Source organism: Antarctobacter aquimaris, assembly GCF_900184945.1.
Taxonomy (GTDB): Bacteria; Pseudomonadota; Alphaproteobacteria; order Rhodobacterales; family Rhodobacteraceae; genus Maliponia; species Maliponia aquimaris.
Map to the genome: position 1 here is coordinate 1 of NZ_FXYF01000004.1, position 111,264 is coordinate 111,264.

108 protein-coding genes, 1 tRNA gene and 1 pseudogene are annotated in these 111,264 nt (G+C 67.8%); 53 read left to right on the top strand and 57 right to left on the bottom strand.

Going from position 1 to position 111,264, the window contains the following annotated elements; translation table 11 throughout:
• Window positions 1–165: 165 nt before the first annotated feature.
• From MAA8898_RS07880 to MAA8898_RS07895, 5 genes and pseudogenes are all read right to left on the bottom strand, one after another.
• Window positions 166–354: pseudogene (locus MAA8898_RS07880) on the bottom strand (CoA-transferase); the annotation flags it as partial.
• Entirely contained in the window at window positions 351–1,211 is an 861-nt protein-coding gene (locus MAA8898_RS07885; RefSeq protein ID WP_094020461.1) for a 3-oxoadipate:acetyl-CoA acetyltransferase, read from the bottom strand. The gene MAA8898_RS07885 and the pseudogene MAA8898_RS07880, both read right to left, overlap by 4 nt.
• A gap of 60 nt (window positions 1,212–1,271) precedes the next feature.
• Window positions 1,272–1,409, bottom strand: coding sequence for a hypothetical protein (locus tag MAA8898_RS26190; RefSeq protein WP_176445099.1), 138 nt, complete (start codon window positions 1,407–1,409; stop codon window positions 1,272–1,274).
• 33 nt (window positions 1,410–1,442) lie between these two features.
• Window positions 1,443–2,300 (bottom strand): alpha/beta fold hydrolase, encoded by an 858-nt coding sequence (locus MAA8898_RS07890; RefSeq protein ID WP_094020462.1) that lies wholly within the window; start codon window positions 2,298–2,300, stop codon window positions 1,443–1,445.
• Window positions 2,297–2,698, bottom strand: a complete 402-nt coding sequence (locus MAA8898_RS07895) for a hypothetical protein (RefSeq protein ID WP_094020463.1) — start codon at window positions 2,696–2,698, stop codon at window positions 2,297–2,299. Before MAA8898_RS07895 ends, MAA8898_RS07890 begins: the two co-directional genes overlap by 4 nt.
• 265 nt (window positions 2,699–2,963) lie before the next feature.
• On the opposite strand from MAA8898_RS07895, the gene MAA8898_RS07900 reads away from it, so the two are divergent.
• Together MAA8898_RS07900 and MAA8898_RS07905 are read left to right on the top strand one after the other, a co-directional pair.
• Window positions 2,964–3,839 carry a dioxygenase family protein gene (locus tag MAA8898_RS07900; RefSeq protein ID WP_094020464.1) on the top strand — a complete coding sequence of 292 codons (876 nt, stop codon included), beginning with the start codon at window positions 2,964–2,966 and terminating at the stop codon, window positions 3,837–3,839.
• Between the two features lie 98 nt (window positions 3,840–3,937).
• Window positions 3,938–4,837: a LysR family transcriptional regulator gene (locus MAA8898_RS07905; RefSeq protein ID WP_094020465.1), complete on the top strand. Its 900-nt coding sequence runs from the start codon at window positions 3,938–3,940 to the stop codon at window positions 4,835–4,837.
• A 126-nt stretch (window positions 4,838–4,963) separates the two neighbouring features.
• Here the strand turns inward: MAA8898_RS07905 and MAA8898_RS07910 are convergent, their stop codons facing one another.
• The 10 genes from MAA8898_RS07910 to MAA8898_RS07955 form a co-directional block, all read right to left on the bottom strand.
• Window positions 4,964–5,662, bottom strand: a complete 699-nt coding sequence (locus MAA8898_RS07910; protein WP_094020466.1) for an ABC transporter ATP-binding protein — start codon at window positions 5,660–5,662, stop codon at window positions 4,964–4,966.
• Window positions 5,655–6,398, bottom strand: a complete 744-nt coding sequence (locus tag MAA8898_RS07915) for an ABC transporter ATP-binding protein (protein WP_094020467.1) — start codon at window positions 6,396–6,398, stop codon at window positions 5,655–5,657. The genes MAA8898_RS07910 and MAA8898_RS07915 overlap by 8 nt, the downstream gene beginning before the upstream one ends.
• Entirely contained in the window at window positions 6,391–7,395 is a 1,005-nt protein-coding gene (locus MAA8898_RS07920) for a branched-chain amino acid ABC transporter permease (protein WP_094020468.1), read from the bottom strand. Before MAA8898_RS07920 ends, MAA8898_RS07915 begins: the two co-directional genes overlap by 8 nt.
• A 4-nt stretch (window positions 7,396–7,399) precedes the next feature.
• Window positions 7,400–8,269: a branched-chain amino acid ABC transporter permease gene (locus MAA8898_RS07925; RefSeq protein ID WP_094020469.1), complete on the bottom strand. Its 870-nt coding sequence runs from the start codon at window positions 8,267–8,269 to the stop codon at window positions 7,400–7,402.
• Between the two features lie 56 nt (window positions 8,270–8,325).
• Window positions 8,326–9,498, bottom strand: coding sequence for an ABC transporter substrate-binding protein (locus tag MAA8898_RS07930; protein WP_094020470.1), 1,173 nt, complete (start codon window positions 9,496–9,498; stop codon window positions 8,326–8,328).
• 45 nt (window positions 9,499–9,543) lie between these two features.
• A complete protein-coding gene (gene benD / locus MAA8898_RS07935) occupies window positions 9,544–10,323 on the bottom strand; it encodes a benzoate diol dehydrogenase BenD (protein WP_094020471.1) in 780 nt (259 codons plus the stop codon).
• Window positions 10,320–11,342 carry a benzoate 1,2-dioxygenase electron transfer component BenC gene (gene benC / locus MAA8898_RS07940; protein WP_094020472.1) on the bottom strand — a complete coding sequence of 341 codons (1,023 nt, stop codon included), beginning with the start codon at window positions 11,340–11,342 and terminating at the stop codon, window positions 10,320–10,322. Before benC ends, benD begins: the two co-directional genes overlap by 4 nt.
• 74 nt (window positions 11,343–11,416) lie before the next feature.
• A complete protein-coding gene (benB, locus tag MAA8898_RS07945; RefSeq protein ID WP_094020859.1) occupies window positions 11,417–11,944 on the bottom strand; it encodes a benzoate 1,2-dioxygenase small subunit in 528 nt (175 codons plus the stop codon).
• Between the two features lie 12 nt (window positions 11,945–11,956).
• A complete protein-coding gene (gene benA, locus MAA8898_RS07950; RefSeq protein WP_094020473.1) occupies window positions 11,957–13,345 on the bottom strand; it encodes a benzoate 1,2-dioxygenase large subunit in 1,389 nt (462 codons plus the stop codon).
• Between the two features lie 71 nt (window positions 13,346–13,416).
• Window positions 13,417–14,565, bottom strand: coding sequence for a muconate cycloisomerase family protein (locus MAA8898_RS07955; protein ID WP_281252852.1), 1,149 nt, complete (start codon window positions 14,563–14,565; stop codon window positions 13,417–13,419).
• Window positions 14,566–15,315: 750 nt separating this feature from the next.
• On the opposite strand from MAA8898_RS07955, the gene MAA8898_RS07960 reads away from it, so the two are divergent.
• Together MAA8898_RS07960 and MAA8898_RS07965 are read left to right on the top strand one after the other, a co-directional pair.
• Complete coding sequence (locus tag MAA8898_RS07960) at window positions 15,316–16,674, top strand: glycosyltransferase family 2 protein (protein ID WP_094020475.1); 1,359 nt, start codon at window positions 15,316–15,318, stop codon at window positions 16,672–16,674.
• A gap of 61 nt (window positions 16,675–16,735) precedes the next feature.
• On the top strand, window positions 16,736–17,953 hold the full coding sequence (locus MAA8898_RS07965) for an FAD-dependent oxidoreductase (RefSeq protein ID WP_176445100.1): 1,218 nt from the start codon (window positions 16,736–16,738) through the stop codon (window positions 17,951–17,953).
• A gap of 57 nt (window positions 17,954–18,010) precedes the next feature.
• On the opposite strand, the gene MAA8898_RS07970 is transcribed toward MAA8898_RS07965, so the two are convergent.
• The 5 genes from MAA8898_RS07970 to MAA8898_RS07990 all read right to left on the bottom strand — a co-directional run bounded on the left by MAA8898_RS07970 (window position 18,011) and on the right by MAA8898_RS07990 (window position 24,409).
• The gene (locus MAA8898_RS07970; RefSeq protein ID WP_094020477.1) at window positions 18,011–21,145 is read right to left on the bottom strand and encodes an efflux RND transporter permease subunit; all 3,135 of its coding nucleotides are present in this window, start codon (window positions 21,143–21,145) and stop codon (window positions 18,011–18,013) included.
• Window positions 21,146–21,148: 3 nt separating this feature from the next.
• On the bottom strand, window positions 21,149–22,279 hold the full coding sequence (locus tag MAA8898_RS07975; RefSeq protein ID WP_245853296.1) for an efflux RND transporter periplasmic adaptor subunit: 1,131 nt from the start codon (window positions 22,277–22,279) through the stop codon (window positions 21,149–21,151).
• Between the two features lie 93 nt (window positions 22,280–22,372).
• A complete protein-coding gene (locus MAA8898_RS07980; protein WP_094020478.1) occupies window positions 22,373–23,131 on the bottom strand; it encodes a SpoIIAA family protein in 759 nt (252 codons plus the stop codon).
• A 1-nt stretch (window position 23,132) separates the two neighbouring features.
• Complete coding sequence (locus MAA8898_RS07985) at window positions 23,133–23,891, bottom strand: TetR/AcrR family transcriptional regulator (protein ID WP_245853297.1); 759 nt, start codon at window positions 23,889–23,891, stop codon at window positions 23,133–23,135.
• 314 nt (window positions 23,892–24,205) lie between these two features.
• Window positions 24,206–24,409, bottom strand: coding sequence for a hypothetical protein (locus MAA8898_RS07990; protein ID WP_094020479.1), 204 nt, complete (start codon window positions 24,407–24,409; stop codon window positions 24,206–24,208).
• A 130-nt stretch (window positions 24,410–24,539) separates the two neighbouring features.
• Here MAA8898_RS07990 and MAA8898_RS07995 point away from each other — a divergent pair, with 130 nt between their 5' ends.
• From MAA8898_RS07995 to MAA8898_RS08005, 3 genes are all read left to right on the top strand, one after another.
• Window positions 24,540–25,433 (top strand): LysR family transcriptional regulator, encoded by an 894-nt coding sequence (locus MAA8898_RS07995; RefSeq protein WP_094020480.1) that lies wholly within the window; start codon window positions 24,540–24,542, stop codon window positions 25,431–25,433.
• Window positions 25,434–25,604: 171 nt separating this feature from the next.
• Window positions 25,605–26,429 (top strand): DUF481 domain-containing protein, encoded by an 825-nt coding sequence (locus MAA8898_RS08000; RefSeq protein ID WP_094020481.1) that lies wholly within the window; start codon window positions 25,605–25,607, stop codon window positions 26,427–26,429.
• A gap of 80 nt (window positions 26,430–26,509) precedes the next feature.
• Window positions 26,510–26,929 (top strand): hypothetical protein, encoded by a 420-nt coding sequence (locus MAA8898_RS08005; protein ID WP_094020482.1) that lies wholly within the window; start codon window positions 26,510–26,512, stop codon window positions 26,927–26,929.
• Between the two features lie 180 nt (window positions 26,930–27,109).
• Here the strand turns inward: MAA8898_RS08005 and MAA8898_RS08010 are convergent, their stop codons facing one another.
• Both MAA8898_RS08010 and MAA8898_RS26195 read right to left on the bottom strand, forming a co-directional pair.
• Entirely contained in the window at window positions 27,110–27,715 is a 606-nt protein-coding gene (locus MAA8898_RS08010) for a hypothetical protein (protein ID WP_094020483.1), read from the bottom strand.
• 184 nt (window positions 27,716–27,899) lie between these two features.
• Entirely contained in the window at window positions 27,900–28,073 is a 174-nt protein-coding gene (locus MAA8898_RS26195) for a hypothetical protein (RefSeq protein WP_176445101.1), read from the bottom strand.
• Between the two features lie 75 nt (window positions 28,074–28,148).
• Between MAA8898_RS26195 and MAA8898_RS08015 the strand changes: the two genes are divergently transcribed.
• From MAA8898_RS08015 to MAA8898_RS08040, 6 genes are all read left to right on the top strand, one after another.
• Window positions 28,149–28,544: a hypothetical protein gene (locus MAA8898_RS08015; RefSeq protein ID WP_094020484.1), complete on the top strand. Its 396-nt coding sequence runs from the start codon at window positions 28,149–28,151 to the stop codon at window positions 28,542–28,544.
• 295 nt (window positions 28,545–28,839) lie between these two features.
• On the top strand, window positions 28,840–30,333 hold the full coding sequence (locus MAA8898_RS08020; RefSeq protein ID WP_094020485.1) for an amidase: 1,494 nt from the start codon (window positions 28,840–28,842) through the stop codon (window positions 30,331–30,333).
• Window positions 30,330–31,385: an ABC transporter ATP-binding protein gene (locus MAA8898_RS08025; RefSeq protein WP_094020486.1), complete on the top strand. Its 1,056-nt coding sequence runs from the start codon at window positions 30,330–30,332 to the stop codon at window positions 31,383–31,385. The genes MAA8898_RS08020 and MAA8898_RS08025 overlap by 4 nt, the downstream gene beginning before the upstream one ends.
• Complete coding sequence (locus MAA8898_RS08030; protein ID WP_094020487.1) at window positions 31,382–32,284, top strand: ABC transporter permease; 903 nt, start codon at window positions 31,382–31,384, stop codon at window positions 32,282–32,284. The genes MAA8898_RS08025 and MAA8898_RS08030 overlap by 4 nt, the downstream gene beginning before the upstream one ends.
• Window positions 32,277–33,083, top strand: coding sequence for an ABC transporter permease (locus MAA8898_RS08035; RefSeq protein ID WP_094020488.1), 807 nt, complete (start codon window positions 32,277–32,279; stop codon window positions 33,081–33,083). Before MAA8898_RS08030 ends, MAA8898_RS08035 begins: the two co-directional genes overlap by 8 nt.
• A 29-nt stretch (window positions 33,084–33,112) precedes the next feature.
• Window positions 33,113–34,138: an extracellular solute-binding protein gene (locus MAA8898_RS08040; protein ID WP_094020489.1), complete on the top strand. Its 1,026-nt coding sequence runs from the start codon at window positions 33,113–33,115 to the stop codon at window positions 34,136–34,138.
• A 76-nt stretch (window positions 34,139–34,214) separates the two neighbouring features.
• Here the strand turns inward: MAA8898_RS08040 and MAA8898_RS08045 are convergent, their stop codons facing one another.
• Entirely contained in the window at window positions 34,215–35,609 is a 1,395-nt protein-coding gene (locus MAA8898_RS08045) for a sensor histidine kinase (RefSeq protein WP_094020490.1), read from the bottom strand.
• 3 nt (window positions 35,610–35,612) lie between these two features.
• A complete protein-coding gene (locus tag MAA8898_RS08050; RefSeq protein ID WP_094020491.1) occupies window positions 35,613–36,284 on the bottom strand; it encodes a winged helix-turn-helix domain-containing protein in 672 nt (223 codons plus the stop codon).
• A gap of 228 nt (window positions 36,285–36,512) precedes the next feature.
• Between MAA8898_RS08050 and MAA8898_RS08055 the strand changes: the two genes are divergently transcribed.
• Window positions 36,513–37,649, top strand: coding sequence for a Do family serine endopeptidase (locus MAA8898_RS08055; RefSeq protein WP_094020862.1), 1,137 nt, complete (start codon window positions 36,513–36,515; stop codon window positions 37,647–37,649).
• Between the two features lie 51 nt (window positions 37,650–37,700).
• Here the strand turns inward: MAA8898_RS08055 and MAA8898_RS08060 are convergent, their stop codons facing one another.
• From MAA8898_RS08060 to MAA8898_RS08085, 6 genes are all read right to left on the bottom strand, one after another.
• Window positions 37,701–38,498, bottom strand: a complete 798-nt coding sequence (locus tag MAA8898_RS08060) for a metallophosphoesterase (protein WP_094020492.1) — start codon at window positions 38,496–38,498, stop codon at window positions 37,701–37,703.
• A gap of 3 nt (window positions 38,499–38,501) precedes the next feature.
• Window positions 38,502–39,311 carry a carbohydrate ABC transporter permease gene (locus MAA8898_RS08065; RefSeq protein ID WP_094020493.1) on the bottom strand — a complete coding sequence of 270 codons (810 nt, stop codon included), beginning with the start codon at window positions 39,309–39,311 and terminating at the stop codon, window positions 38,502–38,504.
• Window positions 39,308–40,201 carry a carbohydrate ABC transporter permease gene (locus MAA8898_RS08070; RefSeq protein WP_094020494.1) on the bottom strand — a complete coding sequence of 298 codons (894 nt, stop codon included), beginning with the start codon at window positions 40,199–40,201 and terminating at the stop codon, window positions 39,308–39,310. Before MAA8898_RS08070 ends, MAA8898_RS08065 begins: the two co-directional genes overlap by 4 nt.
• A gap of 63 nt (window positions 40,202–40,264) precedes the next feature.
• Window positions 40,265–41,521, bottom strand: coding sequence for an ABC transporter substrate-binding protein (locus tag MAA8898_RS08075; RefSeq protein WP_094020495.1), 1,257 nt, complete (start codon window positions 41,519–41,521; stop codon window positions 40,265–40,267).
• A 33-nt stretch (window positions 41,522–41,554) separates the two neighbouring features.
• The gene (locus MAA8898_RS08080; protein ID WP_094020496.1) at window positions 41,555–42,592 is read right to left on the bottom strand and encodes an ABC transporter ATP-binding protein; all 1,038 of its coding nucleotides are present in this window, start codon (window positions 42,590–42,592) and stop codon (window positions 41,555–41,557) included.
• Between the two features lie 2 nt (window positions 42,593–42,594).
• The gene (locus MAA8898_RS08085; protein WP_094020497.1) at window positions 42,595–43,371 is read right to left on the bottom strand and encodes a DeoR/GlpR family DNA-binding transcription regulator; all 777 of its coding nucleotides are present in this window, start codon (window positions 43,369–43,371) and stop codon (window positions 42,595–42,597) included.
• A 359-nt stretch (window positions 43,372–43,730) separates the two neighbouring features.
• Here MAA8898_RS08085 and MAA8898_RS08090 point away from each other — a divergent pair, with 359 nt between their 5' ends.
• The 5 genes from MAA8898_RS08090 (at window position 43,731) to MAA8898_RS08110 (ending at window position 47,539) form a co-directional block, all read left to right on the top strand.
• Window positions 43,731–44,102, top strand: a complete 372-nt coding sequence (locus MAA8898_RS08090) for a winged helix-turn-helix domain-containing protein (RefSeq protein WP_094020498.1) — start codon at window positions 43,731–43,733, stop codon at window positions 44,100–44,102.
• A 63-nt stretch (window positions 44,103–44,165) separates the two neighbouring features.
• Window positions 44,166–44,951: a molybdate ABC transporter substrate-binding protein gene (gene modA / locus MAA8898_RS08095; RefSeq protein ID WP_094020499.1), complete on the top strand. Its 786-nt coding sequence runs from the start codon at window positions 44,166–44,168 to the stop codon at window positions 44,949–44,951.
• Window positions 44,952–44,955: 4 nt separating this feature from the next.
• Window positions 44,956–45,627 (top strand): molybdate ABC transporter permease subunit, encoded by a 672-nt coding sequence (gene modB, locus MAA8898_RS08100; protein WP_094020500.1) that lies wholly within the window; start codon window positions 44,956–44,958, stop codon window positions 45,625–45,627.
• Entirely contained in the window at window positions 45,624–46,739 is a 1,116-nt protein-coding gene (modC, locus tag MAA8898_RS08105) for a molybdenum ABC transporter ATP-binding protein (protein ID WP_094020501.1), read from the top strand. Before modB ends, modC begins: the two co-directional genes overlap by 4 nt.
• On the top strand, window positions 46,736–47,539 hold the full coding sequence (locus MAA8898_RS08110; protein WP_094020502.1) for a sulfite exporter TauE/SafE family protein: 804 nt from the start codon (window positions 46,736–46,738) through the stop codon (window positions 47,537–47,539). Before modC ends, MAA8898_RS08110 begins: the two co-directional genes overlap by 4 nt.
• A gap of 58 nt (window positions 47,540–47,597) precedes the next feature.
• Here the strand turns inward: MAA8898_RS08110 and MAA8898_RS08115 are convergent, their stop codons facing one another.
• Genes MAA8898_RS08115 through fabB form a run of 3 tightly spaced genes read right to left on the bottom strand, consistent with a single transcriptional unit; the run spans window position 47,598 to window position 49,955 of the window.
• On the bottom strand, window positions 47,598–47,918 hold the full coding sequence (locus MAA8898_RS08115; RefSeq protein ID WP_094020503.1) for a hypothetical protein: 321 nt from the start codon (window positions 47,916–47,918) through the stop codon (window positions 47,598–47,600).
• The gene (locus tag MAA8898_RS08120; RefSeq protein WP_094020504.1) at window positions 47,918–48,706 is read right to left on the bottom strand and encodes an enoyl-ACP reductase FabI; all 789 of its coding nucleotides are present in this window, start codon (window positions 48,704–48,706) and stop codon (window positions 47,918–47,920) included. Before MAA8898_RS08120 ends, MAA8898_RS08115 begins: the two co-directional genes overlap by 1 nt.
• A gap of 19 nt (window positions 48,707–48,725) precedes the next feature.
• Window positions 48,726–49,955, bottom strand: coding sequence for a beta-ketoacyl-ACP synthase I (gene fabB, locus MAA8898_RS08125; RefSeq protein WP_094020505.1), 1,230 nt, complete (start codon window positions 49,953–49,955; stop codon window positions 48,726–48,728).
• A gap of 180 nt (window positions 49,956–50,135) precedes the next feature.
• Here fabB and MAA8898_RS08130 point away from each other — a divergent pair, with 180 nt between their 5' ends.
• The gene (locus tag MAA8898_RS08130) at window positions 50,136–50,795 is read left to right on the top strand and encodes a hypothetical protein (RefSeq protein WP_217900492.1); all 660 of its coding nucleotides are present in this window, start codon (window positions 50,136–50,138) and stop codon (window positions 50,793–50,795) included.
• Here MAA8898_RS08130 and MAA8898_RS08135 read toward each other — a convergent pair.
• Window positions 50,777–51,793, bottom strand: coding sequence for a DNA cytosine methyltransferase (locus MAA8898_RS08135; protein ID WP_217900493.1), 1,017 nt, complete (start codon window positions 51,791–51,793; stop codon window positions 50,777–50,779). The genes MAA8898_RS08130 and MAA8898_RS08135 overlap by 19 nt on opposite strands.
• Window positions 51,794–52,284: 491 nt before the next feature.
• Here MAA8898_RS08135 and MAA8898_RS25755 point away from each other — a divergent pair, with 491 nt between their 5' ends.
• Window positions 52,285–52,839, top strand: coding sequence for a hypothetical protein (locus MAA8898_RS25755; protein WP_141194815.1), 555 nt, complete (start codon window positions 52,285–52,287; stop codon window positions 52,837–52,839).
• Here the strand turns inward: MAA8898_RS25755 and fabA are convergent.
• Complete coding sequence (fabA, locus tag MAA8898_RS08140; protein ID WP_094020507.1) at window positions 52,797–53,306, bottom strand: bifunctional 3-hydroxydecanoyl-ACP dehydratase/trans-2-decenoyl-ACP isomerase; 510 nt, start codon at window positions 53,304–53,306, stop codon at window positions 52,797–52,799. The genes MAA8898_RS25755 and fabA overlap by 43 nt on opposite strands.
• Window positions 53,307–53,467: 161 nt before the next feature.
• Between fabA and irrA the strand changes: the two genes are divergently transcribed.
• Window positions 53,468–53,890: an iron response transcriptional regulator IrrA gene (irrA, locus tag MAA8898_RS08145; protein ID WP_094020508.1), complete on the top strand. Its 423-nt coding sequence runs from the start codon at window positions 53,468–53,470 to the stop codon at window positions 53,888–53,890.
• 112 nt (window positions 53,891–54,002) lie between these two features.
• Here irrA and MAA8898_RS08150 read toward each other — a convergent pair whose 3' ends face one another.
• The 4 genes from MAA8898_RS08150 to MAA8898_RS08165 form a co-directional block, all read right to left on the bottom strand.
• Window positions 54,003–55,886, bottom strand: coding sequence for a bifunctional sugar phosphate isomerase/epimerase/4-hydroxyphenylpyruvate dioxygenase family protein (locus MAA8898_RS08150; protein ID WP_094020509.1), 1,884 nt, complete (start codon window positions 55,884–55,886; stop codon window positions 54,003–54,005).
• Window positions 55,887–56,014: 128 nt separating this feature from the next.
• Window positions 56,015–56,098 (bottom strand) — tRNA-Leu (locus tag MAA8898_RS08155).
• A gap of 62 nt (window positions 56,099–56,160) precedes the next feature.
• Window positions 56,161–56,700, bottom strand: coding sequence for a tetratricopeptide repeat protein (locus MAA8898_RS08160; RefSeq protein ID WP_094020510.1), 540 nt, complete (start codon window positions 56,698–56,700; stop codon window positions 56,161–56,163).
• 31 nt (window positions 56,701–56,731) lie between these two features.
• Entirely contained in the window at window positions 56,732–57,208 is a 477-nt protein-coding gene (locus MAA8898_RS08165) for an Lrp/AsnC family transcriptional regulator (protein WP_094020511.1), read from the bottom strand.
• A 173-nt stretch (window positions 57,209–57,381) separates the two neighbouring features.
• Here MAA8898_RS08165 and putA point away from each other — a divergent pair, with 173 nt between their 5' ends.
• The 3 genes from putA (at window position 57,382) to MAA8898_RS08180 (ending at window position 62,046) form a co-directional block, all read left to right on the top strand.
• Window positions 57,382–60,804 carry a bifunctional proline dehydrogenase/L-glutamate gamma-semialdehyde dehydrogenase PutA gene (putA, locus tag MAA8898_RS08170; RefSeq protein WP_094020864.1) on the top strand — a complete coding sequence of 1,141 codons (3,423 nt, stop codon included), beginning with the start codon at window positions 57,382–57,384 and terminating at the stop codon, window positions 60,802–60,804.
• Window positions 60,805–60,901: 97 nt separating this feature from the next.
• Window positions 60,902–61,681, top strand: a complete 780-nt coding sequence (locus tag MAA8898_RS08175; protein WP_094020512.1) for a rhomboid family intramembrane serine protease — start codon at window positions 60,902–60,904, stop codon at window positions 61,679–61,681.
• Window positions 61,678–62,046, top strand: a complete 369-nt coding sequence (locus tag MAA8898_RS08180) for a GFA family protein (RefSeq protein ID WP_094020513.1) — start codon at window positions 61,678–61,680, stop codon at window positions 62,044–62,046. The genes MAA8898_RS08175 and MAA8898_RS08180 overlap by 4 nt, the downstream gene beginning before the upstream one ends.
• A 167-nt stretch (window positions 62,047–62,213) precedes the next feature.
• Here MAA8898_RS08180 and MAA8898_RS08185 read toward each other — a convergent pair whose 3' ends face one another.
• On the bottom strand, window positions 62,214–63,005 hold the full coding sequence (locus MAA8898_RS08185) for an inositol monophosphatase family protein (protein WP_094020514.1): 792 nt from the start codon (window positions 63,003–63,005) through the stop codon (window positions 62,214–62,216).
• Window positions 63,006–63,088: 83 nt separating this feature from the next.
• Window positions 63,089–63,382 (bottom strand): hypothetical protein, encoded by a 294-nt coding sequence (locus MAA8898_RS08190; protein ID WP_094020865.1) that lies wholly within the window; start codon window positions 63,380–63,382, stop codon window positions 63,089–63,091.
• Between the two features lie 284 nt (window positions 63,383–63,666).
• Between MAA8898_RS08190 and MAA8898_RS08195 the strand changes: the two genes are divergently transcribed.
• Window positions 63,667–64,125, top strand: a complete 459-nt coding sequence (locus MAA8898_RS08195) for a YHS domain-containing (seleno)protein (protein WP_094020515.1) — start codon at window positions 63,667–63,669, stop codon at window positions 64,123–64,125.
• 94 nt (window positions 64,126–64,219) lie between these two features.
• On the opposite strand, the gene MAA8898_RS08200 is transcribed toward MAA8898_RS08195, so the two are convergent.
• A complete protein-coding gene (locus MAA8898_RS08200) occupies window positions 64,220–64,621 on the bottom strand; it encodes a hypothetical protein (protein ID WP_094020516.1) in 402 nt (133 codons plus the stop codon).
• Complete coding sequence (locus MAA8898_RS08205) at window positions 64,618–65,820, bottom strand: pyridoxal phosphate-dependent aminotransferase (RefSeq protein WP_094020517.1); 1,203 nt, start codon at window positions 65,818–65,820, stop codon at window positions 64,618–64,620. Before MAA8898_RS08205 ends, MAA8898_RS08200 begins: the two co-directional genes overlap by 4 nt.
• Window positions 65,821–65,907: 87 nt before the next feature.
• On the opposite strand from MAA8898_RS08205, the gene MAA8898_RS08210 reads away from it, so the two are divergent.
• From MAA8898_RS08210 to MAA8898_RS08220, 3 genes are all read left to right on the top strand, one after another.
• Entirely contained in the window at window positions 65,908–66,300 is a 393-nt protein-coding gene (locus MAA8898_RS08210; RefSeq protein ID WP_094020518.1) for a helix-turn-helix domain-containing protein, read from the top strand.
• 3 nt (window positions 66,301–66,303) lie between these two features.
• A complete protein-coding gene (locus MAA8898_RS08215; RefSeq protein ID WP_094020519.1) occupies window positions 66,304–66,576 on the top strand; it encodes a succinate dehydrogenase assembly factor 2 in 273 nt (90 codons plus the stop codon).
• Between the two features lie 162 nt (window positions 66,577–66,738).
• Window positions 66,739–67,236 (top strand): MarR family winged helix-turn-helix transcriptional regulator, encoded by a 498-nt coding sequence (locus MAA8898_RS08220; RefSeq protein ID WP_094020520.1) that lies wholly within the window; start codon window positions 66,739–66,741, stop codon window positions 67,234–67,236.
• Window positions 67,237–67,438: 202 nt separating this feature from the next.
• Here MAA8898_RS08220 and MAA8898_RS08225 read toward each other — a convergent pair whose 3' ends face one another.
• From MAA8898_RS08225 to MAA8898_RS08245, 5 genes are read right to left on the bottom strand one after another with little or no spacing between them, the layout of a single operon-like run.
• Window positions 67,439–68,113: a DUF1194 domain-containing protein gene (locus MAA8898_RS08225; RefSeq protein ID WP_094020521.1), complete on the bottom strand. Its 675-nt coding sequence runs from the start codon at window positions 68,111–68,113 to the stop codon at window positions 67,439–67,441.
• On the bottom strand, window positions 68,110–68,814 hold the full coding sequence (locus MAA8898_RS08230; RefSeq protein WP_245853332.1) for a DUF1194 domain-containing protein: 705 nt from the start codon (window positions 68,812–68,814) through the stop codon (window positions 68,110–68,112). Before MAA8898_RS08230 ends, MAA8898_RS08225 begins: the two co-directional genes overlap by 4 nt.
• Entirely contained in the window at window positions 68,808–69,236 is a 429-nt protein-coding gene (locus tag MAA8898_RS08235; RefSeq protein ID WP_094020522.1) for a VOC family protein, read from the bottom strand. Before MAA8898_RS08235 ends, MAA8898_RS08230 begins: the two co-directional genes overlap by 7 nt.
• A gap of 49 nt (window positions 69,237–69,285) precedes the next feature.
• Window positions 69,286–70,659 (bottom strand): surface lipoprotein assembly modifier, encoded by a 1,374-nt coding sequence (locus tag MAA8898_RS08240; RefSeq protein WP_094020523.1) that lies wholly within the window; start codon window positions 70,657–70,659, stop codon window positions 69,286–69,288.
• A 3-nt stretch (window positions 70,660–70,662) separates the two neighbouring features.
• Window positions 70,663–71,667, bottom strand: coding sequence for a hypothetical protein (locus MAA8898_RS08245; RefSeq protein ID WP_094020524.1), 1,005 nt, complete (start codon window positions 71,665–71,667; stop codon window positions 70,663–70,665).
• 226 nt (window positions 71,668–71,893) lie between these two features.
• Here MAA8898_RS08245 and MAA8898_RS08250 point away from each other — a divergent pair, with 226 nt between their 5' ends.
• From MAA8898_RS08250 to MAA8898_RS08280, 7 genes are all read left to right on the top strand, one after another.
• A complete protein-coding gene (locus MAA8898_RS08250; protein ID WP_094020525.1) occupies window positions 71,894–72,685 on the top strand; it encodes a thymidylate synthase in 792 nt (263 codons plus the stop codon).
• The gene (locus tag MAA8898_RS08255) at window positions 72,682–73,167 is read left to right on the top strand and encodes a dihydrofolate reductase (protein ID WP_094020526.1); all 486 of its coding nucleotides are present in this window, start codon (window positions 72,682–72,684) and stop codon (window positions 73,165–73,167) included. Before MAA8898_RS08250 ends, MAA8898_RS08255 begins: the two co-directional genes overlap by 4 nt.
• 112 nt (window positions 73,168–73,279) lie before the next feature.
• Window positions 73,280–73,714 carry a YbjQ family protein gene (locus MAA8898_RS08260; protein ID WP_245853299.1) on the top strand — a complete coding sequence of 145 codons (435 nt, stop codon included), beginning with the start codon at window positions 73,280–73,282 and terminating at the stop codon, window positions 73,712–73,714.
• Window positions 73,715–74,469: 755 nt separating this feature from the next.
• Window positions 74,470–76,428 carry a DNA topoisomerase IV subunit B gene (gene parE, locus MAA8898_RS08265; protein ID WP_094020527.1) on the top strand — a complete coding sequence of 653 codons (1,959 nt, stop codon included), beginning with the start codon at window positions 74,470–74,472 and terminating at the stop codon, window positions 76,426–76,428.
• A gap of 121 nt (window positions 76,429–76,549) precedes the next feature.
• Window positions 76,550–77,386: a hypothetical protein gene (locus MAA8898_RS08270; RefSeq protein ID WP_094020528.1), complete on the top strand. Its 837-nt coding sequence runs from the start codon at window positions 76,550–76,552 to the stop codon at window positions 77,384–77,386.
• 277 nt (window positions 77,387–77,663) lie between these two features.
• Entirely contained in the window at window positions 77,664–77,828 is a 165-nt protein-coding gene (locus tag MAA8898_RS26200) for a hypothetical protein (RefSeq protein ID WP_094020529.1), read from the top strand.
• 153 nt (window positions 77,829–77,981) lie between these two features.
• A complete protein-coding gene (locus MAA8898_RS08280; protein ID WP_176445102.1) occupies window positions 77,982–79,559 on the top strand; it encodes an alpha/beta hydrolase in 1,578 nt (525 codons plus the stop codon).
• Window positions 79,560–79,565: 6 nt separating this feature from the next.
• Here MAA8898_RS08280 and MAA8898_RS08285 read toward each other — a convergent pair whose 3' ends face one another.
• Complete coding sequence (locus MAA8898_RS08285) at window positions 79,566–80,303, bottom strand: helix-turn-helix transcriptional regulator (protein WP_245853300.1); 738 nt, start codon at window positions 80,301–80,303, stop codon at window positions 79,566–79,568.
• Between the two features lie 140 nt (window positions 80,304–80,443).
• Here MAA8898_RS08285 and MAA8898_RS08290 point away from each other — a divergent pair, with 140 nt between their 5' ends.
• The 12 genes from MAA8898_RS08290 to MAA8898_RS08345 all read left to right on the top strand — a co-directional run bounded on the left by MAA8898_RS08290 (window position 80,444) and on the right by MAA8898_RS08345 (window position 94,931).
• The gene (locus MAA8898_RS08290) at window positions 80,444–81,517 is read left to right on the top strand and encodes an ABC transporter ATP-binding protein (RefSeq protein ID WP_094020532.1); all 1,074 of its coding nucleotides are present in this window, start codon (window positions 80,444–80,446) and stop codon (window positions 81,515–81,517) included.
• A complete protein-coding gene (locus tag MAA8898_RS08295) occupies window positions 81,517–82,434 on the top strand; it encodes an ABC transporter permease (protein WP_094020533.1) in 918 nt (305 codons plus the stop codon). The genes MAA8898_RS08290 and MAA8898_RS08295 overlap by 1 nt, the downstream gene beginning before the upstream one ends.
• Complete coding sequence (locus MAA8898_RS08300) at window positions 82,434–83,243, top strand: ABC transporter permease (protein ID WP_094020534.1); 810 nt, start codon at window positions 82,434–82,436, stop codon at window positions 83,241–83,243. Before MAA8898_RS08295 ends, MAA8898_RS08300 begins: the two co-directional genes overlap by 1 nt.
• Before the next feature lie 20 nt (window positions 83,244–83,263).
• Window positions 83,264–84,289, top strand: coding sequence for an extracellular solute-binding protein (locus MAA8898_RS08305; protein WP_094020535.1), 1,026 nt, complete (start codon window positions 83,264–83,266; stop codon window positions 84,287–84,289).
• Window positions 84,289–85,050 (top strand): carbon-nitrogen hydrolase family protein, encoded by a 762-nt coding sequence (locus MAA8898_RS08310; protein ID WP_094020536.1) that lies wholly within the window; start codon window positions 84,289–84,291, stop codon window positions 85,048–85,050. Before MAA8898_RS08305 ends, MAA8898_RS08310 begins: the two co-directional genes overlap by 1 nt.
• Before the next feature lie 71 nt (window positions 85,051–85,121).
• A complete protein-coding gene (locus MAA8898_RS08315) occupies window positions 85,122–87,419 on the top strand; it encodes a molybdopterin guanine dinucleotide-containing S/N-oxide reductase (RefSeq protein ID WP_094020537.1) in 2,298 nt (765 codons plus the stop codon).
• A 460-nt stretch (window positions 87,420–87,879) separates the two neighbouring features.
• Window positions 87,880–88,800 carry an OmpA family protein gene (locus MAA8898_RS26560; RefSeq protein ID WP_217900494.1) on the top strand — a complete coding sequence of 307 codons (921 nt, stop codon included), beginning with the start codon at window positions 87,880–87,882 and terminating at the stop codon, window positions 88,798–88,800.
• A gap of 66 nt (window positions 88,801–88,866) precedes the next feature.
• A complete protein-coding gene (locus MAA8898_RS08325; RefSeq protein WP_094020539.1) occupies window positions 88,867–89,853 on the top strand; it encodes a hypothetical protein in 987 nt (328 codons plus the stop codon).
• A gap of 76 nt (window positions 89,854–89,929) precedes the next feature.
• Window positions 89,930–90,871, top strand: a complete 942-nt coding sequence (locus MAA8898_RS08330; protein WP_094020540.1) for a trypsin-like serine peptidase — start codon at window positions 89,930–89,932, stop codon at window positions 90,869–90,871.
• Window positions 90,872–90,904: 33 nt separating this feature from the next.
• Window positions 90,905–91,594 carry an OmpA family protein gene (locus MAA8898_RS08335; protein ID WP_094020541.1) on the top strand — a complete coding sequence of 230 codons (690 nt, stop codon included), beginning with the start codon at window positions 90,905–90,907 and terminating at the stop codon, window positions 91,592–91,594.
• Between the two features lie 52 nt (window positions 91,595–91,646).
• Complete coding sequence (locus MAA8898_RS08340) at window positions 91,647–93,488, top strand: caspase family protein (protein WP_094020542.1); 1,842 nt, start codon at window positions 91,647–91,649, stop codon at window positions 93,486–93,488.
• A gap of 3 nt (window positions 93,489–93,491) precedes the next feature.
• Complete coding sequence (locus MAA8898_RS08345) at window positions 93,492–94,931, top strand: hypothetical protein (protein WP_094020543.1); 1,440 nt, start codon at window positions 93,492–93,494, stop codon at window positions 94,929–94,931.
• A 6-nt stretch (window positions 94,932–94,937) separates the two neighbouring features.
• Here MAA8898_RS08345 and MAA8898_RS08350 read toward each other — a convergent pair whose 3' ends face one another.
• Window positions 94,938–96,584 carry a tetratricopeptide repeat protein gene (locus MAA8898_RS08350; RefSeq protein WP_094020544.1) on the bottom strand — a complete coding sequence of 549 codons (1,647 nt, stop codon included), beginning with the start codon at window positions 96,582–96,584 and terminating at the stop codon, window positions 94,938–94,940.
• Between the two features lie 130 nt (window positions 96,585–96,714).
• Between MAA8898_RS08350 and MAA8898_RS08355 the strand changes: the two genes are divergently transcribed.
• On the top strand, window positions 96,715–98,460 hold the full coding sequence (locus MAA8898_RS08355) for a sigma-54-dependent Fis family transcriptional regulator (RefSeq protein WP_094020545.1): 1,746 nt from the start codon (window positions 96,715–96,717) through the stop codon (window positions 98,458–98,460).
• Between the two features lie 152 nt (window positions 98,461–98,612).
• Window positions 98,613–100,412, top strand: a complete 1,800-nt coding sequence (locus MAA8898_RS08360; RefSeq protein WP_094020546.1) for an NAD(P)/FAD-dependent oxidoreductase — start codon at window positions 98,613–98,615, stop codon at window positions 100,410–100,412.
• Window positions 100,413–100,460: 48 nt separating this feature from the next.
• Here the strand turns inward: MAA8898_RS08360 and MAA8898_RS08365 are convergent, their stop codons facing one another.
• From MAA8898_RS08365 to qhpG, 7 genes are read right to left on the bottom strand one after another with little or no spacing between them, the layout of a single operon-like run.
• Window positions 100,461–101,087 carry a S8/S53 family peptidase gene (locus MAA8898_RS08365; RefSeq protein ID WP_094020547.1) on the bottom strand — a complete coding sequence of 209 codons (627 nt, stop codon included), beginning with the start codon at window positions 101,085–101,087 and terminating at the stop codon, window positions 100,461–100,463.
• Window positions 101,084–102,796 (bottom strand): ABC transporter ATP-binding protein, encoded by a 1,713-nt coding sequence (locus MAA8898_RS08370; RefSeq protein ID WP_094020548.1) that lies wholly within the window; start codon window positions 102,794–102,796, stop codon window positions 101,084–101,086. The genes MAA8898_RS08365 and MAA8898_RS08370 overlap by 4 nt, the downstream gene beginning before the upstream one ends.
• Entirely contained in the window at window positions 102,793–103,875 is a 1,083-nt protein-coding gene (gene peaD / locus MAA8898_RS08375; protein ID WP_094020868.1) for a quinohemoprotein amine dehydrogenase subunit beta, read from the bottom strand. The genes MAA8898_RS08370 and peaD overlap by 4 nt, the downstream gene beginning before the upstream one ends.
• A gap of 7 nt (window positions 103,876–103,882) precedes the next feature.
• Window positions 103,883–104,206 carry a quinohemoprotein amine dehydrogenase subunit gamma gene (qhpC, locus tag MAA8898_RS08380; protein ID WP_094020549.1) on the bottom strand — a complete coding sequence of 108 codons (324 nt, stop codon included), beginning with the start codon at window positions 104,204–104,206 and terminating at the stop codon, window positions 103,883–103,885.
• Window positions 104,203–105,633 carry a quinohemoprotein amine dehydrogenase maturation protein gene (peaB, locus tag MAA8898_RS08385; protein ID WP_094020550.1) on the bottom strand — a complete coding sequence of 477 codons (1,431 nt, stop codon included), beginning with the start codon at window positions 105,631–105,633 and terminating at the stop codon, window positions 104,203–104,205. Before peaB ends, qhpC begins: the two co-directional genes overlap by 4 nt.
• A gap of 10 nt (window positions 105,634–105,643) precedes the next feature.
• Window positions 105,644–107,179: a quinohemoprotein amine dehydrogenase subunit alpha gene (gene peaA, locus MAA8898_RS08390; protein ID WP_094020551.1), complete on the bottom strand. Its 1,536-nt coding sequence runs from the start codon at window positions 107,177–107,179 to the stop codon at window positions 105,644–105,646.
• Window positions 107,176–108,426, bottom strand: a complete 1,251-nt coding sequence (gene qhpG / locus MAA8898_RS08395; RefSeq protein WP_094020552.1) for a flavin-dependent monooxygenase QhpG — start codon at window positions 108,424–108,426, stop codon at window positions 107,176–107,178. The genes peaA and qhpG overlap by 4 nt, the downstream gene beginning before the upstream one ends.
• Window positions 108,427–108,612: 186 nt before the next feature.
• Between qhpG and qhpR the strand changes: the two genes are divergently transcribed.
• From qhpR to MAA8898_RS08410, 3 genes are all read left to right on the top strand, one after another.
• Window positions 108,613–109,626, top strand: a complete 1,014-nt coding sequence (qhpR, locus tag MAA8898_RS08400) for an AraC-like transcriptional regulator QhpR (protein WP_094020553.1) — start codon at window positions 108,613–108,615, stop codon at window positions 109,624–109,626.
• An 88-nt stretch (window positions 109,627–109,714) separates the two neighbouring features.
• Window positions 109,715–110,527 carry an NAD-dependent epimerase/dehydratase family protein gene (locus MAA8898_RS08405; protein WP_094020554.1) on the top strand — a complete coding sequence of 271 codons (813 nt, stop codon included), beginning with the start codon at window positions 109,715–109,717 and terminating at the stop codon, window positions 110,525–110,527.
• An 83-nt stretch (window positions 110,528–110,610) separates the two neighbouring features.
• Window positions 110,611–111,147 carry a flavodoxin domain-containing protein gene (locus tag MAA8898_RS08410; RefSeq protein ID WP_094020555.1) on the top strand — a complete coding sequence of 179 codons (537 nt, stop codon included), beginning with the start codon at window positions 110,611–110,613 and terminating at the stop codon, window positions 111,145–111,147.
• The last annotated feature ends 117 nt before the right edge of the window (window positions 111,148–111,264 follow it).

Here is a 111,264-nt window from a genome sequence, read left to right on the forward strand (position 1 = left end):
GGTGCGTGAGGCCGGCGCTCGGCATGTCGTGCCTGGCCGGTGTTCGCACCATCGGGCCGAACCGCGGATCAAAGCGATATCGGCCCCCGGTTATCCGATGGACGCGCCGCCCGGCGCGGCGCGTTATCGGATAACGGCGGGGGCGCCCCCTTTTTTTTTGCTGCTGCCCTGGCCGAACCCGTCGACGCCGGCGTTGTTGGACGCCACGGTCAGGTTCTTGACACCGCTGGCCACGATCGCGTCGATCAGCAGTTCCGGAATGCCGCAGAGACCGAAGCCCCCCGCGGCGATCAACATCCCGTCGTGCAGGACGCCATCAAGCGCCTCCGCCGCCGAGCCGTAGACCCTTTTCAAGCTGCTTGTCCTTCCCTGGTGTCACCGGGCAGGCGCAGGCCGAGAATGCGGCGCGCCTCCTGCCAGGTCGCCACGGGGCGCTCATTCCGGTCGCAGATGTCCACGGCCCGGCGCACCAGCGCGGCGTTCGAGGGCGCCAGCGTGGCGCTGTCCAGCCGCACATTGTCTTCCAGCCCGGTGCGGGCATGACCGCCCGCGGCGATGGCCCATTCGTTCAGTTTCAGCTGGTTGGCACCGATGCCCGCGGCACACCAGGGCGCGTCGGGGCCGAACAGGCGGCGCACGGTGTGGATGTAGTAGTCGAACACATCCCGGTCGACCGGCATGGCGTTCTTCACCCCCATCACGAACTGGATGTAGGGTGTGCCGGCAAGCTGACCCTTGTCCGCCATGTCCCGGGCTTTCAGGATATGGCTCAGGTCGAAGGCCTCGATTTCCGGCTTGACGTCATACGTCAACATCTCGCTGGCCAGCCAATCGACCAGGTCGGGCGGGTTCTCGTAGACGCGGGTCGGAAAGTTGTTCGACCCGACCGACAACGACGCCATGTCGGGCCTGAGCGACAGCATCCCGCCGCGCGTCTGGCCGGCGCCCGACCGGCCGCCGGTCGAGAACTGGATGATCATGCCGGGGCAGTGCGTCTCGATCCCCTCCTTCAGGGCGGCGAATTTATCCGGGTCCGAGGAAGGCGTCTGATCGTCGTTGCGCACATGGGCATGGACGATGGTGGCCCCGGCCTCGAATGCCTCCTGGGTCGACTCGACCTGTTCCGAAACGGTGATCGGCACGGCGGGGTTGTTGGCTTTCGTGGGCAGGCTGCCGGTGATCGCCACGCAGAGGATGCAGGGTTTGGTCATGATCGGTTTTCCGTGTTGGACATTCCGGGGGTCTGCCAGGGTGCCTGGATCTGTCGGTGGTCAGGACTGCGCATCCGCGAAGGCCGGCAGCTTGCGCGCGCCGTCGACGGCCTCGCGCTCTTCATCGGTGAAGAACATCCAGGCGGCATCGGCCTTCTTGTGCTTCTTGCATCCCGGGCATGGGGTGTCGGCGTTCATGCACATGGATCTTCCTCCGGTGGGGGTGATCGGTCAGGCGGCTTCGACGGCCGGCGTCGGCATCCGTTCCAGCGCCTCGACAAAGAACGGGCGAAAGCCCTCGGGGTGTTCGCTCATCGGGAAATGGCCGAGCTCATCCATGACGGCCAGGGTGGCGCCGGGGATTGCCTTGGCCGTGCGTGCCGCGTCCTCGGGCGTGCAGGTCAGGTCATAGGCGCCGACGAGGATGTGCACCGGCGTCCGCGCGGTGTCTATCGTGGGCAGGCGCGGGATCAGGCTGTCATCCCGGGTGTAAAAGCTGAGATCGCCGCGGAACACGCCCGGGCCGCTCTGCATGAACATCCACAGGGTATTCCAGCGCTCGACCTCGGGCGCATATGGCGAGATGTTGGCCGACACCAGCGCCGCGCCCATCTCGCCGCCATGGGCATCGGGACGGTGGAACCAGTCGATGTCGTACCAGGCGGGCTGGAAATCCGAGGCCTCGATGGCGATGAAGCCGCTGAACCTGTCGGCGTGCAGCGCCGCCAGTTGCAGGGCGATGCGCCCGCCCATCGAACAGCCGGCCAGCACGGGGCGATCGAGACCCAGCCCGTCGATCACCGCCAGGACGGTTTCGATGTAGGCCTCGGTCGTCAGCAGGTATTCCTGCGTCTCGAAACCTTCGGGCGGCAGCGACTTGCCGTGCCACGGCATGTCGAAGGCGATCAGGCGGTGATCGGCGGTGATCCCGGCATCGTTCATCAGGTGGCGCCACTGGCGCGTGTCCGCGCCTGCGGTGTGCAGGCAGAGAACCGGACGCCCCTGCCCCGCCTCCTCGAAATAGATGCGGCGCGGCGCGCCCTGGATCGTGACAGTCAGATACCGTCCGGTGATCGGTTCGATGCTCATGCTGCAAGCTCCTCTTTCGCGCGGGCCAGCGTCAGCACATCCTTGAAGAAGCGCAGGTTCTTGACGAGGCTCAGGATGTCGCCGTCGATCCGGCCACGGCCGATCTTGACCAGGCCGAAAATGTCGTGAAAGCCCGGTTCGGGACGGGCCTGCCAGAACTTGTCCAGCGCCTCGGCATCCGTGCGCAGGGCAAAGCGCCAGGGGGTCTTGCGGCTGGGACCTTCGGCGACCGAGACGATGCGCCCCTTCTCGAAGGTCAGGTAATATTCGGCGCCGTCGACGTCGATCAGCACCGTTTCCGAAAACAACCGACCGAGCCGCGGCAGGTGCGGCGTCGCCTCAAGGCGTGTCTGGATCTGTTTGAAGGTATCGAGCACCTTTGCCTCCCTGTGCGTCATCTGGCAGGGACTGGGTGCCACGGGCGCGGGTCTTCAGGCCATGCCGGGCAGGGTATGGGTCAATACCCTTTGCCGGTGCGCCATCCAGACAAGCCGCAGGGACCGAGCGCCGCCGCGTTGGACCATGCCCGGACTCTCCCCGGTATCACCTGATACCGCGGCAGGCATTGGGGAACGGGGTCGTTTCGGCGAAGTCTAGGACACAACGAGGGGCGGTTAGGCGTCTCGTGACCGGACATCAGACTGCCAGGAGGAGGAATTACCCATGGGCATCGTCAATCAAGAGAACATCTCCGACGTCGTGATCGACAGTCTCGGCAAGAACGGCGTGATCACCGACCGTCAGCGCGAGATCATGACCTCGCTGATCAAGCACATGCACGGCTTCATCAAGGACGTGAAACTGCAGCACAGCGAGTTCCTCGAGGCCTGCAACTACCTCGTGCGCGCCGGCAAGCTCAGCAACGACAACCGCCAGGAATTCATCCTGCTGGCCGACATCATCGGCGTCGAGGTGCTGGTCGACATGATGACCAACCCGGTCGAAGGCACCGCCAGCGAATCCACCGTGCTGGGCCCGTTCTACCGCGAGAACCCGCCGGTGCTGCCCAAGGGCGGCTCGACCATCCAGAAGCATTTCGACAACGAGGAAACCGCGTATTTCGAAGGCTACATCCGCGACGAGACCGGCAAGGGCATCGCCGGTGTCACGCTGGATGTCTGGGAAGACGCGCCGAACGGCATCTACGAGAACCTCGACCCCGACCAGCCGGAATACAACCTGCGCGGCCGCTTCGAGACCGACGAGAACGGCCACTATGCCTTTGTCGCCGTGCGCCCCGTGCCCTACCCGATCCCCGAGGACGAGACCGCAGGCGAGCTGCTGCGCTTCATGGGCCACCACCCGAACCGCCCCGGCCACATGCACTTCATCATCTCCAAGGACGGCTACCGCCCGCTGATCAGCCAGATCTACGACGCCGACAGCAAGTGGCTGGAAGACGACAGCGTGTTCGCGGTCAAGGAAAGCCTGATCGGCAAGTTCAAGCCCGCACCCAAGGAGCTGGGCACCGACCTGCACTTCGAGTTCGATTTCGTGCTGAAGACCGCGGCCGATGCGAAAGCCGTCGCCGCCGAGTGATCCCCCGAAACCTCCCTGTAAACTGGCCCCCGCATCGACGGGGGCCTTTTTTCGTGCGGGGCAATCGCCTAACGTCACTCCGTGGGGGAGAGCCGTGAATGAACTTCAGACAGCTGACCTATTTCATCGCGGTTGCCGAGGAGCTGCACTTCGGGCGCGCCGCCGAACGCCTGGACATGGCGCAACCCCCGCTCAGCCGGCAGATCAAGCAGCTCGAAGAGGAACTGGGCGCGATCCTGTTCAATCGCGGCCGCAGCGCGATCACTCTGACACAGGCCGGTGAGCGGCTGCTCACACGCGGCAAGACGATCCTTGCCCAGCTCGAGGACACCAAGCTCGAAGTGCGCCGGTTGGGTCAGGGCGCAGAGGGGCGCCTGCGGATCGGCTTTGTCGGGTCGGCGACCTTCGGCATCCTGCCGAACATCATCAGGTCCTACCGGGCGAATTACCCCGAAGTGAACCTCAGCCTTGTGCCCATGAACAATGCCGAATTGTACCGGGCGCTCGTCTCGCGTGAGCTCGACGTCGCCTTCGCCCGTCCGGCGCTGAAGGACCCCGAATTCCTGACGAAACACCTGATGGAAGAGAAACTGATCCTCGCCCTGCCCGATATCGTCGATACGGAGGCCCGGACCGTCGCAAAACTCGAACGTCTCGAAACCCACAACCTGATCCTGTATCCGGAACGGCCCCGGCCGAGCTATGCGGACATGGTGCTGAACGCGGTCGAGGCTGCCGGGTTCACGGCGCCGCTGCGGCTCTGGTGCATGGATCTGCAAACCGCCCTGAGCCTGGTCGCGGTTGGCGAAGGGGTGTGCATCGTCCCGGAGTCCGTCGCCAATGCCCCCCGCAAGGGGATGAAGTTCCTCAACATCGAACCCGAGATCGCGCGCACCGAGCTGTCGGTGAATTACCGCCTCGACGACCAGGGCGTACACGTGAAGAACTTTGTCGCGATGGCGCAGAAGGTCGCGCGGAAAAGCCCGATCAAGAAGTGAGGCCAAAGCTGCCAGCGCCAACAGGACCCTGGCGCTGACAGCTTGATGCGACGGCCCCGCGGCAGGCGGGCCGGTGCGTTCCTTCCATCTGCGGGCTCGGAAACGCCTTGCCCGCAGATAGTTTGCTCAGACGCCCAGCCAGGTATGCTGCGCCTCGTGGTCAGCCTTGATCGCGTCGGCGCTGCCGGTCCAGACCACCTGCCCCTTGCCGACCACCACCACGTCGTCCGCCAGCGAGGTGGCAAAGCCGAAGTTCTGTTCGACGAGGATCATCGACAGCCCCTCGGCCTTCAATTCCTGCAACTTGTCGTGGATCAGCTTGACGATGATCGGGGCGAGACCCTCGGTCGGCTCATCCAGGATCAGCAGGCGCGGGTTCATCAGCAGCGCGCGGGCGATGGCCAGCATCTGCTGTTCGCCGCCCGACAGCTGCGTGCCGCCATTCTCCAGCCGCTCGCCCAGGCGCGGGAACAGGTCCAGCACCCGCTCCATCGTCCAGTCCGCGCCGCCGCCGCCAAACCGCTTGGCCGCGATCTCCAGGTTCTCGCGCACCGTCAGCGACGGGAAGATGTCGCGCGTCTCGGGCACGTAGGCGATGCCGCTCCTGGCGATGTCGAACGGCCGCGCCGCGATCGGCTTGCCGTCAAAGGCGATCTCGCCGGATTTCAGCGGCAGAAGACCCATGATCGTCTTCAGCGTGGTGGATTTGCCCGCGCCGTTGCGGCCGAGGATGGCCAGCACGCGGCCCTGTTTCGCCTCCAGCGTGAGACCGTAGAGGACCTGCGTCTCGCCGTAGCCGGACTGGATCGCACTCAGTTCAAGCATCTTCCCAGCTCCCCAGATAAATTTCCTTCAGCAGTTTCGATCCGCGCGCCTCTTCGGGCAGGCCGTCGAACACCACCTCGCCGTAGTTCAGCACGGTGATCGTGTCGGCCACGTCAAAGGCCAGGTCCATGTCATGCTCGATGATCAGCAGGGTCAGGTCGCGCGGCAGGTTGTTGAGCAGGTCGTGGAACCCCTTGGCCATCTCGGGCCCGACGCCGCTGGTGGGTTCGTCCATCAGCAGCACCAGCGGGCGGGTGGCCAGCGCGACGCCGACCTCCAGTTGCCGCCGCACGCCATAGCTGATCTCCGACACCTTGGCGTGCAGAAAGGGCATCAGGTTGACCTGTTCGGCCACCTCGGCCACGATCTCGCGCACCTCGGGCTTGGCCAGACTGTCGGACCACAGCCGCGTGGCATGGCCGGTATGCACCGCCGCCGCGAGGCCAAGGTTTTCCTCCACCGTCAGCCCGTCGAACAGCGTGTTCTTCTGGTAGCTGCGCGACAGGCCGCGCCGGGCACGCCTGGCCACCGGCAGCGCGGTCACGTCCTCGCCCGCCAGGTGGACCGACCCGCTGTTCGGCGTCAGTTCTCCCACCAGCAGGTTGAACAGCGTGGTCTTGCCCGCCCCGTTCGGCCCCAGGATCACCCGGCGTTCGCCGCGTTCCAGCTTCAGCGACACGTTGCAGGTGACGTGAACGGCGCCAAAACTCTTGTCCAGATTGCGTGTCTCAAGCATCTTTCACCACCTCCAAGGGCTGCTGCTTGCGTGTGGCGTCGGCCACGCGGCGGTCTATCCGGGCACCCCAGCGGGCCTCGACCCAGCCGAAGATGCCATTGGCGCGGCTCATCACGACGGCGATCAGGATCACGCCGACGACGAGGTGCCAGTAGGTCGTCACCGCGCCGAGTTCATGCTTCAGCACGACAAAGGCGGCGGCGCCGACCAGCGGGCCGACCAGCGTGCCCAACCCGCCCAGGATGACCACCACGAGGGCCTCTCCGGAGACGGTCCAGCCGAGCAGGCCCGGCGAGATGTACATGATGTGCTGCGCCGCCAGCGCGCCCGCCAGGCCCGCGATCATGCCGGACAGACCGAAGACGTCCGCCTTGACCCGCCAGACTGTCAGCCCCAGCGCGCGCATCCGCTGTTCGTTGTGCATGACACCCGACAGCGACCGGCCAAGGCCCGAACGCAGGATCAGCACCGCGGCGCCATAGACCGCCCCCAGCATCGCCAGGCAGAACAGCGCGAAGGTGCGGCTGTCGTTCAGGTCGAGACCGATCAGGGACAGGTCCAGCCGCTCGATCCCGCTCAGCCCGTCGTCACCGCCAAAGATCGGCGCCTCGAAGACCCAGGAATAGGCCATCTGGCCAAAGGCCAGCGTCGCCATGATGAAATAGATGCCGTGACTGCGCGCGCAGACCGCGCCAATGGCCCAGCCCGCGGCCCCGGTCAGGGCCACCGCCCCGGCCATGGCAACCGGCGGCGCGATGCCCGCCTGGGTGGACAGCAGCGCGTAGGCATAGGCGCCCACGCCCATCAGCGCGCCGTGGCAAAGCGAAACCATCCCGCCGAAACCGGCGACGATGTCGAGCGCCAGCACGAGGATGGCAAGGATCAGGATCTCGGTCAGGATCTCCAGCCCGAAGTACTCGGCGGTGAAGGCCTGGACCAGCGCGCCGGCGGCCAGCAGGACCAGGACGGCATAGCGCAGGGGAGTGTGTCGGAACATCGGTTTATCCTTTCGCCGGGAACAGGCCGACCGGCTTGATCACGAGGACCGCGGCCAGCAGGGCGTAGATGAGGACAGAGGCAAGCTGCGGCGCGAGCACCGCACCGAAGGTCTGCACGAAACCGTAGATCAGCGATCCGGCGATCGCGCCCTTGAGCGACCCCAGCCCGCCGATCACGATCACGATCAGCGTCGGGATCAGGATTTGCAGACCCATGTCGGGCGTGACGCTCAGCAGCGGTGCGGCGACCGCGCCCGCCAGTCCCGCCAACGCGCAGCCGACGCAGAACACGACAAAGAACAACCGTTCGACATTGATGCCCAGGCAGGCGGCCATGGCGTCGTTGTCGACCCCGGCGCGGATCATCGCGCCGATCTGGGTGCGGCCCAGCACAAAGGCCAGCGCGGCGAAGATGGCCAGTCCCAGCGCGATGATGAACAGCCGGTAGGTCGGATATTCGACGCCGAGAAAGCTCAGCCGGCCGTCCAGCAGCGCGGGCACCTCGATGGCCAGCGCGATGTCGCCCCAGAAGATGCGGGTGAGATCCAGCGCCAGGAAGATCAGCCCGAAGGTGACCAGCACCTGCGCCATCGGCCCGGATTTGCGCATCCGCTTGATGAGGCCGGAATAGAGCAGGATGCCCACCCCGGCGACCGCCACGGGCGCCAGGAAGAAGCCCATCCAGAAGCCGCCCACCGCCGCCAGCGAGGCCGCGAAATAGGCCCCCAGCGCGTAGAGCGACCCATGCGCGAGATTGACGAAATGCATCAGCCCGAAGATGACCGTCAGGCCGATGGAAAGCAGAAACAGAAGCATCGAAAGTTGCAGGGCGTTGAGCGCCTGAAGCGTCCAGAAGCCGAGATCATGTGCCATTGCCGGGTCCTCCTCCGGGTCATGGTCCGGCCGTCGGGGACGGCCGGACCGGGGTGTCAGTTGGAAACCGGGGCCATCTGGCAGCCGTTGACCGGATCGGCCTCGGCGGGCAGCTGGGCCAGGACCTTCTGGGTCAGGCCGTTCTCGCCGGCGACGGTCTCGTAGACGTAGATCGGCTGCACCACGTTGTTGGTGGCCGGGTCGATCGAGGTCTTGCCGCGCGGGCCGTCAAAGCTGACCTGGCGCAGCGCGCGGGCCAGTGCCTCGCGATCCGCGGCCCCGGTCTTGGTGGCCTCGACCAAGGCGCGGGCGGCGTCGTAGCCCTGCACCGCGAATTCCGACGGCACGCGGCCGGTGGCGGCGGTGAAGGCCTCGGCAAAGGTCTTGTTCTCGGCGTTGTCGATGGTCGGCACGTAGTGCAGCGCGGTGATCACGCCCTCGGCGGCCGGGCCTTCGGCGTTGACATACAGCGGCGAGGTCAGGAAGCCCGAGCCGTAGAGCGGCAGCTCGGCCTTCAGGCCAAAGCTGTCGTACTGCTTGACGAAGGAAATCGCCTCGCCCCCGGCGTAGAAGACATAGACCGCCTCGGCGCCGCTGGCCTTGGCCTGCGCCAGGTAGGGACCGAAATCCTGGGTCTTCTGGAAGGGGGTGAACTCCTGGCCGACGATCTCGCCGCCCGCAGCGGTATAGCTGGCGGCAAAGGCGTCGATCATCTGGCGGCCGGCGGCATAGTCGGGCGCCAGGGTGTAGACCTTCTTGATGCCCTGCGCGGCCATCCAGGCACCCATCGGGCGGTTCACCTGCCCGTTGGAAAACGACATGCGCGTGATGTAGGGCGAGCAGTCCGCGCCGGTCGCCTCGTCGTTGCCGGCATTGGCGACGATCAGCGGCACGCCCGCGCCGTCGATCATGTCGCGCACCGCGCCCAGCACGCCCGAGGACACGATGCCCGCGACGACATCGACCTTGTCCTGAAGGATCAGCTTCTTGGCCTTGCCCAGGGCGACCGGCGGCTTGACCTCGGTGTCCTCGCGGAGGATCTCGAAGGTGGCCGTGGTCTCGGCGCCGAAGGTCTTGAGCCCCAGTTCAAAGCCCGCGTCGATGTCGTTGCCGAGCGCGGCGTAGACGCCCGAGTAGGGCAGCAGCAGGCCGACCTTCAGGCTTTCGGCAGCGGCAGGCATGGCAAGGGTGGTGGCGAGCCCGAGGGCCGCCAGGAATGCGCGTTTCATGTTGGATTTCCTCCAGTTAAGGTATTTGGCGGCCCTCCTCCGGGCCTAGCCGAGATCGCCCCCGCCCACCGGCACCGTGACGCCGGTGAGGTAGGAGGCTTCATCCGACGCCAGGAACAGGATCGGGCCTGCCTGCTCGTCGAGGGTTCCGTAGCGTTTCATCAGCGAGGACTGGATCGTCTGGTCGACGATGGTCTTGTACCAGTCCTCGCGCTGTTCCTGCTCCGCGTTGGGGTTGCGCGGCACGACGCGCGGCGGCGCTTCGGTCCCGCCCGGCGCGGTGGCGACGACGCGGATGCCCCGCTCGGCCACTTCCCAGGCAAGGCTGGCGGTGAGCGCGTTCACCCCGCCCTTGGCCGCCGCATAGGGCACGCGGTTCAGCCCGCGCGTGGCGATGGACGAGACGTTGACGATCACGCCGCTTTCACGCGGCAGCATGTGGTCGATGGCCGCGCGGCAGCAGTAGAGCGTGGGAAACAGCGACCGCCGGACCTCGGCGTCGATCTGTTTCGGCTCGTAGAACTCGTAAGGCTTGGCCCAGATCGTGCCGCCGACGTTGTTGACCAGGATGTCGATCCGGCCCCAGAGGTCCACGGCCCTTTGCATGGCCTTTTCGCAGCCGGACCAGGTCTCGAGGTTGACCGAGATCGCCTGCGCCTCGCCGCCCGCCGCGCGGATCGCCTTGACCACCTCGGAACGGGCGGGAGAACGGTCGACGATCAGCACCTTGGCGCCCTCGGACGCGGCGCGTTCCGCGACGCGGCGGCCGATGCCCTGCGCCGCGCCGGTCACGACCATGACCTTGTTCTCGAAACGGGGGGTCATGCGGCTTCCTTCCCCGCCTCGGTCGGGTTGAACTTCTCGAAGTAGAAGTTGGCCGGCTCCACCCCCAGCTTGCCGAAATGGGCACGCACGGCATCGACCATCGGCGGCGGGCCGCAGAGGTAGACGTCGCAGTCGCCTCCCGCCAGGTCATCGGCGGCCAGGTGGTCGGTGACAAAGCCCTTGCGTTCATGCGCATCGTCGTCGGCAGCAAGGATCGTGATGACGGTCACATTGCCGATCCTGTCGGCAAGCCGCTGCACGCGCTCCAGCTCCACCAGGTCGGCGGCGCGGGTGACGGCGTAGTAGAGCGTGATCGGGTGATCGCTGCCGGTCTCCGCCACCTGCTCCAGCATCGACAGGAACGGGGCCAGCCCGGTGCCGCCCGCCAGCCAGAGCTGCGCGCGTTCGACGGGCCGCAGGTAGAAGGCGCCCATGGGGCCGGTCACGGTGACGGCATCGCCGGGCTGGGCGCGCTCACCCAGGTAGCTGCTCATGACGCCGCCGGGCAGGTTGCGGATGAGAAAGGTCGCCTCGTCCGCGCCGGGGGCGGAGGAGAAGGAATAGGAGCGGTGCTTGCCGGTGCCCGGAACCGTGACGTTGACGTACTGACCGGGCAGAAAGCCGATCGGCTTGGCCAGTTTCACCCGCAGGCCAAAGGAGGTGGCGGACAGCAGGTCGACGCCAAGGACCTCGCCTTCGACCGCCTCCGGCGCGGTCTTGCAGATGGCGGACGAGGCCGGCACCCGCAGCACGCAGTCGCTTTCGGGGATCATCTGGCAGGTCAGGACGTAGCCCTGTTCGGCCTCCTCGTCGGACATGGATTCGTCCATGTAGAATTCCAGCTCGTACTCGCCCTTTTCGGCAAAGCACTTGCAGGTGCCGCAGACGCCGTCGCGGCAGTCCATCGGCAGGTTGATCTTCTGGCGAAAGGCGGCGTCGGTCACCTTTTCGTCGTCGTCGCACTGGATGACGCGGGTCACGCCATCCTCGAAGTTCAGGGCGATGTTGTAGGTCGTCATGGCATGCTCCTCCCTTTGCCGCGCACCCGTTGCCTGGGTGCGCGGAGGTTCCTGTCCGGTCCGCGAAGACGGGGTTAGATGTGGTAGACGTCGATCACGTGGTGGATGTGGTCGTTCTTCAGGACGACCTTCTTGTCCGCGATCAGTGGGCGGGCGCCGCTGGTGTCGATCGTGTAGAACGACGTGCCCCAGTGCTGATCCGTCCTGGAATAGCGATAGCTCAGCGTCTGCCAGTTGAAGCGCAGCTTGATCTGCGATCCTTCGCGGCTCAGCACCTCGATCCCCGAAAGGTAATGGTTGGTGCGCGGCTCCGGCAGCGAGGTGGCCGAGGACCGGTCGGTCTTGATCCGGAACACGCGGTCCTCGATGCCCTGCTTGTTGGGGTAGTACATCAGCGACATCTCGTTGGCCGGATCCTCGGTCAACATGTCCTCGTCGTCCCAGGCGGGCATCCAGAACGGGCAGTCCTTGTGGTAGAAGGCCAGCCAGCTGTCCCAGTCGCGGTCATCCAGCGCGCGGGCCTCGGCAAAGAGAAAGGCCTGGATGTCCTCGTAGGTCAGGGTCCTGGCGGTCGCGGGGTGGTCAAGCGTTGTGGTGGTCATGGTCATTTCTCCTCACTCTGCGGCCACGGATGCGCCCGGCGCGGTTGCGCGTTCCTTGGCGATGGCGTCGGCCATGCGCTGCGACCAGTTGCTGTGCTGGATGACGAACAGGCCTTCGTCCTCGGTGCGGGCGCCGGACAGGATCGGGGCGATGCCCAGGGCCTTGGCGTCCTCGTCGGGGCCCTGGATCCACTGGGTGGCGCCGCGGGTCAGGTCGTTCCATTTCGCATGGGCCGCGCCGGCATAGCCGCGCTGGGTGGCGCGGAATTCCTCGGTGTCGTCCGGCGTCGCCATGCCCGAGGCGTTGAAGAAATCCTCGTACTGGCGGATGCGGCGGGTGCGCGCCTCCTGGCTCTCGCCCTTGGGCGCGATGCAGTAGATCGTCACCTCGGTCTGGTCGACGCTCACGGGCCGGAACACGCGGATCTGGCTGCTGAACTGATCCATCAGAAAGACGTTGGGATACAGGCACAGGTTGCGCAGCACGCCGACCATCCAGTCGGCCTTGGTCTTGCCGTGCTTTTCGGTCCACTCGTCCTTGCGCGGGTAGTTCGGGCGGTTGGTCGGGTCGGCCCATTCGGTCCACAGCAGGATGTGGCCGTTCTCGTAGGCGTGGAAGCCGCCGCGCTGCTTGGCCCACTTGCTGGCGTCGGTCGCCTTGATGTTGTCTTCCTTGCCGTCGTCGGTGCGGTGCGCGGTGGTGGCGACGTAGTTCCAGTGCACCGCCGAGACGTGGTAGCCGTCGGCGCCGTTCTCGGCCTGAAGCTTCCAGTTGCCGTCATAGGTGTAGGTGGACGATCCGCGCAGCACCTCCAGCCCCTCGTCGGCCTGGTCGACGATCATGTCGATCATCTTGCGCGCCTCGCCCAGGTAGTCCTCCAGCGGCTTCACGTCGGCGTTGAGCGAGCCGAACAGGAAACCGCGGTAGTTCTCGAACCGGGCAACCTTGGTCAGGTCATGGCTGCCGTCCTTGTTGAACTGCTCGGGGTAGCCCGCGCCCTTGGGGTCCTTGACCTTCAGGAGCTTGCCGGTGTTGGAGAAGGTCCAGCCGTGGAACGGGCAGGTAAAGGTCTTCTGGTTGCGGCGCTTGAAGCGGCACAGCTGCGCGCCGCGGTGCGAACAGGCGTTGACCAGCGCGTGCAGCTCGCCGTCCTTGTCGCGGGTGATGACGACGGGCGTGCGGCCCATGGTCAGGGTGAAATAGTCGCCCGGGTTCGGGATCTGGCTTTCATGCGCCATGTAGATCCAGTTGCCCTCGAAGATGTGCTTGATTTCCAGCTCGAACAGCTCCTCGTCGGCAAAGATGTCCCGGCGGCAGCGGAACACGCCGTTCTCCGGGTCGTCCTGGATCGCGCCGTCGAGCCGCGCTTCGAATGCGTCGAGGTTGGATTGGGTGAACATGGATGGTCCTCCTCCTGGCGGCCGTGTCGCGCCTTGCTGCGCTGTGGCCGGGTTTGATGGGATGTCGCCGGTTATGCGCCGGCGACGGTTTTCCTGGTCCGACCGCCATCGCGGCGGAAGAAATCGATCTTGTCGGGGTCGAGCGTCGCGCCGATGCCGGGGCCGGTGGGGATCTCGACGCAGAAATCGCGGTAGACGATCGGGTTCGCGAGAATGTCTTCGGTCAGCAGCAGCGGGCCAAAGAACTCGGTCCCCCAATGCAGCGTCTCGACCGTGGCAAACAGTTGCAGCGCGGCGGCGGTGCCGAGGCCGGTTTCCAGCATGGTGCCGCCATACAGGCCCAGCCCCGCGGCCTGGCCGATGGCCACCACCTCGGCGGCGCGCTTCAGCCCGCCCGATTGCGCGACCTTGACGGCAAAGACGTCGGCGGCCCGCGCGTTCGCCACTTCCAGCGCGTCCTCGGGGCCGTTCAGCGCCTCGTCGGCCATGACGGCGATCTCGTAGCCCTGCGCCAGTTCGGCCATCGCGCGGCGAGAGCGCGCCGGCACCGGCTGTTCGACCAGTTCGCAGCCGACCTCCTGCAACCCCTTCAGGCCCCAGCGTGCCTCCTGCAGCGACCAGGCGGTGTTGATGTCCACGCGCACGCTGGCGGTGTCGCCGACCGCCTGCTTGATCCGGGCGACATGGGCCACGTCCTCGCGGACCGTCCGCTTGCCGATCTTCAGCTTGAAGACGTTGTGGCGGCGGGTCTCGATCATTTCCCGGGCTTCGGCGATGTCCGTCTCGGAGTTGCCCGAGGCCAGCGTCCAGGCCACCGGCAGCCGGTCATGGACCGCGCCGCCGAACAGCTGCGCCACCGGGACGCCCAGGCGCTTGCCCAGCCCGTCCCACAGCGCGATTTCCACGGCGGTCCTGGCGATGCGGTTGCCCTTGACCAGCCGGTCGACCAGCTGAAGCGCGCCGTTCACGTCGTCGCCGTCGCGGCCCAGCAGCACCGGGGCGATGTAGGTGTCGATCGCCGAACGGATGCTTTCGGGGCTTTCCGCGCCGTAGCTGAGGCCACCGATGGTCGTGCCCTCGCCGATGCCCTCGGACCCGTCGGAGAAGGTGACCCTGACCAGAACGGCGGTCTGCACCCGCATCGTGGCCATCGACAGCACGTGGCCGCGAATGGTCGGGATGTCGAGGATCATCGTCTCGATCTGGTCAATCTTGGTCACGGGGCTCACCACATTCTCAGGGTCGGTTTCGATGCAGAGTGCCCGCTGGACGTGGAGTCTGTCGATGATGGGACGGGTCTCGGGTGATACCCTGGGCAGGCATGGGGGCGGTTGGACAAAAGCGGCGATGACCGTCGGAGATGCCAACGGCGGCGCAAAAACCTGCCCCCGGGGTGGAGCAACGGTCGGTCAGCTTGGGCTGGCTGCCCTGGACATCGTCAGTTCCTCCCTGTGCTTCCTGCGTACGACCGGAAACCGCGGGAACGCGACAGATAGAGATGAGGGAAGTTATCCAGGTCTGTCCTGAGTTGTTTTCTTCCTTGGACTCAGATGCCTGACTGACACACTTTTCCGAACCGCTTCCGTTGTTGGCCGCGGAAAAACCTCGTCTACAAAGGAGAAGACCGCCCCTCGCTCCCTTCAAGGCAGCCGTTCCATGTTGGACGCGCCGGACGACCGACGTCATCTCGCATGACCGGACGTGTCGTGGGCCACGATGCCGTCATCTTTGCCCGGGTCAGCGTCAATGAACCTGTCGCCAATACCGGCGACCCTGGGATCGGCGTGATCCGGCATCGCCGGTGACACCCCCGGGCGCGGAAAACGCTAATGACCCCTGCGAAGGCGCCGGGCGTCCTGTCGCCGCGCCAAAGCGGCCCGGCCGACCCGGATGCCTCGCCCCTTTCCGTCCGGCCGTAGCTTCCCTACAAGGCGCTTGAAAAACGACAGAATGAACCGACCCTTGCAGCCATGCCAAACGCACCCACAGTTTCAGTCATCATCTCGGCGTACAACCGGCCCAAGGTCATCCCCTATGCCATTCAGAGCGTCCTGAACTCGGATTACGACGATTGGGAAATGATCGTCGTCGGCGATGGCTGCAACGCCGCGACAGAGGACGCGATCAGGGCGTTTCCGGACAAACGGATCCGGTTTCACAACCTGCCGGAAAACACCGGGCACCAATCGGCGCCGCACAACGCCGGGGTCGACATGGCGCGCGGCAAGTACGTGTTCTTCCTCAACCAGGACGACATGTATTTCCCCCACCACATCGCCGCCCGCGTCGCCTTCATGGAGGAAACCGGGGCGGATATCTCGTGGTCGCCGATCCTGTTGCTGCAACAGTCGGGCAGCGACAGTGGCCCGGTGGACCCGGGGGCGGACAAGCTGATCCTCGATGGCGCCGTTGCGGACGGAAAATTCGATCCCCGGACCTTTGTCATCTCGTCCTGCTGGGCGGTGCGCCGGGACATTTGCCACAAGGTCGGGCCGTGGCTGCCGATCGAACAGACGCGGCTCTCGCCCTCTCAGGAATGGCTGCATCGGGCGCACGCGCAGGGGCGCAGCATGGCCTTTCACCGGCACGTCTCGGTGCTGTGCATCCACTCCGGCGTGCGGCGCTATTCCTACGTGATCCCCGAAAGCCCGGAACACGCGCGGGCCTGGGCGTGGATCTGCGACGGCCCGCAGGCGCGGATCGACCTGCTGAACTGTGCCGCGATCCACATGGCGGGCGACCTGTTCGAAACCCAGAACGCGCTCAAGGAACACCGGCGCCCCCTGTTGGCGATGGCCCAGAGGGTCGGGCGGAGTTTCGGCCTGCACCCGGACGCGGTGCAACGGTTCTTCGACGGGTTGAAAGCGGGCGGCTGGGTCGACAACCATACCCGGTTCACCAAGTCCGCCCCTCCGGTGCTTGCCCCCGATCAGACGGTACACTTCGGGGCCGGCGACGCCGACACCCTGGTCGGCCCCGGCTGGCACAAGGGCGAGCCGAGCGGCCGCTGGTCCTCGCAGGAACGCGCCGATATCGTCTTTCGCACGACCCAGGACAACCTGACGCTCGAACTGTCCGGCCACTCTCTGCGGCGGGACGACCGGATCGGCTTTCTGGTCAACGGCAAGCCGGTCCTGACCGCCGCCTTTCAGGACGCGACACAGCCCCTGTCCGTTCCCATCGCCGAGGCCGGCCTGTGCGTGCTCACGATTGTCGTCAGGAACCCGACCAGCCCGCATGCGCTTGGCCGCGGAGACGACAGCCGTGTGCTTGGCCTCCACCTGTCCAAGGTCAAGTTGGTGGTTCCGCCGCCTGCGGCATTGGACTAGGTTCCCGCGATCTGCGCCAGAAATCAGGTGCGACGCAGGGAAACGGATCGAGGGGTGCCGAATGACAGTTGCGGTCTTGGGGGGTGGTTTGCAGGGCTGTTGCCTTGCCCTGGCGCTGGCCGAACGGGGGCAGCGGGTGGCCCTGTTCGACAAGAACGCCAGCCTCATCAGTCGCGCCGGTGCGGCCAATGAGGGCAAGATCCACCTCGGCTACATGTACGCCAATGACCCGAGCCTGCGCACAGCCGCGATGATGGCGCGTGGCGCGCTTGCCTTCGATCCTTTCATGCGCCGGTTTCTCGGCAGCGGCTCCCCCGCCTTTGCGACCTCGTCCCCGGCCGCCTATGTCGTTCACCGCGACTCCCAGCGCCCGGCCGGTGAGGTTGCCGAGTACCTGCAAGCGGCGCACGACAGGATCGTCGAAACGGTCAATGGCGGAACCGCGCAGTATTTCGGCCAGGATGTCATGGCCCGGCCGCGCAGCTGGACGCGCGCGGAACGGGAAAACGAATTCGATGGCACGGTGGCGGTGGCCGCCTTCGAAACCTGCGAAGTGGCCGTGAACCCGACGGCACTGGCCCGGGAACTGGGGGACTGCGTGCTCGCCCATCCCAATATCGACGTTCACCTGAATTGCGAAATCCGGCTGGCCGAACCCGAAGGCAGTTCCATCGCCGTGACGGGCCAATGCGCGGGCGAAGAATTCCGCCGCCTTTTCGATCATGCGGTGAATGCCCTGTGGGATGGCCGGCTGGCGCTTGACCGCAGCTTTGGCCTGTCACCGGGACGGCCCTGGCTGCACCGGTTGAAATACGGTGTCAGCCTCGACCTGCCCAAGGGCGCCCCCCTTCCCAAGAGCGCGACCTTCATATCGGGCCCGTTCGGCGAGGTCGTCACCTACCCGGATGGCCAGATCTACCTGACCTGGTATCCGACCTGCCTGCGCGCGATGACCTCGGCCGTCACCCCGCCCGACTGGCCCAACCGCTGCGAAGGGGCCTTGCGCGACGAAATCCTGTCCGGAACCCTGTCACAGATGTCGGCCTTCATCCCGGCGCTGCGTGGCCTCGACCCCCGGGACCTGCCCGGGGCGATCGTCAAGGGCGGCGCGATCGTGGCCGTCGGCGAAACCGACATCTACGATCCGCAGAGCGAACTGCACAACCGCTACGAAATCGGCATCACGAGTGCGGGCCGCTACCATTCCATCGACCCGGGCAAGCTGACCATGGCCCCGTTTTTCGCGGACACGTTTGCGCGCACCCTGCTGGACAGCTGATATCGGGCAGGCGCGGGCCCTGTTTTCCGCCCCGGGGCGGTTCGCTGACGCGCACGGTCACGTGGGCGCTTCCGCGTTTTCGGGCGACGCGCCGCGCGCCTTTCGATCAGGCCGCTCGCCCAGCATCAACATGGCCGGCGTCAGCACCAGGGTGAGCAGCGTGGCGACCACGAGACCGCCGACAATGGCCGACGAAAGCTCGGTCCAGTATTGCGTGGACGGCGCGCCCAGCGCGATCTCGCGGGTGAAGAAGTTGAGGTTCGCGCCCAGCACCATCGGCATGAGTCCCAGCGCCGTGGTCACGGAGGTCAGCATGACCGGCCGCAGGCGTTGCGCGCCGGTCCGCAGCGCGGCCTCGCGCGCCGCCATGCCGGTGCGGCGCAGGTCGTTGTAGGTGTCGATCAGCACGATGTTGTTGTTCACGACGATCCCGGCCAGCGCGATCACACCGATCCCGCCCATGACCACGCCAAACGGGCGGCCCGTCACGACCAGCCCCAGAAGCACCCCCGCCACCGAAAAGACGATGGCGCTCATCACGATCAGCGCCTGGCCAAAGCTGTTGAATTGCAGCACCAGGATGACCAGCATCAGAAAGATCGCCGCGACGAAGGCGCCGATCAGGAAGGTCGCCGCCTCCTGCTGTTCCTCGGCCTCGCCCGCAAAGCTGTAGCTGATCCCCCCAGGCAGGTCGGCCATCTCCAGCGCGGCCTCCAGCGCCGTCACCTGGTCGTTCACCAGCAGGCCGGGCGCGACGTTGGCCTCGATCGTCACCACGCGGCGTTCGTCGATGCGGGTGATCGTGCCGGTGCGCGCCACGGGGGCAAAGGACACGAAGTTCGAGATCGGCACGAGCCCCGCCGAGGTCGGCACGCGCAGGTTGGCAAGCTCGGCCAACGAACGTTCGGCCGCCGGAAAGCGGACGCGGATGTCGAGTTCGCCGTCGGCGTCGTCGGGGCGGTAGTCGGCGACGACGATGCCTTGCGTCAGCAATTGCACCGCCTGGCCCAGAAGGCTGACATCGGCGCCGTAGCGGGCGGCCTCGGCGCGGTCGACGCGGATGGCCACTTCGACTCCGGGCAGCGGGCGGGTGTCGGTCACGTCGGTAAAGCCGCCGATGCGCTGCATGATCGCCAGCACCTGCTCCACCGCCTCCGATTGCACGCCCGGGTCGCGGGCCGCGATCTCCAGGTTCACGGGCTTGCCGGTGGTCGGGCCGCCGCTTTCGGTCTGGACCTGCACGTCGATGCCGGCGATTTCGGCGACATCCCTGCGGATGTCCTCGCCGATCTCGTCCGCCGGGCGGCGCCGGTCCCAGTCGACCAGTTCCAGTTGCAGCGTGCCGATGGTCTCTTCGTCGCCCTGCCCGGCGCTCATGATCGACCGCGCATAGACGCTCGCGACCTCGTCATAGCCGAGCACATGCGCCTCGACGCGGCGCACCAGCGCATCCCGCTCGTAGATCGAAAAATTGTCCCGGGCGCGGACCTGGACCTGCATGAATTCCGGCTCGACCGATGGGAAAAAGCTGACGCCGCTGCCGAACTGGGCATAAAGACCGCCGCCGCCCAGCAGCAGGGCCAGCGCCAGCAGCATGGTCGCGCCGGGCCGCAGGATCGCCCATTCCAGCAGGCGCACGTAGACGCCGGTCAGGCCGCCGATCCGCCGCGGATCGCCGCGGTCGGCCTCGTGCAGCGCGCGCTTGGCCGCGCCGGTCTGCGGCTGCCGCTTGCCGATGATGCCGCCCAGGACGGGAATGAAGATCAGCGCCATGAAAAGCGAGGCGAACAGCGTCAGGAGCACGGTGATCGGCAGGAACTTCATGAACTCGCCCACCATTCCGCCCCAGAAAAGCAGCGGAAAGAACACGCTCAGCGTCGTCGCCGTCGAGGCGATGATCGGCCAGGCCATGCGCTTGGCGGCCGTTGCGTAGGCGTCGCGCGGGCTGTCGCCCTCCTGCAGGCGCCGGTCGGCCAGCTCTGCCGTGACGATGGCGCCGTCGACCAGCATCCCCACCACGAGGATCAGTGAGAACAGCACCACGATGTTCATGGTGTAGCCCATCGCCCAGAGCGCGGTGACGCCCGCCAGGAACGCGCCGGGGATGGCGAGCCCCACCAGGATCGCCGAGCGCAGCCCCAAGGCGTAGACGATCACGATCATCACCAGGATGACGGCGGCGATGACGTTGGCCTCCAGGTCGGACAGCAGGGTCTCGACCTGCTCGGACTGGTCGCCCAGGTAGGTGATCTCGATGCTGTCGGGCCAATCGGCGCGCAAGGTCTCCAGCCGGTCCTTCGCCGCCGCGACCGTGTCGATGATGTTGGCGCCCGACCGTTTGGTGATCTCGAGCGCCAGCGCCGGCTGGCCGTCGATGCGGGCAAAGCTCGTCGGATCCTCAAAGCTGCGGCGCAGGGTGGCGACATCGCCAAAGGTGATGACGGTTCCGTCCCGGACCCGGACGGGGATTCCCATCACGTCGTCCAGATCCTCGATCAGGCCCGGAACGGTCAGCACGATCCGCCCGCCGCCGGTCTCGATGGCGCCGGCGGCGATCAGCCGGTTGTTGCGCTGAAGCTGGCTGATGAGTTCGTCAAAGCTGAGATTGTAGGTCTGGAACACCGTGGGGTCGATCAGCACCTCGAGGAATTCCTGTCGCGCGCCGCCGATCTCGACCTCCAGCACGCCGGGCAGGCCTTCGATCGCTTCCTGGGCCTGCTCGGCCAGGTCGTTCAAGGTGCGTTCCGGAATGGGACCCGAGATGATGGCGGTGACGATCGGAAACAGCGCGGTGTTGATCTCCGTCACCGTCAGGTCGTAGGCGTCCGCGGGCAGGTTGCCCTCGACGCGGTCAGCCGCCTCGCGCACGCGGTCCAGCGCCTCGTCGATGTCCCCCCCGGCCGCGAACTCCAACTGGACGGAGGCAAAGCCTTCGGAGGCGTGGCTTTCCATCGACTCCAGCCCCGTGATCCCGGCGAACTCGGTCTCCATCGGCTCGATCAGCAGGCGTTCGGCGTCGGCGGGGCTGATCCCCTCCAGCCCGGTCGAGACGTAGACCAGCGGCAGCGGCACCTCGGGATTGGCTTCCTTGGGGATCGTGACATAGGCGTAGGCGCCCACGGCGAGGATCATGACCAGCGCCATGATCACCACCTTGCCCCGGGAAAAGGCGGCGTCGATGATCGTGTTCATGGCTCAGTCCCCGCTTGCCGGATCGGCAGAGGCATCGCCCGCCGTAGAGGGGCGCACCGTTTCGCCCGCCCGCACATAGCCCTGGCCGATGGTGATGATCCGGACCGTGTCCGGCAGCCCGGTGACGAACAGCCCGTCGATTTCGGCCCGGACGATCTCGACCGGCTGAAAGACCACGGTGTCGGCGTCATCGACCGTCTTGACGCCGATCTGGCCCTCGGGGCTCAGCGACACGGTCGAGGGCTGGATGAAATGCGCCTCGCGCGTGCCGGTCGGAATACGCACTTCGGCCGAGATGCCCGCAGGGATGACGCCGTCCTCGTTCGGCACTTCGATCTCCGCCAGGAAGGTGCGGGTTTCGCGGTTGGCCGAGGTCCCCACAAAGGTCACCGTGCCGCTGCGCTCCTCGCCGGTGATAAAGCGGATGGTGGCGATCTGGCCGTCCTCGAGCCGGCGCAGCTGCTGCTGCGGCACCTGGATGGAAACGGTCAGCGGGCGGTTGTCGACGATGCGCCCCACCTCGGCGCCGGCCTGGACGTATTCCCCCGCATCCAGCGACAGCGTCTCCAGCCGGCCCGCAAAGGGCGCGGTGATGTCCAGCGCCTTGATGCCTTCCTCGGCGGTGGCGACGGCCGCCTCGGCAGCGGCCAGCGTCGCACGGGCCTCGCTGACCCGCGTGGCCGTTCCGACGCCCCGGTCCAGCAGTTCGGTGGCGTTGTCGAATTCCCGCTGCGCACGCGCCAGTTCCTCGCGCGCGCGGGCCAGGTCCGCCTCGGCCTGACGGGCCGACAGCCGCGCGATCACGGCGCCTTCCTCGACGTAGGAGCCGCGCGACACGACCACCTCGGCCACGTTGCCGGACCCCTCGGCGCGGATCGCGGTGTCGCGGTCCGGCAGCGCCTGGCCCTCGGCCTGGAAAAACAGCGTGACCGGCTGGGCCACGACCGTCTCGACCGTGACCGCGACCAGATCCGGCCCGGACTGCCGCGCCACCTGTTCCGGCTCTTCCGACGGCAGGACAAGGCCGCTGCCCATCCAGCCGACGATGGCCAGGACCAGCGCCGCCGCGATCCATGTCGAGCGCGACGCGCCCTTGTCGTCCGCAAAGGACAAGTCTTCCGGTCTGTCTGTCACTGGTCCGTGTCCCGTGTGTTGGTCCGAGCGTCCGGCTTAGGCGCCGGGAGCCGTGAGGGGGGCGACCGCCAAAGATCCCGGCGGTCGCGTGGTTCAGGCGGCCCGCGCCCAGGCAAGCGCCTGATCGTCCTCGGATGCCTCAAAGGCGCGCATCTCGATCGGCAGCAGCGGCGCCATGCCCTGCACCACGGCGCGCATCCAGCCGGGCGCGCCGACCACGGCATAGCGGCCGACCTTGCCGATCGCGCCGAACTTCGACGTCATCGTCTCGCGGTCGCCCAGCAGCCCGAGGTCAAAGCCCTCGTAATTCTTGACCCGGACCATGAGGTTGATCTTGCCGTGCCGGGCGACGGCGCTGTCAAAGGCCGCAAAGACCCGGTCGGCGTCGTCTTTCTGCATCTTCCCGACGATCTCGAACACCATCAGCCCGTCCGAACCGTCCTCGACGATCCTCACGCCAGGTGCCGCGTCGCTCTTGGCACGCGGCAGGTCGGCGGCCCAGTCGCGGGCGGCATCGGCCCCTGCGGGCGCGAATGTGCGGAATTCGATCATCGGCAGGATCGGGTCGAACCAGTTCAGCAGCGCCTCGAAGGCCTGCTTGTCGGTCACGACCGCGACCCGCCCGACCTTCGACCATTGCGGCAGCATCGACACCTCAAAGCGCGCATCCCGGATCAGCGCATCGCCGGTGATGTCGTCCAGATCCTCCATGCGCAGGACCAGGCCCATCTTGCCCTCGGCCTCCAGCGCCGGGGTCAGCGCGCGCTTCAGGACCTCGATATCGGCCGCCTCGACGGTGCCGGACAGGGTGATCTCGAAAACGCGCGGTTTCAGTTCGTTGACGGTAAGCATGTCAGGTCTCCTTTGTGCCAGCGGGATCGTCGGTCGCGCCGTCTGCCGCGGCCAGGCCGGCCAGCATGCGGCGGTATTCCGGGCGGTTCGACAGCCGCACGCTGCCCGGCGGCAGGCCGAGCAACCTGTCGCAGGCCTCGCCCTCGGCCCGCATCCGGGCGTCCAGCCGGTCGGTCGCGGCATCCATCTCGCCGGCGGCGGCGCTGGCGATCGCCTCGGCCAGAATGCCCTGCCGCCCCTGCGAAAGACCGATGATGATTTCGGCCGTCACCTGCGGATCGGCCACGTCAAAGACACCCTCGCGCACGCCGTCGGCGATCATGTCCCGCAGCACGGGCACGACCGTCGCGGCCGTCGCGGCAAGAATCCTCTGGAACAGGGTATCGTTTCCGGGCTGCAACATGACCTTGGCCACGACCCGCGTTTCGGCGCTGTTCTCGGCCTTCCAGCGCACCGAACTGTCCAGAAAGGCGTTCAGGCGGTCCAGCGCATCCCCGCAGGCCCGATCCCGCGCCGCCTTGGCGACGGCAAGCGCCTGTTCGGTCATCCGGGCCACGATCCCGGTCAGCAGGTCCTCCTTCGCCGTGAAGTGGTGATAGAACCCGCCCTTGGAGATGCCCGCCGCGTCCAGCACGTCGGCGATGGTCACGGCATCATAACCTTGCCGCATGAACAGCGCATTGGCCGCGTCGAGGATCGCCTCGCGGCGTTCATCGGGCGCCAGCCGGCGCCGGACCTTCGGTGTCGTCGCGTTGCTCATCCGTCCTCTGCGCCCTCTTACAAACCGACGGTCGGTAGGTAGTCCGCAAGGACCATCGCGTCAAGGGGCGGACCTCGGTCATGACCAAAGGTCACACAGGCCGGCCACGGCCTGCGAACCTGCCCGACGCGCCTTGGGCCACGGCACGCATGACAAGGCCGCCCGGCTCTGCCCGGACGGCCTCGGCGCTGCCGCAGGTTATAGGGGTAACGCGGCGGGGCCGCAGGTCGCGGCCTGAGCGGAAGCATCACGGCCACGGCTCCTTGTCGGCCGTGGCCAGGTGCCCGGGGCGGGACCGCCGACCGCATCCACGGTCAGTCGTCGTCGGACAGGATGGCCTTGCCGCCGCGGTAGGCCAGCTTGCCCGCGCCCACGGCGCCCTTGGCGATGACCTTGGTCGTGCCCGCCGCCACGCCGACCGTGTTGTCGATCGCTTGCCCCGAAGAGCACGCCCCCAGGGCGATCGCCGCCACGATGAGAACTGCGATATTGGTCTTGCGGATGTCCTTGCGTGTCATTTCAGGTTTCCCTTTCTCAACTGCGGTTTCCGGGCCGTGACCCTGTGACCGAGGACTTAGGTGGATTCCTGTTCCAAGAAAAACGAAAAGCAACTATGGTTGAAACGACCGTTACTCATGGATGAAGCTCATGGACATCACCCTCGTCCGCACCTTTCTCGAGGTCGCCGCGACCGGTTCCTTCGTCAACGCCAGCGAACGGCTGTTTGTCACGCAATCGGCGGTCAGCCTGCGGGTGCAACGGCTTGAGGACGCGCTGGGCAAACCCCTGTTCAAGCGGTCCAAGGCCGGCGCCGAGCTGACCCCGGCCGGGCGCGAATTCGAACGCTACGCCCTGTCGCTGGTCAAGATCTGGGAAGAAGCCCGGCAGCAGCTTGGCATTCCGCAGGGCTACACGAAATCGCTGACCGTGGCCGCGCAGTATTCGCTCTGGCCGCGCTTCGGCTTTCAGTGGATCGACCGGATGCGAATGGAAATGCCGACGCTCAGCCTGCGCGCCGAGATCGGGATGCCGGACCGCATCACCCGGTTCCTGGTCGAGGGCACCGCGCAGGTCGGCATCATGTACACGCCGCAGCTGCGGCCGGGTCTGACCGCGACCAAGCTGTTCGACGAGGAGCTTGTGCTCGTCGCCTCATGGGAGGCCACGCTGGAGGATGTCGCCCCGGACTACGTGTTCGTCGACTGGGGCCCCGAGTTCACCCATGCGCATGCGCTCGCGCTGCCGGGTCTCACGAACCAGGGCCTGACGCTGACGCTGGGCGCGCTGGCAACGGAATACGTGCTGGACCGCCGCGCGGCGGCCTACCTGCCGGCGGAATACGTCAAACGATTCCTGGACGAAGGGCGGCTGCACCTTGTCCAAGGGGCGCCCAGCTTTCCCTTTCCGGTCTGGGCCGTGTGGCGCGACGACGTGGACAGCGATGTCCGCGCGGTGGCGGAAACGGCGCTTGTGGCAGTTCTGACACAGATCGACGCCGATCAGGATGCCGTGCTGGCCGATCTTGCCGCTGGCACCGACTGACGCCGGCCGCAAACACCCGACAAACAACGACATTCGCAATGACATGAGTAATAATCGCTTTATGCCGAATTATATTTAATTTCTGTTATCTGAAATCCGCTTCTACATCTGGCCTGGCAAAGACGCCATCGCCCTCTTGGGGGGTGCCAAATGTTGGAAAAGGAAGAACCCATGAAAAACGGACTCGCAATTTCGGCCTCGATCCTGGCTCTGCTCGTCGCCGCACCCGCCTTCGCGCAGGGGGCTCTGGTGGGTGTCGAGACGCTCGACGACCGCATCGACGACATCCAGGAGGCCGTGGACGAAGACTTCGCGGACGCCGATGACAAGCAGCGGTTCGGACCGAACCAGTTCGCCCAGGGGTGGACCGGCAGCGTCGCGCTGGGCTTTTCGGCCACCTCGGGCAACACCGACACGGTCGACCTCGACCTGGCCGGCCGCCTTCGCTATGGCAGCGGCCCGTGGAACCATACCTTCGGCTTTGCCGTCGAGTTCGCCGAGGACAACGACGTGCGCAACAAGGAAGAGGCTTTCGTCACCTACGACGTGAACCGCTACTTCAACGATCAGGTCTACATGTTCGGCCTGGCCTCGGTCCGCTACGACGGTTTCGATTCGAACGAGTGGGACGCCTTCCTTGGCATCGGCCCGGGGTATCGCGCGATCAACACCGCGACCCAGACCTGGCGCCTGCAGGCCGGCCCCGGTGTGCGCTACCTGAAGGACCGGACCGGGTCCGACACCACCGAAGTCGCCGGGATCGCGTCGTCGCGCTACTACTACGCCTTCTCCGACACGGTGTTCCTGACGAACGACACCGACATCCTGTTCTCGGAGACGGATACCGTGGTCACCAACGACCTTGGCGTGAACTTCCGCGTCACCGACCGGCTGGCCACCCGCGTGTCCTACCGGTCCGAGTGGGATGACAGCCCGCTCAAGAACTTCGACGCGTCGGACAACGAACTGTCCGTGTCGCTGGTCTACGGCTTCTGAAGACCGTCACGCTGTCCGAACCACGGGGCGGAGCGATCCGCCCCGTGGCACCGGACCCTTGGACTCGAGGGGAACAGACAATGTCCACAGAGATTGATGCAGCGACCACCGAATGCAGTTTTGTCGAGGTGCTGACCGACGACAGGTCCGGCACGGTCTACGGCTACCGGCTGACCGGCGCGTCCGCCGGGCCGCAGGTCGTCGTCGCGGGCATGTGCAGGACCGCCGAAGACATCTTTGAACGCTTCCTGGCCTTGCCGACCCTGCCCTGGATGCGGGGCACGCTGACTCTCGTGCGCCTGGACTGCTTTGATGAGGCGACCGAGGGCGCCATGTCCCTGGGGCCCGTCGATTGCACGGTCGTCCTGCCCTGGGTGTCCGAGGATACGGTCGACCTGGGGACGCTGCGCCGGGGGTACTACAACGTGCTGCGGATCTGCGCCGGTCTTGGCATGATCCAGGGGCGCGGCGTCTTTCGCCGCCCCGTGACGACCGCCTGAGGCGATGCGGGCCGGGCTTGGGCCGGACCCGGTGGCATCGCGCCGGGCGCATCAATCGGACTCCGGCCCTGCCGCTGGCGGAATGCCCGTTCCCCGCTACGCAAAGACCTCGGACGATACCCGGTCGCAATCACCCCCTGTTCCAAATAGACATGCAAAACACCTGACAACAAATCCGAGTCATCTTTTGCTGAACCGAAATGTCGGAGCGGGCGAAGGACAGGATGCTTCAAGGGTTTTGAGCCGACAAATAGAACAATCCCCCTTCCGGGACACCCCTGCCATGCCCGCCAAGCCACTACCGGCACGCAATTTTTTCGCTTCTTCCGCGTCCTGACAGGCAGTCGCGCAGCCGGCTTCAATGGAAATGACGGTGTTGAGTTTGCGCTTCTCCACGGGGCCGGAGCCGGCCAGGGCCAGAAGGCGCGCGCAGCCGACCTGCCGCAAACCGCCGCGCTGGAGGATTGCGAACGCGCGACCCGCGAGAACCCCGACAACCATGACGCCGCCATCGACCGGGCCTGCCACATCACCCGGACCGCCGAATTCGTCGCGGTCCGGGCCCCCGTGCCCGACGCCCCGGCCCTGGCCGTGACGCCCGGGGTCGTCATCACCGCCGACACCGTGCCCGACGCCTCGCTCGAATACCCGGCGCTGCGCCTGCTCGCCCACTCGATCAACAACGCCGAGCGGGACGCCGGCGGCGCGCTGACCGGCTACTTCGTCGCCGCCGCCGACGGCGCCGGCGCGATCGTCGAGGGCGAAGAAGGCGCCCCGCTGCTGCAAATGTTCGCCACGGGGACCGGCACGGTCATGTTCGCCACCGGCATGGACAGCGCCGGCGCGACGCCACCTTCCTCACGCTGGCCGACGGGGCCAGCATCCCGCGCATCGGCACCCAGGATGACGCGCTGTCGACGATGGTGGCCTCGGCCCACACCAGCGAGGAGGTCACGCTGCGCGTCGCCATCTACCAGGAGATCGACCATGGCACCGCATAGCGCGCGGTGCTGGCGCTGTTCGCCGACCACGGCGTCACCTCGCTGACCCAGACCGTCACCGTCGCGACGCTGAACTGCGCCCAGGCACCCGAACCGGTAGCGCTGGACGACAGCTTTGTCGTCTTCGCCGAGGACGGGCTCAAGGCGCTCTTTCCCGACAGGGGCGACTTCGTGCTGATCCAGTCGCTCGAGGCCGGGATCGTGGTGCAGGCACGGCGTTGTCCGACCGCAGCGAGACGGTGTTCACCGCCCTGGTACGGCAAATCGGCGGCGACACGGTGGAAATCTGCGCCGCGCCGACGCCGACCTTTCTGGTCAACGGCCTGCCGTTCGAGGATGGCGCACAGCCGGAGGGCGATCTGCTGATGCTGCCCGGCGGCGGCCACGTCACCCCCGAGGGCACGGATACCCCGGGCTTCGCCTGGCCGGAGTCGTCCTTCGCGCTCTCGGTGACGGTCCATGCCGGGTCGCACCAGCCGCCCGGCATCCGGATCGACGCATCGCTGACCTACGAAGGCCCCGCGCGCTTCATGGCGGACTGGATGCTCGACGGTGCGGTCTCCGGCTTCAGCGTGCCGCTGGGCGCCGATCCGACCTGCAACTGCGCAGAATGACCGACGCGCGGCGCGGATCCTTCCAAAGCCTTGCCAAGGGAGTCGTGTTCCATGCCCATCCCTGCCCGCCTGCCCGTCGTACCGCACCCCTGACGGCACTGGTTGCCGGTCTTGTCGCCCCCTCTCCCACCGCCCGGGCGCAATCCTGCGGTGCAGCTCTGTCCGGGCACGGCACGCCCCCCATCGCGACGATTGGCTTTGCCCGGACGCCACGCTAGCCTGCCCCGCAAGATCAGGCACTCCCGGGACCGGCAGACACCGGCGCCGGCTGCACCAGGGGGGCAGAAAGCGACCGATGGAACACGGCCCTCTGCACGACGCGACCTCGCTCGCGCAACTCGTGGCCTCGGGCGAGGTCTCGCCCGAAGAGCTGCTGGACCAGGCCCTGGCCCGGGTCGCGGCGCTCAACCCCGCCCTGAACGCCGTGGTCCTGATCCAGGAAGAGACCGCGCGCGCCGCGATCCGGGCCGGGCTGCCGGAGGGGCCGTTCAGGGGCGTGCCCTTCCTGCTCAAGGATCTCGGCGCCGAGGCCATCGACTTTCCCACGCACAGCGGCTCAAACCTGCTGCGGAACACGCGCTACAGCGTCGACAGCGCGATCTTCCTGCGCATGCGCGCGACCGGGGTCGTGACCTTCGGGCGGACCACCTCGCCCGAGGGCGGTGTCGGCCCGGTGACCGAGGCCGCCGTTTACGGCGGGCCGACACGCAACCCCTGGGACCTGACGCGCACCCCCGGCGGGTCGTCGGGCGGCGCGGCGGCGGCGGTGGCGGCGGGCATCGTGCCCATGGCCCATGGCTCCGACGGCGGCGGCTCGGTGCGCATCCCCGCGTCCAGCTGCGGGTTGTTCGGGTTCAAGGCCACGCGCGCCCGCTTTCCCGATGGCCCGCTGGTGGGCGAAGGCTGGGCCGGCATGGCGATCGACGGCTTTCTCACCCGCTCGGTCCGGGACAGCGCCACGATGATGGATGCCTGCGCCGGGCCGGACAAGGGCGCGCCCTACGTCGCCCCGCCGATGCCGGTCAGCTACGCCCAGGCCATCACCCGCCCGCCGGAGCGCCTGCGCATCGCGGTCTGCGACACCACCTTTACCGGCCAGCCCATTTCGGACGACTGCCGCACCGCTGTCCTGAACACCGCGAAACTGCTGGAGTCGCTCGGCCACCACGTCACCCTGACCCGACCCAAGGCCGACCATGACGGCATGATGCGCGCCTGGACAAAGATCGTCGCCTGCGGAACGGCGCTCTGGGTCGCCAATGCCACCCGGGCCAGGGGCCGCGATCTGCGGCCGGATGACCTCCAGGGCGTCGCCCGCGGCGCGCTGAAATACGCAGCAACCCTCTCGGGGGCCGACTACCTGGCCGCGGTCAACAAGGTCCACGCCTACGGCCGCGAGATGGCCGCCGCCTTCGACGCGGTCGACGTGATCCTGTCCGCCACGCTGGCCGAACCACCGGCGCAGGTCCACCGCTTCACCCATGACCGCGAGGATTACGAGGCCTACCGCATCGGTCCGGGCGGCGTGTTCGCCTATTCGCCCTTCTGCGCGACCTTCAATGCCAGCGGCCAGCCGGCGGCCTCCGTCCCCCTGCATTGGACCGATGACGGCCTGCCGATCGGCGTGCAGCTGGCGGCGGCCTACGGCGCGGATGCCCTGCTGATCGCGCTCTGCGCCGAACTCGAACAGGCCGCGCCCTGGGCGGACCGGATACCGCGACTGCTGCGCGACCGGCTTGCACAACATCCGGATTGGTCACACAGTGTATACAGGGGGACCTCTGCTTGAACACTCAAATCGCTGTCGACGCACGGGATGTCAGCAAGATCTACGGCGCCGGCAAGACCGCCGTCACGGCGCTCAGCGATGTGTCCATCGCCATCGAGCAGGGCGAATTCTTTACGCTGCTGGGGCCGTCCGGCTGTGGCAAGACCACCTTGCTGCGCTGCATCGCGGGGTTTGAAACCCCCACCTCCGGCCACATCCACCTGTCCGGGCAGGACATCACCTATGACCCGCCCAACACGCGGCCGGTCAACACGGTGTTCCAGTCCTACGCGCTGTTTCCGCACCTCAGCGTGGCGCAGAACGTGGGCTTCGGGCTCAAGATGATGGGCAGACCGGCATCCGAGATCGCCCGCACGGTCGACCGCGTGCTGGCCCTGGTCAAGCTGGAGGACTTCGCGAGCCGCCTGCCGCAGCAGCTGTCCGGCGGCCAGCAACAGCGCGTCGCCCTGGCCCGCGCACTGGCCCCCGAACCCAAGGTGCTGCTGCTGGACGAACCGCTTTCGGCGCTGGATCTCAAGCTGCGCAAGGAAATGCAGAGCGAGCTGAAACGCTTGCAGACCGAAACCGGGATCACCTTCATCTTTGTCACCCACGACCAGGAAGAAGCGCTGACCATGTCGAACCGGATCGGCGTGATGTCCGGCGGCAAGCTGCTGCAGGTCGGCACGCCGCACGACATCTACGATCACCCGGTCAACCGCTTCGTCGCCGATTTCATCGGCGAGACGAACTTTCTCGAAGGCCGCGTCGACGGCACCGGCGTGCGGATCGGCACCGGCGACGTGCTGGCGGTGTCGCTGGACGGGCAACAGGGCGATGTCACGCTGGCCATCCGCCCCGAACAGGTCAGCCTGGCCGCCCCCGGCAGCGGCATCGCCGCCCGCATCACCGAGTCGACCTATTTGGGCACCGACACCCATTACACGCTGGCGCTGGGCGACGGCAGCAGGATCATCGCGCGGGTCCAGTCGAACGCCCGCCTCGCGTTGCAGGTCGGCGACGAGGTCGGCGTGCAGATCGACTCGCGCGCGGTGCAGGTGCTGAAGTCATGAGCAACGCCGGCTCACAGCGCAGCAAGGGGGCCAACGGCTGGCTCCTGTCGCTGCCCGCGCTGATCCTGTTGCTGGTCGCCGCCTCCGGCCCGCTGCTGATCGTGGCGGTCTACTCGGTGCTGGAAAAGGGCGACTACTCCGGCGTGCGCTGGGTCCTGTCCGGCGACGGCTGGTTCCGCGTGCTGTTCGAACGCGACATCTTTGACCAGACCGTCAGCCTGGCGGATGCCAACCTGTCGATCTTCTGGCGCTCGCTCAAGCTGTCGGTGCTCACCACGCTGACCACCTTCGCGCTGGGCCTGCCAACCGCCTGGTTCATCGCCACCCGGCCGACGCGGACGCGCGCGCTGTGGTTGTTCCTGATCACCATCCCGTTCTGGACAAACCTGCTGATCCGCACCTTCGCGATCATGGAGGTGATCCGCAACCAGGGCATCCTGAACACCTTCCTGATGCACGTCGGCGCGATCTCGGAACCGATCCAGATCCTCTACACCGACACCGCCGTGCTGATCGGCATGGCCTACGTCTACCTGCCGCTGATGGTGCTGCCGCTCTATGCCGCGATCGACCGGTTCGATTTCCGGCTGATCGAGGCCGGATACGACCTCTACGCCACACGGTGGAAGGTGCTGCGCCGCATCATCCTGCCGATCATCCGGCCCGGCATCATCGCCGGCTGCATCCTCGTCTTCATCCCCAGCCTCGGCGCCTACGTCACGCCGCGCGTGCTGGGCGGGGGCAAGAACATGATGATCGGCAACTTCATCGAGCTTCAGTTCGGCCAGGGCCAGAACTGGCCGCTGGGGGCGGCGCTGTCGACGCTGCTCTTGCTGATCGTGATGGGGTCGCTGATCGTCTACACCCGCGTGTCGGCACGGGATGGGCGCAATGGCTAGACCCCGCGCCTTTGACGTCACCACCCTGCCCGGCTTCACCTTTGTCGCGATCCTGTCCTTTGTGCTGCTCTATGCACCGATCGTGACGCTGGTGATCTATTCCTTCAACGGCGGCAATTCGGTCAACCAGTGGGGCGGCTTGTCGCTGCAATGGTATCGGGTCGCGGCCCAGAACGAGGCGGTGCAGGACGCCACCATGCGTTCGCTGATCATCGCGCTCTGGGCCGCTGTCATCTCGACGACGCTGGCCACCATGGCCGCGCTCGGCACCACCCGGCGGGGCAAGTTCACCGGCCAGACGGTGATCTACGTGCTGATCAACCAGCCGCTGATGGTGCCCGAGATCGTGACCGCCGTGGCGCTGCTGATCTTCTTTTCCTCGGTCAAGCTCGCCACCGGCTATTCCGGCCTCGGCTACCTGATCCTCGCGCATTCGGCGTTTTGCATCCCCTTCGCCTACCTGCCGATCAAGGCGCGGCTGGAAGGCATGGACAGCGCCATGGAAACGGCGGCGGCGGACCTCTACGCCTCGCCCTGGCAGACCTTTCGCTATGTCACGCTGCCGCTGCTGCTGCCGGGGGTGATCGCCGGCGCGATGCTGGCCTTCATCATCTCGCTGGACAACGTGATCATCACCGAATTTGTCAAATCGGCCGGGCAGGATACACTGCCCACCTACATGCTGGGCCAGTTGCGCCGCGCGCTGACACCCGAAGTGAACGCGATCTCGACGGCCCTGCTGGCCTTCACCGTCCTGATCCTGATCGTGTTCGCACTGATAACCAGAAAGCGGGCCTAGCCCGCTCAACAACCCAAAGGGAGTATCCAATGAAGATTGTTCTAGCTGCAACCGCGGTCCTGCTCGGCAGCACCGCAGGCGCGATGGCCGAAGGGACGCTCAACCTGTTCAACTGGGGCAACTACACCAGCCCCGAACTGATCGAGAAGTTCACCGCCGAAACCGGCATCACCGTCACCATCACCGACTACGACAGCAACACCACCGCCCTGACCAAGGTCGAGGCCGGTGCCTCGGGCTTTGACCTCGTGGTGCCTTCGGCCAACTACATCCCGGTCTACGTCCGCAAGGGCCTGATCGCCGAGCTTGACCACAGCCGGATCCCCAACATCACCAACATCGCCGCCGAATGGGTCGACGTGCCGTGGGATCCGGGCCGCAAGCATTCGGTTCCGTGGCAGTGGGGATCGGTCGGCATCGCGGTCAACACCAGCGTCTACAGCGGCGACGTGAACACCTCCGAGCTGTTCCTCGACCCTCCGCCCGAGCTGGAAGGCAAGATCAACGTCGTGCCGGAAATGAACGACGTCATGAACATGGCGATCTTCAATGCCGGCGGCGAAGCCTGCACCGAGGATCTCGAGGTGCTCAGGGTCGTGCGTGACCGGCTGATGGCGGCCAAGCCCAAGTGGCTGTCGATGGACTACGGCACCACGGACAAGCTGTCGTCGGGCGACTACGCGGCCTCGGTCAACTGGAACGGCTCGACCATGCGCGCCCGGATCAACAACCCCGACGTGGTCTACGGCTACCCGCGGGAAGGCTACCCGCTGTTCATGGACTCGGTCGCGCTGCTGTCGGACGCGCAGAACGTCGACGAGGCCTACCAGTTCATCAACTTCATCCTCGAGCCCGAGAACGCGGCGATGATTTCCGCCTTTGCCCGCTATGCCAACGGCGTCGCCGGGTCCGAGGAATTCATGCCCGAGGACATGAAGACCGCGCCCGAGATCATCGCCCCGGCCGACCTCGCCGCGGCGGGCCGCTTCCTGCCGACCTGCCCGCAGTCCGCGGTCGATCTCTACACCGCGATCTGGACCGAACTGCGCAAGTGACATTCGGACCGGGGCCGCGCCCGTCGCGGCCCCGCCTTTTCCGCGATGCCCGCCCCCGGCACCGACGGCGGGCTAGCTAGCCATCCGCGCCCCTGTCCGCCGCCGCTTGCGCCGCCGCAAAGGACAGCGTGACCCGCAGGCCGGGGCCGTTGTCCTCCAGCGTCAGCTCCGCCCCGTGCAGCCCCGCCGTCGCCGCCACCAGCGCCAGCCCCAGGCCATGGCCGGGCGTGCTGCGGCTGCGTTCCAGCCGGTAGAGGCGGCGCAGCACGTTCCGCCGCTCCTGCGCCGGAATCCCCGGCCCCCGGTCGGCCACCTCCAGCGCCACGCGGCCGTACTCGGGCCGCACTGTGATGGCGATGTCGGTGCCCGCCGGGGTGTGGCGCAGCGCGTTCTCGATCAGGTTCGCCAGCGCCTGCCGGATCAGCCCCTTGTTGCCGCTGACCGTCGCGGCGCCTCCGGGCAGGTGCAGCGCCAGCCTGCGGCCGTCTTCCTCGGCCGTGGGGGTGTACAGCTCGGCCATCTCCGTCGCCACACCCGCCAGGTCGACCGGGGCAAATCCGGCCCGCGCGCCGCCGCCCTCGATCTGGGCGATCTGCAACAGCGCACGGAACACCGCCACCGCGCCATCCGCCTCGGCCAGCGCACGGTCGGTCAGCGCCGCCTCGGCGCCCGCCTCGGGCAGGCTGTCGCGCAGCTGGTGCAGCAGCACCGTCATCCGTTGCAGCGGCGTCTTGAGGTCATGCGCGATGTCGGCCGAAACCTGGCGCAGCGCCTCGGTCGCGGCCTCCTGCGCGGCGGCCATCCGGTTCACCTGCGCGCCGATCCTGGCAAGGTCGTCCTTGCGCCCCGGCTCGGGCGGGATGCGGGCGTCCAGCGCGCCCTGGGACAGCCGCTCCAGCGTCGCCTCGATCCGGCCCACCCGCCGCCGCGCCCGGCTGGCGATGATCGCCCCCACCCCCAGCGAGACGGCGACCGTCGGCGCCAGGCTGAACAGCAGCAGCGCGAGAAAGGTCTGGCCCAGATCGTGGATCGGCGTCCGGCTCTCGCCCAGGATGAGGATGCCGCCCGCCATCCGCTCGACCAGCGGCAGATAGCCGTGATCACCCAGCGGACGGCCCCCGGGCTGCCGGCTGATCTGCACCCCGGCGGGGGTCAGGGTGGCGTCGGCGTTGCCGGTCACGCGCCCGTCCGGCGCGATGTAGACGAAGACGCGCTGCGCCGGGTCGGCCGCATTTGCCTCCGCCGAAACAAGGATCTCCAGCGCCATGGGCGAGGCGGTGACCTGGAACCCCGCCATGTGCTGCGCCAGGTTGGCGCGCATCCCCTCCTCGACCGCGCTGCGCAGGCCCAGGTAGGCCACCCCCAGGCTGACCAGGTTGATCACGCCGACCACGGCGACGATCCCCACCGCCTGCCGCATCGGGGTGGAATCGATGCTGTGCCGCAGCGCGTCGCGGAGACGGGACAGCACGGCTCAGGCCTCGATCCGGTAGCCCGCGCCGCGCACGGTGTGGATCAGCTCGCGGTCGAACGGCTTGTCCACCTTGGCGCGCAACCGGCTGATATGGGTCTCGACCACGTTGGTCTGCGGGTCAAAGTTCAGGTCCCACACCGCCTCCAGCAGCATCGTCCGGGTCTGCACCCGGCCCTTGCGCCGCAGCAGGTGCTCCAGCAGCGCGAATTCGCGCGGCAACAGGTCGATGTTCCGCCCCGCCCGCGTCACCTTGCGCGCGACGAGATCCATCGACAGGTCGCCCGCCGTCAGCACCGTCTCCGCCACCGGCTGGGCGGCGCGGCGGGCCAGCACCGCGATCCGCGCCGACAGCTCGCCAAAGGCGAAGGGCTTGACCAGGTAATCGTCGCCGCCCGCCTGCAAGCCCTCGATCCGGTCATCCACCCCGCCGATCGCGGTCAGAAAGATCACCGGCACCGTCACCTTGGCCGACCGCAGCGCCCGCACCAGCGACAGCCCGTCCAGCCCCGGCAGCATCCGGTCGACGATCAGCACGTCATGGCCGCCGGTCATCGCCTGCATCAGCCCTTCCTTGCCATCGGTCAGGTGGTCGACCACGTGCCCCTCCTCGCGCAGCCCCTTGACGATGTAGGCGGCGGTGGTCGGGTCGTCTTCGACGAGAAGCAGTTTCATGGCGTCCTTTTGCGGCTCCGCAACGCGGCCTTGCGCGGTCAAGCTAGGCATTCCCGCCCGCTTTCGAAAGGGTCCGCAGGCCCCGGCACCGCGCGCGGCAGCGCCGCTGACCATTTCGTGAGAAACCTCACAGATTTGCAATCTTCCTGACGGGCGCCGGAAAACTGCCGCCCCCAGATGCTGGGCATCCGCCGGTCAAACGACCGGCCCAACCCCAAGGAGACACCCATGGTATCGCTCGGAAACAAGGTCCGCATGTCCGCGCTCGTGCTGGGCACCCTGATGGGCGCCACGGCGCTGACCACGCTCTCGCCCGCCTTCGTGTCGCCCGCCGAGGCCCAGACCGCCGTCCCGCAGGGCGGCTATGTCGACCTGGTGCAACAGGTCGCCCCCGCCGTCGTCTACATCGAGGTGACGCAACGGATGGCCCCCGCCGGCGTCCACACGCCCGACATGCCGCAGGGCTTTCCCTTTGACCAGTTCATGCACCGCTTCGGCATGCCCGGCACCCCGGATGGCGGCATGCGCGAGATGCACGGCGTCGGCACCGGCTTCATCATCTCCGCCGACGGCCAGGTCGTGACCAACGCCCATGTCGTTGACGGCGCCGACACGGTGACCGTGACGCTGGCCGACGGCCGCAAGGTCGAGGGCAAGGTGGTGGGCACCGACCCCGCGACCGACATCGCCCTGATCCGGATCGACGGCGGCGGCGACCTGCCCACCGTGGCCTTCGGCGATTCTGCGCAGCTCAAGGTCGGGCAGGACGTGGTCGCCATCGGCAACCCCTTCGGCCTCGGCAACTCGGTGACCTCCGGCATCGTCTCGGCGCTGGGCCGCGACATCAACTCCGGCCCGTTCGACAACTACATCCAGACCGACGCGGCGATCAACAAGGGCAACTCCGGCGGCCCGCTGTTCAACGCGGCGGGCGAAGTGGTGGGCATCAACACCGCGATCTTCTCGCCCTCCGGCGGCTCGGTCGGGATCGGCTTTGCCGTGCCGTCCGAAACGGCGGCGCGGGTGGTGGCCGATCTTGCCGATGACGGCACGGTGACGCGCGGCTGGCTCGGCGTGCAGATCCAGCCGGTGTCCGAGGACATCGCCGCCGCCCTCGGCCTCGACAGCGCCCGCGGCGTGCTGATCAGCGCCGTCAGCGCCGACACCCCGGCAGCACAGGCCGGGCTGACCCGCGGCGACATCGTGCTGGCCGTCGACGGCGCGGCGGTGGACGACCCGCGCGACCTGACCCGCATCATCGCCACCGATGCCCCCGGCAGCGAGGTGACGCTCAGCCTGCTTCGCGGCGGCAAGCCGGTCGATGCAACGGTCACGCTGGGCACGCGGCCGGACGATCCGGCCTGATCCGCCCCCCCACAGGCCCGCGGCGGGCGTCATCGGCGCCCGCCGCCACGATCAGAACCGGAACGGCCCCTCGCCATGCTCCAGCGGCAGCGCCGCCCAGACTCCGCCCGGCGCGGTGTCCACCACGGCGCAGCCGGTCGGCCCCGACATGAAGCCCACCGGCGCCTCGGCCCGGCGGTCCAGCGCAAAGGCGCTGCACAGCGCCGGCGCGGTGCAGACCGCATGCGGCCCCAGCTGGCCGTGAAACACCCCGTGGACATGACCGGCAATCACCCGCAGCGGCGCCCTGGCCCGCTCCAGGCACCGCGCCAGCGCGCCGGGATTGTCCAGCCCGATGGCGTCCATGAACCGGATGCCCGTGCGCAGCGGCGGATGGTGCAGCGCCACCAGCACCGCCCGGTCCCCCGCCGTGTCCAGCGCCCGCCCCAGCAGCTCCAGGCTTTCGGGCCGCAGCACGCCGCCGCCTTGCCCTTCGATCAGCGTGTCCAGTCCGATCACGCGGGTGTCGCCCAGGTCCTGAACCCAGTCGATCAGCCCCGCTTCCGGCATGAACGGCAGATCGGCGAAGCACGCCCGGAACGCCGCGCGCGCGTCGTGGTTGCCCGGCACCGCCAGCAGCGGCAGGCCCAGCCGGTCCAGCTCGGCCCGCGCCGTGGCGTAGCTGGCCGCGCTGCCGTCGTCGCTGACGTCGCCCGTCACGATCACCGCGTCGATCGGCCCGATCGCCGGCAGCCGCGCCAGCAGCCGGTCGACCGCCGCGCGCATCAGCGCCGGGGTGTCCAGCCGGCCGGAGACCCGCGCGCCGGGCACGACCAGGTGCAGGTCGGACAATTGCAGAAACCGCGCCATCGCCTACTTGATCCCCGCCCGCAAAAAGGCCTGCACGAACTGCCGCTGGAACACCAGGAAAGCCACCAGCAGCGGCGCCACCGACATCATCGTCGCCGCCGAGATCACCGAGATGTCGACGCCGTTTTCCGGCGCGCCAAAGATCGACAGCCCCACCGTCAGCGGCCGCGTGTCGGGCGAATTGGTCACGATCAGCGGCCAGAGAAAGTTGTTCCAGTGGGTCGAGACCGACACCAGCGCATAGGCCAGGTAGGTCGGCCGCGCCAGCGGCACGTAGACCCGCCACAGGATCCCGAACCAGCCGCAGCCCTCGACCCGCGCCGCCTCGTGCAGCTCGATCGGCACGCCCTTGAAGGCCTGCCGCATCAGGAAGATGCCAAAGGCCGAGGCCATGTAGGGCATGCCCACGCCCAGGATGCTGTCGAACAGGCCCAGCCGCGACACCATGGCGTAGTTCTCGACGATCAGCACCTCGGGCAGGATGAACAGCTGCATCAGCACCAGGATGAACAGCACGTCCCGCCCCGGGAACCGCACCTGGGCAAAGGCGAACCCGGCCAGCGTCGTGACGATGAACTGGCCGATCAGGATCACCGTCACCAGCACGAAGGTGTTGAGGAAATATCGCAGCCAGGGCGCGCCGGCCCAGGCGGTGCGGAAATTGTCCAGCGTCCAGGGTGAGGTGACGTTGAAATTCACCGCGTCCGAGGTCGCATGGAACGCCGCCCAGAAGGCGAACAGCAGGGGCGAGATCCAGATCACCGCCAGCAGCAGCGCGCCAAAGGCCTCCAGGTGTCGGGACAGCGCGGTCATTGGTAGTGGGTCCGCTTGTCGAGGATGGTGAACTTGACCCCCGCCACGACCCCCAGCACCACCAGCACCAGGATGGTCATCGCCGCCGCGTGCGGCGCGTCAAAGAAGGCAAAGGCCATCTCCCAGATGTAGTAGAGGATCAGCTTGGACGCGTCGTTCGGCCCGCCCTTGGTCAGGATGAACAAATGGTCGATCAGCTTGACCGAGTTGATCAGCGCGTTGACCATGATGAACAGCGTGGTCGGCATCAGCAGCGGCAGCACGATGCGCCGGGTATAGGTCCAGCGGCTGGCGCCCTCGATGTCGGCGGCTTCCTTGAGGTCCTCGGGGATGGTCTGCAACGCGGCGAGGTAAAAGATCATGAAGAACCCGGCCTCCTTCCAGATCGTCACCACGATGACCGCCCACAGCGCCGTGCCCGGCTGGCCCAGCCAGTTGACCGACGGCAGGCCGAACAGCGATCCGATCTGGTCCAGCACGCCCAGCCCCGGCGTGTAGAAGAACAGCCACAGGTTCGCCGCCGCGATCATCGGCAGCACCGTCGGGGTGAAATAGGCGGTCCGCACGAACCCCCGCGCCGGGATCTTCGAATTGGCCCACAGCGCCATGCCCAGGGCGATGGCGATCGAGATCGGGATCGTCGCGCCGGCATAGATCAGGTTGTTGGTCACGACCTTCCAGAAGGTCGGATCGGCGAACAGGTCGGTGTAATTCCCGGTGCCGACGAACTCGCTGGGCTTCCTGCGGGTCTCGCGGCTGAACAGGCTCGACCACAGCGTCGCCAGCGACGGGTAAAAGGCAAAGGTCGACAGCAGCACCAGCGCCGGCGACAGCAGCAGCCAGCCATAGATCGCCTGCCTGCGGCGTTCGATATTGACGTGATGCGCCATGCAACGACCTTTCGCCAGCCACGAGGCGGGCGCCGGACACGCGGCCCGGCACCCGTGGGAAGGTTACTGGTAGTCCCTCAGCAGCCGTACCGCCGCGACCTGCGCCTCGGCCAGCGCATCGGCCGGCGACTTGGCCCCGGTCAGGGCGGCCTGGATGGCATTGTTCAACCCGTCGCGCACCCGCGCCGTCTCGAAGGTCGAGAACTCGGCCACCGCGTGGTCCAGCTGGTTGCGCGCCACCAGCGCCGGGGGGAACTCGGCGGTATAGGCCTTCAGCGCCTCGGTCTCGTAGGCGGCCGGGGACACGCCCATGTAACCCGTCGCAATCGACCAGGCCGCGGCCTGTTCGGGCGAGGTCATGAAGCGGATCAGCTTCATCGCGGCGGCGCGTTCCTCCTCCGTCGTGTCCTTGAAGACGTAGAAGTTGCCGCCCCCCGTGGGCGATCCCGGACGCACGTTGGCCGGCAGCTCGGCCACGCCGAAGTCAAAGCTGGCGGCGTCCTTCACCGCCGTCAGGTTGCCGGTGGAATGCCACATCATCGCGGTCTGCCCTTCGAGGAAGGCCTGGCGCAACGTGCCCCATTCGACCGTGCCCTCGGGCATGATGCCGTGTTCGGTGGACAGCGATTTCCAGAATTCCAGCGTCTCGACCACGGCCGGATCGTCGAAATAGGTGGTCAGCCCGTCGTCCGACATGACCTCCTTGCCGTTCTGGATCGCCAGCGCCTGGAACATCCAGTAGGGATAGCCGGTCGACGGGATCATCAGCCCGTAGGTGCCGTCCCTGGTCAGCGCCTTGCCCATCGACACCATGTCGTCCCAGGTCGCCGGCGGCGCCTCGGGGTCCAGCCCGGCGGCGCGGAACAGGTCCTTGTTGTAGTAGGCCACGATGGTCGAGCGCTGGAACGGGATGCCCCAGGTCTTGCCCTCGATCCGGCTGTTGGCCATCAGCGCCGGGTAAAAGCTGTCCAGCCAGGCCGCGTCGACGCCCGCGATGTCCTCGAAGGCCACGATCAGGTCCTGCTCGATCAGGTCGTAGGCGTCGATCGAGAACATCACCGCCAGCTGCGCCGGCTCACCCGAGGCCAGCGCCGACAGCGCCCGCACGCGGGTGTCGTCGTAGTTGCCGGAATAGATCGCGTTGACCTTGATGTCCGGGTTGGCCGCCTCGAACTCGGCGACGATCCCGTCGACCACGTCCGTCAGCGCGCCGCCCACCGCGATGGGGTAATACATCGTCAGTTCCGTCTCGGCGGCGACGGGCGCGGCCAGCATGGCCGCAATCGCGCCGCTCATCGACAGCTTGGTAAACAGTGTCATCGTGTCCTCCCAGGGTTTGTCAGTGGCCCGCGCCTAGGGCGTCGGGCCGGTGGATCGAGGGTCCGTCCTGCGGCCGCTCGCGTCGAAGAAATGCAGGTGTTCGTCGGCAAAACCGATCTCCAGCTCCTGTCCCGCCGGGATGTGCTTCAGCCCCGGCAGGCTCACGGTCAGTCCCGTAGCCGCCGGATGTGTCAGCCCGATGAAGGTTTCCGAGCCGAGGAACTCGCATTCCGACACAAGGCACCTCAACCGGCCCTGCCCGGCCTCGGCGACATGCACGTTTTCCGCCCGCAGGCCGATCTTCGGCGCCGCTTCGAACCCCGGCAGCGCCGTCCCGTCGATCAGCGCCATCGGCGGCGCGCCGACGAATTCCGCGACAAAGGTGTTGGCCGGCTTGTAATACAGGTCCTCGGGCGCGCCGGTCTGCTGGATGTGGCCGTCCTTCATCAGCACGACGATATCGGCCATGCTCATCGCCTCGGTCTGGTCGTGGGTCACGTAGACCACGGTGATTCCCAGGTCGACCTGCAGCTTCTTGATGTCCTTGCGGACCGAGGCGCGCAGCTTGGCGTCGAGGTTGGACAGCGGCTCGTCCATCAGGCACAGCGGCTGGTTGGCGACGATGGCGCGGGCCAGGGCCACGCGCTGGCGCTGGCCGCCGGACAGCTCGCCCGGCTTGCGCGCCTCAAGGCCCAGCAGCCCGGTGATCTCCAGCGCCCGCGTCAGCTTGGCCCGGCGTTCCGCCGCCGCGACCCGGCGCACCTTCAGGCCAAAGACGATGTTTTCCGCCACGCTGAGATGCGGGAACAGCGCGTAGGACTGGAACACCATCGACAGGTTGCGCTCGGACGGTGCCGCGGTGGTCACGTCGCGCCCGTCGATCATGATCCGCCCCGCGTCGGGCAGCTCCAGCCCGGACAGCAGCCGCAGCGTGGTGGACTTGCCGCAGCCCGACGGCCCCAGCAGCGCCACAAAGGCACCGCGCGGGATCGACAGCGTGATGTCCTCGACCCCCAGCTGCCCGTTCCAGCGCTTGGCGACCTTGTCGACGTGAACAAAGGGGTTGGTCATGGTCACTCGGCGTCCTCGGCGAACAGGATCCGCGGGCCCAGGCCCTCGATCAGCGGCGCATAGGCGGCCGCGGGCGCGCGGTCGCAGACGATCAGGTCGATGTCCGACAGGTTGCCGCCCACCGCCGGGGCCAGCCGCCCGAACTTGCTGCGGTCGATCACCAGGATCGAGCGTTGCGCGTTGCGGCGCATCCGCTCGGTCGCGCGCACCTCGGACTGGTGGAATTCCAGCAGGCCGCCGTCCTCGTCCACCCCGGCGGTCCCGAAGATGGCGAATTCGGCGCGGTAGCGGCCAAAGAACTCGACAACCTCCTCGCCCACGAAATCGCGGTCCGGCAGGCGGATCTCGCCGCCCGGCAGGATGATGCGGTTCGACACTTCCTCGCTCAGCGCCATGGCGGCGCTCAGGTTGTTGGTGATCACGGTCAGCTCCTTGCGGCGGTGCAGGGCGCGCGCCACGCTCAGCGCGGTCGACCCGATCGAGATGAACAGCGTCGCGCCGTTGGGGATCCGCGCCGCCGCAACCTCGGCAATCGCGCGCTTGCCCACCAGGTTGGTCCCGGCGCGCTGGTCAAACGGCGTGTTCAGGCGTTCCTCGGCCAGCTCGATCCGGCCGTGCGCCCGGCACAGGGTTTCGCCGTCGCACAGCTGGTCCAGGTCGCGCCGGATGGTCTGGGTCGACACGCCCAGCATCTCGGCCAGGGCCCCCACGCTGACCCCGCCCCGCTCCTGGACGACTTGCTGGATCAAGTCGCGCCGCCTGATCGTCTTGGACGTCATGTCGCTTCCCGTGGCTTTGGGCGAAGCCTAGCCAGCAGAAACCCACAAAACAACATTTATCTTGGGGCAACCCTCCGACCTCCTGCGCCGCCAAGCGCGGCCGTTTGGACACAACCCCTTGAACATGCTGGCTTTTCCGGCATCCGTCAGCCCACGCCCCGACGCGAGATGTTGTTTTGTTGCTTTTCGGTGCCGGTCGGATCCACCGGCAGGTGTCGCATGCGGCCGCACAGCGCCGGCGCGGTTCCTGTCCGGCCCGGCTCCCCCGCCCCGCAGGCCAGCCCGACGCGCCACCGTTTGCCCCTGTGCCGCCTGTTCCCGCTTGCCAGCGCGGCACATTCCGCGAATATCATGCGGATATGTCCAGCCATACCCAACCGCCCCGCCTTCGTCTGCGCATCGTCTTCGGCGACATCGGGATGATGGGCCCGGGCAAGGCCGACCTGCTCGAAGGGATCGACCGCACCGGCTCGATCGCCGCCGCCGGGCGCGAGATGAAGATGAGCTACAAGCGCGCCTGGTCGCTGATCGAGGCGCTGAACGCCATGTTCCGCGCGCCGCTGGTCGAAAGCGCGCGGGGCGGGCCGGGGGTCGGCGGCGCGCATCTGACCGACCTCGGCCGCGAGGTGCTGCGCCACTACCGGACCTTCGAGGCCCAGGCGCAAAGCGCCGGCGCGGCCGAGATCCTGGCCCTTCAGCACATGATCAGGGATATTCCCGAAGGGAAATAACAATTGACGCTCCCGGCGCGGCGGTGGATATTTCCCGCAAGATATATCCATCCGGAAGACCCCATGCCCCTCACCCGCCGCGCCTTCGGTGCGTCTGCCCTTGCCTTCGGTCTCACCGGGGCCCGCCCGGCCGCCGCGCAGGACGGCCCGCCGATCGTCGCCGCCGCCTCGGACCTGCGCTACGCGGTCGAGGAGATCGCCGCCGCCTTCCGCGCCGAGACCGGGCAGGAGGTGCTGCTGTCCTTCGGCTCGACCGGCAACTTCGCCCGCCAGATCCGCGAGGGCGCACCGTTCCAGCTGTTCATGGCCGCCGACGAACGCTTTGTCCTCGATCTCGCCCGTGACGGCCACCTGCGCGACGAGGGCGCGCTTTATGCCCTCGGCCGCCTCGCCCTCGCCGTCCCGAACGCAGGCTCCACCCTGCAACCCGACGGCACGCTGGCCGACCTGCGCACCGCGCTGGCGCAGGGCCGCGTCACCCGCTTTGCCATCGCCAACCCGGACCACGCCCCCTACGGCATGCGCGCGCAGGAGGCGCTGCAACACGCAGGCCTCTGGGAGCCGCTCCAGCCGCTGCTGGTGCTGGGCGAAAACGTCAGCCAGGCGGCGCAATTCGCGCTGTCGGGCAATGCCGACGGCGGCCTGATCGCCTGGTCGCTGGCGCTGGCGCCGCAGTTGCAGGAACAGGGCCGGTTCGCCCTGGTCCCCGCCGACTGGCACCAGCCGCTGCTGCAACGCATGGCCCTGACCCGCAACGCCGGCCCCGTGGCGCAGGCCTTCTACACCTACATCCAGCAGCCCGAGGCCCGCGCGATCATGGCGCGCTACGGCTTCACCCTGCCGGAGTAGACCCTTGGACTGGCAGGCGCTCTGGCTCTCGCTCTCGCTCGCGGCCTGGACCGTGGCGCTGCTGCTGCCGGTCTCGGTCTTCATGGGCCGCCTGCTGGCCACCCGGCGCTTTCGCGGCAAGGGCCTGGTCGAAGGGCTGGTCATGCTGCCGCTGGTCCTGCCGCCCACGGTGTTCGGCTTCTACCTGCTGGTCTCGCTGGGCCGCAATTCACCCGTGGGCGCCTTCTGGCAGCAGATGTTCGGCCAGCAGCTGGTGTTTTCCTTCGAAGGGCTGATCGTCGCCTCGGTCATCTTCAACCTGCCCTTCGCGATCCAGCCCGCCCAGCGCGCCTTCGAGGCGATCCCCAATTCGCTGCGCGAGGCCGCCGCCTCCTCGGGCCTGTCGCCGCTGCGCGCGCTCTGGCGGGTCGAACTGCCGCTGGCCTGGCCGGGGGTGATGACCGCCATGGTGCTGACCTTCGCCCACACACTGGGCGAATTCGGCATCGTGCTGATGGTCGGCGGCTCGATCCCCGGCGAGACCCGCACCATCGCCATCGCCATCTACGACCGCGTGCAGGCCTTCGACATGGAGTCCGCCGCCACCATGTCGGCGGTGCTGGTCGCCGTCTCGCTGATCACCATCGCCACCACCTTTGCGCTGTCCTCGCGCGTCGGCCGCAGGCTGGGCCAATGACGCTGACCGTCCGCCTGCGGGCACAGGCGCCCATCCCGCTCGACCTCGCCTTCGAGGTCGGCGAGGGCGAGCTGCTGGCCCTGGTCGGCCCCTCCGGCTCGGGCAAGACCACGACGCTGCGCGCCATCGCCGGCTTCTGGCGGCCTGACGCGGCCCGCATCGCGGTCTCCGGCACGCCCTGGCTCGACACCGCGCAGGGGCTCTGCCTCGCGCCGCATCGCCGGCGGGCCGGGCTGGTGTTCCAGGACTTCGCGCTGTTTCCGCACATGACGGCGGCGGGCAACGTCGCCGCCGCCATGGGCGACCTGCCCGCCAGGGTCCGCGCGCAGGAGGCCGCGCGCCTCTTGCACCTTGTCCACCTGGGCGACCTCGGGCACCGCCGCCCGGCCGAACTGTCGGGCGGGCAGAAACAGCGCGTGGCGCTGGCCCGCGCCCTGGCCCGCCGCCCCGAGGTGCTGCTGCTGGACGAGCCGTTCTCGGCCGTCGACCGCCCCACCCGCGACCGCCTGCACGAAGAGCTGATCGGCCTGCGCGCGCAGCTGTCGATGCCGGTCGTCCTCGTGACCCACGACATCGGCGAGGCGCAGTTGCTGGCCGACCGCATGGTGGTGATCGACCGTGGCCGCATCGTCGCCGATGGCAGCACCGCCACCGTCATGTCCGACCCGGCCGCCCTGCGCCACCTCGGCCTGCGCGAGATCGCCGCCATGTTGCCCGCCCGCGTCGCCGCGCAGGAAAGCGACGGCATGACCCGGCTGGACACGGCGGGCGGGCCGATCTGGCTGCCACGGGTCGACGGCGCGCCGGGCCAGCGCCTTCGCGTCCGCGTGCTGGCGCACGAGGTCATCCTGTCGCGCCAACGGCCCGAGGGCCTGTCGGCGCAAAACATCCTCGCCGGGCGCGTCGTCTCGGCCACCCCGGGCGAAGGTCCCGGCGTGCTGGTGCGCATCCGCGTCGGCGATGAGCAGATCGTCGCCCGCATCACCCGCCGCGCCTGCGAGATGCTGGCCCTCGCCCCGGGCGACCCGGTGTTCGCCATCCTCAAGACGATGTCGGTGGCCCGTGGTCACGTCGCGCAGGAGGCCGACAGCGGCGGCCCGCCGCCGCGATGACCGGGCGGGCGCGCCTTGCAATGGCCGGGGCCTGGGGCGCGGTGATCGGCACGCTGGGCGGGCTGATCGGCCTCGGTGGCGCGGAATTCCGGCTGCCGGTGCTGATCGGCGTGTTCCGCTTTGCCACGCTCGAGGCGGTCGTTCTCAACAAGGCGCTCAGCCTGGTCGTCGTCGCCGCCGCCCTGCCGTTCCGCGCCGACACCGTGCCGCTGGCCCTGCTGGCGGAGCATTGGCCCGTCATGCTGAACCTGCTGGCCGGCAGCCTCTGCGGCGCCTGGGCCGGGGCCGGCTGGGCCACCCGGCTGAAACCGCGCGCGCTGAACCACGTCATCGCCGCGCTGCTGCTGGTCATCGCGGTGGTGCTGGTGGCCGGTCACGCGCCCGGCGGTGGCGCGGCGCTGGTCGAGGCCGGGCCGGCCCGCGCCGTCCTCGGCGTGCTGGCGGGCTTTGCCATCGGCATCGTCGCCGCCCTGCTCGGCGTCGCCGGGGGCGAGCTGCTGATCCCCACGCTGGTGCTGCTGTTTGGCGCGGACATCAAGCTGGCCGGCAGCCTGTCGCTGGCGATCAGCCTGCCCACCATGCTCACCAGTTTCGCCCGCTACAGCCGCGACGGCAGCTTTGCCGTGCTCGGCCGCAACCGGGCGTTCGTGGCGGTCATGGCGGCGGGGTCCGTCGCCGGGGCGTACCTCGGCGGCCGCCTGCTGGGGGTCGTGCCGGAGGCGGTGTTGCTGCCCGCGCTGGCGGCGATCCTCGTCGCCTCGGCCCTGCACCTGCTGCGCCACGCGGCGGACCCGCCCTGAAACGCGACACGCGCTGTGGCCCTGTACCGTGGCAGGGAGAGGATCGTCAGGGCAGAGGTTACAGCGCCGCCCCGTAGGTGCAGATCGCGCCGTGCCCGTCGGTCGACCGCACCAGAGTCTCACCCCGGAACACGGCATGGACATAGCGCGGCGCCTCGGGTGATCCGTAGGCATAGCTGACGCAGGCCTCGTCCCAGTTCGCCGGGTTGCGCTCGTATCCCGCGTCCAGGCCGAACACCGCGTCGGCCTGCGCTTTGGTCATGCCATTGGACAGCTTGCGCGCCTCTGCGCCCTGCGCGCCGCCCGTGGCCCCCGGCGCCACCCCCTGCATGCAGCCCGCCAGCGCCAGCAGCGCGGCTCCCGCCAGCGCGCCCCGCATCACAGGTTGTCCAGCTGGGGCATCCCCAGCACGTGATAGCCGCCGTCCACCAGGATCACCTCTCCGGTGGTATAGGCGCCTGCGTCCGAGATCAGCCAGACCGCCGTGCCGCCCACCGCCTCCAGCGAGGCGTTCGACCGCAGCGGCGCGTTCTGCTCGGTGTGCTTGTAGGTGCGCCGCGCGCCACCGATCGCCGCGCCCGCCAGCGTCTTCATCGGCCCCGGCGAGATCGCGTTGACGCGGATGCCGTCCGGCCCCAGGTCATTGGCCAGGTAGCGCGTCGTCGATTCCAGCGCCGCCTTGGCCACGCCCATCACGTTGTAGTTGGGCACCACCCGCTGGCTGCCGAGAAAGGTCAGCGTCAGCAGCGTGCCGCCGTTCTTCATCAGCGGATGCACCCGCCGCGCCACCTCGATGAAGCTGTAGACCGAGATGTCCATCGACTGCTTGAAGTTCGCCCGAGAGGTGTTCAGGAACCGCCCCGTCAACTCATTCTTGTCGGAATAGGCGATGGCGTGGACCAGGAAATCGACGCTCTCCCACTCCCGCTCCAGCGCCGCGAACGCCGCATCCAGCGAGGCATCGTCGGTCACGTCCACGTCCACCATGAAACTCGACCCGACGCTTTCCGCCAGCGGCTCCAGCCGCTTGCCAAAGGCCTCGCCCTGGTAGGTGAACGCCAGCTCCGCCCCCGCGTCGGCGCAGGCCTTGGCAATCCCCCAGGCGATGGAGCGTTCGTTCGCCACCCCCATGACAAGCCCGCGCTTGCCCTCCAGAGATATCGTCATGCCCGCCCCTCCCGTGTCGTCACTCGACAAACCGCGACAGCACCATCGACCCGTTGGTGCCGCCAAAGCCGAATGAATTCGTCATCACCGAGTCCAGCCCGGCCTTCTCCACCAGCGTCGTCGCGATCTCCTCCGGCTTCAGCGCCGGGTCCAGCGTCTCGACGTTGATCGACGGGATGATGAAATCATGATGCAGCGCCAGCAGGCAATAGATCGCTTCCTGCGCCCCGGTCGCGCCCTGGCTGTGCCCGGTCATCGACTTGGTCGACGACACCGGCGGCGTCGTGCCCTCGCCGAACACCCGCCGCACCGCCTGGATCTCGCCCACGTCGCCGACGGGGGTCGAGGTGCCGTGCGCGTTGATGTAGCTCACGCGGCGCCCCTCCGGCAGCGTCGACAGCGCCAGCCGCATCGCCCGCTCGCCGCCCTCGCCCGAGGGCGCCACCATGTCCGCCCCGTCCGAGGTCGCGCCGTAGCCCGTCACCTCGGCGTAGATCTTCGCCCCGCGCGCCCGCGCGTGCTCCAGCTCTTCCAGCACGACGATCCCGCCGCCCGCGCTGATGACAAACCCGTCGCGGTCCTTGTCGAACGCCCGGCTCGCCCGCTCCGGCGTGTCGTTGAACTTGGACGACATCGCGCCCATCGCGTCGAACAGGCACGACAGGGTCCAGTCCAGCTCCTCGCCGCCGCCCGCGAACATCACGTCCTGCTTGCCCATCATGATCTGCTCCGCCGCGTTGCCGATGCAATGCAGGCTGGTCGAGCAGGCCGAGGTGATCGAGTAGTTGATCCCCTTGATCCTGTAGGCGGTCGACAGGTTCGCGCTCACGGTCGAGCACATGCACTTGGGCACCGCAAAGGGTCCCACCCGCTTGGTCGCCCCGCTGCTCAGCACGGTCTGGTGCGCCGCCAGCATCGCGCTGGTCGACGGCCCGCCCGACCCGGCGACAAGCCCGGTGCGCGGGTTGACGATGTCACCCTCCTCCAGCCCGGCATCGGCGATGGCCTGCGCCATGGCGATATGCGCATAGGCCGCCCCCGGCCCCATGAAGCGCAGCGTCCGCTTGTCGATGTGCTCGGCCACGTCCAGCGTGATGGCCCCCGCAACCTGGCTGCGAAAGCCGTGCTCCTTCATCTGCTCGTTGGCAGTGATCCCCGAGCGGCCCGCCCGGAGCGAGGCCAGGACCTCTTCGGCGGTGTTTCCGATGCTCGAGACAATCCCGAGCCCGGTGACGACGACGCGGCGCATGGAGCCTCCTCCTGATGTGTCAGGATGTTAGTAGGTCAAGGAGGGGGGGAGGTGCAAGGTGGGAGGGAGAGCGAAGTAGTAGAGCTGTTGTTGAAAACACCTTGTAGGCGAGCCATAAAGTCTGTCTACATTAATAAGCAGCGTGAACGATTGAACCACGTAGATTCCAAAGAGGTGCAAATGTCTGTCCAAGATGACCGACGAGAAGAAGAGCAGATTGAACTATTCGAACTTTCACGCCCATCGGCACGCTCGCGTGACGGCATAGATGCGGAACTTGAAATAGATGGAATTACCATTGAGTTCGAGTTGAAGAGCACAACGAAAAGCTCAATGACCACTGTCCGCGATTTCGGCATGAGCCACATTGAGAAGTGGAAGGATAAACATTGGCTATTTGGCTTCTACACCTCGAACGGAAAAGCTCTACGGTTCACCCGGTACGCCTCCCCAAGAATGATGTCATCTTGGATCGAAGAGAAGAGACAGTACATTTCAATGGACTTCTTGCTGTCCGTAAGAGCGCCTGGGCGGCTTGAGATCGAAGACTTGTTTGCGATCTGCGGACAAAAAGATCAATACACAATAGATGATGCAAAGATGCTACATAAGAACCAATTTTCGAAAGAGCAGTACATCAAGAATTTCGATTTGGAAGGCGGCTACTCTCCGGAAAAAATGCTCGAAATCTTACGGTTAAGGTGCAAGTACGTTTTGGAGAGAGGGAGCACACTGAACAATCCCCACATTCCTGCAAACGTTCTCAACAATCTCCCGATAATTACAAAAGATCATAGCGAAGAACTGCGTCGACTTGTTCGTCAGGAATTGAAAATTTGATTTCGGATCGCTTTGGCAATTGAGTAAGCCACAGGCGGGCATACTGAGTTTCCAATCATCCCTAGTCTTTGGTACACTGCGCCAACAAACTCCCACTCAAGTGGAAAACCTTGAAGCAACTGACACTCTTCGACGCACATTCTGTGCGTGCCATCTTTCGTAGGGTATGAACGAGCGATTGTGGGATTCGGCGAAACCCCATGCGGCCAAATCCCATATTCCTTCCAGCGCTTGACTGCCGCAGTGCTGTTTGCAACGGATGTGGTTTGCCGAGGACCGGTAAGTGTAGAACGCAAAGTGGGCGCAGGACCATCGGCGCTCGATAAATCCAACCCCAAGGCTTCTCGCACACCCCGTCGAACATTGCTCTTCTCGAAGGCTTTAGAGTCTACAGAACGCCCCAAATCTGAGCGAACACCAATCATTACGGCCCGCCCTCTTCTCTGAGGGACGCCGAAGTCGTCAGCAAAGAGAACACTTGTCGATATTCTGTATTTGCCTTTCAATCGCGCCAACAGAGAATTTCGATATTCTTCGAATTTCGAAGACAAAAATCCAGGTACGTTCTCCGCAATGAACACAACTGGTTCTATTTCCAAAACTGCTCGAACAAACTCTGGGAACATGTCCCGAGCATCATCCTTGCCTTTGCGCCGACCTGCAATTGAGAACGGTTGACACGGGGGGCCTCCATGGATCAAGTCGACAACCCCCTTCAACTCCCGCCAATTCTGCTCCCTTACATCTCCAAGCTCACCACTAAAAATCCTCCAATCCGGGCGGTTCTTAGAGAGAGTTTCGCCTGCAAAAGGTAGGATTTCGTAGGATGCAAAATGCTCGAATCCAGCCAAATCAAAGCCCAAATCCAGCCCACCGCCACCACTAAACAAAGATAGAGTTTTGACCTGAACACTACTAAGCTGAGGCATGTCCAAGAGCGGATCATAACCGGGTTTTAGTTCAACTGGATCGGTGCTTGCAGCTTTTCTGTCCGCCATTTTTCTGGCAATCTGAGAAGACCTTGAGGACAAAGCATACTGCTTCCGCTTCTCGTCACTAATCTGCCATGGTAGATGAGTATAACCCATAGGTTCTGGATGCCGCCTGGATGTTTTCCTTATGTTCCACGGATACACCGGCCTCTTCTTCAAGGCAAGGCACGAAGCCGGATTTGAGCCACTTTAAGCTTCGCTTGCCTCACCGACATCGTTAACCGGCAACCCGTAGGGTGCGTGCTCGCACGCACCGCTCCCCAACACCTCCCGCTACCGCGACCGCCCGAACACACCCCGCACCACACCCCCCATCGGCCAGCCACCGCCGATCCGCGTCCGGCATTCCAGACCTGACAAGCGGTCCGCGAACCGGCAGGCTGGGGGTGCGGCGGTGCCAACCCAACCCATCGCAGCGCTCCGGGAGATTGCCCCGGCCGCGCTCCCCTGTGTGTTCGTCGCGATTTTTGATGCCCGCATTCCATAGGAGATTTCCCATGACCACGACCCGCACCCTGACAACGCTCGCCGTGCTCGGACTTGCCGCGCTGCTTGGCGGACCCGCCGCCGCCCAGGGCCTCAAGGCCCCCGGCGGTCCGCTCGAGGGGACCAATTGCAACCCCAGCACCAATCTCAAGCCCTGGACCTGCAAATGCGACAGCACCGACTCCTGCAACAAGCTGGCCGCCAAGTGCGAGCACGTCGACGGCAAGTATTACCAGTGTGACAAGGACCACACGAGCGCCAAGAGCGCCGGGGTCAACCGGCTGTTCAAGTCGAACTGCCCCCCTGCGATGCGCGGCCCCCGCGCATCGCCTCCCCGGCCCCGCGCCGCCCCGCCGCACCGGCGCACCGGCGCCGCGACACCCATGAACAAACCCTTGCCGCTTTGTACAAAACGACATTTTTCGCGTACAAGACGTACGTTTTGTACAAAACGGGCGGCCCCATGGACCGCCCGAAACACGGGGATTTCCCCACCAGACCGGAGTATGACGAGTCCGCGAAATCAGCTCTCGCTGAGGGCCACCTTCATGTCCTTGACCACGTAGATCACCTCGCCGTCGGCCTCCACGATGCCGTCCGCGACGCCCATGGTCAGCCGCCGCGTTTGCAGCGCCTTGGTGAAATCCACCTTGTAGGTCAACATCTTGCGGTCCGGGCGCACCATGCCGGTCAGCTTCACTTCGCCCACGCCCAGCGCATAGCCCCGGCCCTTCCAGCCGCGCCAGCCCAGGTTGAACCCGGTCAGCTGCCACAGCCCGTCCAGCCCCAGGCACCCCGGCATGATCGGGTTTCCGGGAAAATGGCACTCAAAGAACCACATGTTGGGGTCGATGTCGAACTCCGCCACAACATGTCCCTTGCCGTGTTGTCCTGCGTCGCCCGAAATCTCGGTGATGCGGTCCATCATCAGCATCGGCGGCGCCGGCAGCTGGGCATTGCCCGGCCCGAACAATTCGCCCCTGGAACATTTCAGCAGGTCGTCCTTGCCAAAGCTGGTGGGATAGTCGGCCATGCGGGCGGGCCCCTTCTCGCTGTCTCACGTTCGACCCCGTCTAGCACCCGCCCCGCGCCGCTGGCAAGTGGCCCGCCAGGGCCGCTCAGCCGCCTTTTGCATTGAATTCCCGCGCCATGGGCCTTTATATACCGGGTGACAGGACACAAACGTGGAAGCCCATGATCCCGGAGGCGATCGAACGCGGCAAGACTTGGCTCGGACGCAGCGACCTGCGCCCGACCCGTCAGCGTGTCGCCCTTGCCGCCCTTCTCGTCGGCGACGGCCAGAACCGCCACGTCACCGCCGAAAGCCTGTTTGACGCCGCCAAGCGCCACGGCGAACGGGTCTCGCTCGCCACGGTCTACAACACGCTCAAGGCCTTCTGCGACGCCGGCCTGATGCAGGAGGTGACGGTCGACGGCTCCAAGAGCTACTTCGACACCAACACCCACGACCACCCGCATTTTTTCTGGGAGGACGACGGCCGCCTCACCGACGCGCCGGCCGACCAGTTGCAGATCACCCGCCTGCCCGATGCCCCCGACGGGGCCGAGATCGCCTCGATCGACGTGGTGATCCGCCTGCGCCGCAAGGCGCGCTGACCTCGCAGGCCGCAAGGCACCCTGACGCCATCCACGCTCAGACACAAAGGCCCGTCCGCGCGTCGGACGGCGCGTTGGAGAAACGCGACGGCCAGTGCGCGGACGGGCCTCCTCAGCCGCGCGGCATCCCCTTGGCCCGCATCAGCCGCTTCTGCGCCGCGATCCGGAACGGCGCGTTCGGCGCGCCGTATCCGCCGTAGCCATCGCGCCGCTCGAGGATCTCGAAGAACATCCCGCCCGCGAAGGGCCGCGAGTAGAGCTGCAGGAACTCCCCCCGCGCGTCGCGGTCATAGAGGATGTTGTAGCGCCGCAGCAGCGCCAGCCGCTCTTCGGGGATGTCAAAGCGCGACACCAGGTCGGCGTAGTAGTTGTTCGGCATCACCAGCGGCTCGAACCCGCGCGCCGCCAGCGCCTCGGCGGTGGCCAGGATGTCGTCCGTGGCCAGCGCGACATGCTGCACCGGCGCGCCAAAGCTCTCGGCCAGGAAGGCGCCGGCAAAGGTGCGGTGCGTCTCGGCGCCGTTCAGGGTGATCCGGAACGCCCCCGACCGCGCCTCCAGCGCCTGGCTGCGCACCAGCCCGTCCGGGTCGGTCACGTCGACCATGGGCGATTTGCCCATGTCGAACAGCGAGGTGTAGAACAGCGACCAGCTCAGCATCTCGTCATAGGTCATGGTCTGGGCCACGTGGTCGATCCGCGTCAGCCCGGCGCCCGCCGCGTCCGCCGCCACCGGCGAAAACTCGGCCGACCAGACCTCGGCCGTCGCGCCATCGAGGAAATGCAGCAGGCTGCCGCCCAACCCGCGGATCGCCGGGATCTCCAGCTGCCCGGGGCTCAGCGCCTGCGAAAACGGCTGCGCGCCCAGCGCCTGGCCGCGCGCCACCGTGTCCGCGGCCGATCCCACCTTCAGCCCGATGTCGCAGATCGAGGTGCCGCGCGCGTTGTAGACCGATCCTGCGAAATCGCCCGCCTCCTCGTTGATCAGCACGCGGATCTCGCCCTGCTGCCACAGCGCCAGCTTCTTCGAGATATGCGTGCCGACGCGGGCAAAGCCCAGCGTCTCGAGCAGCGCGCCCAGCGCCTGCGCCTCCGCCCCGCGCGAGGTGAACTCGATGAAACTGACGCCCGCCACCTCGACCCGGGGCGGAAAGGCGGGCAGGTTTACGCCCGCCTCCGGCTCGGCCCGGCGCACGTCGTCCATCAGCGCCACCAGCGAGCGGTAGCCATCCCTGGCCACGCTGCTCGACAACCCGCCCCGGAACTGGTCGTTGAAGATCTCCAGGCTGATCGGCCCGCTGTACCCCGCCGCCATCGCCGCGCGGGTAAAGCCCGCCACGTCAAGGTCGCCCTCACCCGGCATGTTGCGGAAGTGGCGCGACCAGTACAGCAGGTCCATGTCGATCTTCGGCGCGTCCGCCAGCTGCACGAAAAAGATCCTGTCGCCGGGGATGCGCCGGATCGTCTCGGGGTCGATCCCCCGCGCCAGGGTGTGAAAGCTGTCCAGCACCAGCCCGATGTTGGGATGGTCCGCGCGGCGCACGATCTCCCAGGCGTCGCGATGGTCGTTGACGTGGCGGCCCCAGCACAGCGCCTCGTAGCCGACACGGATGTTGCGCGCCGCCGCGATCTCGCCCAGCTGTGCGAAATCCTCGGCCGCGCGGTCGATCCCGCCCAGCGCCTCGGGGTGGCAGGACGAACAGAACAGCACCAGGTCGGTGCCCAGCTCGTCCATCAGGTCGAACTTGCGCTGCGCCCGGTCGAATGCCTTGTCGCGCAGCGGCCCCTTCGGCAGGCCTTCGAAGTCGCGGAAGGGCTGGAACAGGGTGATCTCCAGCCCTTGATCGCGGATCATGTTGCCCACGTCGCGCGGGCTGTTTTCGTCGGCGATGAAATCCTGCTCGAATATCTCGACCCCGTCGAACCCCGCCGCCGCGATGGCGTCCAGCTTTTCCCGCAGGTTGCCCGACACCGATACCGTCGCGATCGAAGTTTTCATGTCCTGTCCCCGTGGTTCCCGCAAACACCGCGCTCGCTTGCGCGCCCCCAAGTGCCTGCATGGGGCAGGCAGCGGACAAGGTCAAATGTCCAGTGATCCCGACGGGGGCGCGTCAGGCGCGCCGCCCCTGGTGCCCGCGGCCGGACTCGAACCGGCACGGCCGAAGCCTGGAGATTTTAAGTCTCCTGTGTCTACCATTCCACCACGCGGGCCACAGCCGCGACCATAGCCAAAGCGGGACCGGTGTAAACCGTCCCGAAGCGTGTCGACTGACCTACAGGTCCTTGCCCGGCTCAGGCTTCAGAAAGGCCCGTTCCGACAGCCAAGGATTCAGCTCCAGCGCCGCGCGCAGCGCCGCCTGCCCCTCGTCGTCGCGGCCCAGCGCGATCAGCGTCAGCGCCTTGCCAGACAGCGCGCCGATGTGGCGCGGGTTCAACTTCAGAGCCTCGTCCAGGTCGGGCAGCGCCGCCGCGTAGTCGCCGCGCAGAAAGTTGACAAAGGCCCGCTGGTTGTAGCCCTCGGCGTAGAACGGGCAGTAGTCCACCAGCTTGTCCAGCCGGTCGAGCGCGCGCAGGAAATCGGATTCCGCCCGCGCCTGCATCCCGTCGTTCAGCATGGACTGGCTCGGCTCGTCGGGCGCGTCGTCCCACAGCATCCACATCTGGTTGGAAATCTGCCGGGCCGCCATCTCGTTCGGCGCCTCCAGCAAGGCCTCGTAGAGCGGGTCGATCGCCTCCGACAGGTCCGGGGCGGTCGGGCAGCCATCCGCCAGCACAGGCGAGGCCAACAGGGTCAGGGCAAACGCGTATCTCATGCGCCAAAGGGTGCCACGGCGCGCGCCTGCGTCAAGTCACATCCGCGACACCGTTTTCCTTGACCGCCTCCATCGCCACAAAGGTCGAGGTCGACGACACCCCCGGCAGGGTCGACACCCTTTCCGCCAGCACCTGGCGATAGCTGGGCATGTCCTGCGTGCGCACCTTCAGCAGGTAGTCGAAATTGCCGGCGATCAGATGCGCCTGCTCGATCTCCGGGATCGTCGCGATCGCCGCGTTGAACCGCGCCAGCGTCACCTCGCGGGTGTCCACCATCCGCACCTCGACAAAGGCGACATGGTCGAGGCCCAGCCGGATCGGGTCCAGCACCGCGCGGTAGCCGCGGATATAGCCCGCCTCCTCCAGCCGCCGCAGGCGGGTCTGGGTGGGGGACTTGGACAGGCCGATGCGCCGCGCCAGTTCGGTGACCGAAATGCGCGCCTCGCCCGCCATCACCCCCAGAATGGCCCGGTCAAAGCGGTCCAGGTCATCGGCATCCATTTGCATCACGATTCCGCAGAAATTCAGGTCAAAGCATCATCACAGGCCGGGTATTCGGTCAAACCGGCTGTGCTGACCTGCATATGTTACGCGAAAAGCCGGAAGGTGGGAACACAGATTCGCCCCGGCCCGCCCCGCCCAACCGCCCGCCCAGCCGAAAGGACCCGTCCCCCATGGACATGCAGCCGCTGACCGACCTCCGCACCCGCATCGACGCTTTGACCTACGCGGACGAGGCCCAGACCCTGGAAGGCCTGCGCGACGAGGCGCGGCTTGCCCCGGCCGACCGCGCCGCCATCGTGCAGGACGCCGCAACCCTGGTCCGCGACATCCGCGGCGTCACCCGGCCCGGGCTGATGGAGGTCTTTCTGGCGGAATACGGCCTGTCCACCGAAGAGGGCGTCGCGCTGATGTGCCTGGCCGAGGCGCTGCTGCGGGTGCCCGACTCCGCCACCATCGACGCGCTGATCGAGGACAAGATCGCGCCGTCCGACTGGTCCAAGCACCTCGGCCACTCCACCTCGCCGCTGGTCAACGCCTCGACCTGGGCCTTGATGCTGACCGGCAAGGTGCTCGAGGACACCTCCCCCGGCCCCGTCGGCCACCTGCGCGGCGCGATCAAGCGGCTGGGCGAACCGGTGATCCGCAAGGCGGTGGGCCGCGCCATGCGCGAGATGGGCTCCCAGTTCGTGCTGGGCGAGACGATCCAGTCGGCGATGAAGCGCGGCGCCGCGATGGAGGCCAAGGGATACGGCTATTCCTACGACATGCTGGGCGAGGCCGCGCGGACCGAGGCCGACGCAGTGCGCTATTTCGACGCCTACGCCCGCGCCATCGACGCCATCGCCACCGCCGCCCCGCACGACGAGCCGCGCAACAACCCCGGCATCTCGGTCAAGCTCTCGGCGCTGCACCCGCGCTACGACGAGCTTCAGGCCGACACCGCCCGCGCCGCGCTGGTGCCGCGCCTCGCCGCGCTGGCCCGGCAGGCCAAGACCGCCCACATCGGCCTCAACATCGACGCCGAAGAGGCCGACCGCCTCGCCCTCTCGCTCGACATCATCGAAGAGGTGCTGTCGGACGACGCGCTGAAAGGCTGGGACGGCTTTGGCGTGGTGGTGCAGGCCTATGGCAAGCGCGCCGGCGCGGTGATCGACTGGCTTTATGCCCTGGCCGAGCGGCTGGACCGCCGCATCATGGTGCGGCTGGTCAAAGGCGCCTACTGGGACAGCGAAGTGAAAAAGGCGCAGGTGGCCGGCCTGCCCGGCTTCCCGGTCTTCACCTCCAAGCAGGCGACCGACATTTCCTACATCGCCAACGCGCGCAAGCTGTTGGGCATGACCGACCGCATCTACCCGCAGTTCGCCACCCACAACGCACACACCGTCGCCGCCATCCTGCACATGGCGCAGGACCGCGACGCCTATGAATTCCAGCGCCTGCACGGCATGGGCGAGACGCTGCACCGGCTGGTGATGGAAAAGAACCGCACCCGCTGCCGCATCTACGCCCCGGTCGGCGCGCACCGCGACCTGCTGGCCTATCTCGTCCGCCGCCTGCTGGAAAACGGCGCCAACTCCTCCTTCGTCAACCAGATCGTCGACGAAGACGTGCCGCCCGAGGTCGTCGCCGCCGACCCGTTCGAGACGTATCAGCCGCGCCGGTTGACCGCCGGACCGGATCTGTTCCGCCCCGAGCGGGTGAACTCGCAAGGCATGGACCTGCGCCACCGGCCCAGCTTTGCCGCGCTGGACGCGGCGCGCGGCGCCTTCCGCAGCCACCGCTGGAGCGCCGCGCCGATCCTCGCCGTCACGGCCACCAGCGGTGCGGCGCAGGACATCCTCAACCCCGCCGATCACACGGACGTGGTCGGCACCGTCACCTGGGCCACGGCGGACGCCGCCCGCGCCGCCGCCGAAGCCGCCCACCCCTGGGCCGCTTCCCCCGCCGAACGTGCGCGCATCCTGAACGCCGCCGCCGACCTCTTTGAGGCCGCGCAACCCGAGTTCTTTGCCATCCTGCACCGCGAGGCGGGCAAATCGCTGATGGACGCGCTGGCCGAACTGCGCGAGGCGGTGGATTTCCTGCGCTACTACGCGGCGCGCGGCATGGAGAGCGGCAACAGCCCGCTGGGCACCTTCGCCTGCATCTCGCCGTGGAACTTCCCGCTGGCCATCTTCACCGGCCAGATCGCCGCCGCCCTGGCCGCCGGCAACGCCGTGCTGGCCAAGCCCGCCGAACAGACGCCGCTGATCGCCGATCTTGCCGTGCGCCTGCTGCACAAGGCCGGCGTGCCCGCCACCGCGCTGCAACTGCTGCCCGGCGCGGGCGACGTGGGCGCGGCGCTGACCTCGGCCCCGCAGGTCGACGGCGTCGCCTTCACCGGCTCGACCGAGACGGCGCAACTGATCCACCGCAGCATGGCGAAACACCTCGCCCCCGGCGCGCCGCTGATCGCCGAGACGGGCGGCCTCAACGCCATGATCGTCGACAGCACCGCGCTGCCGGAACAGGCCGTGCAGGCGATCGTCGAATCCGCCTTCCAGTCCGCCGGGCAGCGCTGCTCGGCGCTGCGCTGCCTCTACGTGCAGGAGGACGTGGCCGAAACCCTGCTGGAGATGCTCAAGGGCGCGATGCAGACGCTGGTCGTCGGCAACCCGTGGGAGCCCGCCACCGACGTCGGCCCGGTGATCGACGCCGAGGCGCAGGAGGGCATCCTGAGCCACATCGCCGAGGCCGCGCGGACGGGCCGCGTGCTGCAACAGGTCCCCGTCCCGGCGCAGGGCACCTTCGTGCCGCCGACACTGATCCGCGTCAACGGCATCGAGGAGATGACGCGCGAGATCTTCGGCCCGGTGCTGCACGTCGCCACCTTCAAGGCGCAGCACATCGACCGCGTGATCGACACCATCAACGGCACCGGCTACGGCCTGACCTTCGGCCTGATGACCCGCATCGACGAGCGCGTGCAGCAAGTGACCGAAAGCATCCACGCCGGCAACATCTACGTGAACCGCAACCAGATCGGCGCCATCGTCGGCAGCCAGCCCTTCGGCGGCGAGGGGCTGTCCGGCACCGGGCCCAAGGCCGGCGGCCCGCTCTACCTCGACCGTTTCCGCGCCCACCCCGCGCCGCGCAGCACCGAGACCCCCGGCACCCCGCCCACCGACCTGCCCAAGCGTCTGAAGGACGCCGCCGCCAAAGCCCCGGCACCCAGCCGCAGCGAATTGCCCGGCCCGACCGGAGAGGCCAACGTGCTGCACCAGCAGGCCCGCCCGCCGGTGCTGTGCCTCGGCCCCGGCAGCGCGACGGTCAAGGCCCAGGCCGAGGCGATCCGCGCGCTGGGTGGCGTCGCCGTGGCGGCCGATGGCCTGCCGCCGCAGGCGCTGCACGATCACGGCGGCTTTGCCGGGGCGATCTGGTGGGGGGATCAGACGCAGGCGCGCGCCTACCGGCAGGCGCTGGCCGCCCGCCCCGGCCCGATCCTGCCGCTGATCACCGGCCGGCCGGACCGCGGCCACGCCCGCGCCGAACGGCACGTCTGCATCGACACCACCGCCGCCGGGGGCAACGCCGCCCTGCTGGCCGGACAGGAGGGCTGAGCCCCACCCCGTCCCGCAGCTCCGTGCTGCGGGACGGGGCACCCGCTGCCGGCCAAATCGCCTTGACCTTGCCCATGGCGATGCCACAGTCAGCGCCATGTTCCCGATCCGCGACCACAACCCCTCGGGGCGCACGCCCTTCGTCACCTACGCGCTGATCGCGATCAACGTGCTGGTCTTTGTCGTGACGCAATACATCTCCCGGTCCCCGCCCGCGTTGATGACCCTCTACGCCGATTTCGCGCTTGTGCCGCGGTTCCTGTCCGAAGGCTTCGGCTACACCGGCCTTGTCACCTCGATGTTCCTGCACGGCGGCTGGATGCACATCCTGGGCAACATGCTGTTCCTCTACATCTTCGGCGACAACCTCGAGGACGAGATGGGGCACGGCCGCTTCATCCTGTTCTACCTCGCCTCCGGCATCGGCGCGGGGCTGATCCACTGGCTGTCGGACCCCGCGTCGAACATCCCCACGGTGGGCGCCTCGGGCGCCATCGCCGGGGTGATGGGCGGCTACCTGCTGCTGTTCCCCAGGGCGCGGGTCGACGTGCTGCTGATCATCGTGGTGATCTTCAAGGTGATCCCGGTGCCCGCCTGGATCATGCTGGTGCTGTGGTTCGGCATGCAGCTGTTCGGCGGCTGGAGCGCGCCGGCGGATGAGGGCGGCATCGCCTACTGGGCGCATATCGGCGGCTTTGTCATCGGCCTCGGGCTGACCGTGCCGGTCTGGCTGCGCCGCGGCGGTCCCAGGTTCTGGAACCGCACCGACGGCCACCCGCCCCACCCCGAAAAACCCTACCGGTTCGAACGCAGCCACATCCCCCGCGTCACCAGCCGCAAGAGCCACAGCAAGGTCCCGAGGATCCGAAGAAAATGACCGTCAAGGCCACCTGCCACTGCGGCGCCGTCGAGCTGCGCGTCACCCTCAGCGACGGCTTTGCCACCGCCCGCCGCTGCGACTGTTCCTATTGCCGCCGCCGCAGCGTGCCGGTCGTCTCCGCACCGCTCGACGGCATCGAGGTGGTGCGCGGGGCGGAGAATCTCACGCTCTACAGCTGGGGCACCCACACCGCCAAACATTACTTCTGCAAGACCTGCGGCATCTACATGTACCACCGCCGCCGCTCGAACCCGAACGAGTTCGGCGTGAACCTCTACGCGATCGAAGGCGCCGAGCCGAAGGAGATCGAGCCGGTGACCTGGCACGACGGCGTCAACCACCCCTCGGACAGGACCCCCTGAAATTGGTTTCGCCGCGCTGCGCGCGGCGACCGGCCGGGGGCTCCGCCCCCGGACCCCCGGAGGTATTTGGACCAAGAAGAAACCAATGGGCGCTCTCCCGGCTTCTTCTTGGTCCAAATACTCATCTTGCACCTGACGAACAGGCGCCCCGCCGTTCAGGGGGCGCCTCAGGCCTCGCGCAGCAGCCTGGCGAGGCCACCAAAGATCTCGTTGTTGGCGCAGAGGATGCTGCCGCTTTCCAGCGGGTCCTGGTCGGCGCGGATGCCCTCGACCAGCGCGCCGGCCTCCCGGGCGATCAGCGACCCCGCCGCCACGTCCCACAGCTGCACCTCGCGTTCCCAGTAGCCCTCGTAGCGGCCCGCCGCCACATAGGCGAGGTCCAGCGCGGCCGAGCCAAAGCGCCGCACCCCGGCGCATTCCGGCATCACCCGGGCGAGGTCCTTCAGCATGGCGGGCAGGGTCCGCTTGGCGGCAAAGGGGATGCCGGTGGCGAACACCGCCTCGATCATCTTGCGGCGGCCCGACACGCGCAGGCGCTTGGAGTCGTTCAGCCAGGCACCGGTGCCCTTTTCGGCGTAGAACATCTCGTCCTTGGCCGCGTCGAACACCACCGCCGACACGATCTGCCCCTTGTGCTCCAGCGCGATCGAGATCGCCCAGTGCGGCAGCCCGTGCAGAAAGTTCGTGGTGCCGTCCAGCGGGTCGACGATCCAGCGGCGGGTCGGGTCTTCGCCCGCGATCTCGCCGCCCTCCTCGGCCAGCCAGCCATAGGTCGGCCGGGCGCCCAGCAGCTCCTCCTTGAGGATGCGCTCGGACTCGAGGTCGGCGCGCGACACGAAATCGCCCGCGCCCTTCATCGAGACCTGGAGGTTCTCGACCTCGCGGAAGTCCTTGACCAGCGACCGCCCCGCCTTGCGCGCCGCCTTCATCATGATGTTCAGATTCGCGCTGCCCTGCATGGCCCGGCCCTTCCCGAGAAGTCAAAAGGAAATCAGGCCGCGCGTATACGCGGCCCGATCCGGCTTGCCAAGGGGCGAGCGGGTCAGCGGTAGACGACGCCCTTTTCGCCGGGCACGATCTGCGGCTGGTAGCTGCGCTGCTTGGTGCCGCCGCTGCGGTTGTAATAGGGTCCGGCGTTCGGCACGCCGCAGCAGACCACGCCGCCGGCCAGCACCGGCTGCAGTCCCGCCGGGCAGTAGTTCGCCGCCTTGTAGTCGTGGACCAGGAAGTTCGAGTTCGGATTGTTCGTCGCGTCGCCCATGTACATGTCGCCCCAGGCAAACGCCGCGCCGCCGCAAAGGCTCAACGCCGCGGCGGCAATCAGAGTCAGTCGCATGATGTCCCCCATCGTGACCAGGTGTTCCTGGGCGGAAGGCTATCAGCGCAGGCGCGGCTGTCAATTTTTTCGTGCCGGATCAGGAAGGTTTTCCCGAAAGCGGGGCGGGCCGCCCCTGCCCGGCGCCGCGGTCCCGCGGGGCGGCGGCGAATGTTGCAGGTTTCGGCGCTTTGGCGCGCGGCCGGGACGGCCCGGCACACGCCCGGTCACGACCGTGTGCAGCGGGCTGTTCGCGGCGGCCGCGGCGGCGCATCCTGACGGCGCACCACCCCCAGGAGACCGCCATGCCCATCCTCACCCGCCGCACCGCCCTTGGCCTCACCCTCGCCGCCCCGGCCCTGCTGCTGGCCGGCACGCGCGCCCGCGCCGGCGAACCGCCGATCTACGCCGAAGGCGGCATCGCCATCGACGGGTCCGACCCGGTCGCCTATTTCGCCGGCAATGGCCCGGTGCCCGGCGGCGCCGCGCAGGCCGAATGGAACGGCGCCACCTGGCGCTTTGCCAGCCCGGACAACGCCGCCCGCTTTGCCGCGACGCCCGAGGCCTTCGCGCCGCAGTTCGGCGGCTACTGCGCCTTTGCCGCCTCGCGCGGCTACCTCGCGCCGACCATCCCGGAGGCCTGGACGCTCCACGAAGGCCAGCTTTTTCTCAACGCCAGCCTGCGCGCGCGGGACCTCTGGTTGCAGGACATCCCCGGCAACGTGGCCAAGGGCCGCGCGAACTGGCCCGGCATCCTCGGCTGAACGCCGCGCAGCGGCGTCCATGGGACGGCGGGCGGGGCGATGTTCCGGACGCAGTCCGGGACGAGCGTCGTCCGGCGTCCTCAGCCAGTCCCGCTCAGGTCTTCATCACCCGGTCGGCCTTCTTGCGCACCAGAACGGTGCGCAGGTCGTGCATCGCCAGCAGCAGGTCGTCGGTCACCGCCTCCAGCTGCTCGGGCGTGGCGCGCGCCTGCGCCCATTGCGCCGTCAGGTTCAGGTGATCCACCGCGCGGCGGATGTCGTCGATCTCGCGCATCGCCAGCAGCGCCTGGCGCGCCTCCATCCAGGTGCGGATCTCCTCCATCTCGCCGGGGCTCAGCTCGCGGTCGCCCTGCGGCTTGATCTCGCCCTTGTTGACGTTGACGACGGCGATCTGCTCCATCTCGATCCGGCGCTGCCGGTTCTCGGTATCGACCAGGTAGACCTGCGCGCCGTTCTCGCGCACGCGGAAATAGAACTGCGGCAGCTCGGTGCTCATGTCAGCCCCGCGCAAAACCGTTCGATCCGGTCGCAGGCCGCGGCCAGCGCGGCGTCCGAGGCGGCGTAACTCACCCGGAAATGCGGGCTGAGGCCAAAGGCCGCGCCGAACACCACCGCCACGCCCTCCTCTTCCAGCAAAGCGGTGCAGAAATCCTCGTCCGTGGCGATCTTTCGCCCCCCGGCCGAGGTCTTGCCGATGCAGCCGGCGATCGAGGGGTAGACGTAGAACGCCCCCTCCGGCACCGCGCAACTCACCCCCGCGCAGGCGTTCAGCCGCGCGACCACCCTGTCACGCCGCGCCAGGAAGGCGGCGCAGCGCTCGGCCAGGAAATCCTGTGGCCCGTTCAGCGCCTCCACCGCCGCCCACTGGCTGATCGAACAGGGGTTGGTGGTGGACTGGCTCTGCACCTTGCGCATGGCTGTGATCAGGTGTTCGGGTCCGCCGGCATAGCCGATCCGCCAGCCGGTCATGGCATAGGCCTTGCTGACCCCGTTCACCGTCAGCGTGCGGTCGTACAGCCCCGGCTCCACCTGCGCCGGCGACACGAACGCGAACCCGTCGTAGGCCAGGTGCTCGTACATGTCGTCCGACATCACCCAGACGTGCGGGTGGCGCATCAGCACCTCGGTCAGCGCCTTCAGCGCCGCGCGGTCATAGCCCGCGCCGGTCGGGTTTGATGGCGAGTTGAAGATGAACCACTTGGTCTGCGGCGTGATCGCCGCCTCCAGCTGCGCGGGCGTGATGCGAAACCCGTTGGCCTCCGCGCCCTCGACGATCACCGGCTCGCCGCCGCCCAGGCGCACCATGTCGGGATAGCTGACCCAGTAGGGCGCGGGGATGATCACCTCGTCGCCCGGGTTCAGCGTCGCCATCAGCGCGTTGTACAGCACCTGCTTGCCGCCCGTCGACACGCTGATCTGCTTCGGCGTGTAGCTCAGGCCGTTTTCCCGCGCGAACTTGGCGCAGATCGCCGCCTTCAGCTCGGCGATGCCGTCGGGCGCGGTGTACTTCGTTTTCCCGGCCTCGATTGCCGCAATTGCCGCAGCCTTGATATTGTCCGGCGTGTCAAAGTCGGGCTCGCCAGCGCCCAGCCCGATGACATCCCGCCCCGCCGCCTTCAGCTCCATCGCCAGCTGGGTGACCGCCACGGTGGGCGAGGGTTTCACGCGGGACAGGGTCTGCGACAGGAAACTCATGGGAGGCCACCATTTGAAATTGCGTTGCTCCCGTCTTAATAAGCCCCCTGAACCCGTTCAAGCGGCTTCACCGGAAAGGACACCGACATGACCGACACGACAGACTGGTACGGCCCCGAAAGCGCCACCTTCGGCGACCGCGTCGCCGCCGCCCGCGAGGCGGCCGGCATGTCGCAGGAAGAGCTGGCCAGGCGGCTGGGCATCAAGCTCAAGACCCTCCAGGCCTGGGAGGACGACCTGGGCGAACCCCGCGCCAACCGGCTGAGCATCCTGGCCGGGCTGCTCAACGTCTCCATCGTCTGGCTCATCACCGGCGAGGGCGAAGGCCTGTCCGAGCCTGCCGAGGATGACCTGATCACCCCCGACATGAACGCCGTGCTGACCGAGATCCGCGCCCTGCGCGGCCAGTTCCGCACCGGCGCGGAAAAGCTCGGGCGGCTGGAAAAGCGCCTCCGCCTGCTGCTCAAGGAAGGAAGCTGAGCCATGACCGCCGCCGCGACCGAAGACCGTGCCACCCGGCTGAAACGCCTTGCCATGCGCTCGATGCGGCGCGGCACCAAGGAAATGGACATCCTGCTGATGCGCTTTGCCGACGCGCGGCTGGCGGTCATGGACGATGCCGCGCTCGATGCCTACGAGGCGCTGCTGTCGGAAAACGACCAGGACCTCTACCAGTGGGTGTCGGGCCAGCAGCCCGCGCCCGCGGTCCACGCGCCCCTGGTGGCCGAAATCGCCCGCGTCGCCGCCCAGGGCTGAGCCGCCCGGACCCCGGCCCGGGCACCGCTGCCCGGGCATGGTAACCTCGGTTAACCAAGCCCCCAAAATCGCTCGAATTTTCCCGGTCTTCGTGTGGGTTTAACCCGATATTTGCGTTTTTCGCCGAATTCTCCACTGCAAGGAAAACAGGCGGAGATCGAAATGAGCATTCATTCGTCCATGCACCAGGGCCCGGGACAGGGCTTCATGGCGAACTACCTGGATGCGTTGAGCCTGGTGGAACGGTTGCACCGCCTGCTGCTCGACGTGATCAAGGACGAGTTCGAAAGACTCGGCATCATCGACGTGAACGCGGTGCAGGCGCTGCTGCTGTTCAACATCGGTGAAAACGAAGTGACGGCGGGCGAGCTGAAGAGCCGCGGCTACTACCAGGGCTCCAACGTCAGCTACAACCTCAAGAAGCTGGTCGAGATGGGCTACATGCACCACCAGCGCTGCGAGATCGACCGCCGGTCGGTCCGCGTGCGGCTGACCCAACGCGGCCGCGACATCCGCGACATCGTGCGCGAACTGTTCGCGCGCCATGCCGAGGGGTTGCAGGGCAAGGGGGTGCTGACCGTCGAGGGGATCGACGACATCACCACCGCGCTGCGCCGGGTCGAACGCTACTGGACCGACCAGATCCGCTACATCTACTGACCGGCCGCGCCCGGGTGCCCCGGGCGCACGTGGGGGGCTCTGCCCCCGCCGCCCCTGCGGGGCGACTCCCCCGGGTGTATTTTCACAGAGAAGAAACCAGGGGCCGTGCCTCTGCCGTGTTGCGGGTCTTGTGGCGGGGGCAAAGGTGGGACGGCGGGCGGGGCGATGTGCGCCCCACGGGGTGCACGCGCGGCGACCACCGTCACCTTGCCGAGACGGCCAGGACCTGCAATTCGCGTTTCAGCTTGCGCGCCATGGCGGCCTCGAAGGCCTCGAAGCCCAGCGCCGTCTCGACAAAGGCCTCCGGCCCCTGCACCACGTAGGCGCGGTAGTAGGCGGCCAGCGCGCCGATGCCGTCGGCATCGGACGAGCCGCTGACCACCAGCCCGTTGATGGTGATCCCCTCGGGGCGCTGGTCGCGCGGGCGCGGGCCGGTGTTCGATTCGCCGTCGCCCGACAGGTCCAGCACCCGCCGCCAGCACGCCCCCTGCCCCGCCAGCAGCGCCGCGCCGAACCGCTTGGCCGCGCCGATCGCCGTCGAGGGGTCCATCGGCGCCCGCGCCGTGGCGCGCAGCGCGGCAGCGAGGTCGGAGATGTCCGCCGGGCCGCCGATCACGCGCCAGTCCGCCACCAGCCGCTGGCTGTCCGGCCCGCTCCACTCGAAGACCGCCAGCGACACCGGCGCGTCGGGCAGCGCCAGCAGCGCCGCTTTGACCTCGGGGTCCTCCAGCGCGCCGGCCAGCCCGTCCAGTTGCAGCCGGTATTCCCGCGCGTCGACCGAGCCGGAGACATCCAGCCCCAGCGCCAGCGCCTGGCGGCAGGCCGCGCCCGCACTGCCGGCCCAGAGCAGCGCCGCCAGCAGGGCCAGCGCCCTCACCCCGGCCCGCCCGGCGCGGCGGGCAGCGCGCTGACCGCGCGGTCCTGGATCTCGCGGTAGAGCTTGCGCACCATCGCGCGCTCATAGCCCTCATAGCCCTCGGCGGTCTCGAGAAAGGCACCGGCGCCGTGCAGCACCTCGAACTCGTAGTGATCCACCACCGCGGGATCCGCGCCCAGCACCGCAAGCCCGTTCACCGTGACCGATTCAAACGGAAAGTGCCGGTAGGCCAGCTGCGGCCAGAACCCGTCGTTGGTGATGCCGTCGCCCGACACGTCGATCACCTTCCGCTCGCAGGGCGGCGCGTCGGTCATCAGCCCGGCGCCAAAGCCAAGGGCGTAGCCCAGCGCGGTGGGAAAGCGGCTGTAGGATCGCTGCACCCGCCGCAGCCGGTCGGCCACCGCCTCGATCCCCGCCGCGTCCTGCAACAGCACCCAGTCCTGCACCACGACCGACTGGCGCCGCCCGCTCCATTCGTAGACCGCCAGCGCCACGCCGCCGCCCGGTTGCAGGATCGCCTCCGTCACGTCGGGCGACAAGAGCGCCGCCGCCAGCCCGTCGCGCTGCAGCGCGTATTCGCGGTCGTCCACCGAGGAGGACACGTCCAGCGCCAAGAGCAGCGCCAGCCGGCAGGCCGCCTCGGCGCCGGCCGGGGCCAGCGCCGCGCATCCTGTCAGGACGGCCGCGCAGGCCTTCACCAGTGCCCCGTGTTGCCCATGCTGGCCCAGGGTTCCGCCGGCGGCAGCGCCTCGCCCTGCTGCAACAGTTCCACCGACACGTTGTCCGGCGACCGGACAAAGGCCATGCGGCCGTCGCGCGGCGGGCGGTTGATCGTCACGCCGTTGTCCATCAGGTGCTGGCAGGCCTCGTAGATGTTCGGCACCGAGTAGGCGAGGTGGCCGAAGTGCCGCGAATCCGACGGCAGCCCGTCGTCGCCGTCCCAGTTCCAGGTCAGTTCCACCGGGCATTCCTCCTGCCCCGGAGGCGCCATGAAGATCAGGGTAAAGCGGCCCTGCTGGCTTTCGCTGCGGCGGGTCTCCTTCAGGCCCAGAAGCTCGTAGAATTTCATCGAGGTCTCCAGGTCCTTCACCCGGACCATCGTGTGCAGATACTTGATGCCCATGTCGTTCCCTCTCGTCGTCCGGCCCGCGCCGCGGATCGTGGCGCCGGTCTCAGAATACCGATTTCAGCCCCAGGCGCAGGTCGGTGCCCCGGGTCTCGTAGACGCTATAATTGGAACTTCGGTCGCGGAAGGAAACCCCGATTTCCGGGGCAAAGCCGTAATAGTCGATGTCGGGCAGCAGCACGTCGATGGACAGCGACCACTCCTGGTCGCGCCGCGGATCGGTCCAGAAACTGGTGGGGCCGTGGTCGAAATCCGCCCGTTCCCAGGCCAGCGTCGCGCGCGGCAGCATGCCCTTGACCGGCTGGCCCAGCGCCAGGCTCAGCGCCGCGCGCCCGGTCTCGCGCGCCACCAGCGCCGACTCGCTCTCGGTGTCGGCCAGCGACAGGTCCAGCGTCAGCGACGCGCCGCCCAGGCGGCGGGTCAGGCTCAGGCCGGCCTCGCGCGTCAGCGCGTCGCGCACCGCCGCGTCATGCCGCCGCTCGCGCTCGACCCCCAGCCGCACCGACCCGATCAGGCCCTCCGACAGCGCGCGTCCATACTGCAGGTCCACCCGCGCCGCATCGGCGAACAGCGTGCCGCCCAGCCAGTGCCGCACCACCGAGGCCTGCGAGGCCGCCAGCCAGGCGCCGTCCGGCCCGCGCATCTCGTAGCCCAGGCTCAGTTTCAGCGCGTCCTGCCGGTAATCGGCGCTGTCGACGCCCGGCACCTTGCGCCGCGCCTCGTCGGAAAACCGCACCCGCTGCACCTCGAACCCGGCGCCCAGGTTCAGCCGGCGGTTGTCGTCCAGCGGCAGGCGGTAGAGGTAATCGGCCCCCACGACATAGCGCTGCCCCGACAGCGGCACCGCCGAAGGGTTGACGAAGGGCAGCCCGCCAAAGGTAAAGCTGTTGGTCTTGGGCGCGCCGTTCAGGTTGTCGGACGGCTCGACCGCGGCATTCAGCGACAGCCGCCAGGGGGTGATCCGCCGCAGCTGGCGGAAATCGCGCACAGCGACCCCGCGCAGGTCCTCGTCCGGGGCGATCTGCGCCGCGCGCCGCAGCCACAGCTGCGCCATCCCGTGCCGCCCGCCGGCGATGCGCGCCTGCGCCATCAGCAGCGCGGAAAAGAACCGGTCGCGCCCGTCCTCGGCGGCGGCAAAGGCGGTGCGCGCCGTGCTGGCCGCCTCGCCTGCGCGGCCCAGGTCGGTCAGCGCGCGGGATTTCATCATCAGCGCCGGCACGTCGCCCGGCTTGCCCAGCAGCACGCCCTCGGCCAGCACCAGCGCCAGCTCGGCCTGCCCCGCGGCCAGCGCCTGCGCGGCGGCGTCGCGCGCGGTGTCGACGGTCATCCGCACCGGCTCGGCCAGAGCGGGGGGCGCCCCGGCCAGGGCGGCCAGGGCCAGCGCGCGGGCCGCGCGCAGAACAGAGGCGCGCAGGCCCATCGCTCAGGGTCGGGTGGCGATGAAACCGCCCGTCTCGCGGACCTGTTGCAGCAGGTAGTCGCCGGACACCGGGTCGATGCCCACCGGGCCGTCCCCTTCGACCACGACGATGCCCACCACTTCCTCTCCGTTCGGCCCGGCAAACAGGCCCGCCCAGCTGCCGGTCTGCTTTTCGTCGCCCTCCAGCACCGTGCTGGCGTCCGAGGACGAGATGGTCCAGTTGTCGAAATTGATCTCGGCGGTCTTCAGCGTGATGTAGTCGGCGTTGTCCAGGTCGGGCAGCCGCAGGCCGTTGGCGTCAAAGAAGGTGCGGTTGACGATCAGCCCCTCGACCGCGCCCTGGACGTCAAAGTCCATGATGTCGACGTCGATCAGCGCGGTCCCGGCGACGTATTCCATCCGCGTGCCCGTGGTGTCGTCCACCACGGTCCGCACCGCGGCGTATTCGCCGGTAAAGACGTAGGAGTCGTTGGCCTTGGGCAGCTTGCCCTTGCCGCCCAGCCGCTGCGCCGCCGCGCCGCCAAAGCCGAACGACAGGTAGCGGTCCGACCCCACCGCGCCGACCTGCGAATTGCCGCTCGCCGAGCGTCGGAACACCGCGTAGTACTCCGACCGCGCCGACGGGCCGGCCGCGTTGCGATAGGCGCCGAACCGGGTTGGCGCCAGCGCGGCGTTCACGCCCGGGTTGCGGACATAGGTGTTTTCACCGGCCAGGATCTGGTTGCTGTCGAACGGCAGGTTGTTGAACACCAGCGTATCGCTGCGCGCGTCATAGGTCATGTCGTTGACCGTCAGGGACGCGTCCGGGCTATCCAGTTCGCTGGTGTACAGGTTGTCGGGATCCTTGTCCGTCCCGCTTCCGGGACCACCCGGATCGGTCGGTTCGGGCTCGGGGACCAAAGGCTGCGCCCCGGTCCCGATGCCAGTGCTGCTGTCGTTGGTCAGATTCGCGCCGTCACAAGCGGCAAGCGCGCTCGCCAGCGCGAGCGCTGCGATAATGCGATACATGGGACTGCCTCAGGTCTTGCCTTTTCTTATTGCGGCCAAGGTGCGGGGGCCTGTGGAAAAAGTCAATCGCGCCCGTCCTGCGGGTATCGATTGTGCGGCATATTCGCCCCACACCGGCTTCACTCCACGCCCCGCCCCCCGCCACAGCCGCTTTCCGCCCCGCGGGGAATCGCGTATGTTGCGGCTTCGACCTCTGCCACCACAGACCCTTGAGGGGAGCCCCCAGATGCAGCAATACCACGATGCGCTCCGCACCGTCCTTGAGAAGGGCGAGGAAACCAGCGACCGCACCGGCACCGGCACCCGCTCCTACTTCGGCCTTCAGTGCCGCTACCCGCTGGCCGACGGCTTCCCCCTCGTGACGACCAAGAAACTGCACCTGCGCTCCATCGTGCACGAACTGCTGTGGTTCCTCTCCGGCGACACCAACATCCGCTACCTCAAGCAGAACGGCGTCAGCATCTGGGACGAATGGGCCGACGCCAACGGCGACCTCGGCCCGGTATACGGCCACCAGTGGCGCCACTGGCCGGGCGCAAAAGGCACCATCGACCAGGTCCAGACCCTCATCGACCAGATCCGCAAGACGCCCGATTCCCGCCGCCTGATCGTCTCCGCCTGGAACCCGGCCGACGTGCCGCACATGGCCCTGCCGCCCTGCCACACGCTCTGGCAGGTCCGCATCATCGGCCGCAAGCTGCACCTGCAACTCTACCAGCGCTCCGCCGACATGTTCCTCGGCGTGCCTTTCAACATCGCCTCCTACGCGCTGCTGCAATGCATGATCGCCCAGGTCACGGGGTATGAGCCGGGCGATTTTGTCCACGCCATTGGCGACGCGCACATCTACGCCAACCACATGGACCAGGTGGCCGAGCAGCTCTCGCGCACGCCCCGCCCCCTGCCCCGGCTCGCCTTCACCCGCCCCGTCACCGATCTCTTCGACTTCCGCTACGAGGACATCACCTTTCCCGGCTACGATCCCCTGCCCGCCATCAAGGCGCCGGTGGCGGTATGATCACCCTCATCGCCGCGCACGACCGCAACCGCGCCATCGGCAAGGACGGCGGCATCCCCTGGCACATCCCCGAGGACCTCGCCATGTTCCAGCGCGAGACGCTGGGCGGCGCCATCATCATGGGCCGCAAGACCTGGGAGAGCCTGCCGGTCAAGCCGCTGCCCAGGCGCCTGAACATCGTCGTCACCCGCGATGCGTCGGTGTTTGAGCTGACCGCCCGCAGCGTCGAGGAGGCCATCGAGATCGCCCGCGCGCAGGGCTACTTCCGCATCTATGGCATCGGCGGCCAGGGGGTGTATGAGGCGATGTTGCCGCTGGCGCACCGGCTGCTGATCACCCATGTCGACTTGGAGGTCGAGGGCGCCGACGCCTGGTTCCCCGAGGTGGGGGAGGGGTGGCGGGAGGTTGGGGTATTCGAAGTTAGCACTTCACCCACAGCAATAATCCATGAAACCTTGAAGGAACCGATTCTCAATCCGTAATTCATCAAAACAGACCAATGGAGAAGTTATGTTTGGAAGCAAGAAAGATGACTTACCACAATGTGTCGTATGCGGCCGGCCAAGGCGAGGTCTGAATAGTGAAGGCGTTTGCATGGGCTGCGTCGAAGACGCGAGGCTTAAAGCCCGTGCAGAGAAAGTTTCGGCTGTCGCAGAGATAGACAACGACCTGAGAAGGAGAGCGGATGCTCTGCTTCTCACGACAGAGCCAACTCTAGATCAAGTGGAAAGCCGGCTAGGAATAGTTTCGGGATGCAGCGCATTAGGAATGCACATCTTTCGAGACCTGACCGCTGAAATCCGTGATGTAATCGGCGGGCGCTCAGGCGCATACGAGAAGGCGATGCGCGAAGCACGCGATTTTGCTCTATCTGATATGAGAATACAGGCGGCAGAATTGAACGCTGACGCGGTAGTTTCCGTAGATATCTCCGTCTCAGAGGTTACTGGTGGAGGTGGATTGTTTGGCGGAAAGGGAATGCTTTTGGTCTTCGCGTCGGGAACGGCGGTGAAACTCACCGGCCAGTAATACGCGGATTCTTTGATCGTATAGAGGGCTTTTAACTCAGAGCCTTGACACCCCCCGCCCGGAACAAGGGCCGCAGGCCCGCCGGGCGAGCGCCTGACCGGCCCCACCGGGCAGGCGCTTTGGCCGCCACCTGCGCGCACCTCGAAACACCTTCGGATGTGGCCCGATAAACCGCACCCGTTCGACCCACGCAGCGCCTCCCCGCCGGTCAGTCGCCCGCCCGGCTTCTCACCCCGCTCCACGGCCCCTCTCGGCTCCAAACATCCCCATCAAGATCACCCGTCCCGGGCCTGACCCGGGACCTCGACCCGCCCCGCGCGCCCGGGACTCCGCGCCACGGCCCCTCTTGGCTCCACCCGTCCCCATCAAGACCACCCGTCCCGGGCCTGACCCGGGACCTCGACCCGCCCCGCGCGCCCCAGGGGCCAGCGTCCCCCTAGGCGCCCGGACGGACACGACCCGGACCCAAGAACCGCCCGGCTTAACCTTTTCTGCCGCAACGTCAGGCCAAACCGCCCGCCCCCGCGCCCGGATTTTGTACAAAACGACATTTTTCGCGTACAGGACGTACAGAACGTACAAAACCCGCCCCCGGACCCGCGCGCCACAGCGCCCCGAACACCGCTACATCTGGTGTCCGCGCAGCGTTGCCCCCACAACGCACGCCCCCTTCACCCCGGCGCACGCCCCGTTTACCGCGCCTTCCCGCTCTGCCATACTGCGAGCCAACCAACCAGAACAAACCGAGCACACACATGGCCGACGATCTCCTCAAAGTGACCGAGACCACCTCCTATGACGCCTCCTCCATCGAGGTGCTCGAAGGGCTGGAGCCCGTGCGCAAACGCCCCGGCATGTACATCGGCGGCACAGACGAACGCGCCCTGCACCACCTTGTCGCCGAGGTTCTGGACAACTCCATGGACGAGGCGGTGGCAGGCCACGCCAACCGCATCGAGATCACGCTGATATCGGATTACTCCATTGAAATCAAGGACAACGGCCGCGGCATCCCGATCGACCCGCACCCCAAGTTCCCCGGCAAATCGGCGCTCGAGGTGATCCTCTGCACGCTGCACGCGGGCGGCAAGTTCTCCGGCGACGCCTACGAGACCTCCGGCGGGTTGCACGGCGTCGGCGCGTCGGTGGTCAACGCGCTGTCGGATTCCATGGTGGTGCAGGTGGCGCGCGACCGCACGCTCTACGAGCAGCGCTTTTCCCGCGGCATCCCGCTCGGCCCGGTGCAGAAGATCGGCCAGGCCCCGAACCGCCGCGGCACCACCGTCACCTTTCACGCCGATGAAGAAATCTTTGGACATCATAGGTTTAAGCCGCACCGCCTGTTCAAGATGGTGCGCTCAAAGGCCTATCTTTTCTCCGGTGTCGAGATCCGCTGGAAGACCGAGATCGAGGACGGCGACACACCGATGGAGGCCAGCTTCCACTTCCCCGGCGGGTTGTCCGACTACCTCAGCGAAACGCTTGGCGGGGCCTCCACCTACGCCGACAAACCCTTTGCCGGAACCGTCGATTTCAAGGAGAAATTCAACACGCCGGGCAAGGTCGAATGGGCGATCAACTGGACCCCGTCGCGCGACGGCTTCCTCCAGTCCTACTGCAACACCGTCCCCACCCCCGAGGGCGGCACCCACGAGGCCGGCTTCTGGGCCGCGATCCTCAAGGGCATCCGCGCCTACGGCGAGCTGGTAAGCAACCGGAAAGCCACGCAAATCACCCGTGAGGACCTGATGACGGGCGGCTGCGCGCTGGTCTCCTGCTTCATCCGCGAGCCGGAGTTCGTCGGCCAGACCAAGGACCGATTGGCCACCACCGAGGCGCAGCGCCTGGTGGAAAACGCGGTGCGCGACCACTTCGACAACTGGCTGGCGTCAGACACCAAATCCGCGGGCGCGATCCTCGATTTCCTGGTGCTGCGCTCCGAGGAACGCCTGCGCCGGCGGCAGGAAAAGGAAACCGCCCGCAAGACGGCGACCAAGAAACTGCGCCTGCCCGGCAAGCTGACCGACTGCTCGGCGAAGTCGCGCGAGAACACCGAGATCTTCATCGTCGAGGGCGATTCGGCCGGCGGCTCGGCCAAGGGCGCGCGCTTCCGCGAATTCCAGGCCCTCCTCCCCCTGCGCGGCAAGATCCTCAACGTGCTCGGCGCCGCCTCCTCCAAGCTGGGACAGAACACCGAGATCCGCGACCTTTGCGAGGCGCTCGGCGTGGGCCTCGGGACCAAGTTCAACGTCGACGACCTGCGCTATGACAAGGTCATCATCATGACCGACGCGGACGTCGACGGCGCGCACATCGCCTCGCTGCTGATGACCTTCTTCTTCACCCAGATGCGGCCGCTGATCGACCACGGGCACCTCTACCTCGCCTGCCCGCCGCTCTACCGGCTGACCCAGGGGGCGAAACGCCTCTACGTGGCCGACGACGCCGCCAAGGAGGCCGCGCTGAAAAAGGGCCTGGGCGGCAAGGGCAAGATCGACGTGCAGCGGTTCAAGGGACTGGGCGAAATGGACGCCAAGGACCTCAAGGAAACCACGATGGACCCGGCGACACGGACGCTGATCCGCGTGACCATCGACGAGGACGAACCGGGCGAGACCGGCGACCTGGTAGAGCGTCTGATGGGCAAGAAACCGGAACTGCGGTTCCAGTATATTCAGGAAAACGCGAGGTTTGTGGAGGAACTGGATGTTTAGGATTTTCGCACGCTCCGCACTTTTGTGCCTTGGCGCTCTCTCCTGCGCTGCCGTCGGCTACGCGGAGACATGGGAACAGAAGATCTCAGCCGCGCGGGAGAATGCCAGCCGGCTGGAACTAATGGCCGACGAACGGGGCGCGCCCATGCTGGGCACCCTCGACCTGCAGGCAGATGTGGCCGAATTCAAATGCCTGATCCTCGGTGAGATGCTGAACGCGGGCGATGTTGCCTCGCACATGGAACTCTTCGGCCCCAACCCTGCGGAAGAGCCGGACCTGAACGATCCCTATTCCATACGCCTGCACGCCATGGCCGATGCGAAATGGGCCTACCAGGCCAGCCTGATCGTGGACCTTTCCGAGGATCAGCGGCTGGAGATGTGGAACCTGACCTGCGACGGCAAGCTGGGCATTCCCGCCGGCCTTGTGACCGCTGACTGGACCACTCGCGCCACATTCCGGGTGGACGCCGGGGCCCTCTACGTGCTGGGCGATATCGAGGAGGGGTTCTTTGACGAGTTCCAGTCCTTCCTTCAGGAACATGAGATAAACCGCGTCTTTTTCGGCAGCCGGGGCGGCTCTGTCGGCGAGGCGGTCAAGACTGGAAAGCTGATCCGGCAGCTTGGGCTGGAAACCGATCTCTACGCCACCTGCGCCTCGGCCTGCCCGCTGGCCTACCTGGGCGGCACGCCGCGCCTCATCAACAACTGGCGCTTCAAGCTGGGCTTTCACCAGATGGCCTATGACGGCGCCGCGCTGGCGCTGGATCATGAACTCTACGGGCTGGTGCGGGACTATGTCACCGAGATGGGCGCCAACGGCGATTTCGTCGTGACCGCCATGCAAAGCGCTCCGATCGACCAGATGCATTACCCCGAGTTCCAGGAGATGTGCGACGCGGACATCACCTGGGTCCGCGGCAACTGCTCGCAACCCCATCCCTCGGTCCGTCGCTGAACCCGGCCCGCGTTCGGCTTGCCCGCCCGAGCGCACCGGGGTTCCGCGCATCGCGTGAGGGGCGAAGGTCGGCAAGACGCACCGCACCCCACGACGATATTTCGCGTCACCCGCCGCACGCCCCTTGCAAGCCGCCGACGGCTGCACACATCTTGTCCTGCATCCCCGACGATGCCTCACCGGTGACATCGCCCTGACCGCGTGTCAGGCAACCCTGCCCCCTCTGAGCGTCCATATCCCCGGCATCCCGCCGGCAAGTGTCGAAAGAGGAATTCCCATGTCCAAGGACAAGAACCGCGGCAACAAGGAAGCCAAGAAGCCGAAGAAGGAAAAGCCCAAGGTCCTCGCCACCGCCAACAATGGCACCGGCAAGGAAACCGTGATCGCGGGCAAGGTGGTGGGCGGCAAGCCCTCCGGCAAGCCCGGCGGCAAGGCGGCCTGACCCCGGCAGAAGCGCGCCGGCCCCCGGCGCGCTTCGCCCCCCGCGTGGCTGACGGTCAAGTCCGGCGCACCGGCCTTTCTCAGCCGCCCGGCAAGGGCTATCCTCCGGCCAGGTGTCCGCCTTCCGCAGCGCCTGCCCCACGCGAGGATGGCCATGCCTGATTTCCTGCCCCTCAGATCCCTCGTCGCCGCCTGCGCGCTGGCCACGGCAGCCGCGGCCCAGGCAGAGGTTCCAGACCCGGTCCCCGGCCAGGACCCCGGCCCGCTGCCGCGCTTCGAGGCGCTGACAGAGGGCTGTTTCTACGGCCCGGTCCCCGATACCAACGACCTCTGCGGCTATGTCGTCGTGCCCGCCGCGCGCAACGCCGATGGCACCCCGAACGGCACGGCCACGGTGCATGTCGCCGTGCTGGTCCTGCGCCCCGACACCCCCTCTGACCAAGACCCGCTGTTCCTGACCCACGGCGGCCCGGGCGGGTCGATCATGCCGGTGGGCCTGGGCGCGCAATACCGCGACGATCCCTGGCTGACCCGGCTGGGCGCGACTCGTGACATCGTGCTGATCGACCAGCGCGGTTCGGGCGCCAGTCGCCCGCTGCTGGACTGCGATGCCTACGGACGCGCGCGGATCGCCGGCGCGCGCGCAGGGCTGGACGCCGCCACGCAGGCCGACCTTGTGGCAGTGGCGCTGGCCGGCTGTGCCGACGCGTTGAAAGCCGCCGGCCACGATGCCGCCGATTTCAACAGCGCCGAGATCGCTGCCGACATGGACGCCGTCCGGCAGGCGCTGGGTTATGACCGGATGCATTTCTACGGCCAGTCCTCGGGCACCTTCGTCGCGCAGAACCTGATGCGCGATTTTCCCGCCAGCCTGCGCAGCGTCATCCTCGACGGGCCCTACCCCGCCGCGCTGGACTTTGGCACCGGGCAGGCCGCGCTCAAGCAGGCCTCCTGGCAGAAGGTGATCGACGCCTGCGCCGCCGAACCAGCCTGCGACGCCGCCCACGCGGGCTTTGCCGACCGTCTGGAGGCCATCCACGCCGCGCTAAAGGACACCCCGGCGACCCTGACGCTGAATTTCGACGAGTTGCACCGCTACTGGGATTTCCTGCCCGCCGGCCCCGATGGCATTCCGCTGTCGACCCTGCCGCTCACGGCCGAGATGTTCAGCCTGGCCACCTTCAGCGCGCTCTATACCCCCGGTGGGCTGCGCTCGCTCCCCGGTCTGCCCGAGGCCTTTGCCGCCGATCCCAACACCGTCAAGGACGCCGCCCTGTTCCTGCTGACCTACTGGCCGGTGCAGCAGCTTGCGCATTTCACCGTGACCTGCGGTGACAAGGCGGGCTTTGACCTCGCGGATGTGGGGCTGGAACAGGCCAGCCCGCTGATCCGCGACTACGTCGACTTCGACACGCGGCAATACGCGGTGGCCTGCGCCCGGCTGGACCTGCCGCGCCTGCCCGACCGCTATCACCGGATGGTCGAAAGCGCGGTGCCCACGCTGATCCTGACCGGCGCCTTTGACGCCGCCACGCCCGAGGCCCTGCTGGACCTGATCCTGCCCGGCCTGCCCAATGCCACGGTCGCCCGCTTTGGCGACGGCGCGCATGTGCAGCTGACCCGGCCCGAGACCTGCGCCGACCAGCTTATCATCGACTTCGTGACAGAGCCCGAGGCCAAGCCGGACCTGACCTGCGCGCAGGCCCTGTCCTTCAGTTTCGCCGGCGAGTAAAGCCGCTCACGCCGACAGCAACGGCATGACCAGCGAAAACAGTTGCGCCTGCGAGGCGATCGCGCATTTGCGGTACAGCTGCTTGCGAAAGACCTTGACCGTCTGCGCGCTGACGCCCAGTTGCAGCCCGATCGACATGGAACTGTGGCCGCGCAGGATCAGCAGCGCGACCTCGGCCTGGCGGCGACTCAGACCGATGCCATGCTGGCGCTCCAGCGCCGCGATCAGCTGCTCGGCCAACGCGGACTCGGTGAAATCGCCGCTGGAGGACAGCCCGGCCCACTGCATCCTGCTCAATCCGCAGGCAATCGGCGCCAGTCTCTGGGCAGTGTCCAGGTCCCGTGCGGAAAAGATGCGGCCCGAACTCGCGTCCTTGCCCAGGCAGACCTGCACCGACACGCCCGTCGCCGGGTAGCTGACAAAGGCAATCTCGTCGATCAGGGTGGTGCGCCGGTAATAGGCCGCGAAATACTCGTTCCGGTGGAACTGGTCGGGGGCGATGTCGCGCAGGCGGTACAGCCCCTCGGGCACCCGGCGGACGTGCAGGTCATGAAAGGGATCCAGAAGGTAGGCGCCGGGAATGTAATCGCTTTCCAGCTTTTCATGCACGCGGGGTTCGCGCGTCCGGGTGAACAGCACCTCGGGGCGGCGCGACTGGAAGTAGGTCAGCATCGTGGCGTTGTCGATGTCGAGGCAACGGTCCAGCCAGGCGTAGAACACGGCGGCGAAATCTTCGCTTCCCAAGGCACCGATTGCCCTGCCAAGGTGGTGTTCGGCGGAATTGGGGAAGGCCCGCATGATACCCCCTTGGGGGTATATACCCCCCGATCCGGCCAACTTAGCGTGATACTCAGGTATCCGGGGGTATGGTACAAGGGGAAACGATGACCGCACAAGGCGTTGCCGTCGATATCGACCGCGTCGTGAAACGCTACGGCGCAGTGACCGCGCTGCATGGCGTGTCGATGGACGTGCGCGACGGCGAATTCTTTACCCTGCTGGGGCCGTCCGGCTGCGGCAAGACCACGCTGCTGCGCTGCATCGCCGGGTTCGAGGACGTGACGCAGGGCTCCATTCGCCTGCACGGTGCCGACATCGCGCCGCTGCCGCCGCACAAGCGGCCCGTCAACACGGTGTTCCAGCAATACGCCCTGTTCCCGCACATGACCGTGCTGGAAAACGTCAGCTTTGGCCTGTTGCGCCGACGGTCGACACCCCAGCAGGCCGAGGCCCGCGCGCGCGAGGTGCTGGACCTGGTCCGCCTGTCGGAGTTCGCCGAACGCCGCCCGGCCCAGCTGTCCGGCGGCCAGCAGCAGCGCGTGGCGCTGGCCCGCGCGCTGGCCCCGAACCCGCAGGTGCTGCTGCTGGACGAACCGCTGTCGGCGCTGGACCTCAAGCTGCGGCAGGCGGTGCGGGTGGAGCTCAAGCAGATCCAGCGCGAAACCGGCATCGCCTTTGTCTTTGTCACCCATGACCAGGAAGAGGCGCTGACCATGTCCGACCGCATCGCCGTGATGTCGTCCGGCCATGTTCAGCAGATCGGCACCCCGCGCGAGATCTACGAGGCCCCGCTCAACCGTTTTGTCGCCGACTTCATCGGCGAGACGAACCTGATCGATGTCGCGGTGACGCGCGTCACAGGCGGCATGGCCGAGGTGATCCTGCCCGGCGGTGCCACATTGACCTGCCCTGCCGCCGACCGCGCCGCCAGGGGGCACGGCCACCTGTCGATCCGCCCCGAACGCATCACCCCCACCGCACCCGGCGAAGGCAGCGTGCAGGCGACAGTCGAACATCATGTCTACCTCGGCACCGATATCCAGCTGCACACCCGCCTGACCGATGGCGAACCCATGGTGGTGCGCATCCAGAACGCCGACGCGGCCAGCATCCCCGCGCCCGGCGCCCAGGTCGGGCTGAGGGTGGAGGCGGGCGCGGCCCGCCTGCTGGCCGACTGATGGCGGGCGCCGCGCCGCAGGGCGCCTCCCGCTCCGAGATCTACCGCGGCAACGGCCCGCGCCTGATGCTGCCGGCCTGGGTTTTCATCGGCATCTTCATGGTGCTGCCGGTGCTGCTGATGGCCACCTATTCCTTTCTGACCAAGGAGTTTCGCGGCGGCGTCATCTGGGAATTCACGCTGGCCGCCTATGACCAGTTCTTTTTCGACCGGGGCCTCTTTGGCGATGAACCGCCCACCATCGAATGGACCTACATCGGCATCTTCTGGCGCTCGATCTGGCAGGCGGCGCTGGCCACCGTGCTGTGCCTGCTGATCGGCTTTCCCACCGCCTGGTTCATCGCCACGCGGCCCGCCCGCAGCCGCGCCGTCTGGCTGTTCCTGATCACCATCCCCTACTGGGTCAACCTGCTGATCCGCACCGTGTCGATGAAGTTCCTGATCCGCGACAACGGCCCGCTGAACGAATTCCTGCTCTGGACCGGCGTGATCGGAGAGCCGCTGTCGCTGGTGAACACCAACTTTGCCGTGCAGCTGGGCCTGTTCTATTCCTACCTGCCCTTCATGGTGCTGCCGATCTACGCCGCCGTCGAACGCTATGACTTCTCCCTGTCCGAGGCGGCGGCCGACCTCTATTCCGACAGCTGGACGACCCTGCGGCTGGTCATCCTGCCGGTGGTCAAGCCGGGGATCGTGGCGGGCTGCATCCTGGTCTTTGTCCCTTCGCTGGGTGCCTTCCTCGCACCCGACCTGCTGGGCGGGGCCAAGACCTTCATGATCGGCTCGCTGATCGAGGAACAGTTCAAGGGCGCGGCGGGCAACTGGCCGTTTGGTGCCGCGGCGGCGATGATCCTGTTGACCATCGTCATGGGCGTGCTGCTGATCCACGCCCGCGCCCAGACACGGGGGGACCGGTGATGGCAGGCAAGACCGACCTGCGCCGTTTCACCGGCTTTGCGCCGATCACCGCGCTCTGCCTTTTCGTGCTCTATGCGCCCTTGGTCATCGTCGCGGTCTACAGCTTCAACGAATCCACCTCGATCACCCGTTGGGGCGGCTTTTCGCTGAAATGGTACGTCGACGTCTTCACCGGCCCGGATGCGCCCAAGTTCCGCGCCGCCGCGACCAACTCATTCGTCATCGCGCTGGGTGCTGCCACCTGCGCCACCACCATCGCCACCGCCGCCGCCGTGGCGATGAATCGGGCCGGGCGGTTTCGCGGCAAGACGGCCAGCCTGGCGCTGATCAACCTGCCGCTGATGGTGCCCGAGATCGTGACCGCCGTCGCCTCGCTGATCTTCTTCATCACCATCGGGTTCAAGACCGGGCTCCTGACCATCTTCATCGCCCATGTCGTGTTCTGCATCCCCTTTGCCTACCTGCCGATCTCGGCGCGGATGCAGAGCATCCCCGACACCTATGAACAGGCCGCGATGGACCTCTACGCCACCCCGTGGGAGGCATTCCGCCTGGTGCTGCTGCCGCTGATGATCCCCGGCATATTGTCGGGGTTCCTCTTGGCCTTCATCATCTCGCTCGACGATTTCCTGATCACGAACTTCGTCAAGGGGGCGGGGATCGAAACCCTGCCCACGGCGATTTTCGGATCGGTCAAACAGGGCATCAAGCCCAACATCATGGCCATCTCGACGCTGCTGCTGGGCGTCTCGGTGGTCTTTGTCACGCTCTCCTGGTTCATCGGGCGGGCGGGGCAGACGAAACGGTAACCAACAAGGGAGCAACTGACATGAAGACGATCCTGACAACCACCGCCCTCGCCCTGGCACTGGCCAGCGCCGCGCAGGCCGAAGGCAAGCTGCTGGTCTACCACTGGTTCGAATACATGCCGCAGGAACTGCTGGACAAATTCGCCGCCGAGTACGACGTCGAGGTGGTCATGGACACCTACGACAGCAACGAGGCGCTGCTGGCCTCGCTGAAGGCGGGCAAGCTGGGCAGCTACGACGTGGCCGTGCCGGGCGACTACATGGTCAAGATCATGGCCGACGAAGGGATGCTGGACACCTTCGAGCCGTCCGAGATCCCCAACTTCGGCAACATTCAGGACCAATGGCTGGACGTGGCCTTTGACCCCGGCCGCAAATCCTCGATCCCCTACCAGTGGGGCTCGACCTCGATCTCGGTCAACACGCAGGTCTATTCCGGCCCGCTCGACAGCCTGTCGCTGGTGTTCGACCCGCCGGCCGAGCTGAAGGGCAAGATCAACGTGCTGGACACCGCGGGCGAGACGCTGACGCTGGCCTCGCTCTACGCCGGCATCCCGCAATGTTCCTCGGACCGCGAACAGCTGAAGGCGCTCAACGACCTGGTGCAGGCGGCCAAGCCGGACTGGGCCTCGTTCGGGTCGGACGTGGCCAAGGACGTGCTGGTGTCCGGTGACGCGGCGGTCGGCATGATCTGGTCCGGGTTTTCCGCCAAGGCCCGCGCCGAAGGGGCGCCGGTGCAATACGTCTTTCCCAAGGAGGGCATGATCGTCTGGATGGACAACGTCGTCCTGCTCAAGGACGCGCCCAACCGCGACAACGCGCTGAAGTTCATGAACTTCCTGCTGGAGCCGGAGAACGCGGCCGCCGTGACCAACTACGCCGCCTATTCCTCGGGCGTAAAGGGGGTCGCGCCCTTCCTGCTGCCGGAAATCGCCAATTCGCCCGAAAGCAACCCGCCCGAGGGGGTCAAGGGCGTCTTTGTCGAGGCCTGCCCGCAAGAGGTACAGGTCCTCTACGACGCGATCTGGACCAACCTGAAAAAGTGATGAAAGTCGCCCTTCACCAGGGGCCGCCCCTCGGCGGCGACATCGAGGCGGGTTTTGCCCGCCTCGAGACCCAGACCCGCGCGGCGGCGCTGTCCGGCGCGCGCATGATCGTCTTTCCCGAGCTTCTGCTGCCCGGCTACAACCAGCCCGACCTGCACGCCACCCTGTCGCAGCCTTTGGGCGGGGAGTGGTGCCAAAGAGTGGCGCGGATCGCCCGCGACACCGGCTGCGGCATCACCCTGGGCTGGGCCGAACGCGACGGCGACACGGTCTACAACGCCGCCACCGCCTTTGGCGCGGACGGCGCGGTGCTGGGCCATTACCGCAAGATCCAGCTGTTCGGCCCGATGGAACAGGCCAGCTTTGCCTTTGGCGACAGCTACTGCACCTTCGATCTTCACGGTATCCCCACCGCCCTGCTGATCTGCTACGACATCGAGTTTCCGCCCCACGTCCGCGCCCTGGCCGAGCGCGGCGTCAAGCTGATCCTCGTCCCCACCGCCAACCCCGAGGGGTTCGAGCATGTCTCGACCGTCTTTGTCCCCGCCCGCGCCGCCGAAATGGACCTGACCATCGTCTATGCCAATTTCAGCGGGCCGGAGGGCGACATCACCTTTGGCGGCCATTCGCTGATCGCCGGTCCCGATGCGCGCCCCTTGGTCAGTGCGACGCGCGGCGAGGCGCTGCTGGTGGCCGACATATCCCAGCCGATCGCGCCTGCCCTGCGCTCACAGCAGCGTGCCGATTTCCGCGGGGTCTGACGCCCCCTCTGGCGCGGACAGGCCAAAGCCTGATACATCTTTCGGCGCAGCCCCTTCCGAACGAGGCCCCCATGGGAGAGAGACACCGCGACCTGCTGACCAGCGCCCACTGGGGCACCTACTGGGTCGACGTGGAAAACGGCAAGGTCACCGCCCTGCGCGACTTTGCGCCGGACCCGGACCCCTCGCCCATCGGGCATGGCATCGTCAGCGTGCTGGAGGGGCCCACCCGCATCACCCGCCCCATGGTGCGGCGCGGCTGGCTGGAACACGGCCCCGGCGGCGACACCCATAAGCGCGGCGAGGATGAGTATGTCCCCGTCACCTGGGACCAGATGAACAAAATCGTCGCCGATGAGATCACCCGCATCCGCCAGACCTTTGGCAACGGCGCGCTCTATGCCGGATCTTATGGCTGGGCCAGCGCCGGGCGCTTTCACCACGCGCAGGGACAGCTGAAACGCTTCCTGAACCTCGCCGGCGGCTACGTGCGGTCGGTCGACACCTACAGTCATGCGGCGGCCGAGGTCGTCACACCCCACGTGATCGGCGGCTTCGACATGCTGGTCAAGGACACCACGACCTGGGGCTCGATCATCGAGCACGCAGAGCTGTTCGTCGCCTTCGGCGGCGTGCCGGTCAAGAACGGCCAGATCAGCCAGGGCGGCACCGGGCGGCACATCCAGCGCGGCGCGCTCCGCGAGGCCCACGCCGCCGGGGTCGGGTTCGTCAACGTCTCGCCGCTGCGTTCGGACCTGCTGGAGGAGTTGGACGCGCACTGGATCGCGCCGCGCCCCTCGACCGACACCGCGCTGATGCTGGCGCTCTGCCACACTCTGCTGGCCGAGGGGCTGCACGACCCCGCCTTCCTCAGCCGCTACTGCACCGGCTTTGACCGTTTCGCCGCCTACCTGACGGGCGACAGCGACGGCACGCCCAAATCCGCCGACTGGGCCGCGCCGATCTGCGACCTGCCCGCCGACACCATCCGAAACCTTGCCCGCCGCATGGCGCGCAGCCGCACGATGATCTCAGTCTCCTGGTCGCTGACCCGGCAGGACCACGGCGAGATGTGTTATTGGGCGGCGATCTCGCTGGCCGCGATGCTGGGGCAGATCGGACAACCCGGCACCGGCATCGGCTTTGGCTACTCGGCCGAGAACTTCATCGGCGCCTCGCTGCACTACCCGCGCTTTGCCTCCGTCCCGCAGGGCCGCAACCCGGTCGATGATTTCATCCCCGTCGCCCGCATCACCGAGATGCTGGAAAACCCCGGCGGCATCTACGACTACAACGGCCAGCGACGGACCTTCCCCGATATCCGCATGATCTGGTGGGCGGGCGGCAATCCGTTCCACCACCACCAGGATCTCAACCGCTTCCGCAAGGCATTGGCCAAGGCCGAGACCATCGTCGTCAACGACTGGTGCTGGACGGCGATGGCGCGGCATGCCGACATCGTGCTGCCCTGCACCACCACGCTGGAGCGCGCCGACATCGCGCTGAACCCGCGCGACCCGGTGCAGGTGGTCATGGACCCGGTCATTCCGCCCGTCGGCGAGGCGCGCAGCGACCATGACATTTTCCGCGGCATCGCCGGGGCGCTGGGGTTCGAGCAGCAGTTCACCGAAGGCCGCACCCCCGAGGAGTGGATGCGCCACCTCTACGACGTCTCGCGCCAGCAGGCCGCCGAAAAGGGCATCGAGATGCCGGGCTGGGACCAGTTCCAGCGCGACGGCTGGTTCACGATCCCCGGCCCCGCGCAGGAGCAGGTCCTGCTCAGCGGCTTTCGCGCGGATCCGCAGGCGCATCCGCTGACCACGCCCTCGGGCCGGATCGAGCTGTTTTCCGAGACCGTCGCCAGCTTTGCCTACGACGACTATCCCGGCCACGCCGCCTGGACCGAACCGCAGGAATGGCTGGGAGCGGCCCGGCCGGGCCAGCTGCACATGATTTCCAACCAGCCGCGGACCAAGCTGCACAGCCAGCTGGATCACGGCTCGGTCAGCCGGAATGACCGCATCGCCGGGCGCGAACCGGTGACGATGCACCCCGAGGACGCCGCCGAGCGCGGCCTGACCGAAGGCCAGATGCTGCGCGTCTTCAACGAGCGCGGCGCCTTCCTGGGCGGGCTGCGCCTGTCGACGGACGTGCGGCGCGGCGTGATCCAGGTCGCCACCGGCGCCTGGTTCGATCCCCAGGACGGCACCTGCCGGGTGGGCAATCCCAACGCGGTGACGCTGGACCGAGGCACCTCGCGGCTGGCGCAGGGACCTTCGGCGCACTCCTGCCTTGTCTCGGTCGAACCCGCGCCCGGCCCCTTGCCCGCACCAAGGGCGTACGACGGCCCCCGGATCGCCGGGGCCTAGCGGCAGGACCGAGTCGCACAAGCCTCCGCGACTCCGGCCCTCACACGGTCGGAGTCGCCGAATGTCCGCCGCTGTCGCACCGACCGGGCGCGCGAAAAAAAGATTTCTGACGCACCGCGAAAGATGCGCGCCGAAGCCGGGATCGCCATCGGTGCCGTGACCGGCCATGGCAGTTAAACCCTACCCCGCGACCCGCTCAAACCACGGTAATCAAACAGCTTATCGGCGATTCAGGTTGGATCGTCCCGGCTGGCGCATGTCCTGGACATGGCGATTTCAACCCCGGAACACATTCCAAAAAAATACGTATTCCATGCATGTTATATGTCTTGATCTGCCTCAAGGTGAAGCCCCGCCGCATGGAGGATGCTCAAGCCATCAACAACGCCCCAATGAGGTCAACGAGTAGCCGATTTCCTCAGTTCAGGCGTGAAGCATGCAATGCCGTGGGAGAGACGACATGCAGACAGTCCGAAGACACCTCGCCATCCTGTTCGCCCTGGTCCTGGGGGCGTTTTCCCCGGCCATGGCGCAGACCACCGCCGAAACGCTGACCTTCGACGCGGGCAGCCGTGCCGACGACGTGACCGCGATCATCAAGTCGCTGGCCCCGACCGCCGGAACAACCGCGCCGCCGCCGGTCATCACGCATCGCCTGCCGAACGTGTTCCTGCCGCCGGTGATCGTGGGAAGGCCGACAACCGTCATCATCGATCGCCGGCCGATCGTGCTGGACTATCGCTACAGCCTGGACCTGACGATCTACTTTGCGCATGACAGCGCCTTCCTGACGCCCCAGGCGCGGGACCACCTGTCGCTGATCGGCCAGGCACTGGCGGCGCCGGACCTGGCCAACTACCGCTACCTGATCGCCGGGCACACCGACGCGCGCGGGCCGGACGACTACAACGTCGACCTGTCCTACCGCCGTGCGTGGGCGGTGAAACGCTACCTCATGCGCTACCACATGATCCCGTCCTGGCGGCTGGAAGTGGTTGGCTGGGGCGAGCGGTATCCGCGCAACCCGCTGGACCCCTACGCTGCCGAGAATCGGCGCGTGGAGATCACCCTGATCGACGCCATCCAGCCCATCGTGCCGCAACCGCTGCCGATGCCGGCGCCGCAACCCACGCCACTGCCGCAGACCAGCGACGTGACCCCGCCGCCCATGCCGCAGCCGCAACCCATGCTGCCGCCGCAGGCCGGATCCTACTACGTCCCGGCGCTGCCGCCCTGCCCCGCGGGCGTGGTCGGCCAGGACGGCATGACGCTGGATCTCGACGACTTCACGCCGGAGCCGGGGGTCGACTGCGATCCCATGCTGCCGGCCAGCGGACGCGTCATCGTCCAGCCCGACGGCCGCATGATCGTCGTGAACTGACCCACCGGCCCCGGGCCGACAGCCGGTCCGGGGCCCGTTCCGAACCCATTCCCAAAGGAGACCTCCATGAAACCTCTCTTCAAGGGCCTGACGGCCGTCTTCACGACCCTCGCGCTGGTTCTGGCGCTGACGGTCGCCCCGGCTCCGGCACAGGCCGGAGACCAGCCCAACATCCTGCCCGTGCCCGAGGACTTCGACCTCGACACCGTGCCCGGCAACTCGCGCGTGTTCGAACGGGTGCTGCGCGCCATCATCACCGAGATGCAGACCCAGGGCTTTCGCGTCTATGACCAGACCGGCCTCATCATGGGCTTCACCGACCCGAACCGGGTCCGCCGCAGCGATGCCGAGCTGATCGCCCTGGCGCAGCGGGTGCCCAACGTGCCGATCGACGTGATCCTGCCGATCCAGATCTACGCCTCGGCCGATCAAAATCCCTACATCCCCGACGTGGTCGACCTGCGCATCCGCGTCACCGGCCGGATGCTGCACGCGCAGACCATGCAGAACCTGGGCAACTTCGAGGTCGCCTTCGGCCCCGGTGCCAACGAGCTGCCGGTCGCCTCGCTGCCGCGCAACTGCGGGCGCGACTGCGTGCTGGAGCATGTCGGCAAGGAAGCGCAGACCATCGCCTCGGCGGTCGGCTCGGCGCTGGCGATGAAGCTGGACGTGCTGTCCCCGGCCAGCCCGCAGCCCGCACCGCAGCAGCCCGTCGTCGGCATGACCCCGGTCCAGCCGCAGCCCATGGTGCCGATGGCGCCCTCCGGCTGCACCGGCCTGACCACCGCCTACACGCTGGCCTTCGCCGGGTTCCAGCCGCAGGAAATGACCCTGATCGAAGGCTACCTCGCCGGCTTCAAGGGCTATGACCACCACCGCCCCGTGCGCGTGACCATGACCACGGCCGACTACTGGTACGAAACCTGCTCGGACGTGGCCCGGCTGAACCGCAACCTGCGCCTGATGACCGAGGCGATGGGCGTGCAGGCGCAGATCTCGATGGCGGGCAACCGCTTCGAGATCCGCAAGGTCGGGCTCATGGGCAACCGCTGAGCCCGGCCCAAGGACGCGCGCCCCGTCCCGGCGCGCGTCCTCCTCCGAACCGCTTCCAACCAGGACGGATTCCCCGATGCCCCGCTTGCCCCTCATCCGCCTTGCCACCGCGCTGACCCTGGCGCTGTCCGGCACGGCCCTGGCACAGGTCGCCACATTCGACCCTGCGGAATACGGGCATGTCGATCTTGTCCTGCGCGAAAGCACCGGCAACGCCAGCGCCTACATCGCCGCCCAGGACGGCGCGTTCGAGCCGATCCGCGAACTGCCGCAGGACGACCCGATCCGCCGCATCGCCGGCGCCATCGGCCGGCTGGACCTGCTGCAAAGAAACCCCGACGGCAGCCGCGGCCTTGTCACCTGCACCGGCGCGATCCTGCCCGGCGGCTGGGTGCTGACCAACCACCACTGCATTCCGCAGGACGGCGACAGCCAGCTGCTTGCCGCGTCGATCCTGACCGGCTACCTGACCCAGGGCGACACCGGCACGCACCGCTACACCCTCTCCTTGGCACCGCAGGACTGGCACAAGGTGCTGGACTTCAGCCTGGTGCGCATGACCGACCTGCCCGCCGACATCCTGCCCCTGATGATCGAGGATGTGGAGGTCGACCCCGGCGACTCGCTGATGGTCATCCATCACCCGCTGGGCAAACCGCAGGTCATGACCCGCTTTCGCTGCTTTGCCACGCGTGACCAGGACGGCAGCCCGATCCTGCGCCACCGCTGCGACACCCAGCCGGGCAGTTCCGGGTCGATCCTGTTCGACCGCGCGCTGCATCCCGTCGCGCTGCACCATTCCGGCGGCATGACGCCCAACGACGACACCAGCTTCAACAAGAGCACGCGGATCTCCGCGATCCTCCAGGCCTCCGACCTGCTGCGCGAGATCACCGGCCAGGCGCGCACCGTCCCGGCGGCCGGCCCGATGCCGGTCGAACGCAGCGCCCCCGAGGCCACGACCCCGCGCCCCGGCCTTTCGGTCGGCGGCGTCAACGATCTTCTGCGCGGCAATTGACCCCGCGACCGTCCCTTGAAAAGGAGCCGTCCCATGACCCGATCCCTCCGCAGCCCCTTCCGCAAGCTGGGTCTTGCGCTTGGCCTTGCGCTGCTCGCGCTGCCGGCGTTCGCTGACCAGGCCGCTGACGTCGACGCGCTGATCCGCCAGCTGGCCCCGGTGGAAACCCAGCAGGAAAGCGCGGCCCCCGCCCCCGAATCCGTCGAGGTGCATGGCAAGCGCATCTGGATCGTCCCTTATCACCGGGTCGATCTGGAGGTGTATTTCGCCTTCGACAGTTCCGAGCTGACCTGGCGTGCGCAGCAGGACCTGACGGCGCTGGGCCATGCGCTGTCCTCGCAGCAGCTGCGCCCGCACCGCTATCTGATCGCCGGGCACACCGATGCGACGGGCGATGCGGGGCACAACCAGTGGCTGTCGGAACGCCGCGCCGAGGCGGTGGTGCGCTTCCTGATCAACAATTTCCCGATCGAGCCGTACCGCCTGCTGGCGGTGGGCTGGGGCGAAAGCCGGCTCAAGACCCCCGCCACCCCCAACGCCGCGATCAACCGCCGGGTCGAGGTGGTGCTGATGCTGCCGGTGGAATCCAATGCGCCGGTCGCCCCCGAGGTCGGCCCGGCGACACCGCCCGCCGCCGCAGCCCCGCCCGCCGCCGCGCCCGAGGCGCCCCTGCCCGGCACCATCACCACCGACAAGGACGGCAAGGTGACGATCACCTGGTAACCGGGGCCAGGCGGCGACCCCGCCGCCCTCCCCCCACCGGAAAGGCTTCGCGATGAAACGCTCGCTGCTTCTGGCTTCACTGGCGCTGGCCGTCATGGTCGGCGCCCTGACCGGCCCCGGCCGGGCCGAGGACGCGCCGGTCGTGCTGTCGGGCCACAAGGGCGCGCTCGAGGATGCCGAGTTCAGCCCGGACGGCCTGCATGTTCTGACCGGCAGCGCCGACTGGACCGCCGAGCTGTGGGAGCTGTCGAGCGCGCGCAGCCTGCTGATCCTGGATGCGCACCTGCACCGGGTCAGCGGTGTCGCCTTCAGCCCGGACGGCACCCGCGCGGTCACCGTCGGCGCGGACGGCGCGCTGCGGCTCTGGGATCTCGCCACCGGCGACGAAGTGCTGACCGTCGAACGCGAAGGCCAGCGCTTTACCTCCGTCGCCTTCAGCCCGAACGGGCGGCAGGCCGTCACCGGCGGCAACGACGGCACCGCCCGCCTGTGGGACCTGCGCAGCGGCGCGCAACTGCGCGTGTTCGAAGGCCACACCGACGCCGTCACCGACATCGCCCTCAGCCCCGATGGCACCCGCCTGCTGACCGGCAGCACGGACCGCACGGCGCGGCTCTGGGACGTGGCCAGTGGTGCTGCGCTGAAAAGCTTCGCAGGGCACGAGGCGCTGATCCTCGCCGTTGCCTATGCGCCCGACGGCAAACAGGTGCTGACCGGCAGCTGGGACAAGACCGCCCGCCTCTGGGACGTGGACACCGGGCGCGAGCTGCGCCGCTTTCCCGGTCATGATGCCGCGATCCGCGCCGTCGCCTTCAGCCCGGACGGCGCGCTGGTGCTGACCGGCGAATGGAACAACACCGCCTGGCTGTGGAACACCGCGACGGGTGAGGAGATCCGGTCGTTCACCGGGCACACCGCCTCGATCGACGCGGTCGCCTTTGCGCCGGACGGCCGGCGGCTGCTGACCGGCAGCTGGGACGGCACGGCGATGATCTGGCCGGTGCCCGAAGCCTACTGGCCACAGGGCGCGCCACAGGACGCGCCACGGGTCGCCGTGGCCACGCCACCGCCCAGGCCCGCCCCGGCCAAACCCGCCGCGCCGCCACCGCGCCCGGTGTCCCGGCCCGACATGCTGGTGGTGGTGATCGGCAACCGCACCTATGCCGAGGCGCCGCCCGTGTCCTATGCCCGCAATGACGCCGAGGCCATCGCCCGCTATTTCGAGACCACGCTGGGCGTGCCGCCGGAAAACGTCATCGTCGAGCTGGACCTGACCTCGATCGGCATGAACCGCCTGTTCGGCACCGAGGACCTGCCCGAAGGCCGGCTGGCCCGCCGCGCGCGCTTTGTCGACGAAATCGTCGTCTACTATTCCGGTCACGGCGTCCCGGTGTTCCGCGCCGAGGGCCTGCCCATCGGCTACCTGCTGCCGGTCGACGTGCCCGCCGCGCAGCCCGGCTTTGGCGCCTACCCGCTGGACCTGCTGATCCGCCAGCTGGAGGACCTGCCGGTCAAACGCGTGATCCTGATGATGGACGCCTGTTTCTCGGGCCTGTCGACGCAGGGCAGCCTGGTGCCCAATGTCTCGGGCGCCTTCGGCGTCGCCATCGCACCGCCGCAGGAAAGGGCCAAGGTCTCGGTCCTGACCGCCACCGATTTCCGCACGCCGCAATTCGCCCACTGGCTGGACGACAAGGAACACGGCGCCTTCTCGTGGTTCGTGCTCGAAGGGTTGAAGGGCGCCGCCGACCACGATGGCGACGGGTTGATCCACCTCAGCGAGCTGCGCGACTATGTCGACAAGTCGCTGGCGATGCGCGATCTGGTGCAAAGCCCCAGCCTGATGCCCGGCAGCGAGGACTCCGTGCTGGCCGAATTCACGCGGGGCGAGTAGGCCATGGGACGGGCGCGCCGCCTGCTGGGCCTTGGACTGCTGGTGCTGCTGCCCTGGCTGCCGCACGAGGCCCCGGCGCAGGCCGAGACGCAGCTTGGGGCCGAGCTGTGCAGCGCCGCGCGCGCCGCGATCCCGGCCGGCAGCCGCATCGTTCTGGCCCCGCCCGCCGCCGCCGACACCCCCCTGCCGGTGGCCGAGGTCGAGGCGATCATGAGCCGCGCGGCCCAGGCCATGTGCGCCGACTGGCCCGACCGCCCGCGCATCCTGGCCGGCAGTTCGGAATTGCAGGCCTCGCTGGCGCTGATCCGCGACAGGCAAGGCCCTGAGGCCTGGCGCAAGACCTTTGACGCGACCGTCCGGCAGGCGGCCGAGTTCGTCCTGGTCGGCGAAACCGGCCTGTCGGGCGGCGCGGTCACGCTGCGCCTGACGCTGGTCGCGCTGGAGGACGGGCAGGTCATCGTCAAGACGCCGGACATCCCGCTGACCGGCCTCGCCCTGCCCGCCGCTGGCGACCCGCGCGCCGCCATCGCCGATGCCGTGCGCCAGTTCCAGGACACGCTGCCCGCCGCGCGCGAAGATATCACCGTGGGCCGCTTCGCGAACGAGGTGACAGGGCTGGAGACCGCCGCCGGGCGGGCGCTGGCCGAAATGGTGGTCGAGGCCTGGCTCGACAGTGCCAACTCGATCACCGCGATGCTGCGCGATGCGGCGCCCGCCCAGGTCCACCGGGGCGATCCGCCGGAGGCCGGCTTTGCCCTGACCGGCACGGTCCGGCTGATCGACCGCGACCGCTTTCAGCTGGTTCTGCGGCTGACGCAGGACGGCGTTCTGCACGCGGCGCGCACGCTCGACCTGTCGACGCTGCAACTGCCGCCGCAACTGCGCGAACTGCTGGACCCCGCCGCCCTGCCGCGCGACGACAGCCTGTCAAGTTTCACCTCGGCGCTGTCAGCGATGGGCAAGGGCACCCTGCGCATGGTGGCGGGGGGCGGCCGCGACGGCGCCTACCCGATCTGCCGCACCAGCGACGCGCGGCGCCTGATGACCGACTGCCGCGACAGCCTGATCCGCCTCAGCCTGACCTCGGACATTGGCGGCGAGTTGCTCTGCCTGTCGCTGGACGACAGCGGGCTCTTCTACGTCATGCTGCCCAGCCCCTATGCCCCCGCCACCCGCCTGCGCGCCAATCTGCCGCTGACCCTGCCCGACGACCTGCCGCTGCTGGCAGACGGCAACCAGGTCCACTGGCCGGCGATGGGGCCGCCGTCGGACACGCTGGTGGGCTGCCTGGTCTACCCGCGCCTGCCGGGCACGCTGATGCAGGCGCTGGACCGCTTTGACGGCAAGGCGCTGGATGCGCGTGACCTGTCGGCCCTGCGCATGACCCTGCGCGACTCCGCCCCTGCCGCCGCCGCCGCCGTGCAGGTCCGCATCATCGACTGAGAGCCCCTACGCCGCCCGTACCTTGCCGCGGCAATAGCACGAGGCCCGAACCGGCACCGTCGCCCGCGCCGTGGTCTGGTCCAGTTGCAGCCGGATGTGCCGCGCCTCGACCAGCTCGCCGCGCCGCACCAGGCATTCGTGCAGCCCGTGCAGGCTCCAGACGTTGCGCGGATGCTGGCAGGGGCGGGACAGCGTGTCATCCAGACCCAGGTCGGCGCGATACACCGCCTCCGCCTCGTCGAAGTTCTGCGCGTCCATCAGCAGCGCGCCCAGCGCGTGCCGCGTCGGCTGCATCCAGCCCCAGGGTTCGTCATACAGCAGGTCATCGTCCAGCTGGACCGACCGGCGCAGGTGGTCCAGCCCCTCCTCCACCCGCCCGCTCTTGAAGGCGACCTCGCCGTCCATCATCGCCTCGCCCACCAGCAGCACGTCGGCAGCGGGATTGTTGAACACGAACCAGTCGTCCGGCACCGCCTTGCGCGCCGCCACCGCCTTTTCCCGCTCCGCCATCGCCTCCTCGTGACGGCCCAGGTTGGCCAGCGCGATGGCGCGCGCCTGGTACATCGCCGGATAGGTATAGCGGTACAGCTCCGGGTCGCCGGGGAACGGCTCGGCCAGGATCTGCTCCCACATCCCGAACCGCACCATGACGTGGATCTTCTTGCCGTAGAAACTTTCGAACAGTTCCGGCATGAAGCGTACCACCTCCTCTGGCATCATCTCGGTCAGCCGCGCGGCGGCGGCCAGCGCCACCTCGGGCTGACCCAGGAACATCGCGCCGTAGGCTTCGAAATGCACGTTGTGGATGCGGTACACGGTGTAGAAGTTCTGCGCCCCGGCCACCGCCTCGTACTTGCGGTCGATCTCGGCGGCGGCGTGGTTGCGCGCCACCACGGCCTGGTAGTCGCCGCAGAGCACATCGATATGCGTCGCCATGTGCACGAGGTGCCCGCTGTCGGGCACCAGGTCGGTCAGCCGGTCGCCATGGCGCAGCGCCTTTTCCGGCGTCGGCGACATCTCCATCAGGTGGATGTACATGTGCAAGAGGCCCGGATGGTCCCAGGCGCCGGGCAGTTCGGCAAAGGCGCGCTCCAGCGCCGCCTGCGCCTCGAGGGTCGAGGCGCCCTCGCGCGGGCCGCCGGCCTTGAGGTCCCACAGCAGCCAGGGCGTGCGGTTCATCAGCGCCTCGGCAAAGACGGTGATCACGTCCAGATCGTCGGGATGGGCGGCGTAGACCCGGCGCATCGACTCGGCAAAGGCGTCGTTCCAGGGGCCGAAATCCTCGATCCCCGGATCGTCCGGATACCGCTCGGCCAGCGCCTCTACCAGGTCGGTCTCGACCTCGGTCAGCGAGTCTTTCAGCGCCTGCGCGGCGGCGATGGCGGCATGGGCGCGGTCCAGCGCCGATTGCCGTTCCTCTGCGTCAAAGAACTCCCATGACCGGTTGTAGTTGGGCCCGATGGCATAGGCGAGACCCCAGTGCGCCGCGCCGCAGCCCGGATCGGCGGCGATCGCCTCGTCAAAGGCTTTCGCGGCAGCCTCGTGGTTGTAACCGTAAAGCCAGACAAGCCCCCGGTCGAACGCCGCCTGCGCGGCCTCTGACGATGTCGTGACGGGCCGGGAATGCCGGCCAAGGTCGAAATGCGTGGTCATCGTGTCCCCCGATCAATGCCTTCACGGTCCAATCGTGCGCAGTCTAGCACAGTCACCGATCTTTGTCGGACTCCGGTCCGCCCGCAGGCTATGGTACCGTTCACCGGCACAACCGGAGGGGAGGACGGCGATGCGCGACAGGGAGCACGTGTTGGAGATCGACCGCGTCCTGCGCGGACAGGAGACCGGGCGCGACGCGCTGGTGAGTGCCAGCTGGCGGCGCTGTGTCGAAACCTACGGCATGGACCCGACGCGCCCCGACCCCGCCCACATCGTCACCGCCGCCGAGCTGCGTGAGCACCGCGAACAGTCCGAACGGCTGATCGCCACCGCGCGGTCGGGCCTGCAATCGCTGTTCCGGCAGGTGGCCGGGCACAACTACGTGCTGCTGCTGGCCGATGCCCACGGCGTCTGCGTCGATTTCTTCGGCGATCCGAAGTTCGAGGACGAGCTGCGCGCCGCCGGGCTCTACCTTGGCTCCGACTGGACCGAGGACCTCGCCGGCACCTGCGGCGTAGGCTCCTGCATCGTGACCGGCGAGGCGGTGACCATCCACCAGTCCGATCACTTTGGCCTGGCGCATACGCCGCTGTCCTGCACCGCCGCGCCGATCTTTGACACCAAGGGCGAGCTGTCGGCGGTGCTCGATATCTCCTTGCTGCGTTCACCCTCGCCCAAATCCTCGCAGAACCTGGCGATGAGCCTGGTCACCTCCTCGGCCCGAAGGGTCGAGATGGCGAACCTGATGGCGATGACGCGGCGCGACTGGGTGCTGCGGGTCTCCACCAGCCCCGAGTTCCTGGAGGTCGACCCCGAGGCCGCCGTGGCGCTGGACGGGGCGGGACGCATCATCGGCATGACCAGCGGGGCGCGCCGCGCGCTGGACCCGGACGGCACCGGCCGGCTGATCGGCACCCGCATCGACGACTGGCTGGAGCTGACCGTGGACGACCTGCCCGAGCTGATGCGCGGCCGCCCGACCGAGGACCGCGTGTTGCGGCACAAGGACGGGCGCGGGCTGTTCGGCCACGCCATCGCGCCGCAATCGGCCCGCAGCGCCGCCGCCCTCAGGCGGCACGCGCCGGACCTGCCCGGCCCGCTGGGCAGCTTTGCCGGACCCGACGCGGCGCTGCGCCGCCTGCTGCACCAGGCCGCGCGGCTGGCCCGCACCCAGGTGCCGCTGCTGATCACCGGCGAAACCGGCACCGGCAAGGAAAAGCTGGCCCGCGCCATCCACGTCTGCGGCCCGCAGGGGCGCGCCTTTCACGATGTGCGCTGCGCCGGGCTGGGGGACGTCGACACGCTGCGCGACGCCGTGGCCGGCACGCTGTTCCTGCGCGGGGTCGAGGACCTGTCGCCCACAGCCCAGGATGCGCTGCTGGCGCTGCTGGACCGTTCGCGCGACCTGCGGGTGATCGCCTCGTGCCGGATCGCCCCCGCCGCGCTCGCCGACACCCTGCGGCACGACCTGTTCTACCGCCTCGTCGGCGCGACGCTGGAGCTGCCGCCGCTGCGCCACCGCGCCGATTTCGACTGGCTGCTGGACCGCCTGCTGCGCCGCCGTTCGGCCGACGACACGCGGCTGTCCCCCGCCGCCCGGGCCGAGCTGAAATCGCGCCACTGGCCCGGCAACATCCGCGAACTGGAGCGCGCGCTGGACGTGGCGCTGGCGCTGGTCGAGGGCAGCGTGATCGACCTGCCCGACCTGCCCGCGCCACCCCACGCCACCCGCGCCGACAACGACCACGATGAAGACCTTGAATCGGTGCTGATCGCCTGCGGCTGGAACATGGCGCAGGCGGCGCGGCGGCTGGGGGTCAACCGCTCGACCGTGCTGCGGCGCATCCGCAAGGCCGGGCTGACCCCGCACGCCTGACGCCCCGCCGTTGCGCCCCCGTTGCGCGCGCAACAGCCCGCCCCGGGCAACGCGGATTTCCGGGCCAAAGGCGCGCAAAGCCGTTGCCGCGCGGGGCCCCGCTCTGTCAGCCTCCCGCCTTGAGGACTTCAAGACCAACACGGGAGGACCAGATGCTCGATTCCACGCTTTCTGACCAGACACAGGCCGTTCTGGACGACTTCGGCGCCGCGCTCGAAGCCGGCGACATCGCCCGCGCGCGCGAGATGTTCGTCGATGACTGCTACTGGCGCGACCTCGTCAGCTTTACCTGGAACCTCAAGACGATGGAGGGCAAGGACCAGGTCGAGGACATGCTGAAACACCAGCTGGCCACGACCAAACCCACCGGCTGGGCGCTGGCCGAGGGCGAGACACCGACAGAGGACGGCGGCATCACCACCGCCTGGATCACCTTCGAAACCGGGGTCGCGCGTGGCTATGGCCTTGTCCGCCTGCGCGACGGCAAGATCTGGACCCTGCTGACCACCATGGTCGAACTCAAGGGCCACGAGGAACCCAAGGGCTTTGCCCGCCCGCTGGGCGCCAAGCACGGCGCCGACAAGCACCGCCCCACCTGGAAGGAAGAGCGCGAACAGGAAGCCAAGGAACTCGGCTACACCAAACAGCCCTACGTCGTCATCATCGGCGGCGGCCAGGGCGGCATCGCGCTGGGCGCGCGGCTGCGGCAACTGGGCGTGCCCACCATCATCGTCGAGAAAAACGACCGCCCCGGCGACAGCTGGCGCAATCGGTACAAGTCGCTCTGCCTGCATGACCCGGTCTGGTACGACCACCTGCCCTACATCAAGTTCCCCGAGAACTGGCCGATCTTCAGCCCCAAGGACAAGATCGGCGACTGGCTGGAAATGTACACCAAGGTGATGGAGCTGAACTACTGGACCCGGACCACCGCCAAGTCCGCCAGCTACGACGAGAAGACCAAGGAATGGACCGTCGTCGTCGACCGCGACGGCAAGGAAGTGGTGCTGAAGCCCAAGCATCTGGTCATGGCCACCGGCATGTCGGGCAAGCCGCGGATGCCGAACTTCCCCGGCATGGACACGTTCAAGGGCGACCAGCACCATTCCAGCCAGCACCCCGGCCCGGACAAGTACAAGGGCAAGAAGGCCGTGGTGATCGGCTCCAACAACTCGGCCCACGACATCTGCGCCGCGCTGTGGGAAAACGACGTCGACGTGACCATGGTGCAGCGCTCCTCGACCCATATCGTGCGGTCCGACACGCTGATGGACGTCGGCCTGGGCGCGCTCTACTCCGAGGAGGCGGTCAACAACGGCGTGACGACTGAGAAGGCCGACCTGATCTTTGCCTCGCTGCCCTACGCCATCCTGCACGAATTCCAGATACCGGCCTACGCCGAGATGAAAAAGCGCGACGCCGCGTTCTACGAAGGGCTTGAAAAGGCGGGCTTCTGGCTGGACTGGGGCGATGACGACTCGGGGCTGTTCATGAAGTACCTACGCCGTGGTTCGGGCTATTACATCGACATCGGCGCCAGCCAGCTGATCATCGACGGCCAGATCAAGCTGAAACGCGGGCAGGTCGTCAGCGTCGATGAAACCGGCGTCAACCTGGACGACGGCACGCACCTCGATGCCGACGTGATCGTCTACGCCACCGGCTACAACTCGATGAACGGCTGGGTGGCCGACCTGATGGGCCAGGAGGCGGCCGACCGGCTGGGCAAGGTCTGGGGGCTGGGATCGAACACCACCAAGGACCCCGGTCCCTGGGAGGGCGAACAGCGCAACATGTGGAAGCCGACGCAGGTCGAGGCGCTGTGGATGCATGGCGGCAACCTGCACCAGTCGCGCCATTACTCGCAGTTCCTGGCCTTGCAGCTGAAGGCCCGGATGGAAGGCATCCCGACGCCGGTCTACGCGCTTCAGGAGGTGCATCACACCAGCTGAACGCGGTCACAGATCGGTCAGGCGGCGCGTCCCACCGGGGCGCGCCGTCTATGCGTCGCCCGTGCGCCGTTCGCGACCCACATGCGCCGCGCCCGCGTTCAGAAAGGCACGCGCCTCTGCGTCCGTCGTGACCCTCTGCGCCGCGAGGATCCCGGTCAGATGCGCGGCGGCGATGCTGGCCCCGGCGATGCCCTGCGACGCCGGACAGGCCCCGAAATCCGCCGCAGGCAGGTCCAGCCTGGACCATTCCCCCTGGCCGCAGCGCGCATCCCCCTGCACCCCGATGACCGAGGGCAAGGCGGCGGGCCAGACCGGATCGCCCCGCGCCGGGGCCGAGGCGACGACGATCCGATCTCCCAGCGCCGCGATCGCAGCCGCAACCGCCGGATCGTTGCGCGCCAGGCCCAAAGAGCAATGCACGATCTGCGCGCCGCTCTCACCCGCGCGCTCCAGCGCCGTCACAAGGTCCGAGGTCCGCGCCGCCAGCCGCGCCTTGAACACCGGGATGCTCAGCAGCCGCACGCCAGGCGCCTCCGACAGGATCGCCCGCGCCACGGCGCTGGCGTGCTGCCCGGCCGGGCTGTCGGTGACGGCCTCCAACAAGGGGTCGATGACCCCCACGCAGCCCTCGAACTCCGCTGGCAAAGGCCCGTCGATCAGCGCCACCAGCCTCACGCTGCACTCCAATCCCGCAGGTCGACCGTCATGTCAAAGCCGCCATAAGCCGCCTCGTTGCCATGGGTGACGACGATCCGCGTCGCCCCTTTGTGCCGCGTGTCGATGCCCTCCATGATCCGGCTCACCGTTCCCGGATCGACCTCGGACAGCGCCTCGTCGAGGATCAGCACCCGAAACGGCCGCAACAGCGCCCGCGCCACGCAGAGCCTCTGCCGCTCGCCCCCGGACAGCGTCAGCCCGTCCTCGCCCAGCCGTGCCGCCAGCCCGCCGCGCTCGGCCAGCCGATCAGACAGGCCGACCAGCGCCAGCGCCGCCTGCATCGCCTCGGGCGGCGTGTCGGGGGCGGACAAGGCGAGGTTCTCGGCCACCGTGCCCAACATGACGAAGGGGCGCTGCGGCACGTAGGCCACCGCGCCGCGCAGGTCGGCGCGCGACAGGTGCCGCAGGTCCACGCCGTCCAGCAGGATGCGCCCCGCCCCCGGGTCGCCATGACGCTGGAACAGCGCGAGAAAGGTGGATTTGCCCGCCCCGCTCGGCCCCTCCAAGCGCATTTTAGAACCGCCCGGAATCTCCAGCGTGACGCCGCGCGCCATCACCTTGCCGCCGGCCTCCAGCGTCACGCCCTCGACCCGCAGCGCCCCCGGCCCGTCCGGCAGGGCAACAGGCGCCAAGGGCCAGGCCAGCGCCGCGTCCTCCGCCATGATCCCGCTCAGCCGGTCCAGCGCCGCCTTGACCCGCGCCTGCGCGTGCCACAGCCCGATCAGCGACTGCATCGGCCCGACGAGGAACCCCAGGTAGGCAATGAAGGCGATCAGCGACCCCAGCGGCCATTGCCCGTCGATCACCATCAGACCGCCGACGAGGAAGATGGCCGAGCGCACCAGCGCCGCCAGCCCGGTCGGTACGCCGCGCGTCACCTCGCCCCACAGCTGCGCGCGCATCAGCACGGCGTTCAGGCTGCGTTGCCGCCGCGCCAGCCCCTGCGCCACCGGTTCCTCCGCCCGGGCCGCCTGGATGGAGCCCAGCCCCGCCACCATCTCGGCGATCTGCCCGGCAAATTCGCCGCGCTCGGCGCGGGTCTCACGCGCCAGCCGTTCGGTCCTTGGCCGCGCCCAGGCAAAGAAGGCCAGCTCGAAAGGCGCCAGCGCCACCGCCACCAGCGCCAGCTGCCAGTTCAGCACGAACAGCATGACCGCCCCGCCGATCAGCCGCAGCACACCCGACGATCCCGTGAGCAAAGCGTTGAAGGCAAACTGCTGCACCTCGCCCGCGTCACCGTCGATCCGGGCCAGGATCTCGCCCGTGCGCCTTTGCGCCCGCCACTCCGGCGACCGCTCCAGCACCGCCGCCGTCAGCGCTGCGCGCAGGTCGGCCAGCATCCCCACCGACGCCCGCATGTGCAGGATCGCGTTCAGCGACCCCAGCCCGAGGCTGGCAAAGCCCACCACCAGCAGGGCCAGCGACCAGACCACCAGCGCCTGCCGGTCGCCCGCCATCAGCCCCTCGTCAATGACCAGCTTGGTCAGGTAGGGCGGCACCAGCGCCGCCAGCGCCGCCAAGAGGCCAAGGCCCAGCAGCAGCCCCAGCACCCGCAGGCGCGGCCGCAGCACCGGCAGCAGCCAGCCCGCCGCCCTTTCGTCAAAAAGACGCGCCCCGGCCCAGTGGCCAAGGCGCGCCCGCTTTTCCGTCTCCGGACTCGCCGTCACTCGACCTGCACGATCTGCAACGTCGCCGTGCCCATGTCGCCACCCGAGGGCACCAGCATCTCGCCGATGCGCTCCAGCGTCTCGGCGTCGTAGACACCGATATCGTCGTTGGTGCCGCCGACATACAGCTCCTTGCCGTCCGACGAGATCTGGATCACGTAGTAGGTGTGCGGCATGTCCACGCGCTTGATCAGCTCCTGCTTTTCCACGTCATGCTTGCTGAGCTGGGTATAGACGCCGTACAGCAGGTTCGGTGCGTTGGGGTCGCGCACGCCGGTGAACATCAGCACCTCGAGCGAGGCAAAGTCCTGGATCTCGGTCGCGCCGGTCTCGAGGTCGACCGAGGAAAAGCCCCAGACGAAATCCGCCATCTCGGTCTGCGTCTCGTCGGTGAACACCGCCGCCGTGTACATCAGCAGGAACTCGTCGTTCTGCCGTCCAATCGGCCAGAAGGCCAGCACGTCGGGCGGCGAATAGGTCGGCCGGTCCCAGTTGGCATTGGCGATGGCGGTGGTGATCGCACCGCTCCTGGGGTCGAAGGCATAGATGTCGTGCCCGCCGATGTAGACCGTGCCGTCATCGCCGGTCTGCATCACGGTGGACCGGCGCGGCGCGGGATAGGTCCGCACCGGCTGCGCGTCGGTGCCGCCCGCCGCATCGTAGACGGCAAACTCGGGCTCCATCACCTCGTAGCGGTCCACCAGGTGACGCGTGGGGTTGCGCACCGTGTAGACCTCGGACCCGTCCGGCGACACCGCCAGCGACCCGATGGAACGCCGCGTGACGTCACCGGCGGACTGCGCCGCGTAGAACACCCGCTCGCAGGTCTCGATGTTGATGCCGATCACGTCCTGCCAGCGGTTGACCAGCGCATAGGCCACCGTTCCGTCCGGCGACATCTGGATTACCGCCGGGCTCATCTCCAGCCCGTCGCCCAGCGGGCAGTCCTTGACCAGTTCGCGCGCACCCGCGTCAAAGACGTAGAGGTTGCCCGGCTTGGCGATGGTCACCAGCAGGTCCTTTGCGAGTGCCGGTGAGGCCACGGCCAGCGCCGCGGCAATCGTCATTGCGTGTTTCATCATGCCCTCAAGTGTTCGAGTCCTTGGGGAAGACCGAGCCCAGCGCGCGCCAGTCGTCGGCGGCGTTGGGGGCATCGGCGCTCCAGTCGGGATAGGTGACCATGGTGTCGGGCACCTGCGCGGGCCACCAGCAGGGGTCGGAACAGCCGTAAAGGTCGGCCTCCATCGGCTGGCACAGCGCGGCAACCCCGCCAAAGGGGTCCACTTCCCAGCCCGGGTCGAATGTGGTGGCGCAGCCCGCGGTGACGGTCTGCATGGCGCGGACCTCGTCCATCTTGTCCTCCGCCGCGGCCTGAAGCGTCCGCGCGGCTTTCTGGTTCAGCGGTTTCATTTGTGGTTCGCCTTTCTCGGAGCGATGTGATCGTGGAAATACTGCGGGTTGGTGGCGATCAGGTCGCCGTAGACCTCGATGCCGAAGTCCACCCAGTCCCGCATCAGGTCGCAGTAATGATACGCGGGCATCAGCGGATCGCTGAAATGGGCATAGCTTTCGTGGTAGCAGCCGCCCGAGCACAGGTTGCGGATGCGGCAGGTGGCGCAGCCCTTGTCGGTGCGGTCCAGCCGGCTTTCGAGGAACCCGGCCAGCTTGGGCTTTTCGATCCCGGTCGTCACATCACCGAACTTGAGGTCCGTTCCGGTGAAGCGGTGGCAGAGATTGATGGTGCCGGAATGATCGACCGCCAGCATCCCGATGCCCGCGCCGCAGGGCAGCGCCTTGGACCGGCCTTCCCACAGGTCCTGCATCAGCTGGTGCATGTTGGAAAAGCCGATGTTGCGCCCGGCCCGCGCCTCTTCGTGGTAGCGGCGGCCCAGCGATTTCATGCCGTCAAAGACCTCCTGTAGCTCGGCCCCCGACAGGTTGAAGGCGGTCATGTCGCCCGAGGTGACCGGCGACACCCCGACCTCGGCAAAGCCGATGTCGTTCTTGAGGTGGTCCCAGATCTCCTCGACCGCCGTGACCCCGGCCGTCAGCGTCACCCGCGCCCCCACCGGGCGCGAGCGGTAGCGCGACAGCAGCATCCGCGCCTTGGCCGCCACCGTGTCATAGCTGCCCTTGCCGCCCACGGTCTTGCGGTTGAGGTCGTGCAGCGCCTTGGGCCCGTCCATCGACACCGTCAGGCCGAACCGATGCGCATCCAGCCAGTCGACAAGGTCCTCGGTCAGCAGCGTGGCGTTGGTGGTCAGGGTAAAGTTGACCTCCTTGCCCAGCGCGGCAAAGCGCGGCTCGGCGTGGTCGACCACGTCGCGGATCAGCCGGATATTGGACAGCGGCTCGCCGCCGAAGAACACGATGTTGTAAGCCTCGCGGTCCGGGCTTTCCTTCAGCAGCAGGTCGATGGATTGCACCGCCGTGTCCAGCGCCATCTTGCGGCCCTTGGACGGGGTATCCAGGTCCTCCTTGTAGCAGTAGGAACAGGCCAGGTTGCAGCCGGTGTTCACGTTCAGGATGATCGTGGACAGGGGAAAGTTCTCGATCCTGATGTCGGGCCGCTCGGCCTTGGCCGGGCTGCCGTCGGTCACGATGTCGAGGTCGATCAGCCCGCGCAGCCGCTGCGCCAGGTCCACCGGGTCATGCCCGGCAAACCGCGCGCGCATGTCGTCCTCGGCCACCTGGCCCTTTTCGGCCAAGAGGGTCAGGACCTCGCCGTCCAGCGCGTCAAGCTCGAACAGCGACGTGGTGGGGATGTGGAACAGCAGGTCGCGGCTGTCCACCCGCACACGGTGCGCGTTCTGGGGTTGGAAATGCAGGTATCCCATGATCTCTCCCTCAGCGGATCGGCGGATCGATGAAGCGCTGGACCGTCACGATCAGCTGCGCTTCGGCCGAAAGCCCGCCAGAGTTGGCGACGATCTTCAGATCGCCGGCGTTGTTGGTCGAGAACGGGCGCGCCGGGTTGGGACCGGCCGCGGCGGGCATGAAGATGCCGTCCTCGCCGAGGCTGCCGGCGAATTCGGCGTCCCTCATCGCGGCCGCGACTTCGTTGTGATCGGTCACGCTCCACTCCGTCGGCACGACGCCGAGCCGCAGGTCGTCCTCGGTGCCCGGCTGGCCGTCCGGTCCGTTTGCCCATCCGATCGCCTTGAAGGCGATGGGCACGGCGTCCGGACCAACCGGACTGTCGCCGCCGACCCGGGCAATGGCAAAGGACGGCTCTACAGTGATGCGGTCGAACGCCTCGGAGACGACGATCTCGGATCGCGCGTCACCCGCCGTCAATGCCACCGCGCCATCGGTTTCGGTCAGCAGGGAGGTCGCCAGGCCAACCGGCGTCGCGCCGTGAACCACGAGTTCGCCGCCTTCGGCGCCGATCCCCTCAAGCCCGGTCCCGACGATCAGGACATCGCCGGATCGCGCCATCAGCGCCTCGGGGACAGTCCCGAGGATGGCCGGCCCGGCCCCATCGCGGGCGCCCGAGATGGTGCCGCCAAGGCTGTCACGGTCACGCAGGAACTGCCGGCCCTCGAAGGTGTCGCCATCCTCGGAAAGGGCCACCACCTGGCGGAAGGCCTCGCCGTCGATGGACAGGTTCGCGCGCCACTCGTAGCCAGTGTACAGGTTCATCTGCCCCGCGACCGGCATTTCGCTGCCGTCTTCCAGCCAGAGCGTCCCGGACAAGGCAAAGGGAGATGCGTCGCCCGCAACGGTGATCCGGCCAAAGGCGCGGCCCTTGCCCGGCAGGTCGGTCAACACGACCCAGTCGCCGCCCGGCGCCTGTTTTTCAGCCGCCTGCCAGGCGGTCCATTCCTCGGTCTCCAGCGGGTAGGCATCGGACAACAGCGGCACCATCTCGGTCTTGGCGATCTTGTACCACTCGCGGTCGCGGCCCAGCGCCTGGTACTCGACCGTCGGGAACTGGCCGACATGGAAATCCATGTGCAGGTCCCATTCCTCGGTGGTGCGGCGTTGCAGGCCGACCCGCGCGGCGGTGTGGCAGCGCGCGCACATCGACGCCATCGGTTCTTCCACGACCTCGACGTGGGCCGGATCCTTTTCCAGCGCGTAACGCCACGGCGCCGCCTCGGAGGGGGCCAGGCCCTGCGTTTCCGACAGGTAGGCCACCAGCGCGGCCTGGTCGTCCGGCGACACGACCACGTCATGCACAAGGCGCATCCGCACGATGGTCATCAGCCAGCCTTCGGGCGTCTTGCGCTGTCCGGCGATGCGCGACAGCCCCGCCTCCGTCGCCTCGTGGCAGCTGCCGCAGGCATCCGCCAGCAGTTGCGCCCCGTCCTGGGCCAGCGCCGGCGTCCCGGCAAGGGCCAGCGCGGCGATCAGGGCCGGCGCTGTCTTTGATCGTGTCATGTGACAACCTCCTTGTTTTTCAGGGCGGGCGCGGTCGTGATGCCGCGCGCCGCAAGCCAGTCGTAAATGCGTCCCGCCGTCTCGGGCGGTGTTTCGGGCAGGACGCGCGCGGCAAAGCCCGCGCGGTCCGGCATCGGTCCGCGTCCCAGCCGCGCCAGCAGCGGCGCGATCTCGACCCCGCCGACAAAGGCGGCGCCCTCCGGGTCCTGCGGCGTGACCAGCACCTGCGCCTCGGCCAGCCGCCCGGCGCGCACGATCACGCGGTTCTCAAGATGCGGCGCGGCGGGCGGCACCGGCTCGGCGGACATCTCGTCGGGCCATCCGGCGCGCGCGCGCCAGAACCGGCCGCCCATCCCCGCGGCGCGGTAGAAATCGCGGCCCACCCGGGCCTGGCGGTCAAAGGTCGCCACCACCCGGTCACGGTAGAACCGCGCGGCCAGCCCGCCCTGCCCGTCCAGCAGCGCCGCGCACAGGGGCACCGCCATCAGCGCCGAGGCCAGCGCCCAGAACATCCCGTGCCCGGACAGCGGGTCCATCGCCACCGCCGCGTCACCGATGCGCGGCATCGCAGGGTCCAGATCCGGCGCGGACAGCCGCAGTTCGGCCCCGCGCACCACCAGCCCCCGAGGCGCAAACCCGGTCATCGCCGCCCAGACCGCCGCCGGATCGCGCGCAGCAGCCGCGTCCACCGTGACCTGCATCCAGCCCCGCGCGCCGTCGCCGATCCGCCACAGCCAGCCCTCGGGCAGCGCCCGCACCTCGGCCCCCGCCGCGCTCGCGCCCGCCTCAGCGGCGATGCTCACCGTCGGGATGCCGCGCAACCGCCCCTCCGCCACCGGCGCGCGCCGTCCGCGCGCCTCGATCACCAGCCCGGCAGCAATCTCCCGCCCATCGGCCAGCTCCAAAACACCCCGCCGCACCCGGCGCACCGGCGCGCGCACCAGCGTCACGCCCTCAACCACCGCCTGCGCCTGCAATCCCTCGTCGAAAGCCGGGCGCGACAGCATGTGTTCGCGGTTCGGCTGGCCGCTCAGCGTGCCCCAGTCGACCCGGCGCTCCACCAGCGGGCCCAGCCCCTCGACCGCCAGCCGCTGCGCCCGCAGCGCCGCGACCAGCCGCAGACCCGCGCCCTCGGCCCAGGCCCCGCGCCCGCCCACCTCGGCCAAGGTCACCCGCGCCCCGGCGCGTGCCAGCAGGATGGCCGCAATGGTCCCCGCCGGTCCGCCCCCTGCAATCGCAATATCCATGAGTCGCGGCACCCCTTGAAAGTCCCAAGGATCAGCCTAAGGCGATCCCGCGGCGCGCCGTCCGACATTTTCGGACAATGTTTGGGCAAAGCCTCCAGAACCTCGACCGCCCGGTCGATTTTGCATTTGATTTGTTCGGTGCTACGCTCGAACACTCGGGGGCAGCCTCAGACCGCAACGGGAATCATGGCCGACTCAGCCCAGATCGTCTCATCCGTGATCCGCGATCCGATTCGCGTTGCCCTCGACCTGGGGGGAGATGCCGACAGCCTCTGTTCCGCCGCCCGGATCGACAGCGCGACCCTGTCGGGCGGCGCGCCCTCGCTGCCGCTGCGCTGTTTCGTGGCGCTGAACCAGCTGGCCGCCAAGCAGCTGCGCGCGCCGCATTTCGGCCGCCTCGTCGGCAGCCGGTTCGAGGTCGCCAACATCGGCGAGGTCGGCCGCGCCGCCATGGCCGCGCCCTCGCTGGGCGCCGCCTTGCGATTGATGGAGCGCGCCTTTGCCACGGTGCAAAGCGAAACCGAGCTGCATCTCGACGTCACCGACGGCGTCGCCTGCCTGTCCTATCGCATCCTCGATCCCAACATCTGGCCGCGCGACCAGGACGCCGAACTGACGCTGGGCGTGTTCCGGCAACTGGTGCTCCAGGCCGCCGGACCCGGCTACCGGCCGCTGGGCCTCAGCTTTGAACACCCCGCCGGCGGGGCCGAACGGCGCAGCGGCGGCGATCCCGGTTGCCCGGTCAGCTACGACGCCGAAACCAACGCGCTTTGCTTTCACGCCCGCCTGCTGGACCGCGCCATGCCGGGCAGCCATCGCGACCAGTATCAGCGCATGGCCACGGTGCTGACCGCCGCCGCCCAGCGGCTGGAGCGCGACGGCAGCGTGACCGCCCGCGTCCGGCGCGAGATCCTGCGCAACCTCGGGCAGGTCGCCGTCGATCAGACCGCCATCGCCCAGCGCCTGGGCATGTCGCGCCGCAGCCTGCGGCGGCACCTGGCGGACGAGGGCACCAGCTTTGCCGACATCCTGGGTGACTGCCGCGATGGCCAGGCGCGCATCCTGCTGCGCGACACCCGGCTGACCATCCCCGAGATCGCCGACCGGCTGGACTACTCCGAGGCCAGCGGCTTTGAACGCGCGTTCCGGCGGCGCACCGGGCAGACCCCTTCGGCCTTTCGCAAATCCGCCACCGGCTGATCCGCCTCAATCCGGCTTGACCCGTCCCCCCCTGCGCGGCGACAAGCGCGGGACACCGCAACGCGCCGCATCCCCAAGGAGACGCCCCATGCCGAAACTCAAGAAACTGCTGATCACGGGGGCCGGCGGCAACCTGGGCAAGGTCTGCCGCAACGGCCTGACCGGGATCGCCGAGACCATCCGCATCAGCGACCGCCCCGGCGCCGATCTCGGCCCCGCCGCCGCACACGAGGAAATCGTGACCTGCGACCTGGGCGACAAGGCCGCCGTCGAGGCGCTGGTCGACGGCTGCGACGGCATCGTCCACATGGGCGGCCAGTCGATCGAAGGCACCTGGGACAAGGTGCGCAACGCCAACATCGACGGGGTGTTCCACCTCTACGAGGGCGCGCGCAAATCCTCGGTCACGCCGCGCATCGTCTTTGCCAGCTCGAACCACGCCATCGGCTTTTACCAGCAGACCGAACGGCTGGACGCCAACAGCACCCCGCGCCCCGACAGCCTCTACGGCGTGTCCAAGGTGTTTGGCGAGGCCATGGCCAGCATGTACCACGACAAGTTCGGGATCGAGACCGCCTCGATCCGCATCGGGTCCTGCTTTCCCGAGCCGATCAACCACCGGATGCTGGCCACCTGGCTCAGCTTTGACGATTTCACCCGGCTGATCGAACGCATCTTCACCGTGCCGCGCCTGGGCTGCCCGGTGATCTACGGCGCCTCGGCCAACCCCGAAAGCTGGTGGGACAACCGCGAGGTCGCCTACATCGGCTGGCATCCGCAGGACAGTGCCGAGGTGTTCCGCGCCAAGCTGGACGCCCGGATGTCGCCGCCGCCCAAGGACGATGCGACCGCGCTCTACCACGGCGGGGCCTTCTGCGCCGACGGCATCCACGAGGACTGAGGCAACCCGCGTCTTGACGCCGGTCAAGGCGCGCCGCTCTCCCGTCTGGCAGATTGCCCGCAACTGCCATCCAGGGGGACGCCATGAAACTGCTGATCGCCTACGCCTCGACCGAAGGACAGACGCGCAAGATCGCCCGCCACGTTGCCGACCGCCTGGCCGATGCCGGTCACATGGTCGAACTGGTGGGCCTGACGGACGCCGGGGACATCGACCTGCACCGCTTTGACCGGGTGATCCTGGCCGCCTCGGTCCACCTGGGCAACTACCAGCCCGAAATCGCCCATTTCATCGAGGACCGCGCCGCGGCGCTGAACGGCCGCAAGTGCCTGTTCCTCTCCGTCTCGCTGGCCGCCGCCGGGCACGAGGCCGAGGACTGGCGCGGGCTGGAACACATCGTGCGGGATTTCCTCGACGCCACCGGGTGGGAGCCGGACCGCGTCGCGCAGGTCGCCGGGGCCTACAAGCCCTCGGAATACGACATCTTCCGCCGCTTCGTCATGAAGCGCATCCTGGCCACCCGGGACCCGCACGCCGATCCGGGCACCGACAAGGAATACACCGACTGGCCCGCGCTGGACGCGCTGGTTGACGGCTGGGTCGCGGAAAAACCCGCCTGAGCCCTCGGCCCGCCCGCAGCAAGGCCACCTGCGCCTCTGCCGCCGCGGGCCAGGTCACCAGGATCACCGCGCAGCCCTCGCATCCCGCCTGCGCCAGCGCCGTTTCCCGCACATCTT

Excerpts from the sequence above, each read along its gene's own strand:
- MAA8898_RS08245 (WP_094020524.1), bottom strand. The coding sequence starts at position 71,667 with ATGTATCGCATTATCGCAGCGCTCGCGCTGGCGAGCGCGCTTGCCGCT.
- MAA8898_RS07885 (WP_094020461.1), bottom strand. The coding sequence starts at position 1,211 with ATGACCAAACCCTGCATCCTCTGCGTGGCGATCACCGGCAGCCTGCCC.
- MAA8898_RS08030 (WP_094020487.1), top strand. The coding sequence starts at position 31,382 with ATGAGCAACGCCGGCTCACAGCGCAGCAAGGGGGCCAACGGCTGGCTC.
- MAA8898_RS08135 (WP_217900493.1), bottom strand. The coding sequence starts at position 51,793 with ATGGCGGACAGAAAAGCTGCAAGCACCGATCCAGTTGAACTAAAACCC.
- MAA8898_RS08295 (WP_094020533.1), top strand. The coding sequence starts at position 81,517 with ATGGCGGGCGCCGCGCCGCAGGGCGCCTCCCGCTCCGAGATCTACCGC.
- MAA8898_RS07985 (WP_245853297.1), bottom strand. The coding sequence starts at position 23,891 with ATGAGCAACGCGACGACACCGAAGGTCCGGCGCCGGCTGGCGCCCGAT.
- MAA8898_RS08065 (WP_094020493.1), bottom strand. The coding sequence starts at position 39,311 with ATGACCGCGCTGTCCCGACACCTGGAGGCCTTTGGCGCGCTGCTGCTG.
- MAA8898_RS08210 (WP_094020518.1), top strand. The coding sequence starts at position 65,908 with ATGACCGACACGACAGACTGGTACGGCCCCGAAAGCGCCACCTTCGGC.
- MAA8898_RS08090 (WP_094020498.1), top strand. The coding sequence starts at position 43,731 with ATGTCCAGCCATACCCAACCGCCCCGCCTTCGTCTGCGCATCGTCTTC.
- MAA8898_RS08115 (WP_094020503.1), bottom strand. The coding sequence starts at position 47,918 with ATGCGGGGCGCGCTGGCGGGAGCCGCGCTGCTGGCGCTGGCGGGCTGC.
- MAA8898_RS08085 (WP_094020497.1), bottom strand. The coding sequence starts at position 43,371 with ATGACGTCCAAGACGATCAGGCGGCGCGACTTGATCCAGCAAGTCGTC.
- peaA (WP_094020551.1), bottom strand. The coding sequence starts at position 107,179 with ATGACACGATCAAAGACAGCGCCGGCCCTGATCGCCGCGCTGGCCCTT.
- qhpR (WP_094020553.1), top strand. The coding sequence starts at position 108,613 with ATGGCCGACTCAGCCCAGATCGTCTCATCCGTGATCCGCGATCCGATT.
- MAA8898_RS08040 (WP_094020489.1), top strand. The coding sequence starts at position 33,113 with ATGAAGATTGTTCTAGCTGCAACCGCGGTCCTGCTCGGCAGCACCGCA.
- MAA8898_RS08035 (WP_094020488.1), top strand. The coding sequence starts at position 32,277 with ATGGCTAGACCCCGCGCCTTTGACGTCACCACCCTGCCCGGCTTCACC.
- parE (WP_094020527.1), top strand. The coding sequence starts at position 74,470 with ATGGCCGACGATCTCCTCAAAGTGACCGAGACCACCTCCTATGACGCC.
- MAA8898_RS26200 (WP_094020529.1), top strand. The coding sequence starts at position 77,664 with ATGTCCAAGGACAAGAACCGCGGCAACAAGGAAGCCAAGAAGCCGAAG.
- MAA8898_RS08165 (WP_094020511.1), bottom strand. The coding sequence starts at position 57,208 with ATGCAAATGGATGCCGATGACCTGGACCGCTTTGACCGGGCCATTCTG.
- MAA8898_RS08290 (WP_094020532.1), top strand. The coding sequence starts at position 80,444 with ATGACCGCACAAGGCGTTGCCGTCGATATCGACCGCGTCGTGAAACGC.
- fabB (WP_094020505.1), bottom strand. The coding sequence starts at position 49,955 with ATGCGCCGCGTCGTCGTCACCGGGCTCGGGATTGTCTCGAGCATCGGA.
- MAA8898_RS07895 (WP_094020463.1), bottom strand. The coding sequence starts at position 2,698 with ATGACGCACAGGGAGGCAAAGGTGCTCGATACCTTCAAACAGATCCAG.
- MAA8898_RS08310 (WP_094020536.1), top strand. The coding sequence starts at position 84,289 with ATGAAAGTCGCCCTTCACCAGGGGCCGCCCCTCGGCGGCGACATCGAG.
- modA (WP_094020499.1), top strand. The coding sequence starts at position 44,166 with ATGCCCCTCACCCGCCGCGCCTTCGGTGCGTCTGCCCTTGCCTTCGGT.
- MAA8898_RS08055 (WP_094020862.1), top strand. The coding sequence starts at position 36,513 with ATGGTATCGCTCGGAAACAAGGTCCGCATGTCCGCGCTCGTGCTGGGC.
- MAA8898_RS08235 (WP_094020522.1), bottom strand. The coding sequence starts at position 69,236 with ATGGGCATCAAGTATCTGCACACGATGGTCCGGGTGAAGGACCTGGAG.
- MAA8898_RS08110 (WP_094020502.1), top strand. The coding sequence starts at position 46,736 with ATGACCGGGCGGGCGCGCCTTGCAATGGCCGGGGCCTGGGGCGCGGTG.
- MAA8898_RS08160 (WP_094020510.1), bottom strand. The coding sequence starts at position 56,700 with ATGAGATACGCGTTTGCCCTGACCCTGTTGGCCTCGCCTGTGCTGGCG.
- MAA8898_RS07970 (WP_094020477.1), bottom strand. The coding sequence starts at position 21,145 with ATGAACACGATCATCGACGCCGCCTTTTCCCGGGGCAAGGTGGTGATC.
- MAA8898_RS08120 (WP_094020504.1), bottom strand. The coding sequence starts at position 48,706 with ATGACGATATCTCTGGAGGGCAAGCGCGGGCTTGTCATGGGGGTGGCG.
- MAA8898_RS08215 (WP_094020519.1), top strand. The coding sequence starts at position 66,304 with ATGACCGCCGCCGCGACCGAAGACCGTGCCACCCGGCTGAAACGCCTT.
- MAA8898_RS08410 (WP_094020555.1), top strand. The coding sequence starts at position 110,611 with ATGAAACTGCTGATCGCCTACGCCTCGACCGAAGGACAGACGCGCAAG.
- irrA (WP_094020508.1), top strand. The coding sequence starts at position 53,468 with ATGATCCCGGAGGCGATCGAACGCGGCAAGACTTGGCTCGGACGCAGC.
- MAA8898_RS07960 (WP_094020475.1), top strand. The coding sequence starts at position 15,316 with ATGCCAAACGCACCCACAGTTTCAGTCATCATCTCGGCGTACAACCGG.
- modC (WP_094020501.1), top strand. The coding sequence starts at position 45,624 with ATGACGCTGACCGTCCGCCTGCGGGCACAGGCGCCCATCCCGCTCGAC.
- MAA8898_RS08250 (WP_094020525.1), top strand. The coding sequence starts at position 71,894 with ATGCAGCAATACCACGATGCGCTCCGCACCGTCCTTGAGAAGGGCGAG.
- MAA8898_RS26190 (WP_176445099.1), bottom strand. The coding sequence starts at position 1,409 with ATGAACGCCGACACCCCATGCCCGGGATGCAAGAAGCACAAGAAGGCC.
- MAA8898_RS08060 (WP_094020492.1), bottom strand. The coding sequence starts at position 38,498 with ATGGCGCGGTTTCTGCAATTGTCCGACCTGCACCTGGTCGTGCCCGGC.
- MAA8898_RS08305 (WP_094020535.1), top strand. The coding sequence starts at position 83,264 with ATGAAGACGATCCTGACAACCACCGCCCTCGCCCTGGCACTGGCCAGC.
- MAA8898_RS07920 (WP_094020468.1), bottom strand. The coding sequence starts at position 7,395 with ATGTTCCGACACACTCCCCTGCGCTATGCCGTCCTGGTCCTGCTGGCC.
- qhpC (WP_094020549.1), bottom strand. The coding sequence starts at position 104,206 with ATGAAACCGCTGAACCAGAAAGCCGCGCGGACGCTTCAGGCCGCGGCG.
- MAA8898_RS08280 (WP_176445102.1), top strand. The coding sequence starts at position 77,982 with ATGCCTGATTTCCTGCCCCTCAGATCCCTCGTCGCCGCCTGCGCGCTG.
- MAA8898_RS08070 (WP_094020494.1), bottom strand. The coding sequence starts at position 40,201 with ATGGCGCATCACGTCAATATCGAACGCCGCAGGCAGGCGATCTATGGC.
- MAA8898_RS07995 (WP_094020480.1), top strand. The coding sequence starts at position 24,540 with ATGGACATCACCCTCGTCCGCACCTTTCTCGAGGTCGCCGCGACCGGT.
- MAA8898_RS08255 (WP_094020526.1), top strand. The coding sequence starts at position 72,682 with ATGATCACCCTCATCGCCGCGCACGACCGCAACCGCGCCATCGGCAAG.
- benB (WP_094020859.1), bottom strand. The coding sequence starts at position 11,944 with ATGACCACCACAACGCTTGACCACCCCGCGACCGCCAGGACCCTGACC.
- MAA8898_RS08195 (WP_094020515.1), top strand. The coding sequence starts at position 63,667 with ATGCCCATCCTCACCCGCCGCACCGCCCTTGGCCTCACCCTCGCCGCC.
- MAA8898_RS07925 (WP_094020469.1), bottom strand. The coding sequence starts at position 8,269 with ATGGCACATGATCTCGGCTTCTGGACGCTTCAGGCGCTCAACGCCCTG.
- MAA8898_RS08360 (WP_094020546.1), top strand. The coding sequence starts at position 98,613 with ATGCTCGATTCCACGCTTTCTGACCAGACACAGGCCGTTCTGGACGAC.
- MAA8898_RS08075 (WP_094020495.1), bottom strand. The coding sequence starts at position 41,521 with ATGACACTGTTTACCAAGCTGTCGATGAGCGGCGCGATTGCGGCCATG.
- MAA8898_RS08315 (WP_094020537.1), top strand. The coding sequence starts at position 85,122 with ATGGGAGAGAGACACCGCGACCTGCTGACCAGCGCCCACTGGGGCACC.
- MAA8898_RS08000 (WP_094020481.1), top strand. The coding sequence starts at position 25,605 with ATGAAAAACGGACTCGCAATTTCGGCCTCGATCCTGGCTCTGCTCGTC.
- MAA8898_RS07990 (WP_094020479.1), bottom strand. The coding sequence starts at position 24,409 with ATGACACGCAAGGACATCCGCAAGACCAATATCGCAGTTCTCATCGTG.
- MAA8898_RS08005 (WP_094020482.1), top strand. The coding sequence starts at position 26,510 with ATGTCCACAGAGATTGATGCAGCGACCACCGAATGCAGTTTTGTCGAG.
- MAA8898_RS08240 (WP_094020523.1), bottom strand. The coding sequence starts at position 70,659 with ATGGGCCTGCGCGCCTCTGTTCTGCGCGCGGCCCGCGCGCTGGCCCTG.
- MAA8898_RS08205 (WP_094020517.1), bottom strand. The coding sequence starts at position 65,820 with ATGAGTTTCCTGTCGCAGACCCTGTCCCGCGTGAAACCCTCGCCCACC.
- peaB (WP_094020550.1), bottom strand. The coding sequence starts at position 105,633 with ATGGGATACCTGCATTTCCAACCCCAGAACGCGCACCGTGTGCGGGTG.
- peaD (WP_094020868.1), bottom strand. The coding sequence starts at position 103,875 with ATGAAACACGCAATGACGATTGCCGCGGCGCTGGCCGTGGCCTCACCG.
- MAA8898_RS07905 (WP_094020465.1), top strand. The coding sequence starts at position 3,938 with ATGAACTTCAGACAGCTGACCTATTTCATCGCGGTTGCCGAGGAGCTG.
- MAA8898_RS25755 (WP_141194815.1), top strand. The coding sequence starts at position 52,285 with ATGACCACGACCCGCACCCTGACAACGCTCGCCGTGCTCGGACTTGCC.
- MAA8898_RS07890 (WP_094020462.1), bottom strand. The coding sequence starts at position 2,300 with ATGAGCATCGAACCGATCACCGGACGGTATCTGACTGTCACGATCCAG.
- MAA8898_RS08175 (WP_094020512.1), top strand. The coding sequence starts at position 60,902 with ATGTTCCCGATCCGCGACCACAACCCCTCGGGGCGCACGCCCTTCGTC.
- benD (WP_094020471.1), bottom strand. The coding sequence starts at position 10,323 with ATGACCCCCCGTTTCGAGAACAAGGTCATGGTCGTGACCGGCGCGGCG.
- MAA8898_RS07910 (WP_094020466.1), bottom strand. The coding sequence starts at position 5,662 with ATGCTTGAACTGAGTGCGATCCAGTCCGGCTACGGCGAGACGCAGGTC.
- MAA8898_RS08345 (WP_094020543.1), top strand. The coding sequence starts at position 93,492 with ATGGGACGGGCGCGCCGCCTGCTGGGCCTTGGACTGCTGGTGCTGCTG.
- MAA8898_RS08200 (WP_094020516.1), bottom strand. The coding sequence starts at position 64,621 with ATGAGCACCGAGCTGCCGCAGTTCTATTTCCGCGTGCGCGAGAACGGC.
- MAA8898_RS08020 (WP_094020485.1), top strand. The coding sequence starts at position 28,840 with ATGGAACACGGCCCTCTGCACGACGCGACCTCGCTCGCGCAACTCGTG.
- MAA8898_RS08130 (WP_217900492.1), top strand. The coding sequence starts at position 50,136 with ATGTCTGTCCAAGATGACCGACGAGAAGAAGAGCAGATTGAACTATTC.
- MAA8898_RS08080 (WP_094020496.1), bottom strand. The coding sequence starts at position 42,592 with ATGACCAACCCCTTTGTTCACGTCGACAAGGTCGCCAAGCGCTGGAAC.
- benC (WP_094020472.1), bottom strand. The coding sequence starts at position 11,342 with ATGACGACCTACAACATCGCCCTGAACTTCGAGGATGGCGTGACCCGC.
- putA (WP_094020864.1), top strand. The coding sequence starts at position 57,382 with ATGCAGCCGCTGACCGACCTCCGCACCCGCATCGACGCTTTGACCTAC.
- MAA8898_RS08050 (WP_094020491.1), bottom strand. The coding sequence starts at position 36,284 with ATGAAACTGCTTCTCGTCGAAGACGACCCGACCACCGCCGCCTACATC.
- benA (WP_094020473.1), bottom strand. The coding sequence starts at position 13,345 with ATGTTCACCCAATCCAACCTCGACGCATTCGAAGCGCGGCTCGACGGC.
- MAA8898_RS08325 (WP_094020539.1), top strand. The coding sequence starts at position 88,867 with ATGAAACCTCTCTTCAAGGGCCTGACGGCCGTCTTCACGACCCTCGCG.
- MAA8898_RS07900 (WP_094020464.1), top strand. The coding sequence starts at position 2,964 with ATGGGCATCGTCAATCAAGAGAACATCTCCGACGTCGTGATCGACAGT.
- MAA8898_RS08270 (WP_094020528.1), top strand. The coding sequence starts at position 76,550 with ATGGCCGACGAACGGGGCGCGCCCATGCTGGGCACCCTCGACCTGCAG.
- MAA8898_RS26560 (WP_217900494.1), top strand. The coding sequence starts at position 87,880 with ATGCAGACAGTCCGAAGACACCTCGCCATCCTGTTCGCCCTGGTCCTG.
- MAA8898_RS08335 (WP_094020541.1), top strand. The coding sequence starts at position 90,905 with ATGACCCGATCCCTCCGCAGCCCCTTCCGCAAGCTGGGTCTTGCGCTT.
- MAA8898_RS07915 (WP_094020467.1), bottom strand. The coding sequence starts at position 6,398 with ATGCTTGAGACACGCAATCTGGACAAGAGTTTTGGCGCCGTTCACGTC.
- fabA (WP_094020507.1), bottom strand. The coding sequence starts at position 53,306 with ATGGCCGACTATCCCACCAGCTTTGGCAAGGACGACCTGCTGAAATGT.
- MAA8898_RS08350 (WP_094020544.1), bottom strand. The coding sequence starts at position 96,584 with ATGACCACGCATTTCGACCTTGGCCGGCATTCCCGGCCCGTCACGACA.
- MAA8898_RS08220 (WP_094020520.1), top strand. The coding sequence starts at position 66,739 with ATGAGCATTCATTCGTCCATGCACCAGGGCCCGGGACAGGGCTTCATG.
- MAA8898_RS08330 (WP_094020540.1), top strand. The coding sequence starts at position 89,930 with ATGCCCCGCTTGCCCCTCATCCGCCTTGCCACCGCGCTGACCCTGGCG.
- MAA8898_RS08180 (WP_094020513.1), top strand. The coding sequence starts at position 61,678 with ATGACCGTCAAGGCCACCTGCCACTGCGGCGCCGTCGAGCTGCGCGTC.
- MAA8898_RS08355 (WP_094020545.1), top strand. The coding sequence starts at position 96,715 with ATGCGCGACAGGGAGCACGTGTTGGAGATCGACCGCGTCCTGCGCGGA.
- MAA8898_RS07965 (WP_176445100.1), top strand. The coding sequence starts at position 16,736 with ATGACAGTTGCGGTCTTGGGGGGTGGTTTGCAGGGCTGTTGCCTTGCC.
- MAA8898_RS07980 (WP_094020478.1), bottom strand. The coding sequence starts at position 23,131 with ATGCTTACCGTCAACGAACTGAAACCGCGCGTTTTCGAGATCACCCTG.
- qhpG (WP_094020552.1), bottom strand. The coding sequence starts at position 108,426 with ATGGATATTGCGATTGCAGGGGGCGGACCGGCGGGGACCATTGCGGCC.
- MAA8898_RS08150 (WP_094020509.1), bottom strand. The coding sequence starts at position 55,886 with ATGAAAACTTCGATCGCGACGGTATCGGTGTCGGGCAACCTGCGGGAA.
- MAA8898_RS08405 (WP_094020554.1), top strand. The coding sequence starts at position 109,715 with ATGCCGAAACTCAAGAAACTGCTGATCACGGGGGCCGGCGGCAACCTG.
- MAA8898_RS08190 (WP_094020865.1), bottom strand. The coding sequence starts at position 63,382 with ATGCGACTGACTCTGATTGCCGCCGCGGCGTTGAGCCTTTGCGGCGGC.
- MAA8898_RS08340 (WP_094020542.1), top strand. The coding sequence starts at position 91,647 with ATGAAACGCTCGCTGCTTCTGGCTTCACTGGCGCTGGCCGTCATGGTC.
- MAA8898_RS07930 (WP_094020470.1), bottom strand. The coding sequence starts at position 9,498 with ATGAAACGCGCATTCCTGGCGGCCCTCGGGCTCGCCACCACCCTTGCC.
- MAA8898_RS08260 (WP_245853299.1), top strand. The coding sequence starts at position 73,280 with ATGGGCTGCGTCGAAGACGCGAGGCTTAAAGCCCGTGCAGAGAAAGTT.
- MAA8898_RS08300 (WP_094020534.1), top strand. The coding sequence starts at position 82,434 with ATGGCAGGCAAGACCGACCTGCGCCGTTTCACCGGCTTTGCGCCGATC.
- MAA8898_RS08185 (WP_094020514.1), bottom strand. The coding sequence starts at position 63,005 with ATGCAGGGCAGCGCGAATCTGAACATCATGATGAAGGCGGCGCGCAAG.